Raw genomic sequence first — 115,343 nt, 5'->3', positions numbered from 1 at the left:
GGCATGACAACCCGAACACCAGCGGTTCGTTCACTCCGGTCCTCTCGTACTAGGAGCAACCCCTCTCAATTCTCAAACGCCCACGGCAGATAGGGACCGAACTGTCTCACGACGTTCTAAACCCAGCTCGCGTACCACTTTAAATGGCGAACAGCCATACCCTTGGGACCGACTTCAGCCCCAGGATGTGATGAGCCGACATCGAGGTGCCAAACACCGCCGTCGATATGAACTCTTGGGCGGTATCAGCCTGTTATCCCCGGAGTACCTTTTATCCGTTGAGCGATGGCCCTTCCATTCAGAACCACCGGATCACTATGACCTACTTTCGTACCTGCTCGACGTGTCTGTCTCGCAGTTAAGCTGGCTTCTACCATTACACTAACCGTACGATGTCCGACCGTACTTAGCCAACCTTCGTGCTCCTCCGTTACTCTTTAGGAGGAGACCGCCCCAGTCAAACTACCCACCAGGCACTGTCCGTAACCCCGATTCAGGGGCCAACGTTAGAACATCAAAACTACAAGGGTGGTATTTCAAGGTTGACTCCAACAAAACTAGCGTCTCATCTTCAAAGTCTCCCACCTATCCTACACATGTAGGTTCAATGTTCAGTGCCAAGCTGTAGTAAAGGTTCACGGGGTCTTTCCGTCTAGCCGCGGGTACACAGCATCTTCACTGCGATTTCAATTTCACTGAGTCTCGGGTGGAGACAGCGTGGCCATGGTTACACCATTCGTGCAGGTCGGAACTTACCCGACAAGGAATTTCGCTACCTTAGGACCGTTATAGTTACGGCCGCCGTTTACCGGGGCTTCGATCAAGAGCTTCTCCCTAAGGATAACCCCATCAATTAACCTTCCGGCACCGGGCAGGTGTCACACCGTATACGTCATCTTGCGATTTTGCACAGTGCTGTGTTTTTAATAAACAGTCCCAGCCACCTGGTCACTGCGGCTCCCGTCCGCTTAGAGAGCAAGTCTCATCACAGATAGGAGCGTACCTTCTCCCGAAGTTACGGTACGATTTTGCCTAGTTCCTTCACCCGAGTTCTCTCAAGCGCCTTAGTATTCTCTACCTGACCACCTGTGTCGGTTTGGGGTACGATTCCATATAATCTGAAGCTTAGAGGCTTTTCCTGGAAGTATGGCATCAGCAACTTCATCACCGTAGTGACTCGTCTCGTGTCTCAGGTTTAGTGTTCGTCCGGATTTACCTAAACAAACGCCCTACTCACTTTCACATAGACTACCAACGCTATGCTTGCTTAGCCTGCTCCGTCCCCCCATCGCAATTATATCGAGTACAGAAATATTAATCTGTTTCCCATCGACTACGCCTTTCGGCCTCGCCTTAGGGGTCGACTTACCCTACCCTGATTAACATGGGATAGGAACCCTTGGTCTTCCGGCGTGGGAGTTTTTCACTCCCATTATCGTTACTCATGTCAGCATTCGCACTTCTGATACGTCCAGCATACCTCCCGGTACACCTTCAACCGCTTACAGAACGCTCCCCTACCACTCAGAATAAATTCTGAATCCGCAGCTTCGGTGCATAGTTTAGCCCCGTTACATCTTCCGCGCAGACCGACTCGACCAGTGAGCTATTACGCTTTCTTTAAAGGATGGCTGCTTCTAAGCCAACCTCCTGGCTGTCTGGGCCTTTCCACATCGTTTCCCACTTAACTATGACTTTGGGACCTTAGCTGGCGGTCTGGGTTGTTTCCCTCTTCACGACGGACGTTAGCACCCGCCGTGTGTCTCCCGGATATTACTTTACGGTATTCGGAGTTTGCAAAGGGTTGGTAAGTCGGGATGACCCCCTAGCCTTAACAGTGCTCTACCCCCGTAAGTATTCGTCCGAGGCTCTACCTAAATAGATTTCGGGGAGAACCAGCTATCTCCCGGTTTGATTAGCCTTTCACTCCTAGCCACAGGTCATCCCCTAACTTTTCAACGTTAGTGGGTTCGGTCCTCCAGTTGATGTTACTCAACCTTCAACCTGCCCATGGCTAGATCACCGGGTTTCGGGTCTATACCTTGCAACTATTCGCCCAGTTAAGACTCGGTTTCCCTACGGCTACCCTATTCGGTTAACCTCGCTACAAAATATAAGTCGCTGACCCATTATACAAAAGGTACGCAGTCACCCAACAAGTGGGCTCCTACTGCTTGTACGTACACGGTTTCAGGTTCTATTTCACTCCCCTCACAGGGGTTCTTTTCGCCTTTCCCTCACGGTACTGGTTCACTATCGGTCAGTTGGGAGTATTTAGCCTTAGATGATGGTCCACCTATATTCAGTCAAAGTTTCACGTGCTCCGACCTACTCGATTTCACTTAAAATGTCTTTTCATGTACGGGACTATCACCCTGTATCGTGGCACTTTCCAGAGCCTTCCATTAACACATAATAAGCTTAAGGGCTGTTCCGATTTCGCTCGCCGCTACTTTCGGAATCTCGGTTGATTTCTTTTCCTACGGGTACTTAGATGTTTCAGTTCTCCGCGTTCGCCTCGTTAACCTATGTATTCAGTTAACGATACCTGCAAGCAGGTGGGTTTCCCCATTCGGAAATCCTAGTCTCAAGCGCTTTTTACTAGCTTGACTAGGCTTATCGCAAGTTAATACGTCCTTCATCGCCTCCAACTGCCAAGGCATCCACCGTGTACGCTTAGTCACTTAACCATACAACCCAAACGGGTCTTTGTTTTGTGACAGTTTAACTTCGCCAGAAGTCAATATTGAATACTAAAGTAGATACCAATCAATCAACTCATAAGAGTTAACTAAATGGCACTCAATGGTACTGCTACCATTGTTTTTTTACTTTTGAAAACTCTTGATAAATACAATGTATTCATCAGAATTTTATTATCAGCTTTTCCAAATTTTTAAAGAGCATATTAATTAGTTATCCCGAAGGACAAGCACTAATTAACAATCATCTGTGTGGACACTACGAACAAATAAGTTCTAAATCGTATAAGGAGGTGATCCAGCCCCAGGTTCCCCTAGGGCTACCTTGTTACGACTTCACCCCAGTCATGAATCACTCCGTGGTAAACGTCCTCCCGAGGGTTAGACTATCTACTTCTGGAGCAACCCACTCCCATGGTGTGACGGGCGGTGTGTACAAGGCCCGGGAACGTATTCACCGCGTCATTCTGATACGCGATTACTAGCGATTCCGACTTCATGGAGTCGAGTTGCAGACTCCAATCCGGACTACGACGCACTTTAAGTGATTCGCTTACCTTCGCAGGTTCGCAGCACTCTGTATGCGCCATTGTAGCACGTGTGTAGCCCTACACGTAAGGGCCATGATGACTTGACGTCGTCCCCACCTTCCTCCGGTTTATCACCGGCAGTCTCCTTAGAGTTCTCAGCATTACCTGCTAGCAACTAAGGATAGGGGTTGCGCTCGTTGCGGGACTTAACCCAACATCTCACAACACGAGCTGACGACAGCCATGCAGCACCTGTATCAGAGTTCCCGAAGGCACCAAACTATCTCTAGTAAGTTCTCTGTATGTCAAGTGTAGGTAAGGTTCTTCGCGTTGCATCGAATTAAACCACATGCTCCACCGCTTGTGCGGGCCCCCGTCAATTCATTTGAGTTTTAACCTTGCGGCCGTACTCCCCAGGCGGTCTACTTAATGCGTTAGCTTTGAAAAACAGAACCGAGGCTCCGAGCTTCTAGTAGACATCGTTTACGGCGTGGACTACCGGGGTATCTAATCCCGTTTGCTCCCCACGCTTTCGTACATGAGCGTCAGTGTTGACCCAGGTGGCTGCCTTCGCCATCGGTATTCCTTCAGATCTCTACGCATTTCACCGCTACACCTGAAATTCTACCACCCTCTATCACACTCTAGTTTGCCAGTTCGAAATGCAGTTCCCAGGTTGAGCCCGGGGCTTTCACATCTCGCTTAACAAACCGCCTGCGTACGCTTTACGCCCAGTAATTCCGATTAACGCTCGCACCCTCCGTATTACCGCGGCTGCTGGCACGGAGTTAGCCGGTGCTTCTTCTGTCAGTAACGTCACAGCTAGCAGGTATTAACTACTAACCTTTCCTCCTGACTGAAAGTGCTTTACAACCCGAAGGCCTTCTTCACACACGCGGCATGGCTGCATCAGGCTTGCGCCCATTGTGCAATATTCCCCACTGCTGCCTCCCGTAGGAGTCTGGGCCGTGTCTCAGTCCCAGTGTGGCTGATCATCCTCTCAAACCAGCTAGGGATCGTCGCCTTGGTGAGCCATTACCTCACCAACTAGCTAATCCCACTTGGGCCAATCTAAAGGCGAGAGCCGAAGCCCCCTTTGGTCCGTAGACATTATGCGGTATTAGCAGTCGTTTCCAACTGTTGTCCCCCACCTCAAGGCATGTTCCCAAGCATTACTCACCCGTCCGCCGCTCGTCAGCAAAGTAGCAAGCTACTCTCTGTTACCGCTCGACTTGCATGTGTTAGGCCTGCCGCCAGCGTTCAATCTGAGCCATGATCAAACTCTTCAATTAAAAAGTTTTATGTCTTTCGACAGCTCAATGAATTCTGAATTTTTGTTTTTGTTGCCAAAAACGAATTGACTGTGCGTTATTATTTTCACTTTTAAAAAAGTGAAATCAAAACAGCTCAAGGCTGAATCTTTTAATAACATATGGTCACTCAGTTTTCAATTGAGACTCTAATTTGTTTGCCTCGCTAATTACCCATAAAGAATAAGTAGTTTGGCTGTTAGAACTCAATCTGTACGAGTGCCCACACAGATGATTGCTTTATATTGTTAAAGAACGTTTTGAGTCGCTTTAGCGTCTCAAGGGATGCGAATAATACACCCTTTATTTTTCGAGTCAATACTTTGTTTTAAACTTTCTTTTTAGAAGATTTAAAACCGAAGTTTTATTTAACTCTCTAAGTAGTTCCTGCCTCGCTATGCGTTGGCCTTTCCCGTCTCAGTGGGGTCGCATTATAGGGAGCGGCGGATTTTACGCAAGCGTTATTTTCATAAAATAGTAATTAAAATTAAGCCCCAGCAAGCGCACATGATAAGCACAAGTTACCCACAAAAGCCTGTTGATAACTCTGTTTTTGAACTTTAAAACTAAACACTTTTATCTTGATGTGATAAGTTGCGGTCACTTTTTTTAACTCATGTATTTAGGCAGTATCCATGACAGACATAATAAATAATATAAGTGCCCTTCTATGGGGGCAAGTTCTCGTCTACTTATTAATAGCAGCGGGCCTCTTCTTTACTTTTCGACTAGGCTTTATTCAATTTGTGCAATTTCCACATATGTTCAAAGTTATGTTTGGCTCTCGTAAATGTGCCGACAACGAAATTTCATCTTTTCAGGCTTTTTGTACTTCATTAGCTGCACGTGTTGGCACGGGTAACATGGCTGGCGTTGCTGTTGCTTTATATTTGGGTGGCCCAGGTGCTATTTTTTGGATGTGGACTATAGCCTTAATTGGTATGGCTACAAGCTTTGCCGAGAGTACCTTAGCACAAGCTTATAAAACAAAAGACGCCGAAGGCAATTTTAGAGGTGGCCCTGCTTATTATATGCAAAATGGTTTAGGTAAACGCTGGATGGGCGTTTTATTTTCGTTATGTTTAATTTTAGCCTTTGGTTTAGTATTTAACGCCGTACAGTCGAACTCTATTGCTGCAGCATTTGAAGTCGCGTTTGATGTACCTAAGTATATAGTAGGCATTTTCTTGGTTATTGGTTCTGGCATCATTATTTTTGGTGGCCTAAAAACCATTTCACGTTTTGCTGAAATGGTTGTGCCATTTATGGCATTAGCTTACCTGCTGGTTGCTCTTTATGTATGCGCCACTAACTTTACTGCTCTACCAGATGTGCTAGTGCTTATCATAAAAAGTGCTTTTGGTATTGAACAAGCTGGTGCTGGTGCTATTGGATACGGTGTCACACAAGCGATGATCCAAGGTATAAAGCGTGGCTTATTCTCAAACGAAGCCGGTATGGGTAGTGCAGCTAACGCCGCAGCTACTGCGACGCCTTACCCTCCTCATCCTGCATCACAAGGTTATGTGCAAATGTTAGGTGTATTTATCGATACTATTGTTATTTGTACAGCGACTGCTTCTCTTATATTACTATCTCAGCAATTAGTACCTGAATCTGGTGTCATGGGGATTGAACTTACACAAGCAGCATTACAAGAACATGTCGGCGATTGGGGTACTTACTTTATTGCTATTGCTATATTGTTTTTTGCTTTTACTTCTATTGTGGCTAATTACTCTTACGCTGAAACAAATTTAATGTTTTTAGAGCACAACTCTAATAAAGGTATGTTTATCTTTAGACTGGTGGTTTTAGGTATGGTGATGTTTGGTGCTGTTGGTGAGCTTGGTTTAATTTGGACGCTGGCAGATATATCAATGGGTTTAATGGCCATTGTAAACGTTATAGCGCTATTTATGCTTTCAGGTGTTGTTGTATGGCTCTCTAAAGATTACAACGAACAACGCAAAAAGGGCTTAATACCCACCTTTGATAAAAGTAAGCACCCTAAACTTGTTAAAGAGGTCGATCCTGAGGCCTGGAAATAAACAACAACCAGCGAGCTACGGCTCGCTTTTTTAGTTCTAAAATAAAAAGTACTTACATTAGGTCATTCTACCCTTTATAAATGAAAAGCAGTTACGGACGATATGTACTGTATAGATATTATCTAATTATCAGCTTAGATAAGACAACCTACAAAAAATAGGTGTTCAATGCCAATAATTCTGCATAAGTGCTTTATTGATTGCCTATTTGGAGTTTTCACCATAACTCTAGACTTACTATTACCCGTGATTTTTAACTTCCAATGAACATGTATTACTAACCAATTCGATAATTATACCAACCTGCATAAATCTTTAAGCAATTTAACAAATTAAATTGCACTATAACGTCGTTAAAAAATTTTTATTTAGAACAACCAGATACAAAAACTTTTGCCTAGTTCTAGCGTAATTTTCTTAACGTTAAATAGATCCTATATATAAGCGGATTGGTATTACTTTATGCTATCAGTACATGAGTGCGTGATCTTTGCTTTCAAGGCTGTTTGCTCTAGATATGTAAATTGCTTTACTGTTTTAAATTATCTAAAGCTCACGGTCTATTTTACGGGTTGACATCATAAGCCTATGGCGATTAGCCCAATTCAAAGTGCACAATTAGTATTAGGTGCCACGCGTCACTAAGGGTTGTGTGGCTGGTTTATTTGAGACGTTATAAGATTGGGTTTAGAGATATTACATTATGCATATCAAGATAATATAAATCATAGAAAACATAAAAATAATAAATCAGGTTCTTGCTGGATATTTTTTATATATTAGAAGGTGTATTAAATAGTTTTTAAGCGGAGTGCTTAATATAAAGATGGTGCCCGAGGCCGGACTTGAACCGGCACGACTTGTTAGTCGAGGGATTTTAAATCCCTTGTGTCTACCAATTCCACCACTCGGGCATCGAGTTTGCTAATTAAAGCGTGTGGAGTAAATTATATGGAGGCGGAACCCGGAGTCGAACCGGGGTAAACGGATTTGCAATCCGGTGCATGGCCACTCTGCCATTCTGCCTAAATGTGTCCAAATAATTTGGAGCGGTACACGAGGCTCGAACTCGTGACCTCGACCTTGGCAAGGTCGCGCTCTACCAACTGAGCTAGTACCGCAAAATACTGTTTTATCAACTTTAAATCATCTTGGTAAAATAATTTAAAGTGGTGCCCGAGGCCGGACTTGAACCGGCACGACTTGTTAGTCGAGGGATTTTAAATCCCTTGTGTCTACCAATTCCACCACTCGGGCATCGAGTTTGCTATTAAAAGCAAGTGGATAAAACTAATATGGAGCGGTACACGAGGCTCGAACTCGTGACCTCGACCTTGGCAAGGTCGCGCTCTACCAACTGAGCTAGTACCGCATCATATTAATTCTAAATTAACCATTTTATAAATTACACTTGGTAATGCAATTAAACCACAAAGTGGTGCCCGAGGCCGGACTTGAACCGGCACGACTTGTTAGTCGAGGGATTTTAAATCCCTTGTGTCTACCAATTCCACCACTCGGGCATCGAGTTTGCTAATTAAAGCGTGTGGAGTGTTGAAATGGAGGCGGAACCCGGAGTCGAACCGAGGTAGACGGATTTGCAATCCGGTGCATGGCCACTCTGCCATTCCGCCCCTGTACGGGGTATTAACCTTAAGATAAACTTGGAGCGGTACACGAGGCTCGAACTCGTGACCTCGACCTTGGCAAGGTCGCGCTCTACCAACTGAGCTAGTACCGCATTTTATTTGTCAGTTATTTTAATTATCACATGATTACTTATGTGAGTCATTTAGGTAACTGATTAATTACCGTTTTGTTTATCTCGGGGGCTATGCCCTCTCAACACGGACGCATTCTACAGAGATTATTAAACGCGTCAATACAAAAAATGCTAGTTTTGAACTGTTTGCTTGTTTTTTATCTAAAACGGTGCGTTATTATACATTTAGAGTTAATTTTTAGTCAATTCGCCCCACGCTGCACGTAAATATTGCAGCATTGAACTCAAGGTTAAAAAGGTCGCAATGTACAGTAGTCCAAAACTTAAATAGTTCATCCACGTATCATATTGCCAAATCAAACCGATAATGGCTAACATTTGTGCAGCCGTCTTTATTTTACCCATATTTGATACAGCGACGTTACCACGCTTACCTTGCTCTGCCATCCATTCACGAAGTGCAGATATGATAATTTCACGACTTATTATAATAAGAGCGGGTATTGTCATATACATTGATTGGTACTGATCAGATAATGCGACTAGCGCAGCACATACCATTACTTTATCAGCAACGGGATCTAAAAAAGCACCAAAAGGAGTTGATTGCTCAAGCTTTCTTGCTAAATAACCGTCGAGTATATCGGTTATTGATGCAAGCCAAAAAATAAAAGCGGCAGCAAAAAAAGCCCAGCTATAAGGCAAATAAAATATCACCAAAAAAACGGGGATAAGAAAAAGTCTAAATGTTGTGAGTGTGTTTGGAATATTCCACATAACTACTTGGATATGTCTTTTTTTCTATATTCGCATGTAGGGCTAGCCCTTGTCATGCAAATGGTTAAATATCTTCTCAGCCATGTCAGGGCTGATCCCAGGAACTTTCTTTAACTGTTCTATATTAGCAGCTTTTACTCCCTGCATGCCCCCTAAATATTTTAATAATGTTTGGCGACGTTTAGAACCTACTCCATTTATTTCTTCTAATAGTGATTGTGTTCGTTGTTTTTGACGTTTATTACGATGCCCTGCAATAGCAAAGCGATGAGATTCGTCGCGTACATGCTGAATCAAATGCAGTGCTGGTGCATCAGAATCCATTGGGATAGTTTTTCGACCACCGTCAATCAATAGTGTTTCAAGGCCAGGCTTACGGCTAGTACCTTTAGCAACACCTACTAACAAAGGCATTTTTGTATGTGGCCAGTTAGAAAAGTACTGCTCCGCGCGCCCCAGTTGCCCCTTACCACCATCAATAAAGATAACGTCTGGAATTTTGTCTTCATCTACTAATTTGTTGTAACGCTTATTAAGTGCAAACTCCATTGCAGCATAATCATCACCACCGGTTATACCCGTTACATTATAGCGCCTATACTCTTTTGTATTTGGGCCTTGTGAGTCAAATACAACACAGCTTGCAACAGTGTTCTCCCCCATGGTGTGGCTTATATCAAAACACTCCATTCGAGTAATATCGTCAAGTCGCAGTGTTGCTTTTAATTGTGCATAACGTTTATTAATAGAGTCTTGGGTACTTTGCTTAACTGCAATACTGTTTAATGCATTTTTGTTGGCCAGTTGCAAGTATTGAGCACGCTCACCACGGGTAACTACTTTAAGTATTACTTTGCGCTCACTTACTTGTGTGAGTGCTTCGCCGAGTGCATCGCTCTCTTCTATTTCAAACGGTAATATGATTTCTTTTGCAATACGCCCTGTTGATCCAGGCGCTAAGTAGTATTGGCCTAAAAATGAGGTTAGGATTTCTTGCTCACTTGAATCTTTAGGTACTTTAGGAAAATACGTTTTACTGCCCAGTACTTTATGATCGCGGATCATTAATAAATGAATACCATTTAAACCATTTAAATGAGCAAAACCAACTACGTCCATTTCAGCAAAATTACCTGATATAGACTGTTGCTCCTGCATTTTACGAAGTAGCATTATTTGGTCGCGAACTTTTGCCGCCAGTTCAAAGTTTAATTGTAGGCTGGCTGCTTCCATTTTTTTTATTAAATCAGCAATAACTTCGTGAGATTTACCCGTTAAAAACTTACGGACATAGTCAACTTGCTCGCTGTAATCATCATCCGTAACTTTATTCACACACGGAGCTGAGCAACGCTTAAGCTGATATTGCAGACACGGGCGACTTCTTGCGCGGTAATAAGCATCTTCACATTGACGAACAGGAAATATTTTTTGCATTAAGCGCAAGCTTTCAGATACAGCTCCTGCACTAGGGAATGGCCCAAAGTATTCGCCTTTAATTTTACGACTACCACGATGAAACGCTAAACGAGGGTGTTTATGGCTCGTTAGTAAAATATAGGGATACGACTTATCGTCGCGTAATAATATGTTATAGCGAGGCTGATATTTTTTTATTAGATTATTTTCAAGCAGCAGCGCTTCGGTTTCAGTATTAGTAAGTGTGACGTCAATATCACAAATATTACTCACTAAAACGCGTGTTTTACTGTCGGTAATGTTACTTCTAAAGTAACTGCTGACACGCTTTTTTAAATGCTTGGCTTTACCAACATAAATAACTTGGCTATCACTATCAAGCATACGGTAAACACCAGGCTCGCTTGATAGCGTTTTGAGGAAATGTACGTGATCAAATTCAGACATAAATTATAGGTTAGTACGACACGTCTATATCAATCATTTTATGACGAATAGCTAAGTGGGTAAGCTCAACATCACCACCTACATTAAGCTTTTCAAACATACGGTAACGATAGCTATTTACTGTTTTAGAACTTAGGTTCAAACGTTCAGCTATATCTTGTGCTTTTTCACCTTTGGTGATCATAAGCATAATTTGCAGCTCACGTTCAGATAAGCTCTGAAAAGGGTTTTCATCTGTACGGCCGGTCACTTGCGCTAGCGCTATTTGCTGCGCTATTTCAGGAGCTATGTATCGCTGACCTGCATGAACACAGCGAATAGCACGCACCATTTCGTCAGAACCTGCACCTTTAGTTAAAAAGCCATGCGCGCCAATTTGCATTACTTTACTAGGAAATGGGTCTTCGCAATTAACAGTGAGCACAATAATTTTTACATCGGGACAGTAACGACAAATCTTTTTAGTCGCTTCTAATCCGCCCATACCTGGCATGTTCATATCCATTAATACGATGTTTGGCGCATGCTGACGGCAAAACTGTACAGCCTCTTCGCCGGTTTTAGCTTCGCCAATTACTTTAAACCCTCGTACGTCATCAAGAATGCGCTTGATGCCTGTTCGTACAAGTTCATGGTCATCAACTAAAAGTACATTAATCAATGGAACATCCTCACTTACCTAACAACATGCAATTTAATTAAATTAATTTGCCACAGTAACATACATAAAGCGAAACAATAACTAATATTATTGCCTCGCCCTAATAGTTTAAGATGACGATTTTTCGCTAAATCTGTCAACCCATAACGCAATGATACCATCACCCGTTACATTACACGCAGTACCAAAGCTATCTTGTGCCAAATAAAGTGCAATCATTAATGCAACCGCGCCTTCATTAAACCCAAGCATGCTTGTTAATAGACCAAGCGCCGACATAACTGCGCCACCTGGAGCACCTGGTGCTGCAATCATTACTACACCTAACATCATAATAAACGGTAGCATACCCATTAATGAAGGGACTTCCATGCTTGGCGATAAAAACATAACAGCCATAGCACAGGTTACTATAGTGATAGTTGAGCCAGATAAATGAATGGTTGCACACAGTGGTACGGTAAAGTTTGCTACATCTTCTTTTACGTTATTTGCTTTACTTGATTGAAGCGATACTGGAATCGTTGCTGCACTTGACATAGTACCTAACGCTGTAAAGTAGGCAGGTAGCATATTTTTAACTAATTCGATTGGATTACGTTTTAACAATATACCTGTCGCTATATATAAAACGCTTAACCATAACCAATGCATAACAAGCGCTGCAATTAGTACTACACCAAATGTTTGCAATGTATCTACCACAGTGCCTGCCACCGTCATTTCGGCAAATACACCTGCAATGTAAAATGGTAAAGCAGGGATAATCACTTTTGATAATAAACCGTCAATCACATCACGGCCCTGATCAGACACCTTTTTAAGCGTATCAAGTTCTAATTGGCTCATGCCTATACCAAATACAAAAGCAGTTACTAATGCGGTCATTACCCCCATCAGAGGTGGAATTTCTAAATCAATAAAGCTGCCAATTTCTGTAGCAACTTCTGCCTCGAATGTAATGCCACCGCTTAAAAAAGGGATAACAGCACTTACTAATAAAAATGCAAGTGTACCGGCAATAATTGTAGAGCTATAAGCAAAGCCGACGGTTTTGCCAAGTAAGTGCCCTGACCCTTTTGGTAGGCCTGCAATACCCGATGCAATAAAAAATAAAATAATAAGTGGAATGGTAAAGGAGATAATTTGACCAATCAGCTCTTTTACTGTGAATAAAAGTTCAACACCCGTTATAGGTACGTAAAGTCCGACTAAAATACCGGCCACAATACCGGCAATTAATTTTAAGATTAACTTCATTGTGATTGCTTAATTGAATTTAGATACGTGTTTTTATCATGTTTTACCTAGCTTGTGTCATAAAACTGTTCAAGTGAAGTTCATTTGCACAAATAAACATCAATTGCACTTATTTTAAGTTAATTTTTAACTTAAATTACTCAACTAATCATCTCTCACTTACTTTAAAAATTTAGTACACACCTTTAATAACTAAAGTATCAGCTATTGTGGATTTTAATTTCACTTAGTTATAAGCTCAATAGATATATGTTATAGCCAAACTTTACTTTAGTTTTTTTAAACTCTCAGTAAAGTGTGTCTATATAGTTAGTGGCAAAGGCTATTAACACGTTGATCAGATTGTATCCAAAGGAACATTATGTCTACTATTTTTGAAGATAACTCACTAAGTATTGGTAATACGCCGCTAGTAAAACTTAATCGTGTTACAGGTGGGAATGTATACGCTAAAGTTGAATCTCGTAATCCTAGCTTTAGCATCAAATGCCGTATTGGTGCATCAATGATTTGGGAAGCTGAAAAATCAGGTCAGCTTGTTGAAGGTAAGGAACTTATTGAACCAACATCGGGTAACACCGGTATTGCACTTGCATTTGTTGCAGCAGCACGCGGTTATAAGTTAACGCTTACTATGCCTAATACCATGAGCCTAGAACGTCGCAAGCTATTAAAAGCATTAGGTGCAAATCTAGTACTTACCGACGGTGCTAAAGGTATGAATGGCGCAATTGAAAAAGCAAAAGAAATTCAAGCAACGGCACCTGATAAATATATTTTATTACAGCAATTCGAAAACCCTGCAAACCCTAAAATTCACTTTGAAACAACAGGTCCTGAGATTTATGATGCGCTTGACGGCAAAGTAGACTTTTTTGTAGCGGGTGTAGGCACTGGAGGCACTATTACAGGTGTTAGTCGCTTCCTTAAAACAGAAAAAGGTGTAAACGTTAAGTCTATTGCGGTTGAGCCAACTAACTCTCCTGTTATTAGCCAAACGCTTGCCGGTGAAGAAATTAAACCAGGCCCTCATAAAATCCAAGGTATTGGTGCAGGCTTTATTCCTGGTAACTTAGATATGGACTTAATTGATGGCGCAGAGCTTGTATCTAACGAAGACGCAATTGCAATGGCGCATCAGTTAATGAAAAAAGAAGGTATTTTGGTGGGTATTTCCTCAGGTGCAGCGGTTGTTGCAGCTAAACGTATCGCAGAAAAACCTGAAAACTCAGATAAAAATATTGTTGTTATCCTACCTAGTGCAACTGAGCGTTACTTATCAAGCCCAATGTTTGATGAAGAATTTAGTGAACAAGAGCTAGTACAGTAATCTACACATGTGTAAAAAAGGATGCTTATGGCATCCTTTTTTATTATTTATCGAAAGATCAGCCCTTAAATATTGCCTCCCTCTTTACATATTCATAATTTAGCCACACACTTTAAAAAGCTTAATCAACAACAATAATGATAACAATGAAAAAACTACTAACTATTCTAAGTGTCATAACTTGCCTATTTATTGTAGGTTGCGGCGACGATGCCAAAATATCTAGCGATAGTCCAGGTGATACAGCAACCGCTTATTTTGATGCACTTTATAACCAAAAAGACCTTCAAAAAGCCAGCAAAATGGCAACACCTAACCTAACTCGCATAATGAAATCTTACGGAACAGCTAAACAATTCTCTCGTAACTTGATAAACATGCAATATGATGAGGTAGTTATTGAAGTCGACATGTCAAATATGAGTTTACGAGAACAATATGGTGATAAAGCTAAAATAAATTTGATTTTTACTGGCACCCTAAATGGCGGGAAAATTGATGAAATGCGCAGTGTTAAAATGCTTCGTAAAAAAGGAAAATGGTACGTAGATAAAATAGTTGCCGACCCGTACGCTCGTTAAAATAAATGTATTACACATAAAAAAGGCCTTACATTTGTAAGGCCTTTTTCGCTTTAGCTAGGGCGTGTTGATCTTTGTGGATTGAAGTTTGTTCAATCTAGGGGCGATTTAATCGCGGCGCGAGGTTTGTAACCTAGTGGGCTAAGTAAAAACCGAGCAACAAAGAGTTAATCGTCCCTAGAAAGAACCCAAAGGGCTGACGAATCCCCAAAACGTGACAGGCACAGCAATTTATGATCTTATGTAAATCACCACAACCCACATAAGTCACAACTGCTATGCCTGACACATCAGTTTGCCATAAGTACTTTAAACATGCATTAGCGCCATTCAATAATGCCAGAGTAAAAACATTACTAAGCTGCAGTAATGCATTAATTTCGGGCAATAAACTTACCTTAACTGAAATCGGCAGAAATTTGTCTGGCGCTGTGGATGTAAAACATAAAATAAAACGCGTTGATCGCTTCTTAAAAAATACTCACCTCTACAATGAAAGGGTCGCTATCTATAAAGCATTAGCTCATCCTATTATCGACTCTTTACCAATGCTTGCAATTGCCGTTGACTGGAGCGGTGCCTGTGGTCACGACTATCACTTACTGCGAGCAAGCTTACTTGTGGATGGGCGCTCTATCGTGATTTATAACATGATTGTTGAGCAGAAGAATTTTGATAGCCCAGCAACCAACAGCCTGTTTTTAGATGAACTTTATGAAGTACTTGGACGACATCCTAGTGTCTATATTGTAACAGACGGCGGCTTTCTTACGCCTTGGTATAGTAAAGTACGCGAACTTGGTTGGCATATGATAGGTCGATTAAGAGGCTCAATGAAGTGTAAACTAGCCATGCAATCACAATGGCATACATTAAAACAACTTAGGGCTGGTGCCAGCGATATACCAAAGGCGTTAGGTCAAGCAAGACTAACTCAGTCCAGCCCGACAGCATGCGATGCATTTTTACACGTATATCATGGAAAAAATAAAGGAAGAAAAGGAAAAAGCAGATTTACGAAAGATACAAAAATGTATCAAAACTTAGCGAAAGAGCCATGGTTACTCGCGACATCAGACAATACAATGACGAGTAAGCGAGTAGTTGGTTTATATAGTAAAAGAATGCAAATAGAGCAAAATTTCCGCGATGACAAAAGTTTGAGATATGGTTTTTCGTGGCGTTTTAGTAAAAGCACCGGCATAAATAGAATAGGAATATTATGCTTGATAGCCACAATAGCGAGCACTGCGTTATGGTTTATAGGGTGTGAAGCAGAAAAAAGAAAGTGGCATATAAAATTTCAAGCAAATAGTGTTAAGAATCGCCGAGTTCTTTCATTTTTAACCTTAGCCAAGCAAGTCATAAAGCTATGTAAGAGACGTATTACACAAAGCTATATAGAAAAAAGTTTAAAAAACTTTATTTTTAATTATCAAAAAGAGGCCGCTGGATAAAGTGGGGATCCCTCAGCCCAAAGGGCAGCGCATGTTTGGCATTTATGCTGCGTTATCGCCTATTTATGGGGAATAACCACACTACATAGGCTCTGCCTTGCCTAAAAACCAAACAGCCTGCTGCAAATTCAACCACGAAGGGTCAACACGCCCTAGTATTTAAAGTACTGCGCTACAGCTCACCTGGTTGAAAGTTATCAACTGCAATGGCTTTCATTCGTAACTTATTAGCATGATGCATAGCATCAGCATCCGTTTGCTCTAACAACTTATTTTCAAGTGCATAATTTATAGCGCCTTCAATATCAAGCGTTGCAGGTACACTGCCCTTACGCTGCCATTGTTTTAGGTCTTTAAACTGCGCTTGCATATCATGCATAGCTAAAAATGCACTTTCCATTACCCCTGTACCTGCATTTTCATCTACATAACATAAATGCGTTAAGCGGTTTCTAAATACTCCAGGTTGAGTCATACGCTCGCAAATACTTTGCGCTATTTCATCACTTGGTCTGTGGTAATGATTTCCAAGCGGGAACACGATACGTTTAAGAATAAAATTAACAACCGGATTTGAAAAGTTTTTAAAGAAGCCATTAAACGCTTGGCCAATTTCAAATAATGAGTTCTCAATTGCATATTTTACAAATGGTAAATCAGCTTGTTGGCGCCCTTCGTCTTCATAACGTTTTAAAACAGTTGATGCTAAGTACAAATGACTTAATACATCACCCAAACGTGCCGATATCATTTCTTTTCGTTTAAGCTCACCGCCAAGCATTAACATAGCCACGTCTGTGCAAATAGCTAAGCCTCGGCTCATTCTGCTCAGTTGCTTATAATAAACAGCCGTTTCACCACCTACAGGCGCTTTAGCAAAATAACTACGTGTTAAGCCATGCACAAATGCCATACCTGCATTACTTGCTGCAAATATTATATGGTTCATTAATAAACCATCAAATTGTTCAAGTGCTGCGTCGTCATCTTCCATTGCAGCGGCTTCCATTTCTTTTAAAACAAATGGATGACAGCGTGTTGCACCTTGGCCAAATATCATTAAATTACGCGTTAAAATATTCGCGCCTTCTACCGTAATTGATACCGGAATCCCCATATAACCATGCGCCAAATAGTTATTAGGCCCTACTTGAATTCCTTTACCTGAATGAATATCCATTGCATCGTTCATTACCGTACGACCCATTTCAGTCATATGGTATTTAGCAATCGCTGTTACAACCGACGGGCTTAATTTTAAATCAATCGCACCTGCGGTCATTAATCTGCACGACTCAAGTGTGTAAGTTAAACCACCAATACGCGCAAGTGCCTCTTGCACACCTTCAAATTGCCCTATAGATACACCAAACTGCTGGCGTACCATGGCGTATGCCGATGTCATTTTTGAAGCTAAGTGCCCGGTTGCTGCACTTAATGCTGGTAGCGATATACCACGCCCTGCACTTAAACACTCAACAAGCATTCTCCAACCACGTCCTGCGCACTCTTGTCCACCAATAATCCAATCCAGTGGTATAAATACATCTTTACCGTACGTTGTGCCATTCATAAAGGCCATATTAAGCGGATAATGACGCTCACCCGTTTCAACACCCGGATGATCGGTTGGTATAAGCGCACACGTAATACCCAGCTCTTTTTTATCACCTAATAAAGCATCTGGATCATACATTTTAAACGCTAAGCCTAGTACAGTAGCCACTGGTGCAAGTGTAATGTAGCGCTTTGACCAATTTAAACGCAGGCCTATTACTTGCTCGCCATTGTGCTCCCCCATACACACCACGCCTGAATCAGGGATGCTGCCAGCATCAGAACCCGCCTCTGGGCCCGTTAATGCAAAACAAGGCACATCTGTGCCATTAGCTAAACTTGGCAGCCAACGATCTTGCTGCTCTTTAGTACCATAATGAAGAAGCAATTCGCCTGGACCTAAGCTATTAGGCACCATAACAGTGACTGCGGCAGTTAGACTTTTAGTCGAAATTTTTGACACTATCGTTGAATTAGCAATTGCGGAGAACTCACGACCCCCAAATTTTTCAGGAATGATCAGTGCAAAAAAACCTTCTGTTTTTAGGTAATCCCACACTTCTTTTGGTAAGTCTTTGTCTTTTTGTACAATTTGATAATCATCAAGCATCGCCAATAAGGTTTCTACTTGGTTAGCCATAAATGCGTTTTCTTTATCGCTAAGCTCTGGTTTAGGAAAGCGGTGCAGTTTTTGCCAGTCTGGGTTACCACTAAATAACTCACCATCCCACCAAACATCACCTGCTTCCATCGCCTCTCGCTCTGTTTGCGATAGCGGCGGAAGTACCTTTTGAACATTTTAAACGTGGGTCTACTGATCAGATTAAGGCGTATATCTTTAACTGCAAAAATAACCACCACCACAACCAGTAAAATAATAAATACTGACATGCGCACATTCCTTACACATTGAATTAAATAGTAGCTCAATTATGACCCATCTTAGTTTAAATACAATCCTTGCGCAGTGACTCTATTGCCTCAACGCATTCATTCTATTATTTAAAAATTCACTACTATTATCTTTGAGCTAAATAAGCTGGACTCTGGATAATAAATCTATCTCAAGCAGCTATTTTCAGCGCTAACTGTGTTGAATTTACTTGCAATAGGCCCGCTGTTGACGCGTAAATTAGCCTTGTTTTCACTGAAAACCTCTGGCTAGAGAAAATAAATTTAAATATCACCATGATTCAATACGTTACTAAATCTCTTATCCAGAGTTCAGGTTAAATAATAAATTAAGGAATATCATAGATACGAGAGATTCAACACAAACTAAAAAGCCGTAACTGCTTAAGATGCAAATGCATTTATAACAAAAAACAGAAAAAGAACTGAACCGTGCAGTGCGATACCAATTCCATTAAGTATGTGATCTAAATTTTACGCCGAAAAAATAATTCAGTTCTAGGCGTAAATTGATGTAAATGGTTGTTCCCTTTGCGAAATTTACAACAAAGAAATGGGTTGTTTTTAGCAAGTAAAATAGATCAGCTATTTATTGGAATTGGTATGAATATACGCAAACTTGAAAAACTCAAAAGAAGTACACGCGAAGCAAAATGAAGGCCGTAACTGCGGCTGATAAATAGTGCTAAACGCAAAAGCCCGCTCAATTGAGCGGGCTTTTAGTATTATATTACTAATTTACAGCTGAATTAGAACTGTAAGCGTACATTTGCAAAGTAAGCATCATAATCAGAATCATCCCAGTTATTGCCATAACCTACTTCTAAACCAACATTGTTGTTGAAAAAGTGTTGAGCACCAAGAGTGTAATCATCATTTTTATTAACTGTAACAAAAACCGATGTTGCTTTGCTGAAATAGTAGTTAGATGCTAATTCCCAGTTACTTGAACCGCCATCAACATCTTCAAATTTACCTTCAACAGTTAAGTAGTTACCTTGTTGTAAATCAACAAAGTACTTTGCTGCTACTGCACGGTAATCAAACTCATCATCTGATGTTACTGTAAAGCCGATGTAATCAGTGCTGTTTAATTCGTGGTTATATGCTAAGTCAAACATAAAATGATTGTCAGCATCTTCGAAATCTACAAACGTTGCTTTTAGTACAAGGTTTGGATTAAAGAAGTAACCAGCAGAAAGTTCAATTACATCCGTGCTTGAGCCAAAATCACTATCGATATTATTGTACTGTGCACCTAATACAAAATCTTCTACAAAATACTCACCGCCAACGCGAGTAACATCTCCAAAGTCATTATCACTGTATGCACCATAAACATTTGTTTGCTTATTGATGTACTCAAATTGATCGTAAGGACCTAAAGTCGCTTTTGGAGAAAAATAATAAGTTGAGTCAACGCTCACCGTGTCATTACCATCAGTGTCCATGTATCCTACATGGCTGATTGATTGGTAAGTATCTGCGGCCATTGCAGTGGTTGCAGCGCTTGATAATAAAATGCTCGAAATAATAACGGCTAACTTTTTCATTTTTAATTTCCCTATGTATATTACTTTTTACGCTCTAGCTGTGTTGCTAAAGTCGGGGCACATCCTAGCGCCTAAAAACTGAATCAAAACTGAACGGCAGCTCAACTAACCACCTGTATTTATTAGATAAATTATAAATTATTGTTACTAAATGTTAACTTAGAGTAGTTGCTACATTTAGTCAACAACTACTTAAAATATGCATCAATAAAAAAGCCAATAAATACAATGCAATTTGTACCTAAAGTGCATGTTGACTAATAATTCGATAAACATCATTAATGTTATCGCCAGACTTAAATTCTTTACTAATTGGTGTAGGATCTGAGCCAACCCATATTTTTAGCTCGGCATCTAAGTCAAAATGGCCTGCACTTTCTTTACTAAACTTAGTTATTTTAGAGTAAGCAATGCTCACCATTTCCATTTTAGAGCCGGTCATACCTTGCTTATCAATTAAAATTAAGCGCTTATTAGTAAAAATAAACATATCACGTACTACTTTATATGCTTTTTCTACTTGCTCGCCGTCAATTAATGTATTGGCGAGGATTTTTTCTAAATCAGAATCGTCAACTTCACTTGCATTACCCATAAGTCCGCTAAGTAAACCCATTATACTTTCTCCTGTTTAAATATTTGATTCTCTAATGTATGACCATTAACTAACTGCCTGTACTGCCAGTGTTGTTGATGACAAAAATTCAGTAGTGCAATATCAAGTGGATCGCTCGTTGGCTGATACTCAACGACATATTCTTTATGTTGGCTCATATACACACGACTCACACCTGCAATTGCTTGAAGCTGTTGCTCAACATTTTGATAAGCCTCGCTTAGCATTAATGTATAAAAGTGTTTATCTGTATTATTAGTTTTTGTTTGATGTTCGCTTAGTACGCCTTTATCTAAATGAAGTACCTGTGAGCATAGTCGCTCAAGCTCTGTTAAATCGTGAGAGCTTAAAATAAATGTAGCCTGCTCACTTAATTCAGATACAAGCTCACGTACTTCTCTGGCATGAATAGGATCAAGGCCTGCGGTTGCTTCATCAAGCATTACAATTTGTGGCGCGCCAATAAGTGCTTGCGCTATCGTAACGCGCTTGCGCATACCGTGCGATAAGTCCCCTGCACGCTGCTTTGCAATTTCTTTTAAGCCAACCAAATCAAGTACACGTAGCGCCTCAGTTTGGCTTTGCTTTGCCCCCATACCTTGCAGCTTTGCATAAAAGGCGAGTTGCTTGTCTATATTAAAACGGGGGTCAAGTTGTGCGTCTTGCGGTAATGCACTTACTTTATTAAATAAAGCAGCACTACCAGGTTTATGCCCTAATATTTCAAGGCTGCCTTTACTTGGTGCTATATAGCCGCACAACAAACTAAATAAGGTAGTTTTACCCGCACCATTTGGCCCAACAAGCGCCACTGGCGCGCCTTTGTTAATTTCAAAGTCCACATTATTAAGCGCAAGTTTTGCACCATACGATTTACTCAAACCGCTAGCTGTAATTAATGGTCTCATAGTGAGCTCCTTGCAAAAATACGTTGAGCAACGCTTAGTAGCACTGCAGTTTGCACAAGGGGAATAGCCACAGCGCTCAATAATGGTAAATTTTGCCCCGCTAATAGCTCTATTTGCACACCCGGAAATAAATAATCAAGCAAGCCTAATGCGGGTATTTGCCATTGTAGTATTCCCACAACAATACCGCCTGCTGCAAAATATAAAATTGCCAATACAATAGATAAACGCGATGAGCGAGCAAAGGTATTAATTAACGTCATAAGTGCTACAAATGGGCACAGAGTAATCACTAATATTAAAAATATAGAAAGCGCACGAGCAAAACCACCAGCCAGTAAACTAGGATCTCTAAACCCTAGTACCGCGAGCGTAGCCACAAGCGTTATACCCACTAAGCAGGCTAATACTCCTAGCTGCCCTAAAAAACGGCCAAACAGTATTTCAAAGCGAGTGGAGCGCAGTGATAAAAACCTTAGTGTGCCGCGCTCTCTGTCGCCTACCGTTTGGTCGCTACAAATAAATAAACCAAAAACAGGAAAGCTATACAGGGCTATTAACCAGTACATAGCAAATTCGGCCTCAGGCCAATCCAATAATTTACTTAAACCAATAGAACCTGATATATCACGGGCTATTTGCTCAAAATCGGGCGCACTTACAATGCCTACTGCCTGCCCTATTGGGTAGCGCAGTATTATTAGCCACACCAATGCAAAGGCAGCTAATGCAATAAGTCCACGTTTAGTTAAAAACATACGTACAAGCTCAAATCCCGCTATTTGCGTTAATCGCCCTACGTTTATCGGTAATGGTGTTGCCATTGACTATCCTTAATGACTTTTTATTTTCTGTGTATTTATCCACACTAAGTGTAAACACCTTGAATTACCAGCAAAAAAAGCTCACCTGTGGTGAGCTTTGTAACAATACATTTAAATGTAACAACATAAATTGCGATATAAATTATAAATACTGCTTATAAACCTCAAGTGCTTGGCTTAAATCGCTAATTAAATCTTCAACATCTTCAAGGCCAATATGCAGGCGAATAACCGGCCCTAAATCCCAACCTGTATTTGAACGCAGCCCTTTCATAGTTAAATTAGCCGTTACTAAGCTTTCAAAACCGCCCCATGAAAAGCCCATTTTGATATGCTCAAGACTATCTAAAAATGCATCAATCGCTTTTTGATTGCCGGTTTTCATCACAAATGAAAACAACCCATTACTGCCATCAAAGTCACGTTTAAAAAACTCATGCCCTGGGCAGCTTTCAAATGCAGGGTGTCGAATATGATCAACAAGCTCATGTCGCTCAAGCCATTTAGCTACTTCTATTGCTGCTTTTTCATGTTGATTTAAACGCACACCCATTGTACGCAGGCCTCTAAGTGCTAAATACGCATCATCGGCACTGGTACATTGCCCTAGTAAGTATGAGTTTTCGCGCAAGGTTGGCCAGTACTTTTTATTAGCAACAGCCACCCCCATCATCACGTCTGAATGGCCAACAATATACTTTGTTGCAGCTTGAATACTAATATCAACACCGTGCTCTAACGGGCGATAATGCAAGCCGTTACCGTAGGTATTATCAAGCATGGTCATTACGTTGTGCTCATTGGCTACTTTTACCATAGCGGGCACATCTTGCACTTCCATCGTAATAGAACCTGGAGATTCTAAAAACAACACTTTAGTATTTGGCTGAATGTAATCTTTAATACCTGCGCCAATGGTTGGCGGGTAACAGGTTGTTGTAATGCCCAGCCCCACTAAAATTTTATCGCAAAAATCGCGAGTTGGTTCGTACACGTTATCAACCATTAAAATATGATCACCGGTTTTTAAAAACGATAAAAATACTTGGCTGATCGCCGCAGCGCCACAAGGGTACAATGCACACCCTTCGCCGCCTTCAAGTTCTGTAATCGCTTCTTGTAGCGCAAAGTGTGTTGTTGTTCCTCGGCGCCCATAAAATAACGTTTTATCGCCACGGGTTTTAGCTGCTTCTTTTAAATCGGCTACGGTATCAAATACAATGGTAGATGCACGCTGTACAACGGGATTTACTACGCCATGTGTATAGGCTTTTTTCGCCCTGATGATACCAGCTGAGTGTTTTTATTACTTTTACTCGACATTGTTAATCCTTAAGGGTTTGTGCGCCAATGCTCAATTAAATAACGAGAGATAGAATCGGTTCTAGGCAGCTTTAAATGCTCGCCTTCTTCATGCCAATTACCAAATTGCTCTAAGTCTTCACGGCTAAACCATTTTGCATCGTCTAGCTCTTCTTTATCTACGTTAATTTGCTCAGATGTCGCCTGTGCAAAAAAGCCAAGCATAATTGACGATGGGAACGGCCATGGCTGAGATGCAACATAACGTACGTTATCAACCTCTATGCCTGCCTCTTCTTTAACTTCACGCGCAACAGCTTGTTCCAGTGTCTCCCCTGGGTCTACAAATCCAGCAAGCGACGAATACATACCAGTGGGCCACGCAGCTTGGCGACCTAATAAACAGCGTTCTACTCCGTCAGCAAAGACTTTAGTAACGACCATAATTACCGCAGGATCGGTGCGCGGGAATGTAGGATGCTTACAGTTTTCGTTTTCACATATACGAGAATGCCCTGCTTCCACTGAACGGTTTTTACTACCGCAGCGCCCACAAAAACGGTGCGTGGCGTGCCAATAACATAACCCTCTCGCAAGGGCGGCTATTGAGGCATATTTAATGGTTACTTGAGGCCCATATTGGCGAATATCAAAAAACTGAGCGCCCTCTATTAAAGGCGAAAGTACGCTTTCATCCAGATCAGAAACATCCAATGCAAACACACCATGTTTAGCATTGTTTAAACCAACAAAAATAGCACTCGTTAAATCTAAATGTGCCACTTGTTGATACGTTAAATAGCTTACTTTAGGGGTATCTTTAATAAATAGGGTTTGATTATTTTTAACTAAAACCCATTTACTTTGCGCCGACATTTGCGCTTTAAGCCACGATGGGTCTTTACGAAAATTTGAGCCTCTATCTAGTGGCATGTTGCTGTAATGAAGCATGTAAGTCCTTGGTAACTCGTTATGCTTTAAAATTACCATAATCATTTAGCAAACCCAATTGATTACAGTAATAAAAAAAGCCTATATAAGGCTTAATTCATCTATTACGGCTTTGTATTAAAATCTCTCATGTTGCAGGCACTTAGCTTGCACCTTTTTAACTATTTTTTGCTGTTAAAGTAGCAAAGTATTATCAATTAAATGAAATTGCTCTGCGCTTTGTTTTAATACCTCAGCAGTTAACCTGTCAGCACCGTATACATCGCACGGTACATTATATTGATTTTTTAAATGCCCAAGTAACAAAGCAAAGTCACCATCGCCAGAGAGCAAAATAACTTTATCAAGATTTTTACCCTGCTCTAACATGTCTATTGTTATGCCTACATCCCAATCGCCTTTAGCACTTCCATCACGGCGTTGAATAAATGGCTTTAGCTTTACCTCAAAACCAATCGCACGCAAAATATTTTGAAACTGATTTTGCTTTTCATCTCCTCGATAAATTGCATACGCAAAAGCACACTCAATATTGTATTGCGCCTGCATTACCCGCCAAAACGCATTGTAATCAAAATTTTTTCCGTAGCTTTCGCGGCACGTGTAATAAATGTTTTGCACATCAACAAAAATACCGACCCGTGGTTTCGTGCTTTCCTGCTCGTTTTGTAACGTCATTTAGTGTCCTAGTGAGGATTAATAGCAATTAAAATAAGTGTACCTTGCAATTTATATTTAAGTAACCTAAATTAGTTACATACCCTTATGTAACCAATATTGGTTACATATTAAAAAGTAACCATTTTGAGATTTTTATGATTGGTGTAATCAGCGGCGATATTATTAAATCGCAAACAATCCCTAAGCAGCAATACGATGCCATGCTTTATCAACTAGAGCAAAGTTTACGAAACATTTCGGGGGAGCAAACACTTTGGAATATATACCGAGGCGATGCCTTTCAGTTACAAGTTAATAATCCTGAGCTCCTTTTTAAAAATGCCTTACTTGTATATTTACACCTTAAATCGTCAGGTTATGAACTACGACAAAGCTTGGCGCTTGGGCAAATAGATAACCCACGCAGCGATATAAAAACAGCAACGGGTTCAGCTTTCACTCTTTCGGGACAAGGCCTTGATAAAATAGGCAATCAACGCTTTGTTTTTAATATTAACGAGCAGCAGCTCGATGAAAGCTTAAATCTTAATTTAGCTTTTGCCGACGTATTGCTCACTAAAATCACACAAAAACAAGCAAATGCCCTGTATGTCTATTTAACATCACCAGACAACAGCCACGCGGCACTGGCTAAAGAGCTTAAAACAAGTCGCGAAAACGTAACCAAACTACTAAATTTAGCGCACTACCAACTTATAGAGCGCTTTATTAAGCACACAAAACACGTTATAAAAAATATAATTAAAGGAGGTGAATAATGGAATTTTCACTTTTACTGGTCGCGCTTATTATTGGCCACTTACTCGCTGATTTTTACTGGCAACCTATGAGTTGGGTAAACGACAGAAATACCCGTCACTTTAAAGCCAGTAAGCTTTATTTTCATGTACTAGTGCATGGTATAACAAGTGCACTCATCATTACCCTGTGGGAATATACCTTTGGGTGGCAACAACTAAGCAGTGTTTTAATTACCACGGCGAGCATTATGTTGAGCCATTACTTTATTGATATAGCTAAATCGTATTCTAATAAAGGCGTGGTGCCTTTTTTACTAGATCAAATAGCGCACATACTCGTTATTATTGCGCTCAGTATTTGGCTAACTGATAACAATAGCTTTATGGCTGCAATTAATAATATGCTCACTGATCCCAAAATACTGTGGGTGGTATGCGGTTATTTAATTATTTTAAGCCCCTGCGCCGTATTTATAAGAATGATGTTAGAGCGTTTAACAAGTAACTTTTCAAGTACTGGTAGCTTACCACTTGCAGGGCAAAGCATAGGTATGCTTGAGCGCGTACTTATGCTGAGCTTTATATTGCTTGACCAATTTGCAGGGCTTGGTTTTTTACTTGCGGCAAAGTCGGTATTTAGGTTTGGTGATTTAAGTGCAAGCAAAGATAAAAAACTTACCGAGTACGTTATGCTCGGCACATTACTTAGCGTAAGTGCGACTTTATTTGTCGGCTTGGGTATTAACTATTTAATCAGCTAATGACAAATTACAGGCAATAAAAAACGCGCTGCTTCTATTTAATTAAAGAAGGGAGCGCGTTTTTTGTATCAGCCTTTAACCAAGTTCTAAATTAATTAAACGCCAATATGATCATTAATCGTTATTTGTGCGACGACGGCGTTGGCCATTACCGCCAACAGATTCACGCTTTGCCCATGGGTTTTGCGCGCTGTCATCTGTTTTAGCTGCTGGCTTTTTAGAACCACCACGGCGTGGGCCGGTACCATTTCCACCATTGTTCGGCTTTTTACTGTTAGGCTTGCTGCTATCAGATTTAGGCTTATTAAAAGGCTGCTTTTTCTTAGGCTTTTTAGCCGGTAGAGGGCGAGCATCTAATGCGCGTTCAGCTACTGGGTTAATAGGCTCAAAACCGTCTTCTTCAGCACGTGGGATAAGCTCACCAATAAAGCGTTCAATACCGTATAAATCAACAGCATCCTCTGTTGTTACAAACGAAATCGCATGACCCGATGCACCAGCACGGCCTGTACGGCCAATACGATGAACATAATCTTCATATACGTTTGGCAAATCGTAGTTAACAACATGCGGTAATTCAACAATGTCTAAACCACGTGCAACAATGTCTGTTGCTACTAGTACGCGTACTTCACCACTTTTAAAACCATCAAGCGCTTTAACGCGAGCGCCTTGTGATTTATTACCATGGATAGCCGCACCTACAATGTCATCGCGTTCAAGTTGTTTAACTAAGCGATTAGCACCGTGCTTTGTACGGCTAAACACTAATACTTGTTGCCAATCGTTAGTGCGAATCAAGTGGCTTAGCAATGCTGTTTTACGTGTTTTATCTACCGCGTAAACGCACTGAGTAACACTTTTCGCTGTGGTATTTTTTGCAGCAACTGAAATTTCAACTGGGTCATTAATTAACCCTTTTGCTAATGCACGAATTTCATCTGAAAATGTAGCCGAAAACATCAAATTTTGACGTTTAGCAGGCATTTTAGCAATTAAGCGTTTAATGTCGTGAATAAAGCCCATGTCTAACATGCGGTCAGCTTCATCGAGTACAAGCACTTCAACGCTATCAAATTTAACTGCATTTTGATTATGTAAGTCGATTAAACGACCCGGCGTTGCTACTAAAATATCAACACCTTTACGAAGACGCTGCATTTGTGGGTTAATTTTAACGCCACCGTAAACTACAAATGAGCTCACATCAGAATGCTTAGCGTACTCTTCAACGTTTTCACTTACTTGCAAAGCAAGTTCACGTGTAGGCGTTAAAATAAGCGCACGTACGTGATTACTTTTAGCTTTAGGGCCCGACGACAAGCGCTCAATAAGTGGTAATGTAAAACCCGCTGTTTTACCTGTACCTGTTTGTGCTGCTGCCATAACGTCACGGCGTTCAATAATTGCAGGAATTGCTTGAGCCTGAATCGGCGTTGGCGTTTCATAGCCCTTTTCTAAAACCGCATTAACCAAAGACTGTGATAAACCTAAACCTTCAAAACTCATATAAACTCTCTTTTAAATAAGGCTACATTAGCCAGTTGCGCGCATTATACCTGTAGTAGCTAAGAATGCATGCCATTATTTACGTTGCAGGCAATTGAGCATAGTTTATTAAAATTCAACCTGTGATTAAGTTGCTCAAAAATGCAAAAAACGGCCATAAGCCGTTTTTTGTTTATACTTAATTACTCTAAGTATTAGAGTTACTTAACACCTAACTCACGCAAACGTTCTTGCAAGTAGCTATCTGCCGTGTAGCGCTCTGAAAGCACAACATCTGGATGCGGGTGTAAAAATAACGGTAGTGAAATACGCGATTTAGTAGATGCTTTACCCGTTGGGTTAATTACACGGTGAATTGTCGATGGGAAATACCCGCCCGACGCTTCTTGTAGCATGTCGCCGATATTAATAATTAAGCTGCCAAAATCACATGGCACGTCTAACCAACCGCCATCTGTTTTTTGAACTTGTAAACCAGGCTCATTAGAAGCTGGTAATACAGTCAATAAATTAATATCGCCATGGGCTGCTGCGCGAATAGCACCTGGCTCTTCATCACCCGTCATTGGAGGGTAATGTAGGATACGTAACAATGTTTGCTCAGAATCGGCAATCATGTCTTTTAAATCAATCGAAAACTTAGCACGCACATCAGCTGGTGCTTCAGCCTGAACCCAGCTTAACAACGTGCCAGCAAATTCACTTGCTAAACGGTAGTATTCACGTACATCAGCTTCAAGCTGGGCAGGAACGCGACCTTTAGGGTACACATGGAAGTACTCTTTAATATCTTTTATTGTAAAGCCTTTCGCTACTTCTGATACTGAAGGCGGAAAGTAACCGTCTTGAGTTTCTTTAGAGAATAAAAAGTCGTGCTTTTGCTCTGAGTTAAAAAAGTCTTGCCAATTTTTGTAAATAGACTCAACTAAAGACTGTGGGATTGGGTGGTTTTTTAAAACGCCAAATCCAGTATTTCTTAACGATTCAACAAATTGTGCAGCCGCATCGGGAGCTTTATAATCAACAGTAGGTAATTGCATTGTACGTTCCAGTGAATAGGTTGTGTGAAGTGAGTTGCTTTTAATAGTGCTAAATTACTTATATAAAGTAGCAAAGCCTTCATTATAGCGCTATGCGAGGATAGACAAATGACCTCAAAAAAATAAGGACATATGTCCGCAAAGCTGCGCCACCATCGCTTGATTTGATCAAGATCAACTAATAAAAAAACGTTGAATTTGCAAGGTTTAGTAACTATCTCTGGTCTATTATTAGAATATATTTTATTTGTGTAAATAAGGCTTCTCATGCGACAAAAAGTATCTTTTAAAAGCGGCGATTTAGAACTTGCCGGCCAACTTGAACGCCCATCTGGCGATATTAAGTTTTACGCGCTATTTGCACACTGCTTCACATGCGGTAAAGACATTGCAGCAGCTACACGGATTAGCCGTGCACTCACACAACAAGGTATCGCCGTACTGCGTTTTGACTTTACTGGTTTAGGTAATAGTGATGGCGACTTTGCTAACAGTAACTTTTCATCGAACATTCAAGATTTAGTATCAGCCGCTGATCATTTACGTGAGCATTTTGCGGCGCCGCAACTACTCATTGGCCACAGTTTAGGCGGGGCAGCCGTTCTTGCTGCTGCTGAGCATATTCCTGAAGTATCGGCTATTACAACCATTGGCGCACCGTCAGATGCGCAGCACGTAGCGCATAACTTTGAAGCACACCTTGATGAAATTAACGCAGCAGGTGAAGCTAAAGTTAACTTAGCTGGTCGTGAATTTACCATTAAAAAGCAATTTATTGACGATATAGCCAAGTACGATAAAAGCCACATAAGTAAACTTAAGCGCGCATTATTAGTAATGCACTCCCCTATTGATGCGACGGTAAATATTAGTGAAGCTGAAAAAATTTATGCATCAGCTAAGCATCCTAAAAGCTTTATTAGCCTAGATAACGCCGATCACCTTTTAACAAATAAAAACGATGCCGACTACGCTGCACAAATAATTGCAACGTGGGCAAACCGTTATGTTAAGTACGACAAAACTAAATACACGGCAAGTTTAACGGGTGGTAATGTACTTGTTGAAGAAAAAGACCATGTATTTACTCAGCACGTAAGTACAAAAGATCATACTTGGCTTGCAGATGAGCCAATAAAAGTAGGTGGTGAAAACTTAGGTCCTGATCCGTATCATCACTTATTAGCGGGGCTTGGTGCCTGTACAGCAATGACATTGCGTATGTACGCTACACGTAAAAACTTACCACTGGAGCATGTAAAAGTAGAGCTTGATCACACTCGCGATTACAACAAAGATTGCGACGATTGTGAGCAAACAGGTAACCTTGAAGCAATTACCCGTAAAATCACCTTACGTGGCGACTTAACAGAGCCACAACGCCAGCGTTTACTCGAAATAGCCGACAAATGCCCTGTGCATAAAACACTACATAATAACCCAGTTATTGTAAGTGAACTGGTAGAATAACTGCCGTAAAATTAATATAGCGCAGGTCACACTGCGCTGTGATTTAACTTTTATAAACCTAATTTTTACTATCTAAAAAACGCCTCTACTTCTTTACTCATTCTATCCACCAGCCATTTTGGCCCGCCATCGTACATATCGTTATGACGCGATTTTTCTATTGTTATTTGTGTAACAGGAAACTTATCCAGCTCTGAATCGTTTAACAGCACATTCGCATCAGCTGGGTAATCACTACCGCGTAGAGTAAGTACGCGAATGTTTTTATTGCGCGGGATCAACATGCGGCGATGATCGAGCGTAATAATAGTGCTAACTTCGTTTGGATAAATAGAGCCATATAATGCGGAAATATCCCCGCCGTTTGAGTGCCCAAATAAGGTGAGTTTTGTAAAGTCGTATGCTGGGTATTTACTCGATAGCTCATTAACTAAAAACTTAAGCGTTACTACGCCACGATGCCAGTTTTCCATGCGAGTTGTTAAGTAAGGCTGCTCACGGTTTAAGTAAGGGTCACTTTTTAGCTCATGTGCAACTGCTACTGTTAAATACCCACGCTGATTAAACACATTACTGGCAAACGTATACTTGTTATGGCTAATCCCATAACCTGCGTTAATGAACGCTACAGGGCATTTTACTTGTTCAGTGCACTTAGCATTGTTACTTGGTAGTGTGATATTGATAGGAATAGTGCGATTACGGCTTTCATCAGTTATAACGCCATCGTTTGCATAGCTTGTTGCGCTTATTGCTGATGTGCTTATAACTGATGCACTTAGAGCTAGTGCGCTTAACATAAAAAGCTTTTTAAGTGTTTTTTGCATATTTAAACTTATATAAATTATTGTTTTTAATTAAAAATAATTTTTACTTTATAGGTTTGCATTCTCTATTGTCAAACTATGCGATAATAGTCGCCATTGTTTAAATATATTTAGTAAAAGATCCAATAAATGAAATCATACAATAGCATTCAAGAACGTATAGAAATTTTAGAAGACAAACTAACGGCAATACATGACGAAATCGAAACACTAAAAACCCCTGCTAAAAACAACAATGAACGTATTATTTTTAAGTTTATTGAAACAGGCAGCACAGGTAAAACGAAGGATTTTGTTCGTGAGTTAGGTATTAAATCACCACGTGACGGTTTGTTTTCATCAGGTGACGTTACAAAACTAATTAAAGATGGCGCTGAAGATATTTCACCAGCGTTATTAGAAATCGCAAGACAGCTTGCCAGTGCACGTAATAAAAATGGCCCTAGCCGTTAATTACGCAGTCACGCGGTATCTAGAAGCCCAGCTAAGCTGTCGCTTCTAGATATGTAATCATATTAAACTAAATTAATCACAAAGCTCTATATTAAGGCTGGTAAGCAAATTAAGTGCTTCGAAGCGATCAAACTTAGCATTCGCTAACATATTATTATTCAAATCAATATTAAACGCTGTCGCACCTACAAAATCACATTTTGTTAAGTTAGTTTGAAAAAACTCACTATCGCGAAAATCTGTTCCTGTAAATTCACTACCGCTTAAATCTGCATGTCTAAAATCAACATTTTTGGCAAAGCAGTGTGTTAATTTGAGGGCTTTGAGGGTTAATTCAAAAAAAGAACTATTACTGAGCTCGCAATAATTAAAACTCACCGGTGCGTTAATACTAAGCGCTGGCCAATCTACGTCAGTCCATTGCAGACTATTTAATTTACAGTGGCTAAAACTTACATTTTCAAGTGAACTGTAGTTCCATTTAAGTGACGATAAATTACAGTTTTTAAAGTTGCACTGTATAAATCGGCAATTTTTAAACTGCCCGCCTGAAAAGTCGCAATCGGTAAATGTGCACTCTTCAAACTCAGAATTTTCAGTTAGTTGCTCTTCGTGCTGCAAAGCATTAAATTGCTCGTCGAAGTAGTGATTATTATTTGAAATTGACACTATTAACCTAGTTTTTAATGGGCATAGACGCTATTTTTAGGTAAATCTTTTTTAAGCGCAAGCACTGCAATAAAAATCAAAGCAAATAGTGGAAATAGCGCTAAACAGCCACCCACAAAAGCTAAAACCCCAGGCATAGTACTTTTACGCTTACCTATTTTATAGCTAATTACAGCAAAAATAGGAATACTCAGCACAATAAAAAAACTAAGAACTCACCAAATAAGGTTGCATTGATCGACATAATAATTCCTTTTTCGTCTGTTCGGTTAAAATACACTCTGCTGCAAATTTAACCACAAAAAAACCCTTAAGCATATAACTTAAGGGTTTTTAAATTTAGCTCAATAAGCTAAACAAAAATTACTCTTCGCTAGGTATCGCTTTTTCAACAACACTAATTGCAAGCTCAGCTAACGAATCAAGGTTAGGTTTGCTTGGTGCGTTGGTTAATAAACACGACGCTTGTGTTGTTTTAGGGAAAGCAATAACGTCACGAATGTTATCGGTACCACATAAAAGCATTGCTAAACGGTCAAGACCAAATGCTAAACCTGCATGTGGTGGTGTGCCGTATTTAAGTGCATCAAGTAAAAAACCAAACTTGTCTTGTTGCTCTTGCTCGTTAATACCTAAAATTCTAAATGCAGTTTCTTGCATATCTGCATTATGAATACGTACCGAACCGCCACCCACTTCGTAGCCGTTTAATACCATATCGTAGGCATCTGAAATAGCAGCTGCTGGGTTTGCTTCAAGCTCACTGGCGTTAATGTCTTTTGGTGCAGTGAATGGATGATGCACAGCATGTAATGTGCCCTCGTCATCTTCTTCAAACATTGGGAAGTCTACAACCCAAAGTGGTGCCCAGCTATTAAGGTTAGTGATTTCTAAGTCAACACCAATCTTAACGCGCAGTGCGCCCATTGCTTCGTTTACTGTGTTGCGCTTATCGGCACCAAATAAAATGATATCGCCAGACTGTGCATTAGTACGCTCAAGTAATTTAGTAATTACGTCTTCGCTTAAAAACTTAGCCACTGGCGATTGAACACCTTCAGCGCCTGCAGTGTGGTCATTTACTTTCATCCACGCCATGCCTTTAGCGCCGTAAATACCAATAAACTTAGTGTAATCGTCAAGCTGTTTACGAGAAAGCTTAGCGCCACCCGGTACAGTTAACACAGCAACGCGACCTTTTTCGTCATTAGCCGGACCTGAGAAAACATTAAACTCTACGTCTTTAACTAAATCTGCAACATCAACTAACTTCATTGGGTTACGTAAATCTGGCTTATCAGAACCGTAAAGGCTCATTGCCTCGCTGTAAGGCATGATTGGAAAATCGCCTAAATCAACGTTTAGTAATGTTTGCCACATTTCGCGGATCATTTTTTCAGTCATACCACGTACTTGATCAGAGCTCATGAACGAGGTTTCTATATCTATTTGGGTAAATTCTGGTTGGCGATCGGCGCGTAAATCTTCATCACGGAAACATTTAACAATTTGGTAGTAACGGTCAAAACCAGACATCATCAACAATTGCTTAAACAACTGTGGAGACTGCGGTAATGCGTAAAAACTACCTTTGTGAACGCGGCTTGGTACTAAATAATCGCGCGCACCTTCTGGCGTTGCTTTAGTAAGTACAGGTGTTTCGATGTCTAAAAAGCCGTTTTCATCTAAAAAGCGACGAACAAAGCTGCTTGCTTTAGCACGTAATTTAATACGGTCACTCATTTCTAGACGACGTAGGTCTAAGTAGCGGTATTTTAAACGACGCTCTTCTGAGTTTACTTGGTTAAAATCAAGCGGTAATGGCTCAGAGCGGTTAATAATATTAAGCTCTTTACCTAAAACTTCGATCTCCCCTGTTGCCATGTCTTTATTTACTTGGCTATCAGGGCGTGCGCGAACAATACCTTTTAACTGAACACAAAATTCTTGGCGAAGTGTGTTAGCTGAACTCATTAACTCTTCAATGTCAGAATCGAATACAACTTGTACTAAACCTTCTCTATCGCGTAAATCGACAAAGATAAGTCCACCAAGGTCACGTCGTTTGTTGATCCAGCCACATAGTTCTACTTCTTGATCTACGTGAGTTTTATTTAGCTGTCCGCAATATATAGAGCGCATAGTTTTCCTGTCAGATAAAAGGCTTAAACGGTTATATTTATTTGTTTTAAGGCGTGTGATTTAAAAAACAGGTCACCACAATACAAATAAAGCCGCTAGCAATCTAAAAATAATCAAATTAAGCCCTGCATTATACTCAACTAACATTAAGATGCTAGGGCGTGTGTTTAGCTTTGTAATGTTAATTTGCAGCAACCACCGCATGTATTTGGTACACTTGCGCCACGAAGTAATTTATCAGTCATTTATATGTTATATATTGGATGCCCTCAGTGGTCGAGCAACGCATGGAAAGGCAATTTATTTTCAAGCCAATGTAAAAACGCCGATATGCTTAGCCAATACGCCCAACACTTTAACTCTGTTGAAGGCAATACCAGCTTTTACGCCAACCCATCGCCAAGCACCGTATTGCGCTGGGCAAACAGCGTACCCAACGATTTTAAATTTACTTTTAAGTTTAATCGTCGCTTTAGCCACGAGCTGCGCCTAACCAATGCTCAAACCGAGCTTGCTGATTGGCTAAACTTGTTTACCCCTATTTTAGAAAAAACAGGGCAAATCATGCTGCAATTACCTAAAGCATTTGGCCCTGGTGACTTACCCAAACTAGCTCAATTTATTAGCCTGTTACCAAAAGAGGTTAATTACGGTGTAGAGGTACGTCATACTGCGTTTTTTCAAAAGGGTGAAGCCGAAATAGCGCTTAACCAATTATTAATGGCAAACAACATAAATCGTATATCGATGGATACTCGCGCCCTATTTGCGGTAAAACCAACAACCGAAGCGCTAATAGATGCACAGCAAAAAAAGCCCCACTTACCGGTACATGCAATAGCTACTGGCTCAAAGCCTATGGCGCGCTTCGTAATAGCCGATTTACAAAACGACTATAAACCCTTTTATAAACCGTGGCTAAGTAAAGTAAAACAATGGCTTGATGAAGGAAAAACGCCCTATGTGTTTTTTCATACGGCAGATAACCGAGAAGCGCCATTATTAGCAAGGCAGTTTTGCAAAGACCTTGGTTATGATCACAAAGCATTAAACCCATTTACTGGCGAAAAAGAAGCCCACCAGCAAGCACTTTTTAAAAGTAAAACGACAGAGAAACAATAATGAGTGAATACGCACGTTACTTTACCGGCTACCCAGCTAACATTGTTGAGCAAGTATTAAGCCTTATAAATAACAAAAAGGTATGTGACTACTTACTTAAAAAGTATCCGCAAGCACACACTATTACCAGCGATAAACTACTTTATAGCTATGCAACCGAGCTTAAAAAACAGTATTTAAAAAATGCACCACCGTTTGGGCGCGCAGCATTTAAAAAGCAAGGCGATATGGTCACCAACGCACTGGGTACACATACGTATCGAATGCAAGGCAAAACCCGAAAGCACGATTTAGCCATAAATAGCGACTTGCTGCGCGCCCCCGAGCCATTATTAAAAGCGTTAGTGGTACATGAGCTCGCCCACTTTAAAGAAAAAGACCATAACAAAGGCTTTTACCAACTTTGCTGCCACATGGAGCCGAGTTACCACCAATTGGAATTAGATTTAAGGATATTTTGTGTGGTAGTGGCGATGGGAGAGAATCCTTATGGCTAGTAATCTCAGATTAACTTCCATTATTACTTTCCTCTTCCCTGATTGAAAAGTACTTATTCTTCAAAATTTGTAGAGAATTTTCAAATCTGCAATGCGTAGCTTCCCATTCTTTTAAGATCTCTTTTATTTCTTCAGTACTATTGTTAAGTGTATTCTGATAGGTACCAATATTCCTCTTAAAACCATTTATCTGTCCTGAACATTTAGTAGCGTATATATAAATGAGTTCTGCACTTTCACTATCAAATTTATCAAGACATCTTTTTAAAACTAGCGACGTTGAATGTGCCTTCCAAGCATACGAGTTACTATTAGATGCTAAAGTGGGGAGCTCTAGATTGTTTTTTAAAGTAAAATCTTCTAATGCTTTGCAACCTAGTGATTCGAGTTCATCAAAGGTATTAATGAAAAATGATAGTAACTGTTGCTGCTTTTCATGCTTTATGCGCTTGTGGAATGCATCACGTTGGTCTTTTTAGGACTTAATAGCTAACTTTTCAGAAGTAAGCCTATCCTCTGCTGCCTGTTTATTGGCTAGAGCTTGAACTTTATTACTATCCGATTGAAGATAAACAGTATATATAATCGCAGTAAAAGAGAAGAAAGAAAGTATAGGACCTAATACCCCACCAAAGAAACTTCCAAAGTGAGACCAAGTCTCAGTGGTTCCACCGATTCCTACACCTAAACCTTTGAACCAAAGTGTAAAGATGATAACCATTGGAACTATTGCTAATACAATTAAAGAAATCAAAACCCCTTTAAAAATTTTATTATTTTTCTTATGGATAACTGCCATGTAACCCCTTTCCTTTAGGTTTTATTTTTATTCACAAAAAACGCGATTTAAAATCGCGTTTTCTTTGGTAGCTTTTCTACTAACCGCTTATAGCTATAAACTGGCAGCTCAAAAGCGTGTTGGGTTTCGTTTCACTCAACCCAACCTACATAAATAAACTTAAAGCCCTAAGCCTGCCATGAAGTCGTCATCGTCGTCATCTTGTCCAGAAGACGCAGCTGCTTTAGATTTTTCAGCTTGTTGTTTGGCTTCATTTTCGATAATGTCATCAGGGTCTATAGCTTCTACAATGTCAAAATCATGCAGTTTAATAAACTCAGTTTTATCCATAGCAAGTTCTAGGTAAAAGATATTTTGCTTACTGGTAGTAAATGTCACGCGACGTGCTTGTGGGCGATCCATCGTGGTATCTACCGATATTTGCACTTGTTTGTTAATTGCCATCATTTTTGGCTGATTTTGCGTAATAGAAGTGTGTAATTGTTCGCGTACTTTAGATGTAAAATCGCCAACAATTTGGTTCATTAACTCACCTAATACGTTAGACACATCGTCTGATAAATGGCTATGCGCTATTTCTTCTTCTGGCATCCCCATATTACGCATATAATCGCCATAAATTTCCATTGCTGCTTGCGAGGTGAAGTTAGTAATTACCAATCCGGTAAAGCCACCATCAAACAAAACAAAGCAACCAATATCTGGGCGCATACATGTTCGCGTTATTTTTTGTACCATTGCAGAATAGCTAATGCTGTTGCCGCTGGCTGAGGTAAGTACGCCTGTTACAGAATGACACAGGGTTGCTAAAATATCGTCGGTACTAATCACCTTACTTTTACTCATTTAATAATCTCTTTTTGTGCTTATTATTCATAATTCTAGTCAAGCTACTGAATTTATCACTGACTATCCAGTATAAAATGTTAAAATAGCATTATTATTTTAAAAGAGACTGCTTTCGTGACCATAAAAGACAGTATTTATGCCTCTGAGCAACAAGTAAAAGATTTTAGCTTTGACCAAAATGTAGTCGAAGTATTTCCCGATATGATTCAGCGCTCAGTACCGGGCTATGCAACTATTGTCAGTACAATGGGAAAGCTTGCTGGGCAATATGCGCAAAGTAACTCAAATCTTTATGATTTAGGCTGCTCACTGGGCGCCGTAACACTTAGTATGCGCCGTAATATTCGTACCGATAACTGCCATATAATAGCGGTAGATAACTCTCAAGCTATGGTTGAGCGTTGTAAGGTACATTTACAAGGTTTTAAATCAGATGTGCCTGTTACTGTTACCTTAGGCGATATTAACGAGCTTGAAATTCAAAACGCCTCGGTAGTAGCAATGAATTTTACGTTGCAGTTTATTCCACACGCGCAGCGCCAAGCTGTGCTTGAAAAAATATATGCTAATTTAAAACCTGGTGGTGTATTGCTGCTAAGCGAAAAAATTAAAGCTGAAAATGAGCAATGCGACAATTTATTGATTGATTTGCACCACGACTTTAAACGACACAATGGTTACTCTGAGCTTGAAATAAGCCAAAAGCGTACCGCCATCGAAAACGTTATGCGCCCAGATACACTAAGCGCTCACTTTACTCGCTTACAAGATATTGGTTTTAGCCAAACTCAAGTGTGGTATCAATGTTTTAATTTTTGCTCAATGGTAGCAATTAAATAAAGAGAGTGACTTATGTCTCAATGGTTTAACCAATTTTACGCATCTATTGCGCAAAGCCCACTTAGCCACTGGCTAGAAACCCTGCCTGCACAATTAAAGCATTGGCAAAACGAGGCAAGCCATGGTGATTTGCCTAAATGGCAAAAAGTACTTAAAAACTTGCCTGAGGTGACAACTTCGCATGTTGATATTTCTACTAAGGTAGAAATTGGCGCACCAGGGGAGATGAGTGATGGCGAGCAAAAGCAAGCCATGCATTTATTAAAACGCATGATGCCATGGCGCAAAGGCCCATTTAATGTGCACGGTATTGAAATAGATACAGAGTGGCGCAGTGATTGGAAGTGGGACCGCCTGCTTCCTCATATTGAGCCATTAAAAGGCCGCACTGTTTTAGATATTGGTTGTGGCTCGGGTTATCATTTATGGCGTATGCGCGGTGAAGGCGCAGAGTTTGTCGTGGGTATTGATCCATCTGATTTATTTTTATGTCAGTTTCAGGCAATTAAACACTACAACCCAGATGAAAACGTACATTTACTGCCACTAGGTGTTGAAGCATTACCCGAGCTTAAAGCGTTTGATACGGTTTTTTCGATGGGCGTACTTTATCATCGTCGCTCACCTATCGACTTTTTAGCGCAATTAAAAGCGCAGCTACGCCCAGGCGGCGAACTTGTGCTTGAAACGCTAGTAATTGAAGGTGACGAAAACACAGTATTAGTCCCAACTGATCGCTACGCTAAAATGCGCAACGTTTGGTTTATTCCAAGTACTGCAGCATTAAAACTGTGGATGGAACGCGTTGGCTTTAAAGATGTGCAAATAAAAGATTGCGCTATTACCACGCTTGAAGAACAACGCAAAACCGATTGGATGGAAAACGAATCGTTAATCGACTTTTTAGATCCAAACGACACAAGTAAAACAATTGAAGGTTACCCTGCTCCACTTAGAGCAATATTAACTGCAAAAGCATAGCGGTTAATTTAACGCCTTAAATACTAAAAAAACGCCTGCGGGCGTTTTTTTGTTTATTTAAACAACAAGCAGCGGACAAGTGTCCTTGTTTATTATTTCAAAATTACATTTGCGCTAGCCGCGACCTTGCAATTGTTGTAAAATACGCGCGTTTCTAAGCAACCCAAAACAACTATTTTGAGGAAAACCTGTGAGCGAACAAAAACAGTCTCTAAGCTATAAAGACGCGGGCGTAGATATCGACGCTGGTAATGCACTTGTTGAGCGTATTAAAGGCGTAGTTAAAAAAACTCGTCGTCCTGAAGTAATGGGCGGAATTGGTGGTTTTGGCGCACTTTGCGAAATTCCTGAAGGCTACAAGCAACCAGTATTAGTTGCAGGCACAGATGGCGTTGGTACTAAACTACGTTTAGCAATCGACTTAAAAAAACACGATACGGTTGGTATTGATTTAGTTGCAATGTGTGTAAACGACTTAATTGTTCAAGGTGCTGAACCCCTGTTTTTTCTAGATTACTATGCAACTGGTAAACTAGATGTAGACACAGCAGCTGACGTAGTGACAGGTATTGGCAAAGGTTGTGAAATTTCAGGTTGTGCCCTAATTGGTGGCGAAACAGCTGAAATGCCAGGTATGTATGATGGTGAAGACTACGACATGGCAGGCTTTTGTACAGGCGTTGTAGAAAAATCAAAAATTATTGATGGCACAAAAGTAGCAGCAGGCGATCAGCTTATTGCACTTGCTTCAAGCGGTCCTCATTCAAATGGCTTCTCTTTAATTCGTAAAGTACTTGAAGTGTCAAAAGCTGATACCAGCGCTGACTTTGAAGGTAAAACATTAGGCGAAACTCTACTTGAGCCTACGCGTATTTACGTAAAACCTTTACTTGAGTTATTCAAAAACGTTGACGTACATGCGCTTTCGCATATTACTGGCGGCGGTTTTTGGGAAAATATTCCACGTGTATTACCCGCTTCAGCAAAAGCTGTAGTTAAAGGTGATAGCTGGCAATGGCCACCAATTTTTAATTGGTTACAAGAAAACGGCAACATTACTACACACGAAATGTACCGTACATTTAACTGTGGTGTAGGCATGGTTTTAGTAGTCCCTGCAGACAAACTTGAGCAAAGCTTAACAATGCTAAAAGACTTGGGCGAAAATGCATGGCACCTTGGTGAAATTCAAGATGCAGCAGCTGGCGAAGAGCAAGTTGAAATTGTAGGTGGTGCTAAGTAATGGCACCGACTCGTCTGGTAGTTTTAATCTCAGGTAGTGGCTCTAATTTACAAGCCATTATAGATGCCTGCGAACGTGGCGAGATAAACGGGCATATAGCGGCTGTTATTAGTAATAAAGCAGACGCTTATGGCCTAGAGCGTGCAAAACAAGCAGGTATTGCTACAAAAGTGCTCAGTCATAAAGATTTTGACTCGCGCGAAGCGTACGATGCGCAATTAATGAACGTTATCGACTCTTTTATGCCAAATCTAGTTGTATTAGCTGGGTTTATGCGTATTCTTACTCCTGGCTTAGTGCAAAAATATGTTGGAAAAATGTTGAACATTCATCCATCTTTGTTGCCTAAGTATCAGGGGCTGAATACCCACCAAAGAGCAATTGATGCAAAAGACGATGTTCATGGCGTAAGTGTTCACTTTGTTACTGAAGAATTAGACGGCGGTCCCGTTATTCTTCAGGCGCAAATACCTGTACTCAAGGATGATACAGCAGAAACATTAGCAAAACGCGTGCATGAGCAAGAGCATATAATTTATCCTTTGGTGGTCAAGTGGTTCAGTGAACACAGACTTACTATGGAAGCAGATTATGCAGTTCTTGACAAAAAACAACTTCCTGCACACGGCGCGCACTACCCACAATAAAAAAATAAGTGCCCTGTTGTTATGTGCGGGCGCTTTACTTCCAACTAGCCTAATTGCAGGCGAATTGACCCAGTATCAAGCTAATTACGATATTTTACGCAAAGGTAAAAATCATGGTGAGGCTGTTCGTGAGCTCAAAAAAACGGGCGACGATACTTATGAACTTACATACCACAGCAATATTGAGTGGATGATTTTCTCTGACTCTCGTGAAGAAACATCAAAGTTTACCTTTAAAGATGGCAAGGTTACCCCGCATCATTACAACATGATTCGTACAGGGACAGGCCCAGATAAAGATTACAAAATTGATTTTGATACAACAAACAAAGTAGTGACTAGCAGCGCTAGTGAATACCCACTTAAATGCGAATGGACTGATGAATTTCAGGATGCTATTTCGTACCAAGTGCAAGTGCGCGAAGGATTGAAAAAAGGCAAAACAAGCTTTTCATTCCCCCTTATAGATAAAAAAGGTAACCGCCGCGACTACAACTTCGAAGTTGTTGAAAAAGAGATGATCTCCTTACCTATCGGTAATGTAGAAGCCATTAAAGTGAAGCGTTTATACGATAACGATAAACGCCAAGCAATTGCATGGTTTGCGCCAGAAATGGATTACATGCTGGTACGTATGTGGAAAGGCGAAAAAGGTATGGAGCAGTTTGAAGTTCAAATGAATTCATTTACTGTTACTGCGCCTACAGCTGTTGCGCCTGCTACAGCACAACAACCTCAAGAAGCTAACTAAATTTAATTAAACCAAAGTTAAGTTAAGTTAGTATTTAAAATAGGTGGGCTAAATTAGCTCACCCACTTTAAACAATGCAAATTCCCCAGGCTCCATTTTTTGCCAGCGCTCATCATTCGTCAAAGGCCTTGTAGCTATAACTGTTACTACATCGTTTGGTGTGGTCTCTTGTTGAAAATCAACCACCATGTCGGCATCAATCAACGTTGCTTTACCAAATGGCGCACGGCGCGTTATGTAATGTAAGTTATTAGTGCAATACGCTAAAACAAACACCCCATCGGTCAATAACATATTAAACACCCCTTTTTCACGCAGGGTATGCGAAAGCTTAGCCGCGTATCTAAAAACCGACGCCATATTACTTGGACGCTTTGGGTATTTTTCGCGAATTTTATCAAGCAACCAACAAAAAGCGAGTTCGCTATCGGTGTTACCCACTGGGCGATAGTACTGCGGTTTTAAATCATGATAATTAGATAGCTGCCCGTTATGAGCGTAAGTAATTTCACGCCCCCATAACTCTCGCGTAAAAGGATGAGTATTTTCAAGGCATACTCGCCCGCGATTACCTTGGCGAATATGGCTAATAACCGAGACACTTTTAATGGGGTATGCTTTAACCAGCTTTGCAATTTCAGATTGATAACTCGGCTGCGGATCTTTAAAGGTTCTACAGCCTTTACCTTCGTAAAATGTAATACCCCAACCATCTTTATGAGGACCTGTATTACCACCACGCTCTAAAAGGCCTGAAAAACTAAAACAAATATCGGTAGGCACATTGGCTGACATGCCAAGTAATTCACACATTAATAAAATAACCCTTAAAAACCATACATTAAAATAAATAGCGAATATTTGTGTATTAAGCGTACACTAAATTGCAGCCCGCTATAACGGCTATACTTACTTAAAAAGTGTCATTTTGCTATTAGATTTATTTATTTTTACGTTAACACTACTTACGGCTAATGCTTTAACTATACGATAGTTATTGAGTGTTCCTCTGTCGGGTAATTAAATATCGTATTTAAGTTACTTTCTACTACAATTTAACATCGTTATGTACTTGAAAATTACTGTTACTAGCGCTACTCTAAGTGAGGTGGTCTGACCTCTATTAAGGAATAAAAATGACACTCATATTTACACTGGTTCTAATCGCGTTGCTTTGCACTGCGGTTTACCACAGAGCAAGTTGGAACACAGCACTTGGTGTTTCGGCTATTACTTTATTAATTGGTACCTTTGCGGGTGCTTTTGGTTTAATTAGCTGGTTGATCTTTTTGATCATCGCGGTTCCTCTTTCTGTTACTGGCCTTCGTCAGCAATATATCATCAAGCCTATTTTTGCTACGTTTAAAAAAGTAACGCCAAGCATGTCTGATACTGAAAAATCAGCTATTGATGCCGGTACGACGTGGTGGGAAGCTGACTTATTTTGCGGTAACCCAGATTGGAAAAAACTTCACCAATACCCAGTTCCTAAACTTACTATTGAAGAGCAAGCCTTTGTTGATGGCCCTGTTGAAGTAGTTTGTAGCATGTTGGACGATTGGGAAGCAACGCACGAACTAACCGACCTTCCTCAAGATGTGTGGCAGTATCTAAAAGATAATAAATTCTTTGCCATGATCATTAAAAAAGAATACGGCGGTTTAGAATTTTCTGCATTTGCACAGTCTTGTGTACTTCAAAAACTAACAAGTAAATCAACATTACTTTCGTCAATTGTTGGTGTACCGAACTCTTTAGGCCCAGGTGAATTATTACAACACTATGGTACAAAAGAGCAAAAAGATCATTACTTACCGCGCCTAGCGAGCGGTCAAGAAATTCCATGTTTTGCATTAACTTCGCCAGAAGCGGGTTCTGATGCAAGCTCAATTCCAGACTACGGTGTGGTATGTAAAGGGCAATGGAATGGTGAGGAAGTTGTGGGTGTTAGTTTAACGTGGAATAAGCGTTACATTACACTTGCCCCAGTGGCTACCGTACTTGGTCTTGCGTTTAAGTTACAAGATCCAGATGGGCTAATTGGCGACAATAAAGAGCCAGGCATTACCTGTGCACTTATTCCAACGGACACTCCTGGAGTTGAAATTGGTCGTCGACATTTCCCGCTTAACGTACCATTTCAAAATGGTCCTACTCGCGGTAAAGATATTTTCGTACCACTTGATTATATTATTGGTGGTCCAGATATGGCTGGTCAAGGCTGGCGCATGCTGGTTGAGTGTTTATCGGTTGGTCGTGCAATTACATTGCCGTCTAATTCTGCCGGTGGCATTAAAATGATTGCCGTTGCAACGGGTGCTTATAGCCGAATTCGTCGTCAGTTCCGTTTACCTATTGGTAAAATGGAAGGTGTTGAAGAGTCACTAGCAAAACTTGCTGGTTACGCTTACAGCTCTGATGCTGCGGTTAGTATGTCTACGGGTGCGGTTGATTTAGGCGAAAAGCCATCGGTTGTTTCTGCCATAATAAAATACCACCTGACAGAGCAAATGCGTGATGCAACTATTCATGCAATGGATGTACTTGGCGGTAAGGGCATCATGCTTGGGCCAAATAACTATTTAGGTCGTGGCTATCAAGGTGCACCTATTGCCATTACCGTTGAAGGTGCAAACATCTTGACCCGTAATATGATTATTTATGGTCAAGGTGCTATTCGCTGTCACCCATTTGTACTTACCGAGCTTGGTGCGTGCGAAATTGAAGACCGCGAAGAGGCGCTTAACGTATTTGATAAAGCGCTAATGGGTCACATTGGTTTTACTATGTCGAACCTTGTACGTACTAAGTGGCTTGCTCTTACCGGCGCTCGTTTTACAAGTGTGCCGTACAACGACGAAACTGCTGAATTTTACCGTATAGCGTCACGCTTTAGTGCATCACTTGCACTTATGTCTGACATTAGCATGGCAGTATTTGGTGGCTCACTAAAACGTAAAGAACGTATTTCAGCACGTTTAGGTGATTTACTTAGTTACCTATACTTAGTATCTGCAACGCTTAAGCGTTACAACGATGAAGGCCGTAAAAAAGAAGATTTTGCTCTAGTAAAATGGAGTTGCCAAGATCACCTTTACCATTGCCAACGTGCACTTGCTGATTTAATTAATAACATGCCTTCGGCTCCACTACGCGCCGTGTTAAAAGTATTGTTATTCCCGTTTGGTCGCCCTGTACGTAAACCAACTGACCAACTTGAGCATAAACTAGCACAACTACTACAAGTACCTAGCGAAACGCGTAACCGTTTAGCAAGCTACGTATACCTAACAAATGAGCCACTTAACCTTGTAGGTCGTCAAGAGCAAACGCTTAAAGACGTCCTTGATGTTGAGCCATTATTTGAAAGAGTATGTAAAGAAAAAGGCCTTAAACTGCCATTCTTTCAGCTTGATAAAGTAGCGCAAATGGGGCTTGAAGCAGGCATTTTAAGCCAAGCAGAGGCTGATAAACTAGCTGCTGTTGAGCAATCTCGTTTAGATGTTATTAACGTTGATGACTTCGACCCTGCTGACTTACTTGCAGGAAAAGCCGCACGTAATAGCGTTAAAAAAGAAGCTGATGCTGCTTAATTAAGCTAAGCATTTACAGACCAAAAGCCAGCATATAACGTGCTGGCTTTTTTGTACACAATAAAAAGTTTTAACAACTTGATGGAGTAGTTTATCGTTAGATTGTTTAAATAATTATACAGTTTGGTATAACAGGCAGCTCTGACATCTAACCAACCCTAAAAGCTCTGTATTGATTAAATACCCTTAATTCATCTCTATGCTCATGCAAAAACTTAAACCCTGTCAAGAGCTCTACAAGTACAACACTATAAAGTTAATGACTATACCAATTAGCAATAATACTTAGAGCCTGCCTAGCAGTGTTAAAAATCTCTGGTATACGACTGCATGGATGCAGGAGATAGAGCAATGCAGGATCATTTGCCGAAAACAACTAAATAACGAATTATTCCTTATTATCGACATGCTTTTCTTACATCAAAATAGATTACTTAATTAAGCGAATTGGGGTTAAACCTGGCGTTAAGCTAACTGCGGTAAAAGTTACGAGAAGAGAGATACAGCGCAATGCATAAGCATTTACCCAGAGCATCGGCAGATTGATATAGGTATTGATACGGATAATAAGGAATATTAGCAGGTTCGTGCAAGGAATGTGTTTGATAGCTGATAGCTGATAGCTGATAGCTGATAGCTGATAGCTGATAGCTGATAGCCAAAGAATGTTTTACTAAATTATTTAATCAAGGATTTTATAAGCTTGTTATTGAGGAAATAACAAGTGGCGGAGTGGACGGGACTCGAACCCGCGACCCCCGGCGTGACAGGCCGGTATTCTAACCAACTGAACTACCACTCCGCAGTGGTATGTGCATGGGGTAATGCACTTACTAATTTTAATCATGATATCAAATGGCGGAGTGGACGGGACTCGAACCCGCGACCCCCGGCGTGACAGGCCGGTATTCTAACCAACTGAACTACCACTCCGCAGAGATATCATTATACTTGTTATTACTTAATTTGTTGGCGGAGTGGACGGGACTCGAACCCGCGACCCCCGGCGTGACAGGCCGGTATTCTAACCAACTGAACTACCACTCCAGCATACAAATTTTGTAATATAACATTGTTTAAATAGTTGGCGGAGTGGACGGGACTCGAACCCGCGACCCCCGGCGTGACAGGCCGGTATTCTAACCAACTGAACTACCACTCCAGCGCATATTTAAACTGTTATTTTTTCTTATTGGCGGAGTGGACGGGACTCGAACCCGCGACCCCCGGCGTGACAGGCCGGTATTCTAACCAACTGAACTACCACTCCATAATAAGAATATGTTTTACAACCATACGTTGTGTAAGTGTTGGCGGAGTGGACGGGACTCGAACCCGCGACCCCCGGCGTGACAGGCCGGTATTCTAACCAACTGAACTACCACTCCAGCTTTTACTTACAAGTTTTACGAAAATGGCGGAGTGGACGGGACTCGAACCCGCGACCCCCGGCGTGACAGGCCGGTATTCTAACCAACTGAACTACCACTCCATATTTCCGTTGCTGTTTAGGTCTCCCTGACAGCGGCGTGAATAATACGAACCAACCCCTATTTCGTCAAGGGCTTTTTTGTTTTTTTATAGGTTTTTTAGTCATCTGTCATCGAAAGGTTTAAAATTTCACCTGATCTGTCATTTTTTGAGCCATTTTTACCGACTTGATTTTTTTCTGTGTCGGCAGCATCACCTTCACTTGTTTTCTTTTTCTTTAAAAAAGGCAGCTTCACTTTAAATTTAATCGGTTTTTTCTGAACAAATATACGAATTAACAACCAACCGAGTAATAAAATGAGCGTATTGCAGCCTACAATTAAACTAATAATTGTAGATGTGGCCATTTTTTCTTCAACAGGCTCACTCTCAATCATTTTATCTGGCGTAATAATCGTTGCCGGATCAATTTCGGGCACCGCTTCTATGGGTCGTTCTATCTCAAATTTATACGTTGGTAGCGTTGCCATAAATTCACGACCATTAATATTAGTGCCAAAAACAGACAGTTCAACACTATATCTACCCCAATCATAATTTTTAACACTAAGTTGTCGTGAGTCTTTAGCAGCAGCATCTATGGTAAACATTTGCTCTTCGTTATTGGGATAGTAGATTTTTCCCTGGATGATGACTGTTTCGGGCTTAACAATACTTGGGTCTATATTTATAGTTAACAAATGCTCGTCTGTGTCTTGCTCTGCTAACGCGACTTCGGTTACAAAAGGTGGCTCGTGCACTTCTATTGTATTTTGCACAATGCGACGCTGCAGCAGAGGTGTTGCAACGTAAAGCTCTGGTGTCCATTCACCCGCAGGGAAATCTAAAGTAAACTCGCCGGTAAATACACCATCTTTAGGGCGCTCATCAAATCCACGTCCATCGTCTTTAAATTCAGCTACTTCTTGAATGCCTGCGCCAAAGTTAGCAAAGTTTTCATTGTTGGTACTTACAAAATCAACATTAAGGCTAACAACATCTCTAAATAGGTTTGTGTTAATTGGCTCACCGTCATTTAGTATTTTTCCGGTGATTTTTATTGTCTCCCCCTAAACAACATTGAAGGAAGAGGCTCTGCTTCAAGAGATATCTCGCCTAATACAACTATTCTGCTGTCGGGTAAAATACTGCCTATTACTTGCCAAGGACCTGCCATAGGTTTTTTTATGGTTACTAAATCGTAGCTGAGTTCGTCAAACCAATCTAAGTTAGGGTTTTTAACTGAGTCAGTAGCAAAGTACTTACTGCCATCGGGCCTCACTAAAATAACAGCAGGTGCACCTGATTTTCTAAAAAAAGCAGTGTTATTTCATCTATTTTGCTATCTATGCGAAAACGATTATCAAGTAAAGGGATCTCATTTTGATGCCCATCGCGCTTGAGCACTTCTACTTGTTTTACGCCATATGCATTGCCAGTAAATAAACTAGCGGCACATAACGCTGTTACAAAATACATCGTTTTCATTAAATCGCCTTATTCAGCGCGCCATATGCACTGGCCGCCTTCTTTGTTTACAAGATCTAATCGTGCTTCGTGTGCGCTTTGCTCAGCGTCGCTTGCTCGTAATACAACTAATGGGGCTCTATCACTATTTAAACGCTTTATACCGCCCTTCTGTTGCTCGCTGCCGTCATCTTTATTTTGATTCAAATTTAGCTTTGTTTGACCACCCGTCATGGCAAGGTACACATCGGCTAAAATCTCAGAATCCAGTAGCGCGCCGTGAAGCGTTCGTTTACCGTTATCTACATCGTAACGACGACATAATGCATCAAGGTTGTTCTTTTGACCTGGATGCAAGTCACGCGCCATTTTAAGCGTGTCGAGAACTTGACAAAAAGTATCTGTTTTAGGATAGCCCTGATTAAGCAGCGCAAATTCGTTATCCATATGACCAACATCGAACGGTGCGTTATGAATAACTAACTCTGCCCCTTCAATATAGTCGAAAAACTCTTGGGCAATTTGATGAAACAACGGTTTATCACGTAAAAATTCGTTAGTGATACCGTGAACGTCGATTGCTTCTTCTTCACTTGGGCGTTGTGGGTTTATATAAACGTGAAAGTTATTGCCTGTTAAACGGCGATTTACTAACTCCACACACCCAATTTCTATAATACGGTGCCCTTGTTTAGGGTCGATGCCGGTGGTTTCTGTATCTAAAACTATTTGTCTACGTGCCATATCGAATTTAGCCTGATTCTGGTATCTTTCTATAATCACTTTATTGTACATAAGATCAAGGTAAAACAGTGCAAAAAACCGTAGAGATTTACACCGATGGCTCATGTTTAGGTAATCCAGGCCCCGGCGGTTATGGTATTTTTATGATTTATAACGGCCACGAAAAAGAAATGAGCCAAGGTTATAAACTCACAACGAATAACCGAATGGAAATGCTCGCGGCTATTGTAGCCCTAGAATCACTCACTCGAGAATGCGAAGTAAATCTAACAACCGATAGCCAATATGTTAAGCAAGGTATTGAATCGTGGATCACTAACTGGAAAAAACGTGGCTGGTTAACATCAGCTAAAAAGCCGGTTAAAAACGTCGATTTATGGAAACGCCTAGATAAAGCCTGTAGCGAGCACAATGTAACCTGGAAATGGGTTAAAGGGCATAGCGGCCATAAGTACAACGAAATAGTTGACGATTTGGCGCGCGATGCAGCTGGCAGCAAAGATTTACTAGAAGATGTAGGCTACCAGCCTTAATTAGCTGTTGTTACACCAATTTTATTAAAAACAAGTTCATTCTATCGCATTAAATAACTCACTAACTGCGTTAAAAATGATTCATATAGAACAACTATATGTCACAATTTTCGCCTTGTTAATGTGCTATTTCCTTAGCGCTATAATAGATCACTTATTTAATGCAATTGGTATTATTTTCTTGGTCGCACGTTTTGTAATGCTGCTTTGACGTTTGTCTAAGCCCTGCCCCTTTTACTGGTGCAAACTGCGGCCTAGCATGCCACTTAGGTTTTATTGGCGTTAGTGGCGCAACTCTTTTTCGTGCCACCAGCATATAAACACTGCCCATTGGTTTTAAATACTGCTTCGCAAAAGTACGCCAAAACTCAAACCTTGATAGCCTATTACCTCTTGCCAGTGATGAATAAATAAAACGTTCATCACTTACAATTTCAAAACCAAGTAAGTTTAGCCAATCTTTAACCCGTGCGGGTGTAAAAAAGCGCCCTGTCCACGGTAATTTCTGACCACTAAAAGGCAACATTTGTGCAAGTCCGCACAAACTAAATGGATTAAAGCCAGTCACTACTATATAACCACCCGGAATAAGCGTGCGATGTGCTTCTCGTAAAATGTGATGTGGGTCTGAATGATACTCTAAGCAGTGGCTTAGTATACAAGCATCAATACTGTGTTCGTAAAATGGTAATTCGTCTATGTCAGCGACTACCCCGGTGTAAGGCCCAGGCTCTGCAACACACACTTGGTGTTTAATCGTACTTATACTTGTGTTTAATTCGCCACTTAAATTACCTAGCTTAAGCATATGATAGCCAAACATACGCGGCAGCCACTGCTCCATCTTACGTTCAATATCTGCACGCAAATAATCCCCATGAGGAAACTGCTGCCACGACAGTGGTTTGGGTCCTTCTTGAAAACTAAGGGCTGGTTTCATTTTTTGAGCTCGTTATACTATGCGATAAGTGTCACTTTATAGAGCAATTTACCATGGTGCAAGTCAAAGCAATTAAAGCCTTTTCTGATAATTACATTTGGTGTTTAACTACCGATAACAGTAACCAAGCATGGGTAGTCGATCCTGGCCAAGCACAGCCCGTATTAGCGTATCTAGCTGAGCACGAACTTACGCTTGGTGGGATTTTAATTACGCATCATCACTACGACCACACTGATGGCGTAGCTGCATTAGTTGACGCCTATCCAAATATATCGGTTTATGGCCCCGCGAATAGTCCATTTAAAGGCATTACTCACTCACTTACTGATGCTCAAAGCATTAGCGTACTTAATATTAACTTTAATATTTTAGCGACGCCTGGGCATACACTTGATCATATTTGCTATACAAATGATGAACTTGCTTTTACAGGCGATACATTGTTTAGCGGTGGATGTGGGCGATTATTTGAAGGCACGCCAGAGCAAATGTGGAAATCTTTTAATAAACTAAGAGAGCTACCTGCAAGCTGTGTTGTGTATTGCACGCACGAATACACGCAAGCTAATCTTGCCTTTGCCAAAGCGGTTGAACCACGTAACCCAGAACTCCTTGCGTACAGTAAAAAAGTAGATGAATTACGCAGTAATAACCAAATTTCCCTACCAACTTCTATTGGACAGGAGCTAAAAATAAATCCATTTATGCGTAGCGATTTGCCAACCATTACAGAGTTAGTGCCAGGAAAATTCATCTCGGTTACAAAAAACAATGAACCTTGGGGAAACTTTGCTAGTCTGAGACAGTTCAAAGACAATTTTTAATGCACAAACTAATACTTTAATATTTATTTTATTAGAATCATTAACTTAATTATATAGTGATGATTCTATTTCTGCGTTTTAAAAAGTCATTAAGTGGCAATGTTAACTCATAACAGGTAGTATTCGCCGAGTTTTTTACCCGATGTATTGGTATTTATGAATAAATCTCCCCTATTAGTAGCCTTGGCGTTAGCGCTAAGTGGTTGTCAAACTGTAGAAACTCTAGACTCAGACTCTCAAGTCGCCACGCAAGCAAACCAACAACTCGAAGGCGCAAGTCCTAACGACATTAACAATGCATTGATGGTAAACGCACAATATCAGCAAGTTGACCCTGATGAGCAAGAAGCTCCCGTATTTGATGATGTATGGGAGCGAATTCGCTACCAACTTTCTATCGAAATACCGCAAAACCGCCCTGTTGTTACTGAACGTAATTATTACGCTCGCCACCAAGCCTATTTAGATCGTATTTCTAAACGTGCAGAACCTTACTTACACTTTATTGTTGAAGAAGTAGAAAAGCGCGAAATGCCAATCGAAATTGCACTACTGCCTATTGTAGAAAGCGCATTTGACCCATTTGGTTATTCTAATCGTAGCGCATCGGGCATTTGGCAGTTTATGCCTGCAACCGGTGAGCGATTCGATTTAAAACAAAACTGGTGGTACGACGGTCGTCGCGACATAGTGCAGTCGACTCGCGCAGCACTTGACTACTTATCGTATTTACATAAAACACTTGAAGGCGATTGGCTTAACGCGATTGCTGCTTATAATTCAGGTGAAGGGCGCTTGATGCGCGCGATTAAAAAGAATCGTAAAAAGCATTTACCTACCGATTTTTGGTCTCTTGATTTACCAAGCGAAACAACAGCCTACGTACCAAAGTTATTAGCACTTGCCGATTTATTAAAACGCTCAGATGATTTTAACGTTACATGGCAACCAGTAATTAATGCACAAGTGGTTGAAGTGGTTGATGTTGGCTCGCAAATAGATTTAGCACTTGCTGCTGATATGGCCGATATGACGCTTACTGAGCTATACAGATTAAACCCTGGTTTTAACCGCTGGGCAACTGATCCTAATGGCCCACATTCTTTATTACTGCCAGTAGATAAAGCAGAGCAATTTAGCCAAAAACTAGCAAACACTGATGTTAAAAACAGATTACGCTGGCAACGTTATATTGTGGCTCGAGGCGACAGCTTATCAGTAATTGCCAAAAAGTTTACAACGAGCTCAAGTGCAATCCGATCGCTTAATAAACTCAAATCAAATACGATTAAAGTAGGCCAAGAATTATTAGTCCCGCTTACTGATGGCGCTATAAATAGCGAGCATTTACCAAAGCAGATGCGTTTAGCTGCTAATAAAGCAACTCGCACAAAGCTTTCGCATACAGTTAAAAGTGGCGACACGTTATGGGACATTAGCCGCGAATATGACGTAACTATGGATGAGTTGGCTAAATGGAATAAGCTAAAGAAAAACTCTGTACTGCGCCTAAATCAAAAACTTACTGTGTATAAGTCAGCTAATAAACCACAAGCAACGGCAAGTACCAACCGTACTATTACATACAAAGTACGCCGTGGTGACTCACTTGCACGTATTGCGTCTAAGTTTAATCTAAGCGTTAACGAAATTATTAAGTGGAATAATTTAGCCGGTCAAAAATACTTACAACCTGGCCAAAAGCTAAAACTTAAAGTAGATGTCAGAAGTAGTTAATTTATAAAACTATATTAAAAGTAAAAAGGAGCGCATGCGCTCCTTTTTTAATACTTTAAAATTAAAGTATTAGGCAGGTAATTTTTCCAGCCATGCTTTTAACCAAGGCTCGGCTACCGGCCATGGTTCAAAATCTTCGCATGCATCTATTTCTAGGCGGTTGCCCACAGGCTTTGCTTGTAAATCACGAAGTAGCTCGTCAAAGCTTCGCCCTGCGCCACAAAATGTATCGCCGTAACATCTGTCACCCATAGCAATTACACCAAACGGTTTACCGGTAAGCATTGGGAAAGTGCTATTCATTGCAAAGTACAATCCGGCCAAATTACCCGGTACATCACCTTGGCCTGTTGTGGAGGTAACAATTAAAATATGCGATGCATTTTTTATATCATCAAGCGATGCTTCTGTAATTACTGTAGCAGTATGACCCGCTTGCTCTATTGTGGCTGCAACTTCATCGCTTAAACGCTCTGCACCGCCATTAACGCTGCCTACAAAAATACTAATATGTGCCATTAATAATCCTTTTCTTGCTCTGGCCAACCTAGCTGCTTACATATTTCAAGCATGTCTTCACCTAGTGGCGCTTTAATTGTTATTGATTCATTACTATAAGGGTGCACAAAACTAAGCTCTGTTGCAAATAACATTAAGCGTCTTAGCTCAAAATGATCCCTAAAAAATTGATTATGCTGGTTATCACCGTGATTTACATCACCAATGATAGGCAGTGATAAGTGCTTTAAGTGTCTGCGAATTTGATGCTTGCGCCCGGTTTTTGGAAAACACTCAACTAACGAGTAACGTACTGTTGGATACTTACCTATAGGGATAGGCAATGCAGCTTGGTGCAAGCAATTAAACTGGGTTTGCGCTTCTTGCGGTGCTTTATCTTGATCTGCAAACTTATCGGCTATTTTATCAAGTTCTTCTTTAAGCGGTTTATCTAAAAATACTGACTCTGGCGCAAAACCGCGTACTAAAGCCAAATAGCGCTTAGCAATAGTACCTTCAATAAATAGCTGGTTCATATCGCGAGCTGCTTCAGAGCTCAATGCAAACAGCAATACGCCCGACGTAGGTCTATCGAGCCTATGTACTGGAAATACATGTTGCCCTAGCTGGTCGCGCAACATTTGCATAGCAAACTGGGTTTCGTGTTTATCTAAAAACGAGCGATGCACTAATAAACCTGAAGGCTTATTTATAGCCACATAGTTTTCATCTTGATACAAAATAGTCAGCTCGCCATATTCAATAGGCGCTAGACGCTCACTCATTTGGTTCTCCTAAAAAGGTATCAAGGGCTGTTAGTAATTCAATTATTTCATCGCTTCCCGCTTTATTCACAAGTGTCATTTGCGCCATAGGGGCAATAGCAAAGTTACGCGGCAGTGGTTGCCTATGTGTTATTAATTGCTGTATTTTTTCAATAAATACAAACTGTAACCACTGCTCAAATGCCATTGTGTCGTGACAAAAAGGAGTATTTGAAAGCAGTGCCTCAGCGTCTATTGGCTCACTTTGCCAAAGCGCGTGTTTTTGTAAAAGTGCCGTTAGCTGCACTAAATAAGTTTGGGTTTGCTGGTACATAACCACCCTCTTTTATATATGTAATGCAATTATACCCTGTTCCCTCATAAGCGGCTATGACGTATAATTAATGTAATTTTGCAGTAAAAACAGTTGAGAAAACAATGAGTGATCAAATAGCTACATTAGGTCAGCTTTTAGATGGTGCGGGTACTCAGTGGCGTGCTTTTGATATTGGCAGGCACATTACTAAGCTTGATAAAAAACAATTTTTAGCTATTGAACAAGCTCAAGTGCCTTACCCTTATCCACTTGCTGGTCATGCATGGCTCGCTATTCAATTTTGGGATACTAAAGCCAGTAAAGAACCGTATGTATGGTTTTTAAAATTTCCACTTGATGAGCAAAGTATGCTGGTAAGTGCTAGTCGCGATCACTTTGCTGATATGGTTATTCAAGCGCTAGGCACTGAAATTACAGGCGAACAAGCCGATGGAAAGCTTGATAATAACCCTTATGTTTTTACACCAAACGCAAATAAATTAGCGGCATTTAACGCCCAAGTAAAAGTACTATTAAAACAGCCTGCATCGCAGTATTACGAGCACGCACAACTGTACTTTAGCGGTAAAATTGGTTTTGATAATTGGCAAAGTGTTGCACTTCAGGGTATTGCCGATTTTGCACTACGCTTAGACAGCGATACAAACTTAAGTAATCTGCAAAAAGCATGGGCGCATTTACCTATTGAAGTACTACAACCACTCAGTGCCATGCTTGAACACGTTGAAATACCAACATCAATGAGTGAGTTACTTGTTGATTACACACAGACCGCAATTAGTAATAACGATACATTAGCTATAACCGCAGCACTAAGATCAGCTTCAAAAGGTCAAGCTCAAGGGTTATGCGCTCAATTAGTTGATACTGTACTAAGCTCACCAGTGAAGCACGACTCTGACGTGTTACTAACAATCGCTGGGCGGTGTTTTAAACAATTAGAAAACCCTGAACGCTTACATGTATTTATGGATAATTGCGCGCATCATCAAAAAATTGAAGAATTGTTTCCAAGTATTTTTGCTGACTTAGTTGCAATACCGACTATTCGCCCGCATTTATTAGGCTTATTACGTAAAGAAAATCGTAGCGAAACCCTCGCGCGTGCAATTGGAAGGTTATTCTCTTAAATGGCAAGTTTATGGACGTTCATACTTATTGGTAGTGTAATTTACTTATTTTGGCTTAACCGAAAGGTGGCAGAAGCTGCGAACGTTCATGCTAAACGCCAAAGTGAGCAACTGCAGGTGCAGTTGATGAGTGTTGCTTGCACAAAACGCCGCTTTGGTTTTTTAAAGAGCGGCAAGCCTGGCATCAAAAGTGAATTCATATTTGAATTTTCAAGCGATGGTGAAAATGCTTATCAAGGCGTGTTAATTATGGAAAATGAGTTTTTGAAAAGCGTGGTTGTTCCACCACATAAAATATAAATGGATTTAATTTAGGGCTAAATTAAATTTACTCAAACACAAAAACTAAGGCGTAACTAAAGTTACGCCCCAATTGGACTGCATCCTGCTAGATATCCGTTATCTATTAATCCGTATTATCATCCCCTGAACGAGTAAACAGCCTTATTTACCCTCACATTGCATCCTGCAATATCCATAACCTTCTTGGCAAATCCACGCAAACTAACGCTTAGCTACATCCTGTAGCATCATCCCTGGTAATCCTTTGAAGTAGCTCCTGCCACTTTTGCATCCTGCCATGTCCTCTCGCCACCTTGGCCTATGCGTAATCTAACGCTTGGCTATATCCTTTAGCATCATCCGTGGTAATCCTTTAAGTAGCTCCTGCTACTTTAGCGCACCTTGCACTTCCTATTCGTCCTTGCTTTCCTTGTTAACTTGTCCTTTTTGCTTCCTGCTAGCGTCCGCTACGTTGCCTATTCCATATCCTTGGCAGTAACTCAATCATTGAGCTATGTCTTCTTGACAAAGTAAAGTTTAAAGCAAACGAGTGTGAGTAATAGGACTTAACATTAAATAAATAAGCGTCACAAAAATGAAAAAAACAAAATAAACATTTAATAACAGCAACTTAAATTAAAAAAAGCCACTTAATAGTAGCCTTAAACTGATTATGCTCACAACAATGTAAGAGATGTCTCACGGCCTTATGTCCGTTTGGGCGCATTGGCTTACATTATAATTTTAAATAGTTGGCTCAATTATTGATTTAAACAGTAACTCGCCCTCTACTTGGTTAAAAGTAAGGTGTTTAAATGCTTCAAACTTTTCGGTTTTAAAAAATTCAGTGTGTTCTTTACGCGTTACAAATACAGCCATCCCCGTTGACTCAGCGTTACATTTAACTAAATCATCAAGCCCTCGTAGTAAGTAACGACCAAACCCTTGCCCATGAAAATGTGGATCTACGGCAATAAAAGCTAAAAAGTAGTAATTGCCTTTCTCTTTAAGGGCGTCTCTAATTGTTTGTTCTTTATCTATTAATTGATTTGTTTGTAAGTAGCCCGCACTCAGCATTAATTTTAAACGCCAGTGCCAATAACGCTGCGCTTGTAATTGGCTATTAGATTCAAATACACACGCTACTGCTTTTAATTTATCGTTGCGGTATAGGCCAATTAGTGGCTGTTTTTCTTGCCAAAAACTACTGAGTTCTTCGCGAATTAATGATCGTAGTTTTTTTTCGTAAACTGATTTATTTTCGTCATTGTAGCTAAGCATGTTTAGTAATACAGGATCGTCATGATAAGCCTGATAAATTAGGCTCGCTGCAGTACTAATATCTTCTGCAGCTAAATACTGTACGCTGAACGTATCAGCTGGTGTGGTTACACTCATTGTATTTCCTTTATTATTTTAGCTATAGGCTGTTTAACTTTAAACCTAACTATATACCTAAAATTATTAACCGTAAATTCAGCGAGAGTTTAACTAGCAAGAGGTACAGTTAGGCACTAGTATGAGTTTTCATTCATTTAAAGGAGCAATATCATGGATACGACAAAACACGACATTAACACACTTTTTGCACAGCTTGGATTACCAAATAGTGATGAGCAAATAGATGCGTTTATTGCCTCACATGAATTAGAAGACACAACACGACTCCAAGAAGCTTCTTTTTGGGATGAAGCACAACAACACTTTTTAGCTGAATCCCTTGCAGAAGATGGAGATTGGAGTGAAGTAATTGACGAGTTAGATGTACGCATTCGTCAAAGTAAGTAATTTTATTTAATGTACCCTCCCTTATTTATTGCTAACATAGCATTTGCGCAGCATTTATATGCTGCGTATTTATTTTATTAAAGAGTTATATATCTAATGAATTCAGTTGTATTTGATGCAATCAAAGCCCTTCTCGATGAAGGCAAAACCCCTACTGTAGCACTAACTAAAAGCCGTTTGGCGCAACCGGTTCCAATGCCGATGATTATTGCAGCAGTAAGCCAATATAAAAACAATCCTGATTCAATTAATAACTTCATGAGAAACCCACAGCAGTCAGATAATACTGAGCTTAAAACAAGTCAATTAGATAGAATTGAGCAAAAACTCGATAAACTTCTTGCGCTGCTAGAACAAAAATAATTTGAGACTATAAATGTTCGTTGTTGATTTAACTTTTGATTGCTACCAAGACACCACCCTAGAACAAGCCGAACAAGCAATAAATCGCTTAGTAAATGCACTGCGTTTTAATGGTCAAATAATGGGGGAAGAATTTCCAACCGTTTTAAAAGATGGATTTTTTATTACCCGCGTAATGTGCCCGACCGAAGATGCAATGCACCCGCTAAATAACAGCCCGTTTGTTAAGCACAGTATCGAAAAGTTACATAGTGCTGGGCTACTTGCGCCAAAAGTAAAAGTGATCGGACAAGATATTCACTCCAACGGGGCTGATTGCTGTAAAGAACCATCAAGTTATATTTTATACACAACCTATGTGCATACGTGCAGCCCGCTTTATTGTGGTGATGACTTTTTGCCTGTGCCGCTATTTCGTATTCCGGCAATTGCGAATGGTGACTATAAAACGCTTATAAAATGGCAAGAAGATTGGCAAGCCTGCGATCAAATTCAAATTAATGGCGCAACTCGTTGTGAGTTTCCGGCGCTTGAAGAAATATCGAGTGTCCAAAGCGACCTATATAGACGCGGAAAAGACATAACAAAGCGAATTAGTTTTTTAACTAAAAAGCCAACCTATTATTATTTATACCGTGTAGGCGGCGTAGATAAAGCGTCTGAACTTGAACGAAAATGCCCTAGTTGTAATGGCGATTGGAAATTACCTGAATCGTGGTTTGGGTTATTCGACTTTAGGTGTGAGCCGTGTGGCTTAGTGTCTAATATATCGTGGGATTTTCAATAACCACTTTAATGAGTGCTTAAAATCAGCTTAGTGATGACGCTAAGCTGATTTATTAAACACGTTTTAAACCTCTAATGCCTTTAAAAAAGCATTAATGTTAGGTGCAAGTACATGGTGTGTTTTTTTGCCTACGTGCTCTAAACATACTTCACCAGTGTGCACCAATACACTTACTAGTAAATCATCTTGATCAGTTAAACCAATAAATACTGTTTCTGGTTGCTTGAGCTTGCGTTTCATTAAAACGTGGCCAGTTATATTTTGCTGTAGCAAATTAAAGTCTTCTTCGTTCCATGCTTGTAGTAATTCAACCTGATGCCCATCAATACTTGCTAAAATACTTCCACCGTACATATGTCCGTATAGCTCGCTAAGCGCTTTTGGAAACTCAAGTTCTAGTGCACTGGCTAAATCATTAAGCGAACCTGCAGGTTGCTGACGCGCCCCCTGCCATTGAATGTTTCCTTGCTCGTCAACCTCACCAACTTCACATGGGCTTGGCCATTGTTCGTCGTGCGCAATAAGTGGGTACTTTGTAGTGTTTTTAAGGGTATTTTCGCTAAATATTTGATGAAGTTGTTCTATAAGCAATGCAACAGACATACTGTGAAACTCATTTAAATTAGATATAATGTCCCTATTGTAACTATTTAAGAGCAAACATGACAGATTACAGCAATTCTCCAGACCTTAAAGGTAGCGTATTAGGCCAATCTACTGAGTATGTAGATGTGTACACGCCAAGCTTGCTTTTCCCTATTGCGCGCAAACTAAATCGTGATGCTTTAAATATTGACGAAGCAGAGCTTCCATTTAAAGGCCAAGATATTTGGACAGGTTACGAGCTTTCATGGTTAAACGCTAAAGGTAAACCACAAGTTGCCGTAGCCTTATTTACCTTTGAATGCCAAAGCAGCCATATTATTGAGTCAAAGTCGTTTAAGCTTTACTTGAATAGCTTTAACCAAACCCGATTTGAAAGCATTGATATAGTAAAACAGCATTTAATTGATGATTTATCAAACGCGGTTAACAGCCCTGTCAAAGTGACTTTATACAATCCTGACGATTACAATTGCTTACCGTGTACGGCGCTGCCAGGTGAATGTATTGATGATTTAGATATTGAGATTAATAATTACGACATTGATGCTAATTCACTTAAAGCAAAAAGTGATAACGTAGTGACAGAAACGCTCTATAGCCACTTACTTAAATCGAACTGTTTAATTACCTCCCAGCCTGACTGGGCAAGTGTAATTATACGATACACAGGCGAGCAAATATGTCGTGAGTCGTTATTGCGTTACTTAATTTCGTTCAGAACACATAACGAATTTCATGAGCAGTGTGTTGAGCGTATTTATAGCGATTTAACAACACAACTTAATATTAAAGAGTTAGAGGTTTACGCGCGTTATACTCGTCGCGGCGGGCTTGATATAAACCCGTATCGCTCTACGCATTATAACGATACGCCATTTGCAGTTAAAATTAATCGTCAGTAGGTTATTTTAAACTGGAATATGAGTATTAAAAAAGGAGCCTAGGCTCCTTTTCTATTTGTATATTTAATTAATACCAATTCGCTTAATTAAGTGAGCTATTTTGAGGCTGGGAAAACGTGTTGATAGCTAGGCAAAAAATTCGCTATTTAGTTGTTCTCGGCAATTGCTCCTGCATTGCTCTACCTTCTGCATCCATGCAGTCGTAAATGAGAATTTTTTAACGCAGGTAGCGACACGTTTAGCCCCGCAAAATGATTAAGTATTATTGCGGATTGGTATAACTTCGCGCTTAGTGGGTATGGGCATACCACACACATCAACGTAATTATGTGCTTTAACAAACCATGGTTCAATACGGTTTTTACGAGCACTGATCAAGTTTTTAAACACAGATGAGTTTGTTTTCATCACTTTAAATATACTTTTATCGCTTTGTACATCGCCAAGTACTTGTATATTGGTAATTGGGTTAAATACTTTATCTTCAGTTGGTGTACGCGCTAAACGATTAAAATGCTCTATACCTTCGAGCACTCGACCAAACACCGTAATGTTTTTATCAAGGTAGCGCGGGCCTTGCCCTATCGTTACAAAAAACTCCGTACTCGCACTATTTATATCGTTATCGCGCGCCATTGCAAACACACCACTACAATGCACTTGCCATGTTTGCGTATGTGCTGAGTTTTGAGCTACTGCAAAGCCGTTTAAAAAGCCAGTAACTGGTGCATATCCGTCGCCATTTAGCTCAGTAATTAAAAGTGGTTTGTTTGTTGTTAAATAAAACTCAGCAGGGACTGTTTTATCCGCTGTTTTAATTAACTTTTTACCCGAGCTGTCTCCGCCTTGCGCTACAAAACCTTCAACAAACCGATAAACGCTAGTATTTTTATAAAATCCTTCTCGCGCTAGTTTTTTAATATTTTGAACGTGCTTTGGAGCAAGCTGTTCATTAAGCTCAATGTACGCATCGCCCGTTGGCAGCGTTATCTTTAAAGTATTTTGAGCGTCCACTACTCGCCAGTCATTATCTGTTGCACTAGCAATTACTTCACTCGCGCTCAATAAGGGTAGCTCTTGATTAGCAACATCATCACCGAGTTGTTGAGCACAACCGCTCAAAAAAACACTAAGCAGAGCTGGCAATATAATTTTTTCCATCGCTTATATCCTTATAATTATTATAGTTTTGGTTATTCCCAATCAAACTTATATAGCACATCAACATTTTGGTATAGCCCGCTCGTTATTTCTATGTATAGCTGTGAAAGTAACTGATATCGCACAGCCACTTCACTGAGCGAATCAAATACACCCACGCTATATTTAACTTGCAAACTGGGTGCTACGTAACCTGATATTTCTACTTTGGTGCTATCACCACTACCTGATGAGCTTAAACTTACATCTGACAGCCCAAAGGTTTCACCTACCTTAGAAACAACCCCTTCGCTGCGGCTAACCCCTTGAGAAAGCAATAACTGCGTAAGCATCGCATCGCTTGACGAACTTTCTCCATCGCCTAAAGGTTGGCCATTAAGTAAATATGCGAGTGCTTGAGCTTGATCCATCGCAGGCTCAGAAAATATTTTAAGCGTTGGTTGTTCAATATTACCAGTGAGCGTAACCCCTGCAATGACACCATTTGCAGTCGTATCGGGGTTACGTATTGCTTTAATATTTAAAAATGGTTGTTCAATTGAACCGCTAAAACCGACTTGCCCGGTGCTGATTATTAAATCTTGCCCAAAGGCTAAGTAAGTACCTTCAATTAAGTTAAGCTCACCTGTGGCTATAATTGGCGCACCTTGACTCATTTTTATCGCTAAATCACCCGCAACTTTTGATTCCAAGCCAAACGATTCTACTTTTACATCGTTTTTAACAATCACTTTTAAATCTATGTCGTAATCAAACGGGACTGTTTCGGTGGCCTCAGTTTTTTGATCAACAATAATTTCATCATCGCTAACTTGCACTGCGCCCTCAGGAAGCTCTTCAATCATTATACGACCGTAAGGCACAACTACCTCACCAGCAAGCTTGAGTGCATTATTAGCCAAGCCTATTTTTAAATCCGGCGATACTTTAAAAGTAACCCCTTGCTGCGCGCGTACATAAAACTGCTCGCCAACTACCGCAACATTTACAGCAGGTTGCGCACCTTGCCAATCAACGTCACCGGTGAGATTTATTTTACCGCCCTGATTGTCGTTTAAGTTGCCTTTTATTGTGGCTGTTGTTTTATCAAACAATACGTTTATATTTGATTTTTGCAGCGCTATAGGTAATTGCTCGCCCTCTAAACTAATATCGCTCACATTAAGCTCGCCATTTAATAAAGGATCTTTTAACGTACCAGCTAACGCCACTTTCCCGCTAATATCACCTTTTAACTGCTCAAGGGTTTCAAGAAAAGGTTGTAAGTCTGAAAGGAGTATTTTATCGATATTAATGGTGCCATTAAGCGCTTGCGTATCTTGTATATCATCGATATTAATGTGTGTATTAATTTTGCCTAATACACTTGATTCTAAATTAGCTTCAAGCTTGCCAATTTGAGAATCCGAAAACGCACTAATAGTTAGAGTTTCGATTGGTAATTTAAAACGATCTTCTTCTGATGTAAGCACCGCTTCTAAGTCGCTAGAATCGATATTTGCGCGTAATGTTTTAAGCGCACCGCTTTGCCAATTAAGTGCTACATCGCCAGCTATATTACCGCGAGTACGAATGCTATTAGGTAAAAAATGCTTAAGCTCCTCAAGTGCTAAGTTGCTTAGTTTAGCATTTAACTGACCGAGATTTTTTGACTGCGCTAAGGTGTCTATGCATAATTTACTTTGCTCAGATGCCCAACAATGTGCACTCACATCAAAGTCGCCACTTTGCGTATTAACCATAATGGCAATATTTTTAGTATTACTAAAACTAAGCTTTTTATCGCTAAGCGTTACATTGCTAAGCTCGCCATTCCAAGTGGTATTATTAACTTTGCCATTAACTTCAAGCTCTACACTGCCTTGCTCGGCATCTACAGATGCCGTAAGTTGGTGATCTGTTTTGTCGCCGCTAATATCAATTTTAACACTATTGATTTGTTGTTCGGCCACAAGCGCCGAACCAACACTTACCGAAACATCGGTTTGCCAATCGGCTGCGGTATCTAACTGCCCTTTTACTGATAATTTATTAATATTTATTTCATCAAAAATAAAGCGATCGAGTATTAGTGCTAAATCAACAGAGGGCGTTAACCTTTCCCCTCTCACTTTTAAATTTGCGTTGCCGTCGGCAGTAAATGGAATATTAGCTTTTTCATCACTTTTTAGCGTTACTTTGCCATCAACTTGCCAAGTATCATCAACTTGCCCGCTTAGTGCTAATTTATTGGTGCCGCTACTTAAATAAAAGCTATCAATATTAGCTTTTAACGTGTTGTCTAGCTTAAAGTTTGAGGCAAATTCTAGTGGCACGTCGTTAAGTAACCCGCTTAACTTTGTATTATTCATTTGTAGCTGCCACTTGTCGTCAGCTGCATTAAACGAGCCTTTAAACTGTCCTGAAATATCACTGGTAGCGGCATCAGTTAAGTATTGCGCTTTTAAGTTAGCAACCGTGCCATTAAAGTTAGCCTGTATGCCTTTTTGCCAATCAACATTGGCTTTTATAGTTGCACTGCTTTCGTTTGCTTTAATGCTTAGCGCTTGTAAAGTTGCTTTGGTAAGACTGCCTTCTAATTGGGTATTTAAGTCAACAGCTGGGTACGCGCCTAGTTGGCTATTCGCCTGAAGGCTAAGCTGATAGTCGTCAGCATTACCTTGTGCGTTAAGGCTTACATTTCGCACTTTAAGCTCATTACTTTGTGCATCAATAAGCCACTGTTTAATTTTGCCATTTAACTCAAACGGATAGTTTTTTTGCTTTAAATTTGCCGTTGCCGTTAAACTAAGCGGATATTGTCCCTGCGTTTCTAAATTTAAGTTTAGATTTGATAAGTCGCCATTCAACTGCAAATTGGCTTGGTGCTCATCACTTTGTAAAACAACATCCCCTTTGACGGGCAAATTCCCTGCAAGCTCAGCGTTAAGATGCGTATTAAGCTGCCACTGTTCATACTTTGCTGAGAATGACTCTAAATTAATAACCGCATCTTCCACACTTAATTGCAGCGAGATGTTTTCAATAACATGTTGGGCTTCGTTTTGCTCAATCGTAATTTTAGCTATTTCAAAGTCTTCAACAACTAAATCAAGTGGCGAAGTAAATTCTATATTAGGCAATGCGGGTAGGTGCGTTAAAGGCGCTTGAGTATTTTGCGCCGTTTGTGTTTTCGCATCTTGTTCTTGCTCTTTTAAGGCAACAAGTATGGTGGGAATATTCAGGCTTTTAACCGTCAGCTTTGAACCCTCTGCTTTTGCTGAGAGTTTAAAGTTATTAACGCTTACGTTTGCACTTGGATGCTCTAGAGTAAATTTATTGATCGCAATGTTTTTTACAGCAATATTAAAAGGTAAGCTGATTTTTTCAAGCGGCTCTGTCGGGGCTTCTTCTTGTGACTCTGCAGTTTTTGGTAATGTTAAATTTATAGATTTAGCACTTAAGTTATCTATACAAATTCCATCGCACTGCCACCAAAACAAATCAATTTTCAATTGTTGTGCATTAAAGTCCAATCCGTTGCTAGCAAAGCGTACATTAAAGGCATCATTATAAATAAAACGACCATCTTTAATTTCAATATGTAGTCCATCTACTGCTTTGTTTGCACTATAAGCAATAAATTGATTACCGGGTGCGGTAAATAACAAACAAAATAGTGCAACAACTAACGTGACAAAAATAGCACTTACGGCGGCTGTTATCTTTTTTAATACTGACATTAAATTTCTGGCCCTATGGTAATACTTAAACGTGTGCTTTTACTTTCTTTTGTTAATCCCCAAGCGTGGTCTATGCGCACTGGGCCAACGGGTGTTAAATAGCGAAAACCAAAACCAGCACCTACTTCAAAATCATCAGAAAAATCATTAGTCGCAGTACCACCATCAACAAATAAAGCTGCTCGCCAATTTTTAGCAAACTGGTAGTTATATTCCATCGTGCCCGATAGTAAATACTTACCACCTATTAGCTCGCCGTCATCGTTCTCAGGCGAAATTGATTGGTACGCAAAACCACGAACACTTTGATCGCCACCTGCGTAAAACCGAAGTGAAAATGGCACGTTGTTAATATCATCAACAAGCATTGCCCCCACATTCGCTTTTAAAAACACCAAGTGGCGGTCAAAATAAGTGCGTAGCCATGCATGTTGCATTTGCACCCTAATCAGATTAGTACTCGAAAGCACATCATCTAAGCCAAACTCAGCAGATATAAGCCACTGCTCTCCCCAATAAGGAGTCGTGCCGCCTTTTGATTTTTTGCGCGCGTAGCTAATGCCCGGCATTAACATTTCGGTACTTTCTTCGTCTTCATCACCAATACGGTAGGTTTCTTGGTCGCGGCGTAAAAATGCAGTACGCACCCACTTATTTTCGGTCAACCATTGGCGCTGAACTTGCCCTGTTAATATTTCACTGTAAGTGTCGTTTGTGAGCTCATCTTCTAGCTTATAACCGACAGAGAATCGCCATAAATCATCATTAGGATCATCAACCGGAATTGTATAAGCCATGGAAATATCTTGCTGCTTTTGTGCCACATTTAAATTAGTTTCGAGGTAATGGCCGTCTTCTGTGATCCACGGTTTACTCCATTTAAAACGCACCTTAGGCCCTAAGTCAGTACTAAAACCACCGCCAATTTCATAGCTGTTAGCTGGCTTGGGTAATACTTCAACTTTAATCGGTACTTGGCTGTTTTTGCGCGCTGCAATGTCAGCATAAACACGTACACTGGCAAAATAAGGGGTACTTGATAAATCCAAGTTATAGTCAGCAATATGTGTTGATTTATAAGGTTGGCCCTGCGAGAAAGGCGCTATAGAGCGTATGTATTTTTCAGCGGGTGTACTACTGGCAATTTGTATATCGCCAAACTCATACCTAACTCCGGTATCAATTATGAAAGTAATAACAGCACTATTTTTTTAAGCGATACTTCTAATTTACGCGCTGGCCACTTAGCATCAAAATAACCTAGTTCTAGTAGCATAGATTCTATTTTTTTATGAGCAGAGTCATATTTACCATGATTTAAAACATCACCTTGCTTTAAGTGGTTGCTTTTAATCAATGCCTGTAATTGAGTATCGCTTTGACCATCACCGTTTAGCGTAATATTAATTGCTTCTATGCGAGTTGCAGGCCCCCGTTCAACTTTAACAATTAGCTCGCTGTCGTCTTTATCATAAATAACCTCGACGGTCGGGTTATAATAACCAAGAGCTTTGATGCTATTTTGTACTTGTTTTTGAGCATAACGGCGAAGTGTACGGGTTGGTTTCTCGCCAATTAACTGCTTGAGGTAAAGAGCTACGTTATTTTCTAAATCGCCACTTAACCCTTCAATTTCGTAATCTTCTATGACTTTTTCTGCCGCATAGCTATTTGTCGCAATTAAAGCGCTCACAACACACATGCAACGTAAAAACTTAATAAACAAGTAAATATCCTTACTTTTAATATCTTACAAGAAACTGGCTAATTACGCGCATATTAGCATAGCCATAATGAGCAACACATTAACTTAATAACAATCTAACGCGTAAATTTAACTTCGCGGATTCAAATCTGAAGTGCATAACGTTTAGGCGGCTTTAGCCGCCAAGTGATCCTGCATCAATTTTGCAGGCGTTTCAAATCCAAGTGTCTTCCTCGGACGATTATTAAGTTGCTCAAGTACTGGTATAACTTGCGCTGGTGTTACCGCCTTAAAATCTGTGCTCTTCGGCCAATACTGACGTAGTAATCCATTCGTGTTTTCATTCAATCCGCGCTCCCATGAGTGATAAGGGTGAGCAAAATAAACAGGAACACTTAAAGCCTCTGTGATTTGCTCGTAATAAGCGAACTCTTTTCCATTGTCAGCCGTGATGGTATGAAGTGCTGACCTATATGGCCTTAATAGTTCTATCGTCGCCGCAGTGACGGCTTGTGCTGTTTTGCCTGCCACCTGAGTTGATACAGTGAATTGGGTGACCCGCTGTACAATGGTAACAAGGGCGCCTCGATGACCTTTACCTATGACGGTATCTATTTCCCAATCTCCGATACGGCCTTTCTCATCAACTATTTGTGGACGTTCTTCAATGCTAACGCGATTTTTTATTTGCCCTCGGTTTGTCTTACCATGACTGCGCTTGTGATATTTCTTACCGTGTCGTCGCAGATGTAGGTATAACTCACCACCTGCTTTTTTATCTTCCCAGATATATAGATAAATGCATTCATGATTGACAGATTGTTCATTTTCCTTGCGCAACCATCCCGTTATTTGTTCAGGACTCCACTTCTCATTAAGCTTCTGGGTAATTAAAGCCATCATTTCAGGTGTCATCTTAAGTGGTTTTCTTGCACTTCTTCGGCGAGACAAAGCCCGCTCATGAGCTTGTTTGTATCTGTAACCTCGCTTGCCTGTATTTCTAGAAAGCTCTCTTGAAATCGTAGATTGCGATAAATTAGTTAGCTCAGCAATACTTTGTTGCGTAAAACAGCTTTTCTTTAGAACAGCGATCTGGCATCTTTGCTCATAGGTCAGTTGTTTGTAATGTCTCATTGTAAAATCTCTTGCCGGAGAAAAAGTAGTTAGCTTATGAGCAACTGACCACTTAATCTAGCCAAAACAAGTTATGCACTTACAATTTGAATCTAGGCTTTGAATAAATATCAGCATAATTAAAATTAGTACGCGTTAAGACAATATTTTAGTTACAATAGTGCCTACGAATAAAAAATTAATTTTAAATGAGTTTTTAATGCAATTCCCTGATGATGATAACGGCCAACTTTTAGCCGAAATAGCCGCTGCTGGCATTGATTTAAATAAAATGCACCAAGTCGATTTTTTTATTTTATTTGAACAAGAAGCCGATGCTGAAAAATTTGCTAAAGAAATAGTCTCTGATGCATTAGTTCAAAAGGCTGAACTTGAAAAATGTAAAGACACTGGCGTTTGGGAAGTAATCACTCAAGTACAAATGGTGCCAGAGCACACTCTTTTAGGACAAGCAGAGCAATACATTGAAAGCATTGCTAATAGCTTTAATGGATACGGTGACGGCTGGGGACTAATGGACGGTGAAGAAGCTTAATTGCCTTTTAGTTCAATGTACTCTATCAGTTAAGCTTAGCGGCTTAACTGATTTGCCTTTCTAAAACCCCCTTTATAGTCAAATAGCTTATCAGCTACTTTCCAACCATATTTTTTGCTTTTTCGTGCAATAACAAAATCCGGTGGTACTAATTCAAATTGTGCGTTTACTACTTGCTCTGCAGTTTTAAAATTAATAGGTGTTTGCCCAAGCCCCACACGTTGACCAAATTGCTTATTAAATATAAATTGCCCGCCTTTATTTGCGAGATTATATACTTCATCGCAACTTGCACCATCTTCATCAAAATACGTTACTTTAATAAGCTCATCTTTAATTTGAGTTACCGATAACCCACTACATCGAAGCACAAGTGCGTCTTTTAAGTTTAATGCATTACGTAACTTATCATCAGGGTCGGCCATTACCGCGCCGCAATCATGGCATTTACGTGCAGCAATATCATTTTGGGCACCGCACTGCTCACACTCTTTAAACCTAAAACGATAATCGCACTGCTCTTTATGTCCATCATCATCTTCTAATAGGCCTTGGCAACGCCTGCCAAAGTGCTCTATTACTTTGCCAGTGGAGTCTGTTTTACCCCAAAATATATTCGCAAACCCACAACCTGGGCAAAGCACTTGTACAGGCTCGTTATCACTATCGCCTTTTTTGTCACCTACTTCAGGGTGAAATAAATTAAAACCATTGCCGGCATAATCTATTACTAAGCAATCCGTTTTCGATTCAGATAACCTTAAACCTCGCCCCACAATTTGTTGATATAAACTAACCGATTCTGTAGGTCTTAAAATAGCTATAAAGTCGACATGTGGCGCATCAAATCCTGTAGTTAATACCGAAATATTAACTAAATACTTTAATTGCTTAGCTTTAAATTGCTTAATGATTTTATCGCGCTCAGTGTTTGGCGTATCACCTGTTATAAGTGCACTTTGATGAGCTGGTAGGTAGCTTAATATTTCCTGAGCATGCATTACCGTAGCGGCAAAAACCATAACACCTTCGCGCTCTTCACTGTATTGAATTACTTGCTGTAATATAGCTTTCGTTGCGCGCTCACTGTTTTTTAAAAGCGCATTAATATCATCAGTCGTATATTGCCCAAATGCATTGCTATCTAAGGACGAAAAATCATAATGGCTAATTGCTGCATCAACTTCGTTTGGCGGCGTTAAATAATTATGTTTGATCATATACCTGAGCGGCAATTCAAAAATACAACTTTTAAACGGACTTTCTTTAGTCCCTTTAACAAAACCATGATAATGGTGGTGGTATATCCACCCCATTCCTAACCGATAAGGTGTTGCTGTTAAACCCAATACTTTTAACTGAGGGTTATACTCTTTTAAACTGCTTATTACTTTTCCGTACTGGCTTTTTTATCCCCATTTACCCTGTGGCATTCATCAATAATAAGTAATGAATAATGCTCATTTAATTTATTTAAATTACGGGAAAGTGATTGCACACTGGCAAAGGTTACTTGATGGCTTAATGATTTTTCTTTTAAGCCCGCTGAAAATATACTCGCCTCTAAACCAAAACTTTTATATTTTTGCGAATTTTGCTCTACAAGCTCTTTTACATGAGCAAGCACTAATATTTTTTGCTTAGCAATACGGGCAAGTTCAGCAATAACCAAACTCTTACCTGCACCGGTTGGTAGTACAATAACGGCAGGATCATTGCTCTTTCTAAAGTGTAAAACGGTGCGTTCTACGGCTTCTTGCTGGTAAGGTCTTAGTTTATAGCTCATGGGAAAACAAATAGGTTTGAGTGAGGAGATTTTAGCAAATAATAGCTAGGAGTTTTAAACTTTAATTATATTTTATTGAGGGGTAAACAAAAAAGAGAAGCCGAAGCTTCTCTTATATTTAGCTTTAAGCTAAAAACTTTTCAAGCTCAACACCTTCAAACGCTTTAGGACGACGGCCACGGCCAGTCCATTCAATAGTCTCACCATTCAGTTCCATGCGGTACTTAGGCTTAACTTTGGTGCGTTTGTCAGATGCTCCATCTTGTAAATCTTCTAGCGTAAGTCCTTTTTCTTTTAAAAGTTCCAAAACTTCCTGTTTTGCTTTTTGTTGCTGGGTATATTTTGAAATTGCATCACCAATCAACTGCTGTGCTTTCTCAAGCTCAGCTAATGATGCAGTTTTAATAAAAGATCGGACTTCTTTCATCTATATCTCGCTAAATTTATTTGGTTAGATTTACTTTAATATTCTGTTTTAGTATAGGCGGATTCTTTTGAAATGACTATGGTATAAATTATTTGCTATCAACAATATACACAAAAGAAGAAAATAAAAAAACCGCGATAGATATCGCGGTTTCAAATTTTAACAATTAATTAAAATTTAGTAGTTAAATTTAACTGTAAGTAACGACCTGTTACATCATAAGCTTCTGATACTGTGTTAATACCTGTACCACCATTTGATGAACTTTGGTTAGCAACTGGTGGTTGCTTATCGAACAAGTTACGTACTGTTAATGTAACACTTGTACTATCTGTAAAGTTATAACCTGCTGATACATCATGATAAACAACTGATGGGAAGTTATTATACTTCTCTAACGGTGTAAAATCAGTGTAGTTAAAGTTAGCACCTTCAACACTATCTACAGAACGATCCCAGTAGCGCATACGCCATGAAACGTTTAAGTCTTCCATACCATAAGTTAGGTTTAAGTTAGCTCTGTTATCTGGTGTGAGTACTTCACCAGCGTATTCAACTGTTTCCCCGCTTTCGATACCAGTTGTATCGTATTTACTTAAGTGGTTCCAAATTAAGTTAGCACCAAAAGCACCATACTCTGTGTCTATTTTATATGCTAATTCAATATCAACACCTGAAGTTTCGATATTATTTTCATTACCAGTACCTGAATTAACTTCTACTAATGCACCTTTCGCATCACGTAATGCATTACCACCACAAGATGGGTCAAAGTTAGCTGAACTAACATCAAAACAACGATTTAGTACAGTAGTACGGCTAGTGGTGGATATTGCATCCTCAACAGATATATCGTAGTAATCGACAGTTAAAGAAAGCTCTTCTGTCATCTGCCAGATTACACCCACGCTGTATGTATCAGCGGTTTCTTCTTTAACATTCTCGTTACCACCAACAAAACCACCTGCGCTTTGCGCTTCTATTTGCGTAAGCTCAAATTTACCATCAGCTGCAACACGCGCAGCAACTTCAGGAATAGACAGACAGTTTTGGGCTGCATTACCAACATCAGAAGCAGTTACACCGCTACAAGGGTCCGTAACACCAGCAAATGTTTCACCACGTCCACCAAATAAATCTGCAATATTTGGAGTACGGATAGCTGTTGCTGCTGAAGCACGGAATTTTAATGTCTCTAACGGAGAATACTGGATACCTGCATTCCATGTTGTTTGACCGCCAACAATTTCATGATCTGAGTAGCGAGCGGCTAAATCAACCTCAAGATTGTCAAGTATTGGTAGAATAGTTTCAGCGTAGTAATCGTTTGAATAATAGCTACCATCTGTTGGTAGTGACTTATTAGTACTAGAAGCACCTGTTTGAGCTAAATCACCTGGGTTGAAGAAACCACTTTCTAAACGATGCTCTGCACCAAATGCAACACCTACAAAACCACCTGGTAGTTCTATTGGTAATTGACCAACTAATGATGCTGAAACAATGAACTGTTCAGTTTGACCAGCGATTTTTGCAGGAACTTTAATATAATCAACAGCTTCCTGAGTCACAGTGCCTGCACCAAACAGGTTAAGCGGCACACAACCTTGTAGAATAGCAAGGTCGTCAGCACATTGAAGTGTACCGTCTGCATTCTCTACCACATCAAATGCTTTCGCAGCTCTTTCAATATTTACTTGACCACCACTGTCTTGACGTTGATCTGTTTTACCCCAAGAAACATAAGTATTCAAAGACCAATCGTCATTTATAAACCAGTCAAAGCCAGTTGCAATACGGATAGTATCTCGTTCTAAATCTGTCGAACGAGCACCAAACTCAACCATACGACGAACCATATTTGGAATATTACTATCCATTGTTAGATCAGGGTCAGCAGCCATTAAGTTTTGACGTAGCAAATCAGGAATCATAGGGTTGCTTAGTTTTATACCGCCTACCCCACCTCGCTCTGGGATAAACACATCGTTAGTCGCGAACGGTGTTGGTTCAATTGTTGAACCGTAAGTTTTTGACGAGTTCCAGTTCATTTCAGCAAAAAAGCGAACCTCATCATTAATGTCTTGCTTTATATTTAAAGCTGCATATTTTCTTTCTAGAGGTGTAACAAGTTGACGAAAAGCAGCACGGTTGAAAGCTTCACCCCCAGCTAAACCTTGATAAGCTGTACCGTCACCATTAAAAGCACCAATACGCCCTTGTGGTGGGTAAGATGAAAATACTTTATCTACATATTCGTTACCATTATCATCTAATAAAATTGCTTCATCAAACTCAGAGAAATCACGGTCAGCTGGCTTTAAACCTTTGTCATCATCGTAACCAAATGATGCAGTTACATTACCTGTGTTCCAGCTATTACCAGCAGTTAAACTTAATGAATATTTTTCACGGTCGCCTTCAGATGAAATACCTGTTTGAGCATTAACTTCAACACCTTCCACGTTATTTCGAGTAATGATATTAACTACACCTGCAACAGCATCTGTACCATAAACAGCAGAAGATGCGCTTTTAAGTATGTCGATACGCTCAATCATTGATGCTGGAATAGAGTTTAAGTCAACTGCGTAACCGCTCGAAGGTGACCGGCCAGATACAAAACGACGACCGTTAACTAGTACTAGAGTTCTTGATTCGCCCAGGTTGCGAAGTGATGTTGTATTAAGACCAACGCCTGAAGTGCTAAATGATGAATTAGATTGGTCTGCACCAGCAATTGTTACAGGAGACTGGTTTAAAATATCAGAAACATTAATTGCGCCCATAGCTACGATATCAGCACGTCCAATAGTAGTAATTGGAACTGTGGTTTCAATGTCAGTACGTTTAATACGTGAGCCTGTAACTTGAATACGTTCTACTTTTTCTACGCCTTCTTCAGCAGCGATTGTACTTGCTGAAAATGCAGCTGTTGATGCTGCACCAAAAGCAATCGCTAAGCGAACAGCTTTTGTTACTTGATTATTTAACATTTGATTCTCCCAAGAATACATTTTATTAATTATAATTTTCAATCTAGCGTGGTGGCAAAGTGTTACCAAACGCTACAATTGTGTGATGAATGATAATACCAGTGAAACAACAACGTCAACAATCAATTAACCTTAAACCCTTTTAAATTACAAAAAAGCTTAGATACACAATTAAATATCAATCACTTAGAAAAACACAAAGGCATAACCAACTGTTTTAAAAGAAGAAAAAAAGTAAAAAGGTTCAATTTAAATTACATAAAACAGGAAATTATTAACAAAACAACATGAGGGAATCATAAATTTTAACAAAAAAAGAGAAAAACACTTCATCCCACACTAAATCAGATTGAATTTCATACAAAAAATATGACTATTTAAATACGAAAACTGTAAAGTAATTATAAAAATGAAAGTTGAGCCCCTTGATATTCAATTTCTTTCAAATTCAAGGCATCAAGTACCATTTCGGCGATAGGAGTTAGCTGTTTTTGTATGTAAACCGAATAATTAAAATTATTTGAACCATTGTATAATTGCGCCCCATCATCAGAATAAACATATTCAATAATTTGACCTCGTTTAATTTCAAAATCAGGATTACTAGCTTTATACTTTTTAATCGCTTGCACTTGGGGAGGAACATTTTTTACGTAATCATTTAGATTTTGTCCTAACTTTTTACGGTATATTAACTTTTCATCGAATTCACCTGCGAACAATCTTTTGGTGTAGTCACTTATAATCTCGTGAAGTTGTTTTATTTCAAATTTTTCATTAAATAAAGTTTTGAATAACTCTTTTTGAAACTCTTGTGCAAATTCGGTCCAATCGCTGCGTACGGTTTCCATTCCTTTAAATATAAGTTCAGGCATCCCATTTTTTATAATTTGTCCTACATAGCGTTTTTTTGAACCTGTTTTTTTACCTCTTATTGTTGGCATAAAGAATGGGCTATAGTGGGTTTCAAACTCTATTTCTAAATAACTAGTAAGCCCAAAACGGTCTTTAATATCGCAGCTCCATTTATTATTAATATAGATCGTTAAATCTTTGCCTATTTGATTGCAACTCAGAGCACTTAGCTGATCGTCTGCTTTTACAAAAATAGAATCTGTATCGCCATAAATAACTTCATAACCTAACTTTTCAATCCATTTACGGGTTGTTTGCATAATTTCATGCCCACGTAATGTTATTGAACTCGATAACCTCGGATCGTAAAATCGACACCCTTTAGAGCCAAGTACGCCGTATAAGCTGTTCATTATTATTTTTATAGCTTGCGATAACATTGGCTGATTTGTATCTTTTGCCCTTTGTCGTGTATGTGTTAAATGCTTAATTAACGATGGTAAGTGGTGTTCATTTCGTGAGAAAACGGCTTCGTTAAACCCTTCAATTGCATTCTCAGGTGAATCTAATCCTTTAATAAGCCCAAGAGGGTCAATACAAAAAGTTCGCATGATTGAGGGATATAGGCTTTTAAAATCTAAAACAAGTATATTTTTATAAAGCCCAGGCACTGACTCCATTACATACCCACCAGGGCTTTCAAAAGATAAACCGTGATCACCTAAATTTGGTGCTACATACCCGCTGCGATGTAGTAATGGCAAATATAAGTTAGTAAATGCAGCAACCGAGCCGCCCATTCGCTCAAGCTCAAGACCGGTTAACTGAGTCCTCACTATTGCAAATTCAAAGAGTTGTAACTCTGCAAAAATCCTCTTAACGAGTATACAATCTTGTCGGTTATAAGCTGCTAAGTTGAGCTTATCTTCATTAAATTGACGAACAATTTCACTTAAACGATTATCTGCCTGAATTAGTTTAGATTCACCAAGGACTTTATAAGAAATATTCGCAAGCGAATAGTTATCAAAGTGATAAGTGGCATTTTTTAAGGTATCAATGCCATCTATAACGCTTCGCCCAGGTAAGGTGAGGCGAGTGTAATGCCCTGTTTTTATATTTAAAGGCTGCTGATCTCGGCCAAAATTAAGCGTTACCCCTAGTGCCTCTGCCCGAGAGTTTAACACTGTAAAATCAAATTCAATGACATTCCAACCCACAATAATGTCAGGATCATTATTATTGATATACTGCTGTAGCTTTTGTAGTAGATTAATCTCGTCAAAGCACCAATCAATATTAAATGGCTGATTATGCTGTTGAGGTTCACCAATCATTAATACAGTATCAAGGCCATTTCCTACCAGCCCAACCGAAAACAATACGCCCTCACCATTACACTCAATATCTAATGAAAGCGATTTCAGCGTGGGTGTATATTCAGGGCTCGCTTTTAATTTAGCATTGCTAATTAAAATAAAGCCGTTTTTTTGAGATACTTCACCCGTAACCCATACACCACCTTTAATAAAACGTTCCATTAAAAAACGATCGCTGTGGCGTATATCCGCTTCGTATATACTTATGTGCTTTTCAAGTAATGTGCGTGCTTTGTAAAGGTTACTTACATCATTAAAATAACAGCCTATGCACACAACACCACTAAAATGGCGCATTTCTACCGTTTTAAAATTAACACTTATATTTTCTTTATTTAGTATGCTTTGTGCAAAATTGTGTTCATCTTGTGGGATAAAAAAAACAGCTTGCTGGTTTTCAATTAGTACTTTAATTGGGCCATGCTCTGATACGAGCCAGTAGCAAAGCGTGATCCCACGCTTACTCTTAGGCGAGTATTGTTGCCTTGATAAAATAAAGCCCTGATAGATTGCTTGTGTCAACGTACGATCCCACTTAATATATACACTGTAATTATATACATACTTTAGGTAAATCATCCCATGCTTTCTGACTCACTAAAAAAAACAATTAGGCAAGTACACCAGCATGTGGCTAATAACCTAACTGATTACCGTCCGCGCAGCAGCCAAAACTACCTTGTTGCCGAAATAGCAAAAACACTCGCAGGCGACTATCACAAAAAACAACGTATATGCGTTATTGAAGCAGGCACCGGTACAGGTAAGTCTCTTGCCTATTGTTTAGGTGCATTACCACTGGCCTTGGCACAAAAAAGAAGCTAGTTATTTCTACCGCAACCGTTGCACTGCAAGAACAATTAATAGCAAAAGAGCTCCCGTTTTTTAAAAAGCATTCAGGCCTCGACTTTAAATTTGATTTGGTAAAAGGTCGTCATCGTTATATTTGCGCTCACAAATTGCATAATGCTGTTAATGGCGATAGCCAAACACAAATGGACTTTATGCCAACACTTACTTCACCATTGAGCGCAATGGAAACCAAGTGTTTAAATGAGCTATATAACGCCTATGTGAATAAAAAGTGGCAAGGCGATAGAGACAGCTGGGCCGATACTGTACCCGACAGAGTGTGGAACTTAATAGCGTGCGATAAACATTCGTGTCAGCGCCAAATGAAGGCCCATCAAACGTGTCCGTTTCAGCTTGCTCGTAACCAATTAATGCAAATGGACGTACTGGTAATTAATCACTCATTACTACTTGCCGATTTAGACTTAGGCGGCGGTAAAATTTTACCAGAGCCCGACAATACCATTTACGTTATTGATGAAGCGCACCATTTAGCACATATAACACGCGATTTTTCATCTGCTGCTGCCACAATAAAAGGTACAATAGAATGGCTTGATAAGCTCACCAAGTTTAGCGGGAAAATGGCGAAGGTTTTAGTAGGGCAAAGAGCTATTGGGCAAAACTTTAAACTTTGCGACAGTATTAACGACGCAAATAAAGACTTAAAAGTAGTTCGCGATATTCTTGATAATGCCGACTTTGAATACTCAAAAGACGATACCTACCGCTTTGAGCACGGTGAAATCCCAGAATCGCTGCACAGTAAAGCTAAAGACATAAGCGAAGCCACGCAAGATGCGCTGCGCTGTTTAAACAAAATGCACGACACCCTTACCCAAGATGTTAGCGATGGCGACATAAAACCTTACGTTGCCGACCCAATACTAGGCGAAAGTGGCCAATACATAAACCGGTTAGAACAACTAAACAAACTATGGTTTAGTTACGCAAAAAAGGGGGAAGGTGCTCCTCATGCACGGTGGATAAAACGCCTTGAATATAAAAGCCATCACGATCACTTATTAAGCGACTGCCCTATCGAGGTCGGTTATTATTTAAAAGATAAATTATGGCGCGAATGCGCAGGCGCTGTTTTGTGCTCTGCTACATTAAGTGCACTGGGCTCGTTTGATCACTTTGCTTACGAAACAGGGCTTGCCAAAGAAGAAGGCGTTAAATTTATTAAAGTACCTTCTCCTTTTGATTACCCCAAACAAGCGACTTTACGTATTCCGGTATCTAAGGTAGAACCAACCGACAAAGACTTTAGTGATCACTTAGCTAAAACTTTACCAGAGTACTTAAATGATAAAAAAGCGAACCTTGTACTATTCGCTTCTTACTGGCAAATGGACCATGTAACAAAGTTTCTTAGAACAAAAGGTTTTAACTTATTAGTACAAGGTGAGATGTCGCGAGAAGCGTTGCTTAAATTACACACCAAAAGTGTAGACGAAGGCAAAGGCAGTATTTTATTTGGAACACAAAGCCTTTCGGAAGGTCTTGATTTACCTGGTAAATATTTAGAGAACTTAATAATTACTAAAATTCCATTTGCTGTACCTACTTCGCCAATAGAAGAAGCGCAAGCAGAATTTGTACAAAGCAAAGGCGGTAACCCGTTTTTAACGATTACCGTGCCAGACGCCGCAAAGAAATTGGTACAAAGCTGTGGTAGACTGCTGCGAAAAGAGAGTGATGAAGGCTGTATTACTATTCTCGATAGGCGCTTAGTTACTAAGCGATACGGTAAAGCCATGCTCGACACCCTACCACCTTTTAAAAGACAAATAGATTATTAATGTTTGAACTCGCACTCGATCCAACAACCTGGGCTGTTTTATGTGCTGTTGCACTTGCCGCAGGTTTTATAGACGCTATCGCCGGTGGCGGTGGCATGTTAACTGTACCCGCTTTATTAACTGCTGGTTTACCTCCACATTTAACATTAGGCACCAATAAACTAGCAGCAAGTTTTGGCTCGTTAACGGCAAGCTATACATACTATAAAAAGAACTTATTTAGTCCTAAGTTTTGGGCTGCCTCTATTATTGCTACCGCAATAGGTGCATTGATAGGTACTGTTATTGTTGATCATTTAAGTATCGACTTTTTAAACAAACTACTTCCAATTATTATTATTTTAGTTGCTGGCTATAGTTTATTTGGTAATTTAAGTACCACCGAAGGTAATAAACTTCCTAAACTAAACAAAACGATGAAAATAAAACAATGGCTACAAGGTTTAGCATTAGGCTTTTTTGATGGTTTAGCAGGCCCAGGTACGGGTACTTTTTGGACTGCCTCCAATGGCATGCTTTACAAAATGAACCTGCTACTTAACTGTGGCTTAGCGCGTTCAATGAACTTTGTTTCTAACTTTATATCGTTGATAACCTTTGTAGCACTCGGCCATGTAAACTTTTTACTTGGCATAACAATGGGCTTTTTTATTATGCTAGGCGCATGGCTTGGGGCGCATTCAGCAATACGTTTTGGTAGCAAATTTATTCGTCCAGTCTTTAATACTATGGTTATACTTTTAGCATTAAAACTAATTTATGAGGCTTACTTTTAATATGCATTCAATGGCTTTAGATAAACTACGCCAACAAGTTACAACGCTAAAACAACAAGCTGAGCAATTTGATAAAGCTAAACTTTTTCTAAAAACCGTTACATGCAAGCGCAACCTAGCTTGTTTGACCGCGCAGTTTTTAGCACAAAGAGCATGAACCTAGTCGATTACGTAATAGAAATAGAAGATGAAGTGTCAAGATTACCGCCAAGTGAGCATCGCCATGCTTATACCTACGCACTTGAACGTATTGCAGCTCAAGTACAAGCTGTATTCAACGTTATTAAATCAACGCCTATTTGGGTTAAAGAGAATAAAAGCCATTATAAACCACGCCCTAAGCAAACTGTTTACAAGCAAGCGGTACAAAAAATAATGCAATCGTCGCATGAGCTTTACGACGAATTAAAACAAAACCATGAGTTTGAACGCCGTTTAGTGCTCATGATTGAAGAGCGGAAAATGCAAATGGATAAAGCCTCGCCTGCTAAAGCACAAAAGCTTAACCTTGAAATATTAAGCACACACGCTCGATTAGGCCGCTGCAGAAAAGCAATTTCTGCCACCGAAGATAAAATTCAACAAGTCGAAAAACAACAATTACGCTAATGCAGCTTTTTTACCACCCGCTATATTCTGCTTTAACGCTTCCTGAGCGCCATCGTTTTCCAATACAAAAATACCAAAAGCTTAAAGCAGAAATTGAAGGACTAGGCTTAACGCCCAATAATTTTACTTCACCTATAAAAGCAACGCCTGCTCAGCTTTCGCTGTGCCATAATCAAACTTATATAAATAACTTTTTAAACGGCACGCTTAGCAATAAAGCCATAAAAAAAATGGGCTTTCCTTATTCAAATGAATTGGTAGAGCGCACACTACTATCAGTTGGGGCAAGCATCCAAAGTAGTGAACACGCGCTAAAACATGGTTTTTCGGCTAATTTAAGTGGTGGCTATCATCATGCATACAGTGATTACGGTAGCGGTTTTTGTATTTTTAACGATCTAGCTATTGCAGCAGCACATTTAATAAATACAGAGCAAGCCGACACTGTTTTAATTTTTGATTGCGACGTACACCAAGGCGATGGCACAGCACAAATCACTCAAAATCATGACCAAATTATTACCTGCTCAATTCATTGTGAGCAAAATTTCCCTCGTAATAAACAGCAATCCACTTACGATTTTGCATTACCCGCTAAAACAACCGACGCTGAGTACCTCACTACATTAAAACAAGCACTCGATTTTTGCGTGCGTATTCATAACCCCGATATTATTTTATATAATGCTGGCGCAGATATTTACGAAAAAGATGAGTTAGGGTTATTAAATGTATCGCTCAATGGCGTATATAAACGTGACTTTTTTGTTCTCAATTTTTGTAAACAACAGAAAATACCACTCATGTGCAGCCTTGGCGGTGGTTATCAACGTAATTTAACCTCATTAGTTAATGTACATAAACAACTATTTAAAGCCGCTATCGATTTATAGTAAGCCTTGGTATAAACTCAATTAAATGGATTAACAAAGAGTGATAGGAATATGCGATTACATGACGATATACACAACTTTTACGAAAAAATTGTCCTAGAAGAAATAATTAAGAGAAAACTTGATAGACAATACAACGAAGATGTAATGGCTGACTTTTGCTGTACTGTACTAAACCAACTGCCACCAAGATATATTCGCTATGACGTAGACATGGCATTTTACTTACCACAAGCCGAACGTACACATATGGAAGAACGCGTACAAACTGCGATTGATGTGGCTATTAGTCAAATTTCTAAAAAGAAAAAGCACCATGACCAACCCACTTGATCAAGCTCCAACATACATTAAACTTGCAGTAGATTTAATTATGATATTAGAGCAACACGATGTTGCTCCAGAAGAAGTACTAAAAGCACTTGAAATAGTTAAAAGCGACTTTGAAAAAGAAGCGAACCGAAAGTTAACTTTATTTAGCATGCTCAATTGGATAGGTAGTTACAGTCTCTTCGTATTTCTCACAATTAACTTTTCTTTATTAACCTTGGTTTATTATTTTTATGTGTCAGTTCCGAATATGGCTTACACCATTTATAAACCCTGTTACTCTAAAAGCTAACCAGTATAATTAAAGTACTATCATGACCTTAGCAAGCTTACTACGATTGTTTTTTTGGCCGCTATTTGGGGCGCTTCTTTTTTATTTATGCGAATGGCAGCTAACAGCTTGGGGCCTGCAGTATTAATTGAGTTTAGAGTAGGCTTTGCTGCAGTTACTTTATTTATTGTTGCTTTGTATTTAAAACGCCGTTTAGCGTTTATCCAGCATAAAAAACACTTTTTTATTATAGGCGCGTTTAATTCTGCTCTGCCGTTTTTATTTTTTGCTTACGCAGCCCAAACTATTAGTGCATCCACACTCTCTATTTTAAATTCTACAACACCAATATGGGGTGTTGTAGTTGGAATTTTATGGACAAAAACAAAGCCCACAAAAAGTATGGTGCTTGGTTTACTGCTTGGTTTGATAGGTGTTGCAATACTTGTTGGGCAAAATCATTTTGTATTAAATAGCCAATCAATTTTAGCCATAGTAGCAGCATTAAGCGCATCACTTTGCTATGCCATTGCATCGCATTACACTAAAAACGCGCCTAAACTGGCCCCATTTGATAACGCCCATGGCTCAATGTGGGCTTCAAGCTTTATGGTATTACCGCTTATCTTATTTATGCCAATACGAGAAATACCAAGCACCAACGTTATGCTAGGTGTACTCGTATTAGGAGTAGTGTGTACCGCACTTGCTTATATTTTATTTTTTAAATTAATCGACGATATAGGCCCTACATCGGCGTTAACAGTCACGTTTTTAATTCCACTATTTGGCATTTTTTGGGGACATTTAATTTTAGATGAGCAAATTGGGCCAAATACGTTACTCGGCGCATTATTTGTAATTATAGGTACGATGCTTGTAACTGGATTTTTACCACGAAAAAAACACTTAGCTAAAGTAAGCTAAGTGCTTAAAATTGCATACTACTTCTTGCGTCAAGATTTACTGCTTATTCACTAATTTGGGATTGCTGAATAAGTAACAACAACTCAGCAGTAGCGGTTGCATCGGCCAATGCGCGGTGATGGCTCGTTAAATTTAAATTAAAATGCGATGAGAGATTGCCAAGCGAATACGACTTTAAACCTTTAAACGCTTTGCGCGATTCAACCACGGTGCACATTTTTGGCATTTTAAAAAAGTGCCCTGCCATCTCGCATTCTTTTTTAATAAAGCCATAGTCAAAATTAACGTTATGGGCTACAAAAATACTGCCTGCGAGTTTATCTAATAGCGGCTTGGCTATATCGGCAAATACAGGCGCGTTGCGTACCATGTTATCGCTTATGCCAGTTAGTGACGTAATAAAGCCGGGTATATGGCGCTCGGGGTTAACTAAGCTCGTCCAATTATCAATTACTTTACCGTATTGCACTTTTACAAGGCCTATTTCGGTAATACGGTTACCGCCTTTTAAGCCGCCCGTGGTTTCTATATCAACGATGCTGTAAACACGGTTTGGGTCTACAAACCACTTAACTGCGGCAATGTGTACCGTAAAGCCCACATTTTTTAAATTATCTATGGTGGTAAGTTGGTTGCGCCTAAGCTTATCGCCAGGGGCTTTTACCTCTTCAAAATGTACTTGACCATTATTAATGACCATTAAGTCGGGGTAGCCGTCTTTTAGCTGTAAATAATGTTTGCTCATAGCCGTTAAATGAGTAATTAATGCCTCAAGTGGGCTGTTTAAAATAAGTGCTTCTAGTGGCTCTAATAAATTGCTGCGCCATCTAAACAAACCGTTAGGTTGATCAAAGTATTGCGCTGCATTTTTGCATACTAAGTTAAGTAATGCTTGCGACGTTTGGCACTGAGCTAAGCGCTCATTTATCTGTGTTTGCTGCGCTTCATAAAAATTACCAAGCCTTAATACTTGCGGATAAATATCAAACTCATTGCATGGCGGATAAGGCGACTCCACAAATAACTCGTGCCAAAATACTAAACCAAACAAACTTTGCCAAAGCGTGTTTTCGGTATTAAATACAGCCATACCTTGGCGAGTATAATAATCGTTTACGCCCTGCTCTACTTCACCTCGGTACAGTTCATCAATTTCTAGCACGCACTGAGTGTCGGCAAGCATGGCACTTAAACGCGAACGTGTTTTTTTATTAAACTTACGCATTAAAAAATCGTCAGCAAAATACAGTAAATCATCAGTAAGTGGGTTTTCGATAATGGCTTCTAATCGAGCTTTTACCCACTCTTTATTGCCAAGCCTGTATTGCTCTCTTATTTGAATTTCTTGTGCTTCGCTATCATCCACGCACCCTTCAAGTAAGCTAAAAGCAAGTTCGCTATCAACTGTTTTTAGCTGCCTATAAAGCCTAACTAATAGTTTGTTTTTCAATACAACGGCAATTGCACCATGTGCAGCTTGCACTAAAACCTGCGACGCTAAATCGACGTAATCGCTCTCATCTGTAATATTTTTAAATGCTAACCGGTAACGGTTTAATAAATAGTTTGATTGCGCTTCGTCAAGTGTTTCAAAACGCGACAAGCTCTCGCTGTGTCCTTCGCGCGTAGCGGTTAAGCCTAAGTCTCGCATTACAAAACGGTTTTGATGATTCACATCACCACTGCTTAGTTTGCCTGCAAATAAAAACTCAAAATACTCGTAGTAATCACTGCGGTTGTTAATTACATACTGGCTATAAAGTGGCGCAAGCTCTTTTGGGCATGCTTTAAAAAACTCACGCGCAATATCCACCAGCGCGCCTTTAGCGGCGCTTTTTTTAAAGCTTATTTGCTCACTATAACTACTTAGCAACTCAACCAAAGAAGGCTTAGTTAAGTGCGCTAAAAGCTGCTGGTAATGCTGCTCGTTTGGCTCAAATAAAATGCCGGCTTTTTTTAGCGTATAAATAGCCTGATGCGGCGAGGTTATTTCTTCATAATTAAGCGATTGCGCCTTCACCAAATAAGGCTTTCGCGAGTACACACGCGCCAACATGCATTGGCTTTGCTCATCTAGCTGGTTAATTTTACTAATAAGTTCGCGGTGCTTGGGCTCAAGTAAATGCATACATTTACTTGTTACAAACTCAATAAGCTCTCTAAAATGCGCTAAATAGTATTTTGCTGGTAATTCTTTTTTCATAATACCGCCATAACTGTATATAAAAACAGTATCTAGCATTTGTGCTTATTATTCAATCTTAAACTTGTAACTAAAACACGCTATAGTGAGCTTATTAAAGCAAATTCATTAAAAATAAAGGACTTACCATGAGCGCGCACCCATACGATATTTTATCACTCAACAACGGCGCAAATATTATTTTTACGCCTTGCCCAGGCACAAAAACACAAAACCTAGCTGATTCAATCGCTACATTAAAAGCTGCTAAAACTCACATGCTGCTTTCACTTATGCCGCAAAAGGAGCTTGAAAAAAACAACGTAGAAACAATTAATAATGAGTGCAAAAAACACGATATAACCTGGTTTCATTTACCTATAAATGACGACGAAGCACCAAAACAGCCTTTTATATCAAGATGGAACACCCACAAAACCGACATATTACAGGCCATACAACACAAACAAACCATTGCCATACATTGCAAAGGCGGTACAGGCCGCACAGGGTTGGTCGCTGCGCTTATTTTAAATTCGGCAGGTTACACAAAAGAAGAAGTATACAGCCTAGTACAAGGTATTCGCCCTAAAGCGCTTACTATAGAATTGCAAAAAGAGTACTTTAATAACTCTGAAGCGTGAAGCAGGAACTGGGCAAGATTTAGCACTATAAATAGTGCTAAAAATACTTTTAAGCTAGCTATGGATTAGCGATTGGTAACGCTTAACTATTTGTTATGTGTTATATCAATAATATTTATCTAGACTTATCGGGTTTTATTAGCAAAGTAACAAATAACGTTGAAAATATAAAAAATATCGAAAAAATACTATAAACAATGTCGAACACATCAGTCTCAATGTCGATTAAAATATAAGCACAAAAATACGTTGAACCAGAAAATACGTAAACTAAAAAATTGTTCCACTTATCACCGGCTTTGATTTGAGCGTAGTAAGTAAGAATCAAAGTTACTATACCAATACATATAAAAGTCAAATTTCACTCCTAAACACGTAAAGCCCGCTTATGGGCAACCAAAACTTAGCGCCAATTTGGTTATAGTTTGGCGAAGCACCAAAACTAAATCGCCACGCAGTTTTGGGGTTCCAGCGAGAAACGAGCAACTTCACCGTTTCTTATATGAATCAACAGCACTCTTTAACCAGTTGTTTTGTTTAACTAGATTATTTACAAACCAGTTTACAAATTTAGCAGAATATCGATGGATATCTGTGTAGTTGTGATATTCAGAGTTGTTATTTGCCTTAATTTTATGCTTAAAAAGTACTGCTTGAAACGAGTAAGACGTAACTTTTAACTCAGACTGATCTCGGTTGATTTGCTCGATTGCAGAATTAGTAGTATACGGGTGAGTAGCATTCAGGTCTTTTGCTGTAGTGATTATCACTGCCTGTTGCCCGTCTACACCTGTACTCAAAGTGAGATCAGCTTCATCCGTTTTTTTAGATAACTTAAGCTTATAATCGATTGATATTGTATATTTATCAGAATCAACATCTTTACTAGTTTCTTCAAACTGTTTTAAAAAAGTTAAAACTTCTTTGGCCGTTAATTCACCATATGATTCTTTTATAACGCCTATTTCAGGTTCTGGTCCATCAATGACTAAACTCAACATTCCCACACTTTGTCCTGATAGTGGGGAATTGCCCATTTGATTTTTATAACGTTCTTGGTAATTTAAAACATTAGCTTGGAAAAGTCGTGATAGTTGAGGTTGTAATTCAGGTATAAGAAGATGAGTAGCATGATCTCTTAGCTGAATTAATGTTTCAATGTTCTTTTTTACGGGGTCATTATTTTGTAATCGCAGCGGTAAAGCATCTGAGATACTAATACTTTTACCATTGGAATAAAAAACCTTCTCATGACCTAAAGAATCTAAAACTTCAGCTTTTAAAAATAACTCCCAAGAATTAACCATCATAATAGCAAAAGCTTCAACTCGATTACTTAAGCTTGGGCGATTATAAACTTCTAAAGCAAGTGTAAATGCATCAAGGCTACGTTTTATTAGCTTTTGATAAATTTTCTCATCTGGCGTTAGTACTTTTGCAGCCGTACTTTGTGACATTAAACGGACAAAATCGTCATTTGATAGCTGAGAACATCCCTCAGAAACCCAGCCACCTTTTTCAGATTTAAATATAAATTTTCCTTTCAGCTTTTCGGATATATATTTATTAACGCTCTTAGGGCTATAACCTGTTTTTTCAGCTGCTTCTTGAAAAGTAAAAGATCTTCCATCTTTCTCTTTTTCTTTTTCTCGGAAGAAATCTAATAATAGGACCCTTTTATCAACTCTAGGCATTTACACTCCATGTACAATTGCTTACTAACAACTTTAGCTACGATATTTGTCGTTTTATAAACCGACAATGTTCCTATATTCAATGCATTTACCTTAACCACCAAATAATCACTTGTAAACAATTACCTAACTTCCAATCAATTTATGTAATTGCAAAAGCACACTTAAAGGTACAGATCAGTAATATTGTTCCAACAGGCACTTCCTATACAAAGCATATTATTTATTAAAATTCAGTCTGTGTTATCTAAAAAGGCAGTAACTTAATTTTAAAGTAACGCCGGTAAGCTAATACCTTTAAATTAAAGCCATTAAGTTGAAACCTTTAAAAACAACTTAATTTATACTCGCCAAACCCTTTGTATCTGCACAAATGTATTCAGCCATAACGCTTTACGATATTATGCTCCTTTGAACTTAATTTAACTTTCAGGGCATATAATGACAACGCACACACCGCCTTCCAACTCAGCCAACACAGCTGAACACACCTCTCTTTTTTACGTAATATTTATATCGGCTGTGGCTGCTATTGGTGGCTTTTTATTTGGTTTTGACTCGGGCGTTATTAACGGCACAGTGTCGGCGCTAGGTAATGCATTTAATTCAAGCAGTGTGGCTACGGGCTTTAATGTAGCGTCTGTGTTATTAGGGTGCGCCCTAGGTGCACTTGCTGCGGGGCCGCTGGCTGATAAGTTTGGTCGCCGTGCAATTATGATCATCACTGCGATTATTTTTGCCATTAGTGCTTTTGGTTCGGGCATTAGCGAAAGCTCTGTGGAGTTTATTTTTTACCGTTTATTTGGTGGTTTAGGTATTGGTGCTGCATCGGTATTGGCGCCAGCTTACATTGCTGAAGTTGCGCCACCAGCACTACGTGGTCGTTTAGCTACATTACAACAACTCGCTATTGTATTGGGTTTATTTGCTGCTTTTTTAAGTAACTACTTAATTGCTGATGCAGCAGGCAGCGCGCAAAATATTTTAATGCTTGATATAGCCGCTTGGCGCTGGATGTTTTGGGCTGAGCTTGTGCCTGCTGTGTTATTTTTAGTGGGTGTTTTGTTTATTCCGGAGTCGCCTCGTTATTTAGTGGCGCAAGGTAAAGTGGATGATGCAAAATCGGTATTTAGTAAAATATCGAACGACAATATTGATGCGCAAATAAGCGATGTTAAAGGCTCTTTGCATAGCGATAAAAAGCCAAGTATTCGTGATTTATTTATTGATAACAGTAAAAAAGTACACCCAATTGTTTGGGTGGGTGTGGCACTGAGTGTATTTCAGCAATTTGTGGGTATTAACGTAGTATTTTATTACGGCTCAGAGCTTTGGCAAGCCGCTGGGTTTGACGAGTCGCAATCGTTATTTATAAATGTACTCGCAGGCACTACTAATATTGTATCAACCTTTATTGCCATTGCCCTAGTTGACAAGATTGGCCGTAAACCACTGCTATTAGTCGGCAGTATTGGTATGTTTATGAGCTTAAGCGCGCTTACTTATATATTTGGCAGTGCAGGCCTTGATGAAGCAGGCAAACTTGCACTTAGCGATAACATGGGTACGTTTGCGCTTATTATGGCTAACTTATTTGTGGTATTTTTTGGCTTAAGTTGGGGCCCAATTGTGTGGGTATTATTAGGCGAAATGTTTAATAACCGTATTCGTGGGGCAGCGCTTGCTGTTGCGGCTAGTGCGCAGTGGATTGCTAACTTTGCCATTACCATGACCTTCCCTATTATGCTGGCCAATATTGGCCTTGCTGGCGCTTATGGCTTTTATGCGTTATCGGCATTTATAAGTATATTTTTTGTTGTTAAATACATAAAAGAAACACGCGGTAAAACGCTCGAATCTATGTAATATCAATCTACATAGTCAGTAATGGCGAGGCTACTCGCCATTTAGCTACGAGCTTTAAAACTCAAATAATATACCCAATTGAGTTGTTTCATTGCGGCCGAACTCAACTTCAGTACTCGCATACGAAAGTGAAAGTAAAACCAAATCACCCAGCGGTACTTCAAATCTTACTTTATAAGTAAAATCAGTTCCTGAAAATTCCTCTTTTGCCTCAGAGCCTGGGTTTAAAAAACCCTTGTTTAGTGTCTAATTCCCAGCGCGATAACCCAACCATTGGCACAACCCTAAAGTGTGTTGCTAAATCAAATGAATACCCTACCATTGCCTTAAATTCATACGTTTCGTAACTATCAAAAGTACCAAATAATACATCACTTGATGTATAGGCTAAATTAGCCTCTGTGACTACATTGTTTTCAAACTTATAACCGAGTATATAACCAAGCGAAAACCCGTCGGTGTCAAAATCTTCTTTTAAAATTGCAAAATCTTTATCTACTTTTATTTTTCCTGTACCAAGCTCAACGCCCATTCTTATTTGAGCCTCATTGGCATGTGTAGTAAAACTACTCATTAACAATGTGAATGCACTAAGTGTGATTATTTTTTTCATTTTATTATCCAATATTGAGTTGACCTTAAAACGACACTTTGTTGCTCCAAGGGTGTGTTCAATATATGATATTAAGCGTACCCAAATTAATCCACGGACATAACCGGACATTTTAAGTATTGCGTTAGGAAACCTTTTGTCAGAATTGAAATACCTCCTAAGCCGTAAAATATTTAATACCGACTTACAAGAGTGAAAATTGAACAATTCAAAAACTGCCCTTCTAAATCGAGGGCAATTACAGCAATATATAATAGAGCAATCGATAAAACATTTATGGCTTGCCAATCAAATAGGTGTAAGCGAAAAAACCCTTACTCGATGGCTTAATGGCTCAGTTACAAGAATACGTCTGAGTAATTTAAATAAGCTTGCAAGTGCTTTAAATTGTGAAAAAGGAAGCTTGATTGCCCGTTCAGAAGTGGATATTTACCCGAGTGAAGAGAACCGAGATATTTTAGTAAATGAATTGCATAACGATGGGCTTTTGTATGAACTAATGATAAGCAACAAGATTAAGCTCGCTATTTCTTTAATTAAATCAACATTTCACTCCGCATTACCAAGCGCTATTGTGGCCAACTTCTATATTAAACTTGGTTATGCCGCGCTTATTCATCGTCAATATGAAAAAGCACTACAATATTTTGATAAAGGCCTTAATAAAGCAATTAAAGTGAATGATCTTCCGTTAGTGTTTTCTGCTAATTTAGGCACTGCAATTACTTTACTATTCTCTTGTGAGTTTAAAAGGTCACACCATTACTTAGTAATATGTAATGCCACATTACAACACGCGAACCAAGAGAAGGCTCACTATTACAGCACAAATGCACTTTTCTATTTATATTCTGGTGATATAAACGCTGCAATCCAATCAGCTAATTTATGCTTAAACGAATGTGATATAACAACCGATTCAATAGAAAAGAATCTATTTAAGAGTACCGCTTTACAGCTGCTCGGCGCGTGTTATTTGTTACAAGGCGATATTGAATTAGCGTATACACTTTGCGCTGAATCACTAAACGTAGCCAATCTATCTGGGTATAATCGCTGTGTTGCGGTATCAAAAGGATACTTAGCCGCTATTCATTGCACAAACGCAAACTATGTATTTGCAGAGCAACTTATAGCCCAGAGTATTGCCTTAGTAAGTGACGAAGATATTGCACTACCGAGCTTGTTGTGTATCTCATTATTTATTTACCGAAAAACTGGGAACAGTTCAAAATTCGCGGTTTCTTTAAACGCACTAAACAAAATTTGTAACACCGCTACAGTCCCTAACACCTTTGCTATATATCAACTTTATTTAATAAATATAGAGCAAGGTGAGATGCACAAGGCATCTGAAAAATTAACTCATATTGAAAACACACTAACTCAGCTCTCACTCCCGCTTTGGCAGCCATGGTTAACTAAGCTAAGCTAGTATGTTTTCAATATGTTAGTAAATCTCTTAACCAGAGTTCAGGTTATGTAGTTTTATTGCACTCATTTGTAAAAACTCACTTATACCAACCTGCTTATATATGGGGTCTATTTAACGTTAAGAAAATTACGCTAGAACTAGGCAAAAATTTTTGTATCTAGTTGTTCTAAATAAAAAATTTTTAACAACGTTATAGTGCAATTTAATTCGTTAAATTGATCAAAGGTTTATGCAGGTTGGTATTATTAGCCGGCTAATTTAATTAAGCTGCCAAGGCTTAATAAATTTTTCCAGATCCGCTTTTGTGACTGGTTTTTGTAAATAATGCGTAATGCCTTTTTTAAATAATTTTGCTATTTGAACATCATCTGTGAGACCCGACAAGATAGCTTTTGGTGTATCAGTATTTAAAGTACTTTTGCTTACTAACTGCTGCGCTACATCACTGCCAAATATTTCTGGCATACATTCATCTAAAAGCAGTAAATCAAATTGATTATTTAAAGCTAGCGTTAATGCACTAGCACCGTTATCTGCACATGTTACCGAACAACCGAGCATTTCAAGCATCACTTTAGTCGCTACTTGACTTGGTAAGCTATCGTCAGCAACTAATACAGACAAGCGTTTCTGGGCATACAATGAAGTTCGAATAGCGACCAAGTCTGTATCAAAAAAGGGCCATCCAAGCACATTGCCTGATAATTCTATGTCTTTATTTAGTTCATCAACTTTACCAATAGCATAAAGTTTTATACTATTTTTTAAAAAGTTAGTATCCAGCTTTCGCATTAGAGAATGACTATTTAAGTGTCGTAAGTCCTCGAGTTGTAGAAATTCATTACAAGTATTTTCGTATAATCTAAAATTAAAAGCATACAGCTCATGAGTGTGCGCTGACATTATTGAACAGCTTTTAAATAATGTTTCGCAATCAGTTAAAACACCAACATTTTGATTAAGCTTAAGTGCTAAATCAATAGGTTGTTTGGTAACTAACAGACCATGCACATCAAATGTATTTTCTTGGTTAGCATCATCTATCCAATAGCAAACATTAACTCCTAAGGTATTCGCTCTAACTTTTAGCACAAAATTATCATTTACTGACTTCAAAGCAGGAATAATAAATTTTTCGCATTGCGCTAAAACGTGTTCATAAGGCGCATGTAAACATACGTAACTGCATTGCAACTCATTGATTAAAGTAATTGACATATACCGCTCTTGTGTTTCGCAGTATTTACCTATTACCCCTTGGATAATTTTTAAAATATGGCTTTGAGTATTCATATATACCTTATGTAACTTTGTATACTTAGCTTAAGTCAAGTTACATGCCACATTTATAAACATTCTTTATTGAATATATTCAATAACTTAAAAATTAATATTAAAAACACTTTAGCCGTATTCGCATTTTAAAAATCATAATGCGAAGCATATTGGGGTGACTTCCTGTATTTATGCTTTATTAGAACAGTCCAATCGATTTTTTGCGCTTTAAAATATTTTTTAATCATTTAAACTGATATCAATCAAATAAAGGAGAGCATTATGCTAACAGTAATTTTTGGCCGTGAAGGCTGCCCATTTTGTGTACGCGCCAAAGACGTAGCAGAGCAATTAACAAATGAACGTGATGACTTTAAATTTCGTTACATCGATATAATTAAAGAAGGCATTAGTAAGGCCGATCTTGAAAAGTCAGCAGGCAAACCTTGCCCAACAGTGCCGCAAATTTTTGTGGATCAAAATCACATTGGTGGATTTACCGAATTTGAAGCTTACGCAAAAGAAAACCTAGGCTTGTATAAATAAGCTTTGTATTAAATATGTTAACCAGATCAATAAACCCAATATTGAACTGGTTAAATTTCGACCAACATCAAACACATAGAAATTAGTTTCAATTTATACAAGCATTTGCCTCGCGAATCCTATATAATGCGCGCCTCTTTAAATTCGTTGAGGCGTATTAATGTCAGAACCAGTCACGTTTGAATCTCTAAATCTTTCTCCTGCAATTTTGAAGGCAGTTGAAGAGTTGGGTTACAAGACACCATCTGAAATCCAAGCTCAATGTATACCGTTATTGCTAGAAAGAAAGGACGTACTGGGACTAGCTCAAACGGGTACAGGTAAAACCGCAGCATTTGCACTGCCATTACTAAATAATATTGACCCGTCTGTGAAACAGCCACAGATCCTTGTACTCACACCAACACGTGAGCTTGCGATCCAAGTTGCTGAGGCATTCGAACAATATGCTAAACATGTTCGTGGTATTGAAGTATTGGCACTCTATGGTGGCCAAAGCTACAGTATCCAATTAAGCGCACTTCGTCGTGGCGCTCAGGTTATTGTTGCAACTCCAGGTCGTTTAATCGATCACATTAACCGTGGCACTATCAAGTTTGATGCTCTACAAGCACTTGTACTTGATGAAGCCGATGAAATGTTACGTATGGGCTTTATCGATGATGTAGAAAACATCATGGAAAAAACTCCGCGCGAAAAGCAAACATGTCTTTTCTCTGCGACTATGCCTAAGCAAATTCAAAACATCAGCAGCAAATATATGAACAATCCTGAACAGGTTCATATCTCTGCGCGTAACTCTACAGTATCATCTGTTGAGCAAGTGTTTTGGAATGCAAGCGTACATAAAAATAAAGCAATTGTTCGCTTCTTAGAAGCTGAGCAATATGAAGGTGCTATTGTTTTCGTTCGTACACGTAACGATACAGTACAACTTGCTGAGTTATTAGAGCGCGAAGGTTTCTCTGCTGCTCCACTTAACGGTGACATGAACCAGCAAGCACGTGAACGCACTGTAGATCGCTTAAAAAGTGGCATGCTAAACATTGTTATTGCAACAGATGTAGCAGCTCGTGGTCTAGATGTTGACCGTTTAAGCTTAGTTATCAACTACGATATCCCACAAGATTCTGAAGCCTACGTTCACCGTATCGGCCGTACAGGTCGTGCTGGTCGTACTGGTAAAGCAATCTTATTCGTAAAACATAACGAACGTTATTTACTTAAAAATATCATTCGTCATACAAAGTCTGAAATTGCTCAAGTTGAATTACCTACAGCAAAAATTGTTGAAGAAAAACGTATCGAAGCGTTACAAGCAAAATTAACTATTGCGCTTGAAAATAAAGACATCACGTTCTTCAATGAAGTAGCTACTAACATGGCTGAAAAACTTGACCTTCCTCTTGAAAGCTTAGCGGGTGCGTTACTGTGTTTAGCACAGCAACAGTCGCCAATTAAAGTTGAAGAAGTTAAGATTCAACCTCGTGAACGTAACGAGCGTAACGACCGTAATTCACGCAACGACCGTGGTGACCGTGGACGTCGTAACGAACGTGGCGGTGAACGTGGTGGTGAACGCGCTGAGCGTAAACCTCGCGAACGTAACAGCCGTGATGCAGGTCCTATGGATACGTACCGTATCGAAGTAGGTCGTGAACATGGTGTTCAGGTTAAAAACATTGTTGGCGCTATCGCTAACGAAGCTGACATCTCAAGCAAGTTTATTGGTGATATTCGTCTACACGACAATCACAGCACGGTTCAATTACCGCAAAACATGCCTAAAGATGTACTTGATCACTTCCAAAAAGTGTTTATTTGTAAACGCCCTATGGGCTTAACAATTACAACTGATCAAGGTCCTGCTGAACCACGTGGCGAACGCTCTGAGCGTCCAGCTGGTGATAAGAAACGCAGCTTTAATAAAGATGACGGCGCACGCGGTGATAAGCGCAGCGGTCCTCGTAAAGAACGTCGCCCAGTAAGCTTCACTGCTAAATAAGCAACGACTCTTTAATAAAAAAACCTTGCCACGAAAGTGACAAGGTTTTTTTGTTTTTAAGCTGTTGCTACAATGAAAACAAGGTAAACTTTCGCGTCAATTCAATAGCGGCTTGAGATAGTTTTTTTAGCCTGAGTTCGGGCTGCTTAATGCCTATAAATACATTTCTCTGATTTTTAAAATAACAAAAATTCTGTAAACTAGACAAAGGCTATAATTCACGGACGAATTAAAAATTGAAAAAGATTTACGACAACTTGCTCCTTGTAGCAATAATACTCCCCATTTTATTATGCATCACTCTTCCTATTTTAATGGACTTTACAGATCCACCATTCATCTCAAATGAACTATACGACGTTGTTTTCTTTATAACCCTCCCTATTATCTGTTGTGCACTATTTATCTATTTAAATATACTTATTTTCAATAAATATAAACGCTGCAGTAAATATAGAGAATCACTTAAATACAATTTCTCAGATACTAAAATAAAATTAGCATCCATTTTCATGTACCCATTATCCCCTTTATTAATCTTTGGAATACTCTATGTTTTTATCTCTGATCCTATTAAATTATGGGCTTACTACACGCAAGGCGACTATTGGTATAAAGAATACATCCTGACCGATGTACAAGAGTGTGGCACTGAGTATGAAGATAGCTGTACTCGTTTATACTTCAAAGACCCTAAAACGAATAAGATTCATGATTTTAGGTGGTATGACGATAAGTCTACAATAATGAACAACAAAAATGATTATGTGTATATTGTTGGAGAGGCCAGCTTATTTGGCTATATAGTGAGAGATTTAGAAAGGTAACTTAGACTCATTTTTACATTACAGGACTTTTATTTAAAAACCTCACTCAAGTGAGTGAGGTTTTTAAATGTTTAGGTTAAGGCAATGCTGGATAAATGTAGCTTGCATCTAAACCTAAAGGAATACCAAGTGCCCAGTAACCTAATAAAAAGATACTCCAGCCAATCATAAAGGCGATTGAGTACGGTAGCATAATAGCAATTAAAGTGCCTATACCTGTGCTTTTGACATACTTTTGACAGTACACTACCACTAATGGGAAGTATGGCATTAACGGTGTAATAATATTAGAGCTTGAGTCACCTACACGATAAGCGGCTTGAGTTAAGTCTGGCGAAATGCCAAGTTGCATTAACATCGGCACAAAAATGGGGCCAAGTAACGCCCATTTTGCTGAACTTGAACCTACAAACAAGTTAACAAAGCCAGTTAAAAAGATAATGCCTACAACCGTTACTGCACTTGGCAATTCCATCGCCTTTAATAACTGCGCACCTTCAATTGCGAGCAGTGCACCTAAATTTGATTTACTAAATGCAGCAATAAATAGCGAACAGAAAAACGCCATGACTATATAATATGCCATGCCGCTCATCGCTTTACTCATAGCATCAATCATATCTTTTGAAGTTTTAAAGGTACCTACCGTAAAACCATATACAGTGCCTGGAATCCAAAAAAGTAAAAATATTAGTGGTACAATTGATTGCATTAAAGGAGAGCTAAAATTAGTAAGGGATCCATCAATACTGCGCATTGCAGAATCGTCTGGAGCAGAAACAAATGCTAATAACGCAAGCCCTGTAATCATCACGGTACTGGCTATATAAAAGGCCCGTTTTTCATCACCACGTGCATCTTCAAATACAGGTAAATCCTCTTTAACACCATCAACCGCTGTTTTTTGTAAACGTGGTTCAATAATTTTATCGGTAATGTACCAGCCTAATGCCACAATAAATAAGCTAGATGCTGAAGCAAATGCCCAGTTATTTAACGGGTTAATTGTTATTGCAGGATTAATTATTTGCGCCGCACTTTGGGTAAAGCTTTGTAGTAATGGGTCGATACCTGATGGAATAAAGTTAGCCCCAAAACCACCACTGACTCCTGCAAATGCAGCTGCAATACCCGCAAGCGGATGGCGTCCTGCAGCATAAAATATAACACCGGCAAGTGGAATAACTAATACATAACCTGCGTCAGTAGCGGTATGGCTCACAATGGCCACTAAAATGATTGAAGGCGTTAATAGCTTTTTAGGAGTAACTTTAAGCATTAACTTAAGGCCGGTATTAATAAAGCCCGAATGCTCTGCAACACCGACACCTAACATAGCTACTAAAACGACACCTAAGGGAGCGAAGCCAGTAAAGGTTTTTACCATAGAGGATAAAAAGGTAGCAAGCGAATCACTTGCCAGCATATTATTAATAATAATCGCTTCACCGGTACGTGGGTCTATTGCATCAAAACTTACGCCTGAAAACCACCACGACAACAACCAAATTAATAACATTGCAAATAGAAATATTACGGCTGGATCTGGAAGCTTATTCCCAACCCGCTCAACAAAATTTAAAAAACGCGCAACGACCCCTGAAGGTAAAGCGTCTTGATTATTATTCATTTTTACCGCTCCTAAAGTTTATTTCAGTAACAATACCTCACAAAAAAGAAACAGTAAATTAACATGAGGATTTACTTTAAAAATTTTTGGCACAAAAAAACACGATAGTGATAAACAAATCGTGTTTTTTTGCCACTTAGGGTTAAGCGAGGGCTTTAACTTCATCCCACAAGCGTGCAACTAATGTTTTGTCTTCTTGGTTAAGCTCGCCGTTGCGATATGCTTTAACTAAGCTTTGCTCTACTGTTTCGTTTAGCTCATCGATACTAATTGTTAGCTTTTCTACTTCGGCATAGCCTACTGCAAGATCATAGTGGCCTCGTAAATAGCCGCCTGCAAATAACTCATCGTCAGTTGCTTTTATTACTAAATCATCGAAGTACTGCTGGGCTGCATCGATATAGTTCACTAAACTCATTTATTAATCTCCTAGTTTTGCAAAGCACCTGTATTTTCAAGGTTTTGGTGCCCTACTGCATACATAATATGGTCGTTAAATCCGGTGGTTACTTTAATATAACCGGTTAATTCATCATCTAATTCGCCATCGCCTGTATCACAAATAAGGGGGCGGCCATTAAGCGCTTGTAGTTTTGTTTTTGTTGCTACTACAATAATGTTTTCTTTACCAATTGCACGTATAAGCACAGGACTCAATTGCTGGTTACCACGGCCAAATATATGCCCTTGCCCGCCAATGAGCGTAATGACTAACTTAGTACTTTGATCATGTGTAAGCTCAAGCAATTGCTTAGCCGTTAAATCTTGGGCAACTAAGGTTTGATCTTTTATTAAGTCAACGCCAAGTAACGTATTTTCAAGACCCATTTCTTCCATTATGGCTTCAACCGTTGAGCCGCTACCCATAATATAAAATGTGTCTTCATCCATTTGCGATACAACATGCGCTGCAATGTCGGCAAGTACGAGTTCGTCGGTTTCTTTACCGCCATTTTTAACCGCTTGCATATAGCGTACTTCGCTAGGTGTTTGCATTTCACCGTAGCGTTTGGCTTTTACTGTACCTTGCCTGAAAGCATCTTCATCTATATCCATTACATCTGCATCGGCTAAGGTAACTAACTCACCTTTAACTAGCATTTCGACTACGCGCCCTGCAGCCTTTGGCGTGATAGCGTAAACACCAGAATGAATTTTACAACCTGCGGGGATACCAAGTACGGGAATGGTATCCTCTATTGCATGGCAAATGTTACGTGCTGTACCATCGCCTCCGGCAAATAAAACTAAATCAACACCAGAGTTTTTAAGTATTTTTGCTGCTTGTTCTGTGTCATCTGGGGTTGTTATTGCTGCAGTGTTATATACAACCTCTACATTAAAGCCCAAAGCTTTTGCTGTTTGCTCACCCATGTCACCGTTAACAGTGTAAATAGTTAAGCGTTCTTTATAAGGTAATAGCACCTCAAGCGCTGCTTTTGTACGGATATTTGCTTTTGGCTCTGCACCTAATTCAATTGCTTTAGCGGCTGTGTGCGCGCCATCACTGCCTTTTAAGGCAACTGTGCCGCCTAAACCTGCTACAGGGTTTACAATTAAGCCTAATTTAAACGCCATTACAAAGCTCCTTTGGATGTTGCCAATTAAATTGCTGCGCTGTTAAGGGCCACGTTGTATTGTAAAAATCACACAGTGCTTTTAAAAGTGACTCTGTACGAGAGTTAAAGCCATTTTCGATTAGCGATAATACCCGTGCATGTACTCGCTGCTGAAAATCAAACCGACATGTTTGCTCGCCGTTTAAGTTATCCACCGACACATTAAAATTAAACCCTGCTGCGGTGCTTAATAACCACTCTATAGCTTGGGGCTTTATTTCTACCTTTTCAAACTCAGCTTGTTTTTGTTTGTCGCGCCCGTCTGGGCAGTACCAGTAGCCGTAATCTTCTAATAACCGACGTGCATCACCGGCCACCAGCCAGTGTGCTATTTCATGTAATGCACTGGCATAAAAACCATGCGCAAATACAACTTGGTGATATGGCACCTGCTCTGTTGCTGGTAAATACACAGGCTCACAATCGCCTTTTATCAGTCGTGTATTGTGACTTTGATAAAAAGTGCGCTCAAAAATTGAAATTAGATCAGCTATTTGATGCATAAAAATTGATTAATTCGTCTCGGTTACAGCGCCATATTAGCGCACTAAAAACGAGACGAATTGTACGGGCTTTTACCCTTAAAGTAAAAATAAGGCGTGATAGTAAAATATAAGCGGATTAATCTTTCACTTTATTGATATTTTTAATAATACCTAAACAGTAAAGCGTATTGGCAAGTTCTTTACGCTGTGCTTTTTCGCTTGAGGTTTTATTGGCTAAGCTAGTTAACATATCGTACCGTTTACGTAAAGTTAGTATATATCTGGCATGCTTACGGCATTCAAAACAACGTGTACAGTGTGAATCGACCCAAAAATCAAGTACCTCAAACCAATATTGCTGCTCTTGAGCAAAAAAATAAATGCCTTAGAGCAACTTTCGCACTTCTCTTCAATATCAACATAAAGTGCCCGAGGGTCAATGGAATAGTTTTGCTTTTTTATATCAGCCAATATTACCGTATTAGGGAAGTATTTAAGCCTCGAGTAACGCCAGTGCGCATTCTCTATCGCCTCTATTGTCACTGAGGTATTGGTAGTTATCGGTTTATTGCCATACCTTGGGTGATTTAGATACATGAGCTGCCTAGTTTAAACTTATGATTTTAAGGCACAGAACATGCCATATGAAAAATAATAATTATACAGGCGTTCCTGCTTCATCACACTCTACAATATCGGTTTCGGTTAATGCCTGAGTGATCCATACTTGCAATACTGGGCAGCGCATAACAAAGTCACAATATTGTTGCGCCTCTGGCGATAACGTAATTTGATACGTTTTTAAACGCAATACAATAGGGACGTACATGGCATCAGCAATACTAAAGTCACCAAAAAACCACTCATTTGGAAACACATCTTGTTGCTGTACAAATATCTCGTCTATACGGGCTATGTCTTTTAATGCTTCGCTCGATAGGTCTACTTTACGGGTAGCTCTTATATTCATTGGCATTTCGCTGCGCAGCGCCATAAAGCCTGAATGCATTTCAGCGCTTAGCGCACGCGCTTTAGCTCTTTGGGTAATATATTTTGGCCATGCAGCGCCCAATAAGTAAGCATCGTTAATATATTCACAAATTGCTAGCGAATCCCATACCTGTAAATCGCCATCAATTAACGCTGGGACTTTTTGCACAGCAAAGGTCTTTTTTAGTTCATTGTAAAAATCAGGGGTGTCGAGTACAAGCTGGGTTTCACTAAACTCAACATCAAATTTACTCATTAAATACCATGCGCGTAATGACCAGCTGGAGTAGTTTTTATTACCGATGAATAATTGCATATTGTAAATACCAAAGTGAATAGACGCTCCTACCTTACTAGGTGATTTAACAACCAACAACATTTTGTTTAAAGTCTCTTTGCTAACAGTTACTTAAAACTATTAATTACTCACTTAACTGCTTGTTTAAATGCTTTTTTAATAGTTGTGTATTACGCGTGTTAGCTTTAAAAACGCATCAAATATATCGCCAAAAAATGGCACTAAGCCGCCCACAAAATCAATGAGCATATTAATGATCATCTTAGTCTTTATACGTTTACTCACACCTAAACGCTGCGCTTCTATAAGCACATAGCTTGATAAAATTAGCCCTGCGGCATCACCTATAACAGGGACTAAGCCAATCACAGCCTCCAAACCTATATTAAATTTAGTAAAAGGAATGCCAATGCTGCTATCTGTAAAATGACTAAACCTTTCCAAACGTTTCAGTGTTGATTCATATTCAGCGGATGTGAGCTTAGGTTGAATATTTTTACTCATAATAGCTACTTTTTATTTAATGTTGTTATATATAAACACTAGGGAGTGTTAATACTAAATGAATTACAAAACTAATAAATTGGTACTTAAAGTTGGCTTTAAGATCAAAATCGTTAGCAAGCCCGCATGATAAGTACATGAAAATCGATCCAACAAATAAAACAACCTCGAGATCAATAATCAATACAAACTATGCATATAAATGGAAACTTTGAGAGAGATTACTTATTTGCAATAGCTATCAAAGCACTTTATAAAAACAAGTCCCCCTCGCTTTACATACATTTTTTTCTTAGTTAAAATCTAGGAAATTATGCAAGGATTGCCTATGAATAAATCTATTTATTTACCTCGATTCGCCATCTTGTTAATTCTTATTTGTGCTATTGTTTTTCCAGCCCTTAGTCAAGGAGAAGATATGTTTAGCTGGTTCAGAAAAAGAAAGAAGTATTTTTAAGTCCTGATGTCAACGGCATCGTTACAGAAAATGGCATGCCAATTGCTGACTTAGAAATAATACGCTCATTAACATACATTGATGGCGTTGAACGACTTGATTCCGTAATAACAAGTGATGACGGGCGCTTTCATTTACCACGAAAAACTATACTTTCTTCTATCCCTAATAAATTAATTTCCGAAGATCGCGTCCACCAGAACATTTTTATTAGGAAAGGTAACAACTTAATTATTGGTTTGTGGGGGCTACACAACCAGGCATTTCAGAGCTACCTGAATTCACCGAAAAGCTTAAGTTTTTAAAGTGTGAAATAACTAATCAATTAGTCAGATTTGAATTTAAAAATAATACCAACAAATTTCTCAATAGAACCGCGACAAGTATTTGCAGATGGGATGAAGATTACAACCCAACGTGGGTTATGGAAAACGGTGAAGAAAAGTACGAAGTCCATAATGGCGATTTGAATGATTTAACAGAACGTTTCACAGGGAAGAAGGTTGAGCTATGAATAAAACAATATCACCAAGTACGGCAGCTTCTGTCGCAAATAGAGTTTATGACATAAGAAAAAGCTATGACTTCAGCGGGGAGTTTCATAATGACTTTGTCAGAAACTTTAAAGTGACTAACAATCAAATTCAGGGCGTTAGTGGTGGGTTAATAAACCAACTTCTAAACCGTACGACAGGCTTCGCTCTGACTGCTGAAGGTGCTTCACCACAATTCAAAAATCACCATATTATTGCTATTCGTGGTACTGTTTTCTCATCTTGTGCAGATTGGCTAACCAACTTAAATGTTGCAACAACCCTTGGCCCTAAAAACTTGGAGGTACATTCAGGTTTTGAGAAAGCTTTCATTAGTATGGAGCCTATGTTTAATTCTTATATAAAAAAACATAAACCAGAATTTTTGCATATTGTGGGGCACAGTTTAGGTGGTGCTATTGCTCAGCTTACGGCTATCTGGGCTAGTAAAAAAGGTATACCTACGAATTTGTATACTTTTGGTGCGCCTAGAGTAGTATTAAATAATTCAATACACTCAGCAGCAACTAATATCGGTCAATATCGAGTTACTCATGGCGCCGATCCTGTACCTTGTGTACCAGCCTGGCCATTCAGCCATACCTCTAATGAATATCAAACAGCTATGAATGAAGGATCCTTTTTCAGTCTTGCCGCACACTCTATGGAAAAAAGTCAACCTGGTTACGTTAATACAGTTGCTGCATACAGTGATTATGCAAGTATGGAAAATTCTTTGAAGACCCTACATCATAATCATACTGTTTTAAAGTATTCATCTCGTTACAACGTAACCTTTTCACTCAAATGGCAACGAATAATTACAGACGGCCTAATAACTTTTTTAAAGAAAACAGGACAGTACGCTTTTATTTCAGTCCAAGCAGGATTAGGTCTCGGACTAACTTTCTATGACACCCTTGCCCGATGTTTATTTGATTCTGTAGTCAAATTTGTAGAATTAACTGAAGAATTAAAAGGCTTAATTGGTCATATGCTTGCGTTTGTGGGGAAAAAACTTACGAAGTTAAGGAGCTAAGTAAGCAATTCATCAGATGGGTGCTCGGTTTGATGATCAAAAAGCTTTACATGGTTGCAAAACAAGCTATTGATCTTATTTAAATTAAAAGGAGCGCGGCCGCCTCATAAGGTTTAACCGCGCTCATAATAAACACTTACACTGAGCCGTTAATTGGCCCGTGTTCGTGGTTTACATGTGGATTTTGTCCGCGTTGACGCAGTAAATGGTCCATTAATGTAATAGCCATCATTGCCTCAGCAATCGGGATTGCACGAATGCCAACACACGGATCGTGACGACCTTTGGTGATCATCTCAACCGCTTCGTTGCTTGTATTAATGCTGTTACCTGGGATGGTAATGCTCGACGTTGGTTTTAGCGCAATAGAAGCAATAATATCTTGCCCTGTCGAAATACCCGCAAGTACACCACCTGCATGATTTGATGTAAAACCTTCAGGGGTTAGCTCGTCGCGATGCTCAGAGCCTTTTTGCTCAACCACATCAAAGCCATCACCAATTTCAACGCCTTTAACTGCGTTAATACTCATTAATGAGTGCGCAAGTTCGGCGTCAAGACGGTCAAATACTGGCTCACCAAGACCAACAGGTACATTGCTTGCCACTACTTTTACTTTAGCGCCAACTGAGTCACCTTGCTTTTTAAGGTCACGCATATATTCGTCAAGCGCTTCAAGCTTACTTGCATCAGGGAAGAAGAATAAGTTATTTTCCACTTCATCCCAATCAAACGTTTCCGCCTTGATAGGACCAAGCTGACTTAAACATGCTTTAACTTCAATACCATGAAATTGCTTTAAGTATTTTTTAGCGATAGCGCCTGCCGCTACGCGTATCGCGGTTTCGCGTGCAGACGAACGACCACCACCACGATAATCGCGCAGGCCGTACTTATGCCAATACGTGTAATCGCCATGACCTGGGCGAAATACATCTTTAATTTTGCCGTAATCTTGCGAACGTTGATCGGTGTTTTCAATTAATAAACCAATGCTAGTACCTGTGGTTTTACCTTCAAAAACGCCTGCTAATATTTTTATTTGATCGCTTTCGCGGCGCTGCGTTGTGTAACGGCTTTGGCCTGGTTTTCGGCGATCTAAATCAATTTGTAAGTCGGCCTCTGTGATTTCGAGACCTGCGGGAGTACCATCAACAACGCCGCCTAATGCAACGCCGTGGCTCTCACCAAAGGTGGACACTTTAAATAACTGTCCAATGCTATTACCTGCCATTAACTTTCCTCATTCCTAATGACTACCAATAGCCAAGCACAGGGCTTGGCTATTCATTTTTTACTTATTTTGCAAAATACTCATCTAGCTGCTTTTGCTAATTACAAATACACCTAAGCCGCCTTGTTCAAATTCAATCCATTCAAACGGCGCGCCCGGATACAGTGCATCCATATGTACCATAGAGTTACCAACTTCTACAAATAACAAACCGTTATCAGTTAGATGTTCACTCGCTTCGCTTAATATAGTACGGGTTACATCTAAACCATCGTGGCCTGATGCAAGCCCAAGCTCTGGTTCATGATGAAACTCACGTGGCAGGTCAGCCATATCTTCTGCATCAACATACGGTGGGTTTGCTACTATTAGGTCGTATTTTTGACCTGGTACACCACTAAATACATCAGATTGAATAGGTAACACGCGCTCAGTTAACATGTAATCGTTAATGTTAATGTCTGTCACTTCAAGCGCTTCATACGATATATCTACCGCATCAACTTGTGCCTGCTCAAAAGCTTGCGCAAGTGCGATTGCGATACAACCCGAACCCGTACATAAATCTAATATACGGTTAACCGATTGTGGCTCTTCAAGCCAGGGTGTAAAGCGGTTACTGATAAGCTCAGCAAATGGTGAGCGAGGTATAAGTACCCGTTCATCAACATAAAATGGCATACCCGCAAACCATGCAATGTTTGTTAAGTAAGGTACTGGCGTGCAGTCGTTAATACGTTCTGCAATAAGACCCGCAAGTCGGTTTTTTTCTGTGCTTGTTAAACGCGCGTGCATTAATTCTTTTGGCGCATCAACAGGCAAGCTAAGCGCAGGCAGTAATAAGCTTACAGCTTCATCCCATGCGTTATCTGTACCGTGTCCAAAAAATATACTACTACTTGCAAATTGGCTTGTAGTCCAACGTAACCAGTCATGTAAAGTTGACAGTTCTGCAACGGCTTCTTCGAGTGTTGCTTCTTCTATTTGTAAATCGCTCATATATTTTTACCTGTATTAGCTTACTGGCTGTTTTGAGTCTTTAAGACGATTGCATTGCCTATCTGCGCTGGGCAAATTACAATTGCCCCCTCATTTAAGTATTGTACCGCCTTTTGCGCTGCGTTTTTACGTTTTTTTGTTTAGGTAATAGTTATGAAAAAAGACACTCCATCACATTCGTCCCTAAGCAATGACGACATAAGCTTATTTCGTCAAACGATCACAGGCGCCAAAGTATTTAAACAAGATACTCATCGTTTTGATACAAAGCCTAAGGTGTCACAAGCTAAGCAATTTGCCCAGCAAAAAAAGCAGGCTCAATCTGAATTTTTCTTCTCAGACGTTTATATTCCTGATATAGACACCCACGGCACGGTTAAATATGTAAAACCTGGCCAAGATACCTTCCTAGCTAAACAGCTTCGCCGTGGTGACTTTGCACCCGATTTGACGCTAGATTTACATGGCTTAAATAAAGAACTCGCTAAAGATGAACTCGCTGGACTCATTCACGAGTGTAAAAAGCAGCATTATTATTGCGCATGTGTAGTGCATGGTATTGGTGGCGGTGTACTAAAGCACAAAGTACCGCAGTACTTAGTACAGCACCCTGACGTAATAGCGATGCATCAAGCCCCTCTCGAATATGGTGGTAGAGGCGCTGTACTTATTTTAATTAATTTACCGCAAAGTGATGAATTTAGACGCTAACTTTAGCTATTACCAGGATGTAACTACGTGCATATTTTTTCAATTATTTTTCCGCTCATTTTTATTGTTGCGCTTGGTTATAGCTGTTGCCGATTAAATTTTTTCGAAAAGCAGCATATTGCAGGCCTGAGTAAGTTTACTTTTTATATTAGTTTGCCTGCTTTTTTATTATTAAATATGTCGCAAATTAACTTACAGCAAAGCATTAGCCTTTTTGCATTTTTGAGCTTTTACATACCTGTTCTGAGTGTATTTGGGGTGGGTATTTTAATTGACCGTTTTTATTTAAGTAAAAAACATTTAAAAAATTACCAACAACACGGTGTCTTTGGACTTGCTTCTAGCTATTCAAATATGGTGTTAGTGGGTATCCCTATTGTTATTGCATCGCTTGGCAAAGAGATGATAGCCATTGCGTTTATGATCATTACTTTTCATAGCACATTGTTATTTGCACTTACTTTTTTAATAGGCGCTAAAGGTAGTAGCGATAAATTTTCGTGGTCGCACTTTGGAAAAAGTATGGTGTTAAACCCAATAGTACTGAGTATTGGGTGCGGGCTTATATTAAACATATTAGGAGTTACACTGTTTACCGACTTAGTAAATAGTTTAGAGCTATTAGCTAAACCAGCAATTGCCTGTGCACTATTTGTACTTGGTGCAAATTTAGCTTTTTATAAAATAGCTGCAAATTGGCAACCGGCGTTAATAGCATCAATTTTAAAAATATTTTTATTGCCTGCGTTAGTTTTATTGGTAGGTACTTATGTATTTGAGCTAGACACGCAAATACTTAATGTATTGGTACTTTTAAGTGCGTCCCCTGTTGGCGTAAATGCTTATCTTATTGCAAGTCAAATAAAGCAGCATGAAGCTACCCTTGCTGGGGCTGTCGTACTTTCTACTATCTTAAGTGTTATTAGCTTTACGTTTTGGCTAGCTTTATTACTTTAGCTTACAAACCGCCAGCTACATCAACAAAGCTACCCGTTGTAAAAGAAGCCTGCTCCGAAGCTAAAAAGTAAATTGCTGCAGCAACTTCCTCAGGTGTACCGCCTCTGCCAAGGGGCAGTTTACTTTTAAGACGATCGACTCGGTTTTTTCACCACCATCGCTATGCATATCAGTGTAAATAAGCCCTGGTCTAACTGAGTTAACACGAATACCTTTACTTGCCACCTCTTTTGCCAAGCCAATAGTAAATGTGTCCATTGCACCTTTGGATGCTGCATAATCAATGTACTCATTAGGAGAGCCCGTTTTAGCAGCCCTCGATGATACATTAACAATACTGCCGCCATTTCCCATTCGCTTTATAGCCTCACGGCTACATAAAAAAGCACTGGTAATATTTGTAGTCAAAACTACGTTTATGCGCTCAGCACTCATTTCTAACAAAGGCATTTGTGGTTTTAAAATACCAGCGTTATTTATTAGTACATCAAGCCGACCAAAGACTTTATCTATATGCATAAATAAAGCTAAAACGTCAGCCTCTAGTGATACGTCACCTTGAATTACTTCAGCCTCAACGCCTAATCGCTTTACTTTTTCTGCCACCAACATTGCACTAGCTAAATCAGCTTTATAATTAATGCAAACATTATAACCGTGCTTTGCAAAATATAGTGCGGTAGCTGCGCCAATACCTCGGCTAGAGCCTGTGATAAGTACAACGGGGAGCGATTCATTAAAGCTACTATTCTTTTAAAGCTGCAACTACTGAAATTTCAACAAGCAGTGCATCACGTGCCATTTTAGCTTCAACGCAGGCACGTGCTGGTGCATAACCCTCGGTTACCCATGCATCCCATACTGCATTCATATCAGCAAAGTATTCCATGCTCTTTACATAAATAGTCGCGCTAAGCATATGTTCTTTTGAACTTCCCGCTTCATCAAGCAGCGCCTCTACTTTATCAAGCATAGTTTGAGTTTGTTCTTTGATATCTTTTTGCGCGTCGGCGCATACCTGCCCACATAAATACACAGTGCCGTTATGTTTTACAATACGGCTCATGCGCGCACCGGTTTGAAGGCGTTCAATAGTCATTTCTTCACTCATATTATTAATTAAATTTATACATTATCGGGAGCATTGATACTCATATACTGGCTGCGTTGAGTTCTTTCATCGTAACTTATTACAGCAATGGCACCCGTATTAAAAATAGGCATGTTACCAGGGCATAATTGATCAACTAAATAACTCACAATTGGCATATGTGCTACCACAAGCCAAGTGTTGCATTGGGAGTGTGCTGCTATAAGCGTTTCGAGATAATCCGCTGCTATTTGCGGTTTTCCTTCAGGCACAATATCACTGCATGTTTCGCTAAATTTAAACTCTGCATTTTTAGCAACGTTTTCTGCAGTTTGCTGAGCACGAATGTAAGGGCTAACTAACAAGGCATCAGGTGGGTAGTGTTTAGCAAGCCATAGGCCCATTTTCTCGGCTTCAGTATGACCCGTTTGAGTCAAATTTCTAGCCGCATCATCAGCCTGCATCGGTGTTGCTTCGCCGTGGCGCATTATTAGGATTGTTTTCATAAAAAATCAACCGATTAAAGAGTATAAAACAGTAGCCAATTTGCCCATTTGTCCGCTATATTAAAAACATAAACCTATTTTTTTCTAAAATAGTTCTTTCGTGATATTCAGGTAAACCTTTTAGTCGTATTCCACTTTCCTGAAGTTATCATCTGTTGTTAACAAGTAAACGTTTAATTTCAGGAGCATCATTTGAATATCAGTCGCAATGATAACAGAGCATATAAAGCTCTTACACTGGACAATGGTCTAAAAGTACTACTTGTGCAAGATAAAGATTCAACAAAAGCGGCTGCATCTATGGCAGTAAATGCTGGTCATTTTGACGATCCTCTTGATAGACAAGGCCTCGCACACTTTTTAGAACATATGCTTTTTTTAGGTACTGACCAATTTCCAGACTCTGGTAGTTTTAATAATTATGTATCTCAAGCCGGTGGAAACACTAATGCGTGGACTGGCACAGAGCATACCTGCTATTTTTTTGATATTAATAATCAAGAATTTAAAAATGCATTAGAGCAATTTAGCCGCTTTTTTATTGCGCCACTTTTAAATTCAACCGAAACCGAAAAAGAACGTAACGCAATTGAAGCCGAATTTAAACTAAAAATTAAAGACGATGGCCGCCGTATTTATCAAGCACATAAAGAAACGGTAAATCCAGCCCACCCTTTTGCTAAGTTTTCAGTTGGTAATCTACAAACGTTGGCAGACAGGGAGCGCTGTATAAGTGACGAACTTCGGGATTTTTTTAATGCTTTTTATCAAGCCCAGTGGATGACGTTAGTTATTTGCGCCAATGAAGAGCTCGACACCTTACAAAGTTGGACTAATACATATTTTAACGAAATTAACGGTAATAACAACCTTAAAAAACCAGAGATCAGTGAGCCACTTTACCGTAAACAAGATATAGGGAAAGTGCTGCATATTGAGCCGCACAAACATATGCAAAAACTGATTGTCAGTTTTGCGATGCCAAATATTGATGATTTTTATCGCCATAAAACGGTGAGTTTTATTGCTCATTTATTAGGTTATGAAGGTGCAGGTTCTCTTTACTCTATTTTAAAAGAACAAGGTTGGATAAATGCGCTCTCAGCTGGCGGCGGTATTAACGGCAGTAACTTTAAAGATTTTAATATAAGCATGGCGCTCACTGACGAAGGTATTGAATATTTTGAAGACATTATTGAAATGGTGTTTGAATATATTTGCTTAATTAATGCCAATACAGAGAAGTTACCTCGTCTTTATCAAGATAAAAAAACCTATTACAAATTGCTTTCGATAATCAAGAAAAGTCACGCCTAATCGATTGGGTCAGTAATTTAAGTATAAATATGCAACATTACGATGAAGTCAATTATGTGCAAGGCGACTACTTGATGGAGGGCTTTAAAAAAGCCACCCACGAAATCGCAATGCAATGGTTAACGCCGCATAATATGCGTATTGTTCTTATCCACCCTGATGTAGAACCAGAACACAAAACTGCATGGTATAACACCCCGTATAAAGTTGAAAAAATATCACCCAGCTGGCTCGATGCTTTAAGTGATATAAATAAACCACTGAAAGATATGCTACTGCCAACGGCAAACCCTTACTTAACAAAAAATGTGGTGCTATATGATGTAGAAAAACCACAAATAAAACCTGAACTTTTAGTAAAAGAGCCCGGTTTTGACTTTTGGTTTAAGCAAGACAATACTTTTAGAGTAGCAAAAGGCCATTTTTATTTAGCCTTGGACTCTGACTTTGCAGTAAAAGACGTAAAACACATGGCACTGACTCGCTTATTTACTGATTTATTTATGGATAGCGTAGGTGAACAATTTTACCCAGCGGAGCTGGCAGGGCTAAGTTACCATTTAACATCTCACCAAGGCGGTTTAACACTGCATACAGCCGGATTATCGTCTAGCCAATTAGAATTAGTTGATGAGCTTCTTGACGCCCTCTTTAATGTCGACATTTGTGCAAAACGTTTTGCTGAATACAAAAAACAACTTGTCAGGCACTGGCGAAATAGCAACCAAAACAAACCAGTTAGTGAACTGTTTAGTATTTTAGGTGCTAAAGTAATGCCTTGGAATCCACAACCAGACCAACTTGCATCAGCATTAAAAAACACAAGTTTTCAGCAATTTAATGAATTCAGACAAGACTTTTTTAAAGCACTACATGTTGAATCATTTTTACATGGTAACTGGCAGCAAAGTGATGCAATAGCCTTTCAAAAAAAGGTCGCCGAACACTTAAAAAACGCAGCCATAATTGATGATTTAAGACGTCCGCTATTTGAAATTGAAAAAGTAACACGCTACGAACTAGAGCTGCCTTGCAGTGACCATGCAATGGTTGTGTATTATCAAGCAAAAACTGATTGTGTAATCGAAAAAGTTAAATTAATGGCACTTAATCACTTAATGAACCAAGACTACTTTAACGAGTTACGAACCACACAACAGCTAGGTTATTTAGTTGGGGCTGGTTATGCTCCTTTTAACACTCGTGCGGGTATTGCTTTTTATATACAATCGCCAAAGTTTATCGCAAAAACATTAATGCATAGACATAACAGCTTTGTTAATAAATATTTAACCAACATCGATGAGCTTAATGAAGAAAATTGGCAGCAACAGAAACATGGCTTAACGACCCATATTGCTGAAAAAGATAAAAACCTTCGGTTACGCTCGCAACGTTTTTGGCTTGCAATAGGCAACAGAGATCATGAATTTAATATGCAGCAAAAGTTACTTAATGCATTAAACGCATTAACACTCAAAGATATAAAAGAGTATGCCGTCATCCTATTTGATGAAAATCGACCAAGATATGAGCTTTTAAGCTCAGCTAAAGACAATAAACCTCAAAATATGCCTGTTTATTCGCATTCTCTTTGACTCTTGGTTTAGCTTGTTTTAGATTATCATTTGTAAATTTGAAGTAATAAAAAAATGATAATCAAAATAATAACAAAATTAAGCTTGTCAGTTGTATTACTTGCTTACTCATTTAAGCTTTATGCTTTTGAGTCATCATTTAATTACAATTCAGATACCATCCTTATTTTAGCAAGCGCCATTATAGCGCTTGCTTTGCCATATCTGTTGTTTGTCATCCACAAACTTAAGCGCTCACGTCGACAACTTCGTTTATCCGAAAGGCGCCTTAAAAGTACTGTTGAAGGCAGTGGTGATACTTTATGGGATTGGAACATAAAAACGGGGGAAGTTATTCGAATAAACGACAAATATATGATGAACTCAACTACGTTAATAGGTTTCCCTCCAAATAAAAGTCTCATTCACCCACTCGATATTACAAATGTTGAACACTTACTTAAAAAACACTTTGCAGAAAAAACCGTTTTTTTCGAAGCGACTTATCGTATTAAAGATACCTTTGGCCGTTGGCATTGGGTACTTGATCGCGGCAAAATTATAGAAAAAGATACCAACCTATCACCACTAAGAATGACGGGTACTGTACGAGATATATCACAGTTAAAATCAACCGAAGAGCGTTTGAATCTCTTTGCAAAATGTGTTGAGTCGCTAACTGATGCGCTGGCTATTTACGACAAAAACTTTAAGTTAGTTGATATAAACCCTAGTTTTTTAACCCTCTTTGGCGGTGTGCGAGAACAATACCTTAAAAAAGACTTTACCTTACCTGGTTATGAACAAGGCTTCATTGATACAATTATCGAAATTGTACGTGAGAATGAACATATTCAACGAGAGGTAAAGCTACGTAATAGCGAACGTGTTTTACTACCATTTGAAATTTCAATTGATGAAATTAAAAATGATCAAAACCAAATTACAAATTACGTGATTGTTTACTCTGACTTAACTGAACGTAAAAAAGCAGAATCACAACTGCATAATTTATCAAATCGCGACCGTACAACAAGCCTGCCTAACCGAAATTTATTTTTTACCGATTTACATAAGTTAGTTAAACAAAATTCACACCATGCGCTGCTTGTATTCGATTTAGATAACTTTAAAAAGATAAACGACTCATTAGGACACCAGTTAGGCGATAGCCTGCTTGCAAAGCTCGCTATGCGCTTAAATAAACTAACCCGAGAGAACGATGTATTTTACCGTTTAGGGGGCGATGAGTTTGCTCTAGTAATGTCTGATACCAATGATATTCATGTGATCACCCGCACGGCTAAACAGTTTTTAGCCGCTATTGCTACACCTTTTAAAATGGCTGGTCATGAGCTCGCGATTACTTCAAGCGTTGGCATTGTACTCTTTCCTGAAGATGGTAATACACCAGAACTACTTTTGAAAAATGCAGATACGGCCATGTATCACGCTAAAAAGAAAGGTAATAGTTATCTGTTTTTTAACGACACGATGAACCGCCAAGCAGTTAAACGCCTGCAAATAGAAAACCTTATGCGTTTTGGCCTAAAAGAAGATCATTTTGAGGTTTACTATCAACCAAAAATGAATATTCGCACCGGAAAGTTAACAGGGATGGAGGCGTTGGTTCGCTTTATAACCCCTAAAAAAGGCATTATTAGCCCTGGTGTATTTATACCTATAGCTGAAGAAACAGGTCAAATAATTGAAATTGGTGAAGTGGTATTAAATAAAGCTTGCAGAGATGTTAAACAATGGCTTGATAGCGGTCTATTTAGTGGTCGAGTCGCCGTTAATCTATCCGCTAAACAATTCAGCCTACCCGATTTAACATCTCGCATTGACGTTATTTTACAAAAAATGAACTGCCTTCGTATTTCTTAGAGCTTGAAATTACCGAAGGTACTGTAATGGATGATCCCAAAGAGGCCATTGCGATTATGCGCTCATTAAGTGCCCGAGGGATTCACTTAGCAATGGATGACTTTGGCACCGGTTACTCTTCCTTGGCGTACTTAAAACAATTTCCACTTAACACGTTAAAAGTAGACAAGGCATTTATAGATGATATGAAAAATGAACGTGGTCGTAATATGGTCGACTCAATTGTGACGATTGCACATAACCTTGATTTACATGTCGTTGCCGAAGGGGTTGAACAGGCTGAACAAATTGAAATACTAAAAAAATTGAATTGTGAAACAGTACAAGGTTACTTTTATTCTAAGCCACTCTCTAAAGACGAGTTTACTGATTTTTTGAAACAACAACAAACTAAAGCTGCGCCTAGTCTAATTAGAACGGACACTGAAAATATGGCATCAATAAGCTAACCAGACTTCCAGTTAATACCAATCTGCTTAGGTATGGGGTGATTTAATTCGTTAAATTGTCCCAACACTTATTCAGAACGGTATAAATTAAGGGCGCCATATACATGCTTTGATCCCTACATTTCGTACCAATGCACGGCGATAATGTAAG

Annotated in this window: 84 protein-coding genes, 15 tRNA genes, 2 rRNA genes and 16 pseudogenes (2 of these 117 only partly in view); 46 read left to right on the top strand and 71 right to left on the bottom strand. The window is 39.5% G+C overall.

Annotation, left to right across the window (positions count from 1 at the left end):
- Together P4S71_RS15445 and P4S71_RS15440 are read right to left on the bottom strand one after the other, a co-directional pair.
- Window positions 1–2,690, bottom strand: a 23S ribosomal RNA gene (locus P4S71_RS15445); it reaches 200 nt to the left of the window's first position.
- A 298-nt stretch (window positions 2,691–2,988) separates the two neighbouring features.
- A 16S ribosomal RNA gene (locus tag P4S71_RS15440) occupies window positions 2,989–4,524 on the bottom strand.
- The 16S and 23S rRNA genes sit together here, the layout of an rRNA operon.
- A gap of 653 nt (window positions 4,525–5,177) precedes the next feature.
- On the opposite strand from P4S71_RS15440, the gene P4S71_RS15435 reads away from it, so the two are divergent.
- Entirely contained in the window at window positions 5,178–6,593 is a 1,416-nt protein-coding gene (locus tag P4S71_RS15435) for an alanine/glycine:cation symporter family protein (protein ID WP_337150950.1), read from the top strand.
- An 827-nt stretch (window positions 6,594–7,420) separates the two neighbouring features.
- On the opposite strand, the gene P4S71_RS15430 is transcribed toward P4S71_RS15435, so the two are convergent.
- The 12 genes from P4S71_RS15430 to P4S71_RS15375 form a co-directional block, all read right to left on the bottom strand.
- Window positions 7,421–7,507: transfer RNA gene (locus tag P4S71_RS15430), tRNA-Leu, on the bottom strand.
- A 38-nt stretch (window positions 7,508–7,545) separates the two neighbouring features.
- Window positions 7,546–7,619 (bottom strand) — tRNA-Cys (locus P4S71_RS15425).
- Between the two features lie 19 nt (window positions 7,620–7,638).
- Window positions 7,639–7,714 (bottom strand) — tRNA-Gly (locus tag P4S71_RS15420).
- 49 nt (window positions 7,715–7,763) lie between these two features.
- Window positions 7,764–7,850 (bottom strand) — tRNA-Leu (locus tag P4S71_RS15415).
- 39 nt (window positions 7,851–7,889) lie between these two features.
- Window positions 7,890–7,965: transfer RNA gene (locus P4S71_RS15410), tRNA-Gly, on the bottom strand.
- Window positions 7,966–8,029: 64 nt separating this feature from the next.
- A tRNA-Leu gene (locus P4S71_RS15405) sits at window positions 8,030–8,116 on the bottom strand.
- Window positions 8,117–8,153: 37 nt separating this feature from the next.
- Window positions 8,154–8,227, bottom strand: a tRNA-Cys gene (locus P4S71_RS15400).
- Window positions 8,228–8,258: 31 nt separating this feature from the next.
- A tRNA-Gly gene (locus P4S71_RS15395) sits at window positions 8,259–8,334 on the bottom strand.
- A 213-nt stretch (window positions 8,335–8,547) separates the two neighbouring features.
- Window positions 8,548–9,093 carry a CDP-diacylglycerol--glycerol-3-phosphate 3-phosphatidyltransferase gene (gene pgsA / locus P4S71_RS15390; RefSeq protein WP_033016396.1) on the bottom strand — a complete coding sequence of 182 codons (546 nt, stop codon included), beginning with the start codon at window positions 9,091–9,093 and terminating at the stop codon, window positions 8,548–8,550.
- A gap of 42 nt (window positions 9,094–9,135) precedes the next feature.
- The gene (uvrC, locus tag P4S71_RS15385) at window positions 9,136–10,959 is read right to left on the bottom strand and encodes an excinuclease ABC subunit UvrC (RefSeq protein WP_337150949.1); all 1,824 of its coding nucleotides are present in this window, start codon (window positions 10,957–10,959) and stop codon (window positions 9,136–9,138) included.
- Between the two features lie 10 nt (window positions 10,960–10,969).
- Window positions 10,970–11,620, bottom strand: a complete 651-nt coding sequence (gene uvrY / locus P4S71_RS15380) for a UvrY/SirA/GacA family response regulator transcription factor (protein WP_007377972.1) — start codon at window positions 11,618–11,620, stop codon at window positions 10,970–10,972.
- Window positions 11,621–11,728: 108 nt separating this feature from the next.
- The gene (locus P4S71_RS15375) at window positions 11,729–12,880 is read right to left on the bottom strand and encodes a dicarboxylate/amino acid:cation symporter (RefSeq protein WP_182693064.1); all 1,152 of its coding nucleotides are present in this window, start codon (window positions 12,878–12,880) and stop codon (window positions 11,729–11,731) included.
- A 361-nt stretch (window positions 12,881–13,241) separates the two neighbouring features.
- Here P4S71_RS15375 and cysK point away from each other — a divergent pair, with 361 nt between their 5' ends.
- The 3 genes from cysK to P4S71_RS15360 all read left to right on the top strand — a co-directional run bounded on the left by cysK (window position 13,242) and on the right by P4S71_RS15360 (window position 16,248).
- Window positions 13,242–14,210 (top strand): cysteine synthase A, encoded by a 969-nt coding sequence (gene cysK / locus P4S71_RS15370; RefSeq protein WP_337150948.1) that lies wholly within the window; start codon window positions 13,242–13,244, stop codon window positions 14,208–14,210.
- Window positions 14,211–14,356: 146 nt separating this feature from the next.
- Window positions 14,357–14,791: a hypothetical protein gene (locus tag P4S71_RS15365; protein WP_033023777.1), complete on the top strand. Its 435-nt coding sequence runs from the start codon at window positions 14,357–14,359 to the stop codon at window positions 14,789–14,791.
- 278 nt (window positions 14,792–15,069) lie between these two features.
- Window positions 15,070–16,248, top strand: coding sequence for an IS4 family transposase (locus tag P4S71_RS15360; RefSeq protein WP_096792381.1), 1,179 nt, complete (start codon window positions 15,070–15,072; stop codon window positions 16,246–16,248).
- Between the two features lie 172 nt (window positions 16,249–16,420).
- Here the strand turns inward: P4S71_RS15360 and P4S71_RS15355 are convergent.
- The 8 genes and pseudogenes from P4S71_RS15355 to P4S71_RS15320 form a co-directional block, all read right to left on the bottom strand.
- Window positions 16,421–18,696: pseudogene (locus P4S71_RS15355) on the bottom strand (acyl-CoA dehydrogenase).
- A 770-nt stretch (window positions 18,697–19,466) separates the two neighbouring features.
- Window positions 19,467–20,270 (bottom strand): putative porin, encoded by an 804-nt coding sequence (locus P4S71_RS15350; RefSeq protein WP_337150947.1) that lies wholly within the window; start codon window positions 20,268–20,270, stop codon window positions 19,467–19,469.
- 241 nt (window positions 20,271–20,511) lie between these two features.
- Window positions 20,512–20,886 carry a PH domain-containing protein gene (locus P4S71_RS15345; protein ID WP_007377979.1) on the bottom strand — a complete coding sequence of 125 codons (375 nt, stop codon included), beginning with the start codon at window positions 20,884–20,886 and terminating at the stop codon, window positions 20,512–20,514.
- Window positions 20,886–21,794: an ABC transporter ATP-binding protein gene (locus tag P4S71_RS15340; RefSeq protein ID WP_007377980.1), complete on the bottom strand. Its 909-nt coding sequence runs from the start codon at window positions 21,792–21,794 to the stop codon at window positions 20,886–20,888. The genes P4S71_RS15345 and P4S71_RS15340 overlap by 1 nt, the downstream gene beginning before the upstream one ends.
- Window positions 21,791–22,618 carry an ABC transporter permease gene (locus P4S71_RS15335; protein WP_008139071.1) on the bottom strand — a complete coding sequence of 276 codons (828 nt, stop codon included), beginning with the start codon at window positions 22,616–22,618 and terminating at the stop codon, window positions 21,791–21,793. The genes P4S71_RS15340 and P4S71_RS15335 overlap by 4 nt, the downstream gene beginning before the upstream one ends.
- Window positions 22,619–22,760: 142 nt before the next feature.
- A pseudogene (locus tag P4S71_RS15330) lies at window positions 22,761–23,941 on the bottom strand (cystathionine beta-lyase).
- A 9-nt stretch (window positions 23,942–23,950) separates the two neighbouring features.
- A complete protein-coding gene (gene nudC / locus P4S71_RS15325; protein WP_149605155.1) occupies window positions 23,951–24,871 on the bottom strand; it encodes an NAD(+) diphosphatase in 921 nt (306 codons plus the stop codon).
- Between the two features lie 174 nt (window positions 24,872–25,045).
- Window positions 25,046–25,549: a LabA-like NYN domain-containing protein gene (locus P4S71_RS15320; protein ID WP_337150946.1), complete on the bottom strand. Its 504-nt coding sequence runs from the start codon at window positions 25,547–25,549 to the stop codon at window positions 25,046–25,048.
- 137 nt (window positions 25,550–25,686) lie between these two features.
- Between P4S71_RS15320 and P4S71_RS15315 the strand changes: the two genes are divergently transcribed.
- Both P4S71_RS15315 and P4S71_RS15310 read left to right on the top strand, forming a co-directional pair.
- Entirely contained in the window at window positions 25,687–26,310 is a 624-nt protein-coding gene (locus P4S71_RS15315) for a hypothetical protein (RefSeq protein WP_337150945.1), read from the top strand.
- Entirely contained in the window at window positions 26,310–27,053 is a 744-nt protein-coding gene (locus tag P4S71_RS15310; RefSeq protein ID WP_337150944.1) for a DUF3307 domain-containing protein, read from the top strand. Before P4S71_RS15315 ends, P4S71_RS15310 begins: the two co-directional genes overlap by 1 nt.
- Before the next feature lie 114 nt (window positions 27,054–27,167).
- On the opposite strand, the gene P4S71_RS15305 is transcribed toward P4S71_RS15310, so the two are convergent.
- Both P4S71_RS15305 and P4S71_RS15300 read right to left on the bottom strand, forming a co-directional pair.
- Window positions 27,168–28,562 carry a DEAD/DEAH box helicase gene (locus P4S71_RS15305; RefSeq protein ID WP_008172585.1) on the bottom strand — a complete coding sequence of 465 codons (1,395 nt, stop codon included), beginning with the start codon at window positions 28,560–28,562 and terminating at the stop codon, window positions 27,168–27,170.
- Window positions 28,563–28,762: 200 nt separating this feature from the next.
- Window positions 28,763–29,602 (bottom strand): isopenicillin N synthase family dioxygenase, encoded by an 840-nt coding sequence (locus P4S71_RS15300; protein ID WP_008172584.1) that lies wholly within the window; start codon window positions 29,600–29,602, stop codon window positions 28,763–28,765.
- 267 nt (window positions 29,603–29,869) lie between these two features.
- Here P4S71_RS15300 and P4S71_RS15295 point away from each other — a divergent pair, with 267 nt between their 5' ends.
- A complete protein-coding gene (locus tag P4S71_RS15295; protein WP_337150943.1) occupies window positions 29,870–31,072 on the top strand; it encodes a bifunctional alpha/beta hydrolase/OsmC family protein in 1,203 nt (400 codons plus the stop codon).
- A 68-nt stretch (window positions 31,073–31,140) separates the two neighbouring features.
- Here the strand turns inward: P4S71_RS15295 and P4S71_RS15290 are convergent, their stop codons facing one another.
- On the bottom strand, window positions 31,141–31,899 hold the full coding sequence (locus tag P4S71_RS15290) for an alpha/beta hydrolase (protein ID WP_337150942.1): 759 nt from the start codon (window positions 31,897–31,899) through the stop codon (window positions 31,141–31,143).
- Window positions 31,900–32,028: 129 nt separating this feature from the next.
- Between P4S71_RS15290 and P4S71_RS15285 the strand changes: the two genes are divergently transcribed.
- Window positions 32,029–32,352 (top strand): hypothetical protein, encoded by a 324-nt coding sequence (locus tag P4S71_RS15285; protein WP_002959968.1) that lies wholly within the window; start codon window positions 32,029–32,031, stop codon window positions 32,350–32,352.
- 72 nt (window positions 32,353–32,424) lie between these two features.
- On the opposite strand, the gene P4S71_RS15280 is transcribed toward P4S71_RS15285, so the two are convergent.
- From P4S71_RS15280 to aspS, 3 genes and pseudogenes are all read right to left on the bottom strand, one after another.
- Window positions 32,425–33,021, bottom strand: a complete 597-nt coding sequence (locus P4S71_RS15280; protein ID WP_182716718.1) for a pentapeptide repeat-containing protein — start codon at window positions 33,019–33,021, stop codon at window positions 32,425–32,427.
- Window positions 33,022–33,035: 14 nt separating this feature from the next.
- A pseudogene (locus P4S71_RS15275) lies at window positions 33,036–33,265 on the bottom strand (hypothetical protein).
- A 119-nt stretch (window positions 33,266–33,384) separates the two neighbouring features.
- On the bottom strand, window positions 33,385–35,163 hold the full coding sequence (gene aspS / locus P4S71_RS15270; protein ID WP_337120558.1) for an aspartate--tRNA ligase: 1,779 nt from the start codon (window positions 35,161–35,163) through the stop codon (window positions 33,385–33,387).
- 249 nt (window positions 35,164–35,412) lie between these two features.
- Between aspS and P4S71_RS15265 the strand changes: the two genes are divergently transcribed.
- Both P4S71_RS15265 and P4S71_RS15260 read left to right on the top strand, forming a co-directional pair.
- Complete coding sequence (locus P4S71_RS15265; RefSeq protein ID WP_337151634.1) at window positions 35,413–36,285, top strand: DUF72 domain-containing protein; 873 nt, start codon at window positions 35,413–35,415, stop codon at window positions 36,283–36,285.
- Window positions 36,285–36,782: a M48 metallopeptidase family protein gene (locus P4S71_RS15260; RefSeq protein ID WP_096793406.1), complete on the top strand. Its 498-nt coding sequence runs from the start codon at window positions 36,285–36,287 to the stop codon at window positions 36,780–36,782. The genes P4S71_RS15265 and P4S71_RS15260 overlap by 1 nt, the downstream gene beginning before the upstream one ends.
- 475 nt (window positions 36,783–37,257) lie before the next feature.
- Here the strand turns inward: P4S71_RS15260 and P4S71_RS15255 are convergent, their stop codons facing one another.
- Both P4S71_RS15255 and P4S71_RS15250 read right to left on the bottom strand, forming a co-directional pair.
- Window positions 37,258–37,581, bottom strand: a complete 324-nt coding sequence (locus P4S71_RS15255; protein WP_337150941.1) for a hypothetical protein — start codon at window positions 37,579–37,581, stop codon at window positions 37,258–37,260.
- A 159-nt stretch (window positions 37,582–37,740) separates the two neighbouring features.
- Complete coding sequence (locus P4S71_RS15250) at window positions 37,741–38,427, bottom strand: DUF3334 family protein (RefSeq protein ID WP_008139103.1); 687 nt, start codon at window positions 38,425–38,427, stop codon at window positions 37,741–37,743.
- Window positions 38,428–38,544: 117 nt separating this feature from the next.
- Between P4S71_RS15250 and cmoA the strand changes: the two genes are divergently transcribed.
- From cmoA to P4S71_RS15225, 5 genes are all read left to right on the top strand, one after another.
- Window positions 38,545–39,270, top strand: a complete 726-nt coding sequence (gene cmoA / locus P4S71_RS15245) for a carboxy-S-adenosyl-L-methionine synthase CmoA (RefSeq protein ID WP_149615404.1) — start codon at window positions 38,545–38,547, stop codon at window positions 39,268–39,270.
- Window positions 39,271–39,282: 12 nt separating this feature from the next.
- Window positions 39,283–40,251, top strand: a complete 969-nt coding sequence (cmoB, locus tag P4S71_RS15240; protein ID WP_033040712.1) for a tRNA 5-methoxyuridine(34)/uridine 5-oxyacetic acid(34) synthase CmoB — start codon at window positions 39,283–39,285, stop codon at window positions 40,249–40,251.
- A 190-nt stretch (window positions 40,252–40,441) separates the two neighbouring features.
- Window positions 40,442–41,494, top strand: a complete 1,053-nt coding sequence (gene purM / locus P4S71_RS15235) for a phosphoribosylformylglycinamidine cyclo-ligase (protein WP_002959993.1) — start codon at window positions 40,442–40,444, stop codon at window positions 41,492–41,494.
- The gene (gene purN / locus P4S71_RS15230; RefSeq protein WP_002959994.1) at window positions 41,494–42,141 is read left to right on the top strand and encodes a phosphoribosylglycinamide formyltransferase; all 648 of its coding nucleotides are present in this window, start codon (window positions 41,494–41,496) and stop codon (window positions 42,139–42,141) included. Before purM ends, purN begins: the two co-directional genes overlap by 1 nt.
- 16 nt (window positions 42,142–42,157) lie before the next feature.
- A complete protein-coding gene (locus tag P4S71_RS15225) occupies window positions 42,158–42,892 on the top strand; it encodes a DUF3108 domain-containing protein (protein ID WP_165724206.1) in 735 nt (244 codons plus the stop codon).
- A 48-nt stretch (window positions 42,893–42,940) separates the two neighbouring features.
- On the opposite strand, the gene P4S71_RS15220 is transcribed toward P4S71_RS15225, so the two are convergent.
- Entirely contained in the window at window positions 42,941–43,705 is a 765-nt protein-coding gene (locus P4S71_RS15220) for a class II glutamine amidotransferase (protein ID WP_337150940.1), read from the bottom strand.
- 323 nt (window positions 43,706–44,028) lie between these two features.
- Between P4S71_RS15220 and fadE the strand changes: the two genes are divergently transcribed.
- On the top strand, window positions 44,029–46,485 hold the full coding sequence (fadE, locus tag P4S71_RS15215; protein WP_165724203.1) for an acyl-CoA dehydrogenase FadE: 2,457 nt from the start codon (window positions 44,029–44,031) through the stop codon (window positions 46,483–46,485).
- A 725-nt stretch (window positions 46,486–47,210) separates the two neighbouring features.
- Here the strand turns inward: fadE and P4S71_RS15210 are convergent.
- The 9 genes and pseudogenes from P4S71_RS15210 to dnaQ all read right to left on the bottom strand — a co-directional run bounded on the left by P4S71_RS15210 (window position 47,211) and on the right by dnaQ (window position 50,166).
- Window positions 47,211–47,287, bottom strand: a tRNA-Asp gene (locus P4S71_RS15210).
- 54 nt (window positions 47,288–47,341) lie between these two features.
- Window positions 47,342–47,418, bottom strand: a tRNA-Asp gene (locus tag P4S71_RS15205).
- Window positions 47,419–47,455: 37 nt separating this feature from the next.
- Window positions 47,456–47,532: transfer RNA gene (locus P4S71_RS15200), tRNA-Asp, on the bottom strand.
- Window positions 47,533–47,570: 38 nt separating this feature from the next.
- Window positions 47,571–47,647, bottom strand: a tRNA-Asp gene (locus tag P4S71_RS15195).
- Between the two features lie 31 nt (window positions 47,648–47,678).
- Window positions 47,679–47,755, bottom strand: a tRNA-Asp gene (locus P4S71_RS15190).
- A gap of 41 nt (window positions 47,756–47,796) precedes the next feature.
- Window positions 47,797–47,873: transfer RNA gene (locus tag P4S71_RS15185), tRNA-Asp, on the bottom strand.
- Between the two features lie 27 nt (window positions 47,874–47,900).
- Window positions 47,901–47,977, bottom strand: a tRNA-Asp gene (locus P4S71_RS15180).
- A 97-nt stretch (window positions 47,978–48,074) separates the two neighbouring features.
- Window positions 48,075–49,443 (bottom strand): annotated as a pseudogene (locus P4S71_RS15175) (TIGR03503 family protein).
- Window positions 49,444–49,452: 9 nt separating this feature from the next.
- Window positions 49,453–50,166, bottom strand: coding sequence for a DNA polymerase III subunit epsilon (dnaQ, locus tag P4S71_RS15170; RefSeq protein WP_007586004.1), 714 nt, complete (start codon window positions 50,164–50,166; stop codon window positions 49,453–49,455).
- A gap of 68 nt (window positions 50,167–50,234) precedes the next feature.
- On the opposite strand from dnaQ, the gene rnhA reads away from it, so the two are divergent.
- The gene (gene rnhA, locus P4S71_RS15165; protein WP_007378210.1) at window positions 50,235–50,699 is read left to right on the top strand and encodes a ribonuclease HI; all 465 of its coding nucleotides are present in this window, start codon (window positions 50,235–50,237) and stop codon (window positions 50,697–50,699) included.
- Between the two features lie 154 nt (window positions 50,700–50,853).
- Here rnhA and P4S71_RS15160 read toward each other — a convergent pair whose 3' ends face one another.
- Window positions 50,854–51,639 carry a class I SAM-dependent methyltransferase gene (locus tag P4S71_RS15160; RefSeq protein WP_024599756.1) on the bottom strand — a complete coding sequence of 262 codons (786 nt, stop codon included), beginning with the start codon at window positions 51,637–51,639 and terminating at the stop codon, window positions 50,854–50,856.
- Window positions 51,640–51,692: 53 nt separating this feature from the next.
- On the opposite strand from P4S71_RS15160, the gene gloB reads away from it, so the two are divergent.
- Window positions 51,693–52,466, top strand: coding sequence for a hydroxyacylglutathione hydrolase (gloB, locus tag P4S71_RS15155; protein WP_337150939.1), 774 nt, complete (start codon window positions 51,693–51,695; stop codon window positions 52,464–52,466).
- Window positions 52,467–52,622: 156 nt separating this feature from the next.
- Window positions 52,623–54,203, top strand: coding sequence for a LysM peptidoglycan-binding domain-containing protein (locus P4S71_RS15150; RefSeq protein WP_337150938.1), 1,581 nt, complete (start codon window positions 52,623–52,625; stop codon window positions 54,201–54,203).
- A 69-nt stretch (window positions 54,204–54,272) separates the two neighbouring features.
- Here the strand turns inward: P4S71_RS15150 and P4S71_RS15145 are convergent, their stop codons facing one another.
- Genes P4S71_RS15145 through P4S71_RS15135 form a run of 3 tightly spaced genes read right to left on the bottom strand, consistent with a single transcriptional unit; the run spans window position 54,273 to window position 55,799 of the window.
- On the bottom strand, window positions 54,273–54,722 hold the full coding sequence (locus P4S71_RS15145) for a flavodoxin (protein ID WP_200220113.1): 450 nt from the start codon (window positions 54,720–54,722) through the stop codon (window positions 54,273–54,275).
- The gene (gene truC / locus P4S71_RS15140) at window positions 54,722–55,486 is read right to left on the bottom strand and encodes a tRNA pseudouridine(65) synthase TruC (RefSeq protein ID WP_024604126.1); all 765 of its coding nucleotides are present in this window, start codon (window positions 55,484–55,486) and stop codon (window positions 54,722–54,724) included. Before truC ends, P4S71_RS15145 begins: the two co-directional genes overlap by 1 nt.
- Window positions 55,479–55,799 carry a YqcC family protein gene (locus P4S71_RS15135; protein ID WP_002963030.1) on the bottom strand — a complete coding sequence of 107 codons (321 nt, stop codon included), beginning with the start codon at window positions 55,797–55,799 and terminating at the stop codon, window positions 55,479–55,481. The genes truC and P4S71_RS15135 overlap by 8 nt, the downstream gene beginning before the upstream one ends.
- A gap of 104 nt (window positions 55,800–55,903) precedes the next feature.
- Here P4S71_RS15135 and P4S71_RS15130 point away from each other — a divergent pair, with 104 nt between their 5' ends.
- On the top strand, window positions 55,904–56,932 hold the full coding sequence (locus tag P4S71_RS15130) for a DUF3549 family protein (protein WP_182693624.1): 1,029 nt from the start codon (window positions 55,904–55,906) through the stop codon (window positions 56,930–56,932).
- The gene (locus P4S71_RS15125) at window positions 56,933–57,232 is read left to right on the top strand and encodes a DUF3301 domain-containing protein (RefSeq protein ID WP_007378202.1); all 300 of its coding nucleotides are present in this window, start codon (window positions 56,933–56,935) and stop codon (window positions 57,230–57,232) included.
- Between the two features lie 726 nt (window positions 57,233–57,958).
- Here the strand turns inward: P4S71_RS15125 and P4S71_RS15120 are convergent.
- On the bottom strand, window positions 57,959–58,612 hold the full coding sequence (locus P4S71_RS15120; RefSeq protein WP_337150937.1) for a GNAT family N-acetyltransferase: 654 nt from the start codon (window positions 58,610–58,612) through the stop codon (window positions 57,959–57,961).
- Between the two features lie 153 nt (window positions 58,613–58,765).
- Here P4S71_RS15120 and P4S71_RS15115 point away from each other — a divergent pair, with 153 nt between their 5' ends.
- The 3 genes from P4S71_RS15115 to P4S71_RS15105 all read left to right on the top strand — a co-directional run bounded on the left by P4S71_RS15115 (window position 58,766) and on the right by P4S71_RS15105 (window position 60,152).
- Entirely contained in the window at window positions 58,766–59,002 is a 237-nt protein-coding gene (locus P4S71_RS15115) for a DUF2789 domain-containing protein (protein ID WP_008138507.1), read from the top strand.
- A gap of 96 nt (window positions 59,003–59,098) precedes the next feature.
- Complete coding sequence (locus P4S71_RS15110; RefSeq protein WP_007378199.1) at window positions 59,099–59,365, top strand: hypothetical protein; 267 nt, start codon at window positions 59,099–59,101, stop codon at window positions 59,363–59,365.
- 13 nt (window positions 59,366–59,378) lie between these two features.
- Window positions 59,379–60,152 carry a Zn-ribbon-containing protein gene (locus P4S71_RS15105; protein ID WP_096793423.1) on the top strand — a complete coding sequence of 258 codons (774 nt, stop codon included), beginning with the start codon at window positions 59,379–59,381 and terminating at the stop codon, window positions 60,150–60,152.
- 63 nt (window positions 60,153–60,215) lie between these two features.
- On the opposite strand, the gene syd is transcribed toward P4S71_RS15105, so the two are convergent.
- Window positions 60,216–60,755 carry a SecY-interacting protein gene (gene syd, locus P4S71_RS15100; protein WP_337150936.1) on the bottom strand — a complete coding sequence of 180 codons (540 nt, stop codon included), beginning with the start codon at window positions 60,753–60,755 and terminating at the stop codon, window positions 60,216–60,218.
- A 59-nt stretch (window positions 60,756–60,814) separates the two neighbouring features.
- Here syd and queF point away from each other — a divergent pair, with 59 nt between their 5' ends.
- A complete protein-coding gene (gene queF / locus P4S71_RS15095; RefSeq protein ID WP_197113472.1) occupies window positions 60,815–61,660 on the top strand; it encodes an NADPH-dependent 7-cyano-7-deazaguanine reductase QueF in 846 nt (281 codons plus the stop codon).
- A gap of 255 nt (window positions 61,661–61,915) precedes the next feature.
- Here the strand turns inward: queF and P4S71_RS15090 are convergent, their stop codons facing one another.
- From P4S71_RS15090 to P4S71_RS15075, 4 genes and pseudogenes are all read right to left on the bottom strand, one after another.
- The gene (locus P4S71_RS15090) at window positions 61,916–62,821 is read right to left on the bottom strand and encodes a peptidylprolyl isomerase (protein ID WP_337120571.1); all 906 of its coding nucleotides are present in this window, start codon (window positions 62,819–62,821) and stop codon (window positions 61,916–61,918) included.
- 32 nt (window positions 62,822–62,853) lie between these two features.
- A complete protein-coding gene (gene tamB, locus P4S71_RS15085) occupies window positions 62,854–66,543 on the bottom strand; it encodes an autotransporter assembly complex protein TamB (protein WP_337150935.1) in 3,690 nt (1,229 codons plus the stop codon).
- Window positions 66,543–68,269 (bottom strand): annotated as a pseudogene (locus P4S71_RS15080) (autotransporter assembly complex protein TamA). The gene tamB and the pseudogene P4S71_RS15080 overlap by 1 nt, the downstream one beginning before the upstream one ends.
- 144 nt (window positions 68,270–68,413) lie before the next feature.
- Window positions 68,414–69,382, bottom strand: coding sequence for an IS30 family transposase (locus P4S71_RS15075; protein WP_337150934.1), 969 nt, complete (start codon window positions 69,380–69,382; stop codon window positions 68,414–68,416).
- Window positions 69,383–69,581: 199 nt separating this feature from the next.
- On the opposite strand from P4S71_RS15075, the gene P4S71_RS15070 reads away from it, so the two are divergent.
- A complete protein-coding gene (locus P4S71_RS15070) occupies window positions 69,582–69,917 on the top strand; it encodes a ribonuclease E inhibitor RraB (RefSeq protein WP_165744040.1) in 336 nt (111 codons plus the stop codon).
- Between the two features lie 35 nt (window positions 69,918–69,952).
- On the opposite strand, the pseudogene P4S71_RS15065 reads toward P4S71_RS15070, so the two are convergent.
- From P4S71_RS15065 to P4S71_RS15050, 4 genes and pseudogenes are all read right to left on the bottom strand, one after another.
- A pseudogene (locus tag P4S71_RS15065) lies at window positions 69,953–71,703 on the bottom strand (DEAD/DEAH box helicase).
- Window positions 71,704–71,827: 124 nt separating this feature from the next.
- Window positions 71,828–72,130 carry an H-NS histone family protein gene (locus tag P4S71_RS15060; protein ID WP_033028267.1) on the bottom strand — a complete coding sequence of 101 codons (303 nt, stop codon included), beginning with the start codon at window positions 72,128–72,130 and terminating at the stop codon, window positions 71,828–71,830.
- Between the two features lie 170 nt (window positions 72,131–72,300).
- A complete protein-coding gene (locus P4S71_RS15055) occupies window positions 72,301–75,126 on the bottom strand; it encodes a TonB-dependent receptor domain-containing protein (protein WP_033028266.1) in 2,826 nt (941 codons plus the stop codon).
- A 401-nt stretch (window positions 75,127–75,527) separates the two neighbouring features.
- Entirely contained in the window at window positions 75,528–77,882 is a 2,355-nt protein-coding gene (locus P4S71_RS15050) for a DNA polymerase II (protein WP_337150933.1), read from the bottom strand.
- Window positions 77,883–77,942: 60 nt separating this feature from the next.
- Here P4S71_RS15050 and dinG point away from each other — a divergent pair.
- From dinG to P4S71_RS15015, 7 genes and pseudogenes are all read left to right on the top strand, one after another.
- A pseudogene (dinG, locus tag P4S71_RS15045) lies at window positions 77,943–80,017 on the top strand (ATP-dependent DNA helicase DinG).
- A complete protein-coding gene (locus P4S71_RS15040; protein WP_337150932.1) occupies window positions 80,017–80,793 on the top strand; it encodes a sulfite exporter TauE/SafE family protein in 777 nt (258 codons plus the stop codon). The pseudogene dinG and the gene P4S71_RS15040 overlap by 1 nt, the downstream one beginning before the upstream one ends.
- A 1-nt stretch (window position 80,794) precedes the next feature.
- Window positions 80,795–81,402: pseudogene (locus P4S71_RS15035) on the top strand (primosomal replication protein).
- The gene (locus P4S71_RS15030; protein WP_007378181.1) at window positions 81,402–82,295 is read left to right on the top strand and encodes a histone deacetylase family protein; all 894 of its coding nucleotides are present in this window, start codon (window positions 81,402–81,404) and stop codon (window positions 82,293–82,295) included. The pseudogene P4S71_RS15035 and the gene P4S71_RS15030 overlap by 1 nt, the downstream one beginning before the upstream one ends.
- A 51-nt stretch (window positions 82,296–82,346) precedes the next feature.
- Window positions 82,347–82,628 carry a late competence development ComFB family protein gene (locus tag P4S71_RS15025; protein WP_007378180.1) on the top strand — a complete coding sequence of 94 codons (282 nt, stop codon included), beginning with the start codon at window positions 82,347–82,349 and terminating at the stop codon, window positions 82,626–82,628.
- A pseudogene (locus P4S71_RS15020) lies at window positions 82,612–82,749 on the top strand (DUF2496 domain-containing protein); the annotation flags it as partial. The gene P4S71_RS15025 and the pseudogene P4S71_RS15020, both read left to right, overlap by 17 nt.
- A gap of 190 nt (window positions 82,750–82,939) precedes the next feature.
- A pseudogene (locus P4S71_RS15015) lies at window positions 82,940–83,823 on the top strand (DMT family transporter).
- A gap of 43 nt (window positions 83,824–83,866) precedes the next feature.
- Here the strand turns inward: P4S71_RS15015 and P4S71_RS15010 are convergent.
- Window positions 83,867–86,065, bottom strand: a complete 2,199-nt coding sequence (locus P4S71_RS15010; protein ID WP_337150931.1) for an exonuclease domain-containing protein — start codon at window positions 86,063–86,065, stop codon at window positions 83,867–83,869.
- 89 nt (window positions 86,066–86,154) lie between these two features.
- On the opposite strand from P4S71_RS15010, the gene P4S71_RS15005 reads away from it, so the two are divergent.
- Window positions 86,155–86,649, top strand: coding sequence for a phosphatase domain-containing protein (locus P4S71_RS15005; RefSeq protein ID WP_007378176.1), 495 nt, complete (start codon window positions 86,155–86,157; stop codon window positions 86,647–86,649).
- 488 nt (window positions 86,650–87,137) lie between these two features.
- Here P4S71_RS15005 and P4S71_RS15000 read toward each other — a convergent pair whose 3' ends face one another.
- The gene (locus P4S71_RS15000; protein ID WP_337150930.1) at window positions 87,138–88,343 is read right to left on the bottom strand and encodes a DUF3644 domain-containing protein; all 1,206 of its coding nucleotides are present in this window, start codon (window positions 88,341–88,343) and stop codon (window positions 87,138–87,140) included.
- A gap of 441 nt (window positions 88,344–88,784) precedes the next feature.
- Here P4S71_RS15000 and P4S71_RS14995 point away from each other — a divergent pair, with 441 nt between their 5' ends.
- On the top strand, window positions 88,785–90,209 hold the full coding sequence (locus P4S71_RS14995; RefSeq protein WP_337150929.1) for a sugar porter family MFS transporter: 1,425 nt from the start codon (window positions 88,785–88,787) through the stop codon (window positions 90,207–90,209).
- Window positions 90,210–90,420: 211 nt separating this feature from the next.
- Here the strand turns inward: P4S71_RS14995 and P4S71_RS14990 are convergent, their stop codons facing one another.
- The gene (locus P4S71_RS14990) at window positions 90,421–90,822 is read right to left on the bottom strand and encodes an outer membrane beta-barrel protein (protein WP_337150928.1); all 402 of its coding nucleotides are present in this window, start codon (window positions 90,820–90,822) and stop codon (window positions 90,421–90,423) included.
- A 199-nt stretch (window positions 90,823–91,021) separates the two neighbouring features.
- Between P4S71_RS14990 and P4S71_RS14985 the strand changes: the two genes are divergently transcribed.
- Entirely contained in the window at window positions 91,022–92,257 is a 1,236-nt protein-coding gene (locus tag P4S71_RS14985) for a helix-turn-helix domain-containing protein (RefSeq protein WP_337150927.1), read from the top strand.
- Window positions 92,258–92,515: 258 nt separating this feature from the next.
- Here the strand turns inward: P4S71_RS14985 and P4S71_RS14980 are convergent, their stop codons facing one another.
- Complete coding sequence (locus P4S71_RS14980; RefSeq protein ID WP_232224765.1) at window positions 92,516–93,475, bottom strand: response regulator; 960 nt, start codon at window positions 93,473–93,475, stop codon at window positions 92,516–92,518.
- 339 nt (window positions 93,476–93,814) lie between these two features.
- Between P4S71_RS14980 and P4S71_RS14975 the strand changes: the two genes are divergently transcribed.
- The 3 genes from P4S71_RS14975 (at window position 93,815) to P4S71_RS14965 (ending at window position 96,910) form a co-directional block, all read left to right on the top strand.
- A complete protein-coding gene (locus tag P4S71_RS14975) occupies window positions 93,815–94,078 on the top strand; it encodes a GrxA family glutaredoxin (protein WP_007378969.1) in 264 nt (87 codons plus the stop codon).
- Window positions 94,079–94,238: 160 nt separating this feature from the next.
- On the top strand, window positions 94,239–96,083 hold the full coding sequence (locus P4S71_RS14970) for a DEAD/DEAH box helicase (protein ID WP_007378970.1): 1,845 nt from the start codon (window positions 94,239–94,241) through the stop codon (window positions 96,081–96,083).
- Between the two features lie 236 nt (window positions 96,084–96,319).
- Window positions 96,320–96,910 carry a hypothetical protein gene (locus P4S71_RS14965; protein WP_337150926.1) on the top strand — a complete coding sequence of 197 codons (591 nt, stop codon included), beginning with the start codon at window positions 96,320–96,322 and terminating at the stop codon, window positions 96,908–96,910.
- Between the two features lie 76 nt (window positions 96,911–96,986).
- Here the strand turns inward: P4S71_RS14965 and P4S71_RS14960 are convergent, their stop codons facing one another.
- The 7 genes and pseudogenes from P4S71_RS14960 to P4S71_RS14930 form a co-directional block, all read right to left on the bottom strand.
- A complete protein-coding gene (locus tag P4S71_RS14960; RefSeq protein ID WP_337150925.1) occupies window positions 96,987–98,540 on the bottom strand; it encodes an AbgT family transporter in 1,554 nt (517 codons plus the stop codon).
- 142 nt (window positions 98,541–98,682) lie between these two features.
- Window positions 98,683–98,958 carry a YfcL family protein gene (locus P4S71_RS14955; RefSeq protein ID WP_337150924.1) on the bottom strand — a complete coding sequence of 92 codons (276 nt, stop codon included), beginning with the start codon at window positions 98,956–98,958 and terminating at the stop codon, window positions 98,683–98,685.
- A gap of 11 nt (window positions 98,959–98,969) precedes the next feature.
- Entirely contained in the window at window positions 98,970–100,118 is a 1,149-nt protein-coding gene (locus tag P4S71_RS14950; protein WP_337150923.1) for an ATP-NAD kinase family protein, read from the bottom strand.
- Window positions 100,108–100,662, bottom strand: coding sequence for an elongation factor P hydroxylase (locus tag P4S71_RS14945; protein ID WP_033028255.1), 555 nt, complete (start codon window positions 100,660–100,662; stop codon window positions 100,108–100,110). The genes P4S71_RS14950 and P4S71_RS14945 overlap by 11 nt, the downstream gene beginning before the upstream one ends.
- Window positions 100,663–100,963: 301 nt before the next feature.
- Window positions 100,964–101,026: pseudogene (locus P4S71_RS14940) on the bottom strand (zinc-ribbon domain containing protein); the annotation flags it as partial.
- Window positions 101,027–101,302: 276 nt separating this feature from the next.
- Window positions 101,303–101,950 (bottom strand): glutathione S-transferase family protein, encoded by a 648-nt coding sequence (locus P4S71_RS14935; protein ID WP_337151633.1) that lies wholly within the window; start codon window positions 101,948–101,950, stop codon window positions 101,303–101,305.
- Between the two features lie 106 nt (window positions 101,951–102,056).
- Window positions 102,057–102,436, bottom strand: a pseudogene (locus tag P4S71_RS14930) (DUF4112 domain-containing protein).
- Between the two features lie 492 nt (window positions 102,437–102,928).
- Between P4S71_RS14930 and P4S71_RS14925 the strand changes: the two are divergent.
- From P4S71_RS14925 to P4S71_RS14915, 3 genes are read left to right on the top strand one after another with little or no spacing between them, the layout of a single operon-like run.
- Window positions 102,929–103,198, top strand: a complete 270-nt coding sequence (locus P4S71_RS14925) for a DUF6795 domain-containing protein (RefSeq protein ID WP_337150922.1) — start codon at window positions 102,929–102,931, stop codon at window positions 103,196–103,198.
- Window positions 103,135–103,407: a hypothetical protein gene (locus P4S71_RS14920; RefSeq protein WP_337150921.1), complete on the top strand. Its 273-nt coding sequence runs from the start codon at window positions 103,135–103,137 to the stop codon at window positions 103,405–103,407. Before P4S71_RS14925 ends, P4S71_RS14920 begins: the two co-directional genes overlap by 64 nt.
- Entirely contained in the window at window positions 103,404–104,465 is a 1,062-nt protein-coding gene (locus tag P4S71_RS14915) for a lipase family protein (RefSeq protein WP_337150920.1), read from the top strand. The genes P4S71_RS14920 and P4S71_RS14915 overlap by 4 nt, the downstream gene beginning before the upstream one ends.
- Window positions 104,466–104,601: 136 nt before the next feature.
- Here P4S71_RS14915 and aroC read toward each other — a convergent pair whose 3' ends face one another.
- A complete protein-coding gene (aroC, locus tag P4S71_RS14910) occupies window positions 104,602–105,699 on the bottom strand; it encodes a chorismate synthase (protein ID WP_008138551.1) in 1,098 nt (365 codons plus the stop codon).
- A 64-nt stretch (window positions 105,700–105,763) separates the two neighbouring features.
- A pseudogene (prmB, locus tag P4S71_RS14905) lies at window positions 105,764–106,698 on the bottom strand (50S ribosomal protein L3 N(5)-glutamine methyltransferase).
- Window positions 106,699–106,851: 153 nt separating this feature from the next.
- Between prmB and smrB the strand changes: the two are divergent.
- Window positions 106,852–107,409, top strand: a complete 558-nt coding sequence (gene smrB / locus P4S71_RS14900; RefSeq protein WP_007377742.1) for an endonuclease SmrB — start codon at window positions 106,852–106,854, stop codon at window positions 107,407–107,409.
- A 27-nt stretch (window positions 107,410–107,436) separates the two neighbouring features.
- Window positions 107,437–108,366, top strand: a complete 930-nt coding sequence (locus P4S71_RS14895; protein WP_337150919.1) for an AEC family transporter — start codon at window positions 107,437–107,439, stop codon at window positions 108,364–108,366.
- A 1-nt stretch (window position 108,367) separates the two neighbouring features.
- Here the strand turns inward: P4S71_RS14895 and P4S71_RS14890 are convergent.
- The 3 genes and pseudogenes from P4S71_RS14890 to sixA all read right to left on the bottom strand — a co-directional run bounded on the left by P4S71_RS14890 (window position 108,368) and on the right by sixA (window position 109,962).
- Window positions 108,368–109,080: pseudogene (locus P4S71_RS14890) on the bottom strand (SDR family oxidoreductase).
- Window positions 109,081–109,111: 31 nt separating this feature from the next.
- Window positions 109,112–109,465, bottom strand: a complete 354-nt coding sequence (locus P4S71_RS14885) for a RidA family protein (protein WP_024591642.1) — start codon at window positions 109,463–109,465, stop codon at window positions 109,112–109,114.
- Between the two features lie 26 nt (window positions 109,466–109,491).
- Window positions 109,492–109,962 (bottom strand): phosphohistidine phosphatase SixA, encoded by a 471-nt coding sequence (gene sixA / locus P4S71_RS14880; protein WP_337150918.1) that lies wholly within the window; start codon window positions 109,960–109,962, stop codon window positions 109,492–109,494.
- A gap of 192 nt (window positions 109,963–110,154) precedes the next feature.
- On the opposite strand from sixA, the pseudogene P4S71_RS14875 reads away from it, so the two are divergent.
- Both P4S71_RS14875 and P4S71_RS14870 read left to right on the top strand, forming a co-directional pair.
- Window positions 110,155–112,877, top strand: a pseudogene (locus tag P4S71_RS14875) (insulinase family protein).
- Between the two features lie 54 nt (window positions 112,878–112,931).
- Window positions 112,932–115,192, top strand: a pseudogene (locus P4S71_RS14870) (EAL domain-containing protein).
- Between the two features lie 87 nt (window positions 115,193–115,279).
- On the opposite strand, the gene P4S71_RS14865 reads toward P4S71_RS14870, so the two are convergent.
- A protein-coding gene (locus P4S71_RS14865) for a hypothetical protein (RefSeq protein WP_033016303.1) crosses the window boundary here: on the bottom strand, window positions 115,280–115,343 show its 3' end. 131 nt of this gene lie beyond the right edge of the window; 64 of the gene's 195 nt are visible here — the last part of the coding sequence; its start codon lies off the right edge, out of view; its stop codon occupies window positions 115,280–115,282.

Source organism: Pseudoalteromonas sp. B62 (assembly GCF_037162565.1).
Lineage (GTDB): Bacteria > Pseudomonadota > Gammaproteobacteria > Enterobacterales > Alteromonadaceae > Pseudoalteromonas > Pseudoalteromonas fuliginea.
Note: the sequence above shows the minus strand (reverse complement) of the source record. Positions and strands in the feature narration are given on the sequence as shown.

Bases quoted from the DNA above. Each gene is read 5' to 3' on its own strand.
- P4S71_RS15300 (WP_008172584.1), bottom strand. From the start codon at position 29,602: ATGCAATTACCTACTGTTGATTATAAAGCTCCCGATGCGGCTGCACAA.
- P4S71_RS15315 (WP_337150945.1), top strand. From the start codon at position 25,687: ATGATTGGTGTAATCAGCGGCGATATTATTAAATCGCAAACAATCCCT.
- P4S71_RS15005 (WP_007378176.1), top strand. From the start codon at position 86,155: ATGAGCGCGCACCCATACGATATTTTATCACTCAACAACGGCGCAAAT.
- P4S71_RS15120 (WP_337150937.1), bottom strand. From the start codon at position 58,612: ATGAGTGTAACCACACCAGCTGATACGTTCAGCGTACAGTATTTAGCT.
- P4S71_RS15340 (WP_007377980.1), bottom strand. From the start codon at position 21,794: ATGAGACCATTAATTACAGCTAGCGGTTTGAGTAAATCGTATGGTGCA.
- P4S71_RS15335 (WP_008139071.1), bottom strand. From the start codon at position 22,618: ATGGCAACACCATTACCGATAAACGTAGGGCGATTAACGCAAATAGCG.
- P4S71_RS15435 (WP_337150950.1), top strand. From the start codon at position 5,178: ATGACAGACATAATAAATAATATAAGTGCCCTTCTATGGGGGCAAGTT.
- tamB (WP_337150935.1), bottom strand. From the start codon at position 66,543: ATGTCAGTATTAAAAAAGATAACAGCCGCCGTAAGTGCTATTTTTGTC.
- P4S71_RS14925 (WP_337150922.1), top strand. From the start codon at position 102,929: ATGCCAATTGCTGACTTAGAAATAATACGCTCATTAACATACATTGAT.
- P4S71_RS15125 (WP_007378202.1), top strand. From the start codon at position 56,933: ATGGCAAGTTTATGGACGTTCATACTTATTGGTAGTGTAATTTACTTA.
- pgsA (WP_033016396.1), bottom strand. From the start codon at position 9,093: ATGTGGAATATTCCAAACACACTCACAACATTTAGACTTTTTCTTATC.
- P4S71_RS15295 (WP_337150943.1), top strand. From the start codon at position 29,870: ATGCGACAAAAAGTATCTTTTAAAAGCGGCGATTTAGAACTTGCCGGC.
- P4S71_RS15345 (WP_007377979.1), bottom strand. From the start codon at position 20,886: ATGGGTTTACTTAGCGGACTTATGGGTAATGCAAGTGAAGTTGACGAT.
- P4S71_RS15255 (WP_337150941.1), bottom strand. From the start codon at position 37,581: ATGGCAGTTATCCATAAGAAAAATAATAAAATTTTTAAAGGGGTTTTG.
- P4S71_RS14935 (WP_337151633.1), bottom strand. From the start codon at position 101,950: ATGCAATTATTCATCGGTAATAAAAACTACTCCAGCTGGTCATTACGC.
- P4S71_RS15055 (WP_033028266.1), bottom strand. From the start codon at position 75,126: ATGTTAAATAATCAAGTAACAAAAGCTGTTCGCTTAGCGATTGCTTTT.
- purN (WP_002959994.1), top strand. From the start codon at position 41,494: ATGGCACCGACTCGTCTGGTAGTTTTAATCTCAGGTAGTGGCTCTAAT.
- P4S71_RS15040 (WP_337150932.1), top strand. From the start codon at position 80,017: ATGTTTGAACTCGCACTCGATCCAACAACCTGGGCTGTTTTATGTGCT.
- P4S71_RS14995 (WP_337150929.1), top strand. From the start codon at position 88,785: ATGACAACGCACACACCGCCTTCCAACTCAGCCAACACAGCTGAACAC.
- P4S71_RS15000 (WP_337150930.1), bottom strand. From the start codon at position 88,343: ATGCCTAGAGTTGATAAAAGGGTCCTATTATTAGATTTCTTCCGAGAA.
- dnaQ (WP_007586004.1), bottom strand. From the start codon at position 50,166: ATGGCACGTAGACAAATAGTTTTAGATACAGAAACCACCGGCATCGAC.
- P4S71_RS15130 (WP_182693624.1), top strand. From the start codon at position 55,904: ATGAGTGATCAAATAGCTACATTAGGTCAGCTTTTAGATGGTGCGGGT.
- P4S71_RS15250 (WP_008139103.1), bottom strand. From the start codon at position 38,427: ATGAGTAAAAGTAAGGTGATTAGTACCGACGATATTTTAGCAACCCTG.
- P4S71_RS15150 (WP_337150938.1), top strand. From the start codon at position 52,623: ATGAATAAATCTCCCCTATTAGTAGCCTTGGCGTTAGCGCTAAGTGGT.
- P4S71_RS14990 (WP_337150928.1), bottom strand. From the start codon at position 90,822: ATGAAAAAAATAATCACACTTAGTGCATTCACATTGTTAATGAGTAGT.
- P4S71_RS14975 (WP_007378969.1), top strand. From the start codon at position 93,815: ATGCTAACAGTAATTTTTGGCCGTGAAGGCTGCCCATTTTGTGTACGC.
- P4S71_RS15320 (WP_337150946.1), bottom strand. From the start codon at position 25,549: ATGACGTTACAAAACGAGCAGGAAAGCACGAAACCACGGGTCGGTATT.
- P4S71_RS15260 (WP_096793406.1), top strand. From the start codon at position 36,285: ATGAGTGAATACGCACGTTACTTTACCGGCTACCCAGCTAACATTGTT.
- P4S71_RS15115 (WP_008138507.1), top strand. From the start codon at position 58,766: ATGGATACGACAAAACACGACATTAACACACTTTTTGCACAGCTTGGA.
- smrB (WP_007377742.1), top strand. From the start codon at position 106,852: ATGAAAAAAGACACTCCATCACATTCGTCCCTAAGCAATGACGACATA.
- P4S71_RS14960 (WP_337150925.1), bottom strand. From the start codon at position 98,540: ATGAATAATAATCAAGACGCTTTACCTTCAGGGGTCGTTGCGCGTTTT.
- P4S71_RS15350 (WP_337150947.1), bottom strand. From the start codon at position 20,270: ATGAAAAAGTTAGCCGTTATTATTTCGAGCATTTTATTATCAAGCGCT.
- cysK (WP_337150948.1), top strand. From the start codon at position 13,242: ATGTCTACTATTTTTGAAGATAACTCACTAAGTATTGGTAATACGCCG.
- P4S71_RS15365 (WP_033023777.1), top strand. From the start codon at position 14,357: ATGAAAAAACTACTAACTATTCTAAGTGTCATAACTTGCCTATTTATT.
- P4S71_RS15135 (WP_002963030.1), bottom strand. From the start codon at position 55,799: ATGTACCAGCAAACCCAAACTTATTTAGTGCAGCTAACGGCACTTTTA.
- P4S71_RS14955 (WP_337150924.1), bottom strand. From the start codon at position 98,958: ATGAGTTTAGTGAACTATATCGATGCAGCCCAGCAGTACTTCGATGAT.
- fadE (WP_165724203.1), top strand. From the start codon at position 44,029: ATGACACTCATATTTACACTGGTTCTAATCGCGTTGCTTTGCACTGCG.
- P4S71_RS15145 (WP_200220113.1), bottom strand. From the start codon at position 54,722: ATGGCACATATTAGTATTTTTGTAGGCAGCGTTAATGGCGGTGCAGAG.
- aroC (WP_008138551.1), bottom strand. From the start codon at position 105,699: ATGGCAGGTAATAGCATTGGACAGTTATTTAAAGTGTCCACCTTTGGT.
- nudC (WP_149605155.1), bottom strand. From the start codon at position 24,871: ATGCTTCATTACAGCAACATGCCACTAGATAGAGGCTCAAATTTTCGT.
- P4S71_RS15110 (WP_007378199.1), top strand. From the start codon at position 59,099: ATGAATTCAGTTGTATTTGATGCAATCAAAGCCCTTCTCGATGAAGGC.
- P4S71_RS14980 (WP_232224765.1), bottom strand. From the start codon at position 93,475: ATGTCAATTACTTTAATCAATGAGTTGCAATGCAGTTACGTATGTTTA.
- P4S71_RS15285 (WP_002959968.1), top strand. From the start codon at position 32,029: ATGAAATCATACAATAGCATTCAAGAACGTATAGAAATTTTAGAAGAC.
- P4S71_RS15305 (WP_008172585.1), bottom strand. From the start codon at position 28,562: ATGAGTTTTGAAGGTTTAGGTTTATCACAGTCTTTGGTTAATGCGGTT.
- cmoB (WP_033040712.1), top strand. From the start codon at position 39,283: ATGTCTCAATGGTTTAACCAATTTTACGCATCTATTGCGCAAAGCCCA.
- syd (WP_337150936.1), bottom strand. From the start codon at position 60,755: ATGTCTGTTGCATTGCTTATAGAACAACTTCATCAAATATTTAGCGAA.
- P4S71_RS15375 (WP_182693064.1), bottom strand. From the start codon at position 12,880: ATGAAGTTAATCTTAAAATTAATTGCCGGTATTGTGGCCGGTATTTTA.
- uvrC (WP_337150949.1), bottom strand. From the start codon at position 10,959: ATGTCTGAATTTGATCACGTACATTTCCTCAAAACGCTATCAAGCGAG.
- P4S71_RS15360 (WP_096792381.1), top strand. From the start codon at position 15,070: ATGCCTGACACATCAGTTTGCCATAAGTACTTTAAACATGCATTAGCG.
- P4S71_RS15090 (WP_337120571.1), bottom strand. From the start codon at position 62,821: ATGGAAAAAATTATATTGCCAGCTCTGCTTAGTGTTTTTTTGAGCGGT.
- P4S71_RS15105 (WP_096793423.1), top strand. From the start codon at position 59,379: ATGTTCGTTGTTGATTTAACTTTTGATTGCTACCAAGACACCACCCTA.
- P4S71_RS15070 (WP_165744040.1), top strand. From the start codon at position 69,582: ATGCAATTCCCTGATGATGATAACGGCCAACTTTTAGCCGAAATAGCC.
- P4S71_RS15010 (WP_337150931.1), bottom strand. From the start codon at position 86,065: ATGCTAGATACTGTTTTTATATACAGTTATGGCGGTATTATGAAAAAA.
- P4S71_RS14915 (WP_337150920.1), top strand. From the start codon at position 103,404: ATGAATAAAACAATATCACCAAGTACGGCAGCTTCTGTCGCAAATAGA.
- sixA (WP_337150918.1), bottom strand. From the start codon at position 109,962: ATGAAAACAATCCTAATAATGCGCCACGGCGAAGCAACACCGATGCAG.
- aspS (WP_337120558.1), bottom strand. From the start codon at position 35,163: ATGCGCTCTATATATTGCGGACAGCTAAATAAAACTCACGTAGATCAA.
- P4S71_RS14970 (WP_007378970.1), top strand. From the start codon at position 94,239: ATGTCAGAACCAGTCACGTTTGAATCTCTAAATCTTTCTCCTGCAATT.
- P4S71_RS15290 (WP_337150942.1), bottom strand. From the start codon at position 31,899: ATGCAAAAAACACTTAAAAAGCTTTTTATGTTAAGCGCACTAGCTCTA.
- P4S71_RS14885 (WP_024591642.1), bottom strand. From the start codon at position 109,465: ATGACTATTGAACGCCTTCAAACCGGTGCGCGCATGAGCCGTATTGTA.
- P4S71_RS14945 (WP_033028255.1), bottom strand. From the start codon at position 100,662: ATGCATCAAATAGCTGATCTAATTTCAATTTTTGAGCGCACTTTTTAT.
- P4S71_RS15160 (WP_024599756.1), bottom strand. From the start codon at position 51,639: ATGAAACCAGCCCTTAGTTTTCAAGAAGGACCCAAACCACTGTCGTGG.
- P4S71_RS15265 (WP_337151634.1), top strand. From the start codon at position 35,413: ATGTTATATATTGGATGCCCTCAGTGGTCGAGCAACGCATGGAAAGGC.
- gloB (WP_337150939.1), top strand. From the start codon at position 51,693: ATGGTGCAAGTCAAAGCAATTAAAGCCTTTTCTGATAATTACATTTGG.
- P4S71_RS15220 (WP_337150940.1), bottom strand. From the start codon at position 43,705: ATGTGTGAATTACTTGGCATGTCAGCCAATGTGCCTACCGATATTTGT.
- P4S71_RS15025 (WP_007378180.1), top strand. From the start codon at position 82,347: ATGCGATTACATGACGATATACACAACTTTTACGAAAAAATTGTCCTA.
- truC (WP_024604126.1), bottom strand. From the start codon at position 55,486: ATGAGTGAGCGTCTAGCGCCTATTGAATATGGCGAGCTGACTATTTTG.
- queF (WP_197113472.1), top strand. From the start codon at position 60,815: ATGACAGATTACAGCAATTCTCCAGACCTTAAAGGTAGCGTATTAGGC.
- P4S71_RS15075 (WP_337150934.1), bottom strand. From the start codon at position 69,382: ATGAGACATTACAAACAACTGACCTATGAGCAAAGATGCCAGATCGCT.
- P4S71_RS15060 (WP_033028267.1), bottom strand. From the start codon at position 72,130: ATGAAAGAAGTCCGATCTTTTATTAAAACTGCATCATTAGCTGAGCTT.
- P4S71_RS14950 (WP_337150923.1), bottom strand. From the start codon at position 100,118: ATGGCGTTTAAATTAGGCTTAATTGTAAACCCTGTAGCAGGTTTAGGC.
- P4S71_RS15310 (WP_337150944.1), top strand. From the start codon at position 26,310: ATGGAATTTTCACTTTTACTGGTCGCGCTTATTATTGGCCACTTACTC.
- P4S71_RS15030 (WP_007378181.1), top strand. From the start codon at position 81,402: ATGCAGCTTTTTTACCACCCGCTATATTCTGCTTTAACGCTTCCTGAG.